The organism is Nocardia sp. NBC_00403 (assembly GCF_036046055.1).
Lineage (GTDB): Bacteria > Actinomycetota > Actinomycetes > Mycobacteriales > Mycobacteriaceae > Nocardia.
In genome coordinates, this window is sequence record NZ_CP107939.1 from 4,537,399 (window position 1) to 4,652,741 (window position 115,343).

Sequence of the window (115,343 nt, forward strand, 5' to 3'; positions counted from 1 at the left end):
GACCTGTTCTTCGAGGGCCAATCCGAAGGCCTGCGTCGGGTCGTTGCCGCGAGCAAGGTCATCCCCAACCCGATCATTGCAAAATTGGTGACCCGCAACCACAACGCGCTGTTCGCCGCGAAGACATCGGAAGTGCTCGAGGTGTCGAACGCCGTGGACGTCGCCAAACGCCTGCCCGCCGACTTCCTGGCCGACGTCGCGGCGCACCTCGATGCCCGCCGATCAGCACCCATGATTGCCGGGTTGCCTGCGGCGACCGTGGTCGCCGTCGCCGAAGTGCTTGCCGCCCGACAGGATTGGATCACTCTCGGCGATCTGGTTGCCACCATCTCCGACGACGCCGCGCGGGCAACCGAGGCGGCACTCGACGGTGTCGCACTGGTCCGTGCGGCCTACTGGGTCGACGACGCTCGGCACCTGGAACGCTTCGTCGACCTGGCCTCCGCCGCGAAGCTCACCGAAATGCTTCGTGCCGCCGCCGAACACGACCTGTGGTCGGAGTACCGCCCGACCCTCGACGCACTGTCGGAATCCGCCGTCGAGGCGGTACGCACTGCAGCAGAGCAGCTGCCGTCGGATCTGCGTGTCCGGGCGCTGGCCGAGATCGCGGATCGGTGTGCCGTTTCGTAGCAGGGTGTCATCCTGTGCCGATCGGTTTCATCGTTTGCGACAAAAGTCGCTACAATGGCGGTAAATGGACCTCAATTGAAAATGTCTGCTTCCACCAGAGGTTTCGTCGCTGGGTAATCGCATCCGGGTACACCACGCCTGATCGAGACCACGGTTACGCGGGGTTCGTGCCCCGGCTCGGCATCATCGCGGACGCGACCACCATGACCAGAGCCATCACCGCGACCGTCACGAACACCAGATGCACGGCGGAGGACAGCGTCGCGGGGGCGGGGTGGTCGGTGTCGCCGATGCGAGCGTTCACGATCGCGCCGAACACCGCGACGCCCACCGCACTGCCGATGGACCGCGCGAACATATTCGTCGAGGTGACAACGCCGCGTTCGGTCCACTCTGCGCTGGTCTGCGCCGCGATCAGGGTGGGGGTGGCGACCAAGCCCATGCCGATGCCGATGACGAAACACGACGCCGCGACCTGAATCAGTGTGGAGTTCTCGTCGATCAGCAGCGTCGACGCGGCGCCGAGGGTGGCCAGGGTGCTGCCGATCAATGCGGTGAAGCGGAAGCCGATGCGCAGGTACACCTTTCCGGCCTGCGATGCTGCCAGTGGCCAGCCGAGGGTCAGCGCGCCGACCGTCAGACCGGCGACGAGGGCGCCGGTGCCGAGCACGCCCTGGGTGAAAGTCGGCACGTAGGAGGTCATTCCGAGCAGGATGGCGCCGACCAGCAGGGACACCAGGCTGCTCGCAACGATCACCCGTCGGGTGAATATCCACAGCGGCAGGATCGGGTTCTCGGCACGCCGCTCGACAAGGGCGAACAGCGCCAGCACCAACGCGCCGCCTGCGAAGATGGCGATGCTGGCCGGTGCGGACCAGGCCCAGGCCTGACCGCCCTCGAGAAGTCCGAGGATGAGCGCCCCCGCGCCGACGGTGAGCAGAGCGGCTCCGAGATAGTCGACGCGCTGTTTGCGGCGCGGCGTGCTCTCGGCGAAGCTGCGCAGCAGCATCCACGCGGCCAGCGCCGACAGCGGCAGGTTGACCAGGAAGATCCAGCGCCAGTTGACGTACTCGGCGAACACCCCGCCCAACAGCGGGCCCAGGACCGACGACATCGCCCACACGCTGGCCAGATAACCCTGCACCTTGGCCCGCTCGGAGAGCGTGTACAGGTCGCCGGCGATCGTCATGGTCATGGGCTGGATGGCTCCCGCACCGATGCCCTGCACGGCACGGAAGACGATCAGACCGAGCATGCTCGTCGCGAGTCCGCACAGCAGCGAACCTAGTGCGAACACCGCGATCCCGAACAGGATCACCGGTTTCCGCCCGACAGTGTCAGCTAGTTTTCCGTATACGGGGACCGTAACCGCTTGCGCGAGTAGGTAAATCGAGAACAGCCAAGGGAACTGGTTGAAGCCACCGAGGTTGCTGGTGATGGTGAGCACCGCGGTGGCGATGATCGTCGAATCCAGCGCGACCAGCGCCGTCGCCAGCATCAGCGCACCGAGAATCGGGCCACGCTCGGATCGGAAGCCGACAGATGACTCCACTGTCTCGGTCGCCACCGGGCGGCCCCTCTCGTTCGTTCGACTAACCATCTCGGTCGAACGTATCGCGGGCTCAGCTATTCCCGCACGGAAATATTTCCTGCTGTGGCGAACTCGGCAGCGGTCTTCCGCGCAGTCGACTACCTGGCGACCGCCGGATTGTTGCTTGCACTCGGTCATCTGCGACGGGAAGTCAGGTGTGCATCGTCCCGGCGGTGATCGCAGCCGCTTGCCCGGGTGCGGGGGAGGGGGGCACTGCGGCGCGCCGACTCCGCGTGTCCCGAGGCGAGGTCCCCGCGAGCTTTCGAGTAGTCGCTACTCGTGTTCGGTCCGCGTGCGCGCAATAGCTTGGGGATGGCTGATCGGTAGCTCCGATCGGTAGATGCGGTGAGGAGGCTGCCATGGACCCCGAGGAACTGTTGGCGAAAGTCGCGGAGCTGCTGTGGGGGCTGGCGCGGGGGGCGGTGACCTCACTCGCCGACGCTCTCGACTTGCCGGTGCTCGCCGGGGAGACCGACCCCGCGCTGAGTGGCAAGTTACTCGAGCCGCTGGCGAACCTGCCCGATCAGCACAGTCTGTTGAAGCTGGTGCACGACCTGGTCGGCAATATCAGCGACGCCGGCTCACCGCTGCGTGCACATGGCTGGAAGCGGTCCGACGGGACTCGCGGGCTCGCCTTCGTACTCACCAAGAACGGCTCTCGTGGGGTGCTCGCGGTGTCCCCGGGCCCGGTCATCGATCTTGTCGTCACCCCCAACGCGGTACTCGACCATTCGGTGGTCGGTGCCGAGTGGGATCTAACCGTGTCGGTCCGGACCGAGAACGCGTGGACCGCGACGTTCACCCAGGGCGGCGCGGCGGCGGCGCCCGCGGGCACCGTCGCCATCACTGTCGGCAAGAAAGCACTTGCTGTTGTTGGACCGGGCGGACTCGGGATCTCGACGCAGCGCGTCGCGGCAACCTTGGCCGCATCCCCGACCACCCCGGCGCATGTCGACATCAGTGTCGAAAAGTTCTCGGCCAGACTGCTACCCGCGATCCTGGCCGGGTTGCTGGGCGGCAGCGGCGCGGAGACCTCACCGACCGATCTCGTCCTGGAGATGAGCCGGACCGAAGGTCTGCGCTTCGCGGAAGGTCGCGTGCGCGTCGAGCGCAGGATCAACCTCCAGCTGCCGGGCATCTCGGTGCGCAATTTCGCGGTCGAACTCGGGATGGTGGACGGCAAGTTCGTGCTGCGGCCGAGCGTTTCGGTGTTGGCGAAGCCGCCCGCGCTGCCGATGAGCGCGAGCCTGGACGAGGTGGGTATCGGCATTCCGATCCTCCTGCCCGACCGGATCGGCATCGGAACCGACATCCTGGCTGACCTCCCGGCCGGCATGGGCGTCGACATGTTGCTCGGACCGGTATCCGGCGGCGGCTTCTTCAAGAAGCGCGGCCCGGACGCCTATGCGGGCGGACTCGACGTCACTCTCGGCGTACTGCATGTGACGGCCTTCGGGTTGCTGCAACTACCGGGAAACAACAACAATCCGCCGCTGTCGTTGCTCGTCCTGCTGGGCGCCGAATTCCCTTACCCTGGTATCCAGTTGGGTTTCGGCTTCGCGATCGACGCGGTCGGCGGACTGGTCGGCATCAACCGACGCGCCGACACCGATCATCTGCGCGGACTGGTCAGCGAGGGCAATGCCGATCGAATCCTCTTCCCCGGCAATGCGATTGCCCGAGCAGACGAGATCGTCGGCTCGCTGGAATCCTGCTTCCCGGTCGCTCCCGGGCGATTCATTGTCGGCCCGATGGTCCGGATCAATTGGGGCGGTCGCATGGTCAGCGTCGCCGTCGCGGTGATACTCGAACTGCCGGACCCGGGTCGGGCGCTGCTGCTCGGGCGAGCGCTGATCGCGCTGCCGGATCCGGCGGTGCCGCTGATCCGTTTGCAGGCCGGCGTGTACGGCAAGATCGTCCCCGCGGTTCCGGAGGTCGAGATCCAGGTCTCGCTCGCCGGGTCCTGGATCGTCGGGATTCCGGTGACCGGTGACATCTATCTGCTGTTCCGCGGCGGCGACAACGCGGTATTCGTCTTGTCCGCGGGCGGTTTCCACCCCAAATACACCCGCCCACCCGGCGTCCCGCAGCTGGCTCGGCTGTCGATGGACCTCGGCGGCGGCGTGCTGGGGCTCCGCGCGGAGTCCTACCTGGCCCTGACGTCCAACTCGCTGCAGTTCGGCGCGCAACTCCACCTCGACGCGACGGTCGCCGAGTGTGGGCTGGAGGGCTGGCTCGGCCTCGACGCGCTGTTCGTGTGGGAGCCGACCCTGGCATTCCAGGCGCATGTCTACGCGGGTGTCGCGGTCCTCGCGTTCGGTGAGCGACTGGCCGGCATCGGGTTGGACTTCACGCTGGAGGGCCCGGCGCCGTGGCATGCCTACGGCAAGGGCAGCATCGAGGTGCTGTTCTGGGAGGTGTCGCTCGATTTCGATGTCCGGTGGGGCGATCCGGCGCCGCTCGCGCAATCGACCGAGGACATCTTCGACCATGTCGCCAAGGCGGTCGGCCAACGGGACGCGTGGGCGGTGGAGCGGCGGGCCGCGCAACGCGCGGGCATCAAGTTCACCGAGACAGCGAAGCAGGACCTCGCGAAAGGGGTCGTCGCGCAGGCTGATTCGTCATTGCAGGTCAGTCAGTCGGTCGTGCCGCTCGGCATCGCGATCAATCGATTCCACCGACGCGGCGTGCCCACGCAGACCTGGCAGATCACCTCGGCTCATCTCGATCCCGAGATAGAGCTGCCGCGGACCATTCCCGTTCCCGAGCAGTTCGTGCCCGGCGAGTACTTCGCGATGAGCGATGACGAACAACTCGGCCGTGGCGCGTTCGAGCAGCACACCGGCGGTTTCGCGCTCTCGAACACCGCTGCTGTCAAGCCCGGGCCTGCGCATGTGATGGACGACAGATACGAGACCGGCTACAAGGTGGAACCCGGTTGGTTCCCCGCCCCGCCCGCACCACGAATCATCCTGCGCCTGCGCGGCAACTTCCTCGCGGAGACTTTCGCGCGCACGATCACCGCCGCCGAACGGGTGGACCGGTGGCGGCTCGCGCAGCGCCCGTTCGAGAATCTGGTTCCCAAGGTGGTGATGAACCGATGAGTCGTCGTTGGTTCGTATCGACAGTCGAGATCGGCGCGGCCGCTGTCGCGCGGACGACGAAGAATGCGCGGCCGAGCTTCACTCCGACGGTCGATGTAAGCCGGTCGGTCAAGGATCAGCCGCCGGAGCAGCCACGCACGTTCCCGGGCCCCGCCCTGCAATTACTCGGCCCCGGCGACACAGTGGGATTCGAGCCGTCGATGGTGGTCCGACGTGAGCCGCCGCCCGGCGCACTAGACGGCGCCGCCGACTATCTCGCGCTGATCGAATTCGCCGACGCGACACTGCCCTGGCTGTTCAGCATTCCGGGACCGGTGAAAATGCCCTGGCTGGCGCTGCTCGTGCTGGCCGCCGAGGAAGGACGGCCCGCGCAGAGCAGTCCGCTGTGGTCGGTCAACGTGCCCGCCTCCGCACTGCCCGACCTCGCCGATGCCGCCTCTTGGGTGCATGTCGAGGCGCGCGTGGAAGGCGACGGACCGCCCAACGACGCCGTCGACCGGGACTATCGAACCGGGCTCGACACCGTCATCTCCCGGCTGATCTGCCCGCGACGGCTCGCGGCAGGCAAGAATTGGATCGCGTGCGTGGTGCCGACCACGAAAGCCGGTCGCGCCGCGGGGTTGGGCATGGAGGTCCCCGCCGACGGCGCGGCACAGGCCTGGTCGCCAGGGCAGCAAGGCGGGGTCGAGCTACCGGTCTATGACTGGTGGGAATTCAGTACGGGGGAGGAGGGCACCTTCGAGGACCTGGCCAGAAAGATCGATCCGGTCGTCGCGTCGACATTGCCCGGCTTCGGGTCCCGCCCGATCGACGTGCACCAGCCGTGGCCGCACGAGCAGCCCCCGGCGGGCGCACCCGCCGAGGTCGCCGTGAAGGTGCAAGGCGCGCTGCGTCTTCCGGGATCGGAGACACACCACGAACAGTGGTCCGATCCAGCGAGCATGCAGCGCTACCGAGACCTCATCAAGGAGCGGGTCGACGCGCCCGCAGGCCGCAAAGGCCGGGTCGGAGTGCCCCCCGACCGTGACGAAAAGGCCGTCGCGCCACCGCTGTACGGCAGCCACCACACCGGGGATCAGACATTGCCTGCCACCGGTTGGGTGCGCACGCTGAACACTCAGGTGCAGTTCCGCGTCGCGGCTGCGCTCGGTGCGCGCTACGTCCAGCTGGAACAGGAATTCCTGATGGCACGGGCCTGGGAACAGGTCGGCGCCGTCAACGAGGCGAATCGGCTGCTCGCGGCCACCGAATTGGCCGAGCAGACCGGCACGGGCGCGCAAGGCAAACACCTCGCGACGATGGCGCCCGCGCCATTCACCGGCCTTGCCGACATGCTGCGCACAAAAGTCCGAGTGGCCGAACAGGGTTCGCTCGAGCAGGTGCTCGCCGATTCGGCGGTCCCCAACGGCTCCGGATCCACCGCGTTCGTCCGGCTCACCCGCCCACACGGCGCGTTGGCACGACGCTGCGCACGTGCCGCGGGGTCCTCCGCAGCGGAAATGCCGACAGGCTCGGTCCTCACCACCGCGGCAGGCGGCACCGAGGTGGTGCCCGCCAAACCGGCGCTGTGGTTCGCCGCCATCTCCGACGCGGTCGGGCCGATGGCGGCGACGAGCGTCGCGCGCGACCCGTCCTCGTTGTTCGCCGCACAGACCTTGGTCGGCCTGGTCGGCGCCCAACAGGAATCGTTCACCGCCCGTGCGGCATTCGGCGGTGCGGACGCCGCGCGGCAACTCGCTGACGTCGGCACCTCGATGTCGGAGACGATGGCGGGCGGCGCACTCCCGGTGCCGCGTCCGATGCAGTTGCGCGGCCTGCGTCGATCGGTGCTCGCCGAGAGCCTGGCGACCCAGACGCCCACCGAATTCCGGGTGAGCATGGGTATCGAGGCGATCGCGAGCAGTGTGCGGACGGTCATCCGGCCGCTGCCGCTGCAGCTCGAGCGGATGAAAGAGATCATCCCGACGGCGTCGGTCGCGGCCCGCGCGGACACCGATCGGAGACCGCTGCGCCAGATCATGGCGCACCCCGAATTCGGATTCCCCATTGCCGCGGAGATTCTCGCTCGCTGGCCCGAGTGGGCCGTCCCGGGAATCACCACCTTCCCCGACAACAGCGCGACCCTGCTGGAAATCAACTCGGGGTTCGTCGAAGCACTACTCGTCGGCCTCAACCAGGAGTTCAATCGAGAGCTGCGCTGGCGCGAATTCCCGACCGACGAAGCGGGAACACCGTTTTCCCGCTTCTGGCCCCCCGGCGGTGTGCAACCCCAGTACGGCGAAATCGCGCTGTGGGACCCCAACGTCCCGCTCGGTGAACACAGTGCCGAAGGTGCGAAGGATTTGCTGGTACTCCTGGTGCGCGGCGAAGTGCTGCGGCGCTACCCCGGCACAGTGGTGCTTGCCGCGAAGTCGGTGGAAAAGAAGGTCGAAAGCGACCAGGTGCAATGGCAGGAGCCGAAGTTCGTGCTGCCGGTGGACGAGCGGACGAACCTGTACTGCTTCGACCTCGACGAGCCGACCGTCCGCGCCCAGAAATGGATGTTCGTGGTGCGCGAACCGATGCGCGGCGCGCAGTTCGGATTTGATCAGTCCTCGACCAACCCGTACCAGCACTGGTATGACCTCGGCTGGCCAGAGGTGCCGCTCACCAACGGCTTTGTGCGGCGGCTCGGCGGCGGGGCGCCACCCACGCCGCAGCAGCCGGATCCCGCGACCTGGCAGAGTGCGGACCCCGCCGACTTCGCCCGGATCATCTTCCAACGGCCATTCCAGCTGGCCTTCTCGCCGAACACGATGCTCGGCCCGGTGTGACACGACAGGAGTAGCCATGGCCAGGACTCACACGGTGGTCGCACACGACACACTGTTCCAGTTGGCCCAGCAGTTCTACGGCAACGGTGAGCTGTTCCCGGTGATCGCGGCAGCGAACGAAATCATCAACCCGGGCCACATCGCCATCGGCCAGACGCTGATCATTCCCGACATCATCAAGACGCACACCACCGTGGCGGGTGACACATTGTTCGGGCTGGCGCAACAGTTCTACGGCAACGGTGAGCTCTTCCCGATCATCGCCGCGGCCAACCGGGTCCCGGACCCCGACCACATTGCGGTCGGTCAGGTGGTGGTCATCCCCGAACTCACCGGACAGCGCCGCCCACCGGTGATCCCCGGGACTGGGAGGACCCACGTCGTCGTCGCCGGCGACACGTTGTTCGGGCTGGCGCAACGTTTCTACGGCAAGGGTGAGCTGTCCCCGATCATCGCCGCCGCCAACGCAATCGCCGACCCCAAGAAACTCGCCATCGGGCGACGGCTGATGATTCCCCCCGTCACCAGGACCTACCGTGTCGTCAAGGACGACACGTTGTTCGGGCTGGCGCAGCGGTTCTACGGCAAGGGTGAGCTGTTTCCGATCATCGCGGTCGCCAGCTCCATCCCGAACCCCAACCTGATCTTCCCCGGCCAACTGCTGATCATTCCCGACATCGGGACCGGTCCGGTCACTCCCGACGTCAGCCCGTTCATGCTGCGGCGCACCCTGGATATGGTCCGGCTCGAGCACGACAACAAATTGGCGCTGGCCGACGACAAGGAATTCGAGCTCGGCCGGGTACGGGCATGGGTGGCCAGCAATCCGCCCCCCACCGAGGTACCGCACGGCAATACGCCACAGACGGTACTGAGGCCGGTGGAGCAGGCGCAGGCGGCCCGGCGCGCCGAATTGGACCAGTTGCGCGCCAGGCTGGACGAGACCACTGAAAACCTTGCCGCAGAGCTTGATTCGGGTGCACCGCTGTTCGGCGAGCATAGCGCAGAGCCGATCGCATTGCTGCCCGTGCGCATCGAGACGAAATGGACCGCCGACAAACACAGCATCAAAGTGCGCGTCTACCCCGACGACATCCACATCGATGGCTTCGACTCCGCACTTACCCCTGGCGAATTCGCCGCGGCGCGCAAGTACTGGCAGAACCCAGGGGACGAAGCCTGGCATACCCTGCTCGAGACCCTCAGCCCGAATCGCGCCGCCTGGGCGACCAGGGTGTCGCGTCCCGGTGCGCCCGACCCCGCACTGCGCGATCCACGTAAGCGACGCGCCCCCGAAGTGACCACCATGCCCGCGCATTGGCGCTTCCTGGGCCTGGTCGGCGGCCTGGTGGTGGTCGACGAAGTCGGCGCCGACATCCGCGACCCCTTGCCACTGGGTTTGCTCGCCGCCGACGAAGCCGCACCCGATCGCCGGCATGCCGCGTGGGCCATCGATTTCGACGACGCAGTGCGCGAGGGCATGGCCACCGTGCTGACGTTGCCCGCCGAGGTGGACCACCTCGACGAACTCTTCGTCGTCGGCGTGAGCCAACGCGCGCCCGCCGAGGCTGCCGACCGGTTGCGCACGACGTTGCACGGTCACGCGTACACCGACGGTCTCGCCTTCCTCGCGCCGGGCACACCGACCAACAACACGCCGCAGAGCCGAACCTCGTGGTCGTCACGTCCCGATGGCACGCCGCCGGGACCGACGCCCCCACGCGACCCGGACATCGCTCCGCGCACGCACCGGGTAACGGCGAACGACACGTTGTTCAAGCTGGCGAAACGCTTCTATGGCGACGGCGAATTGTTCCCGATCATCGCCGCTGCCAACAAGATCCCCGATCCTGATGTCATCGACGAGGGCCAGCTGCTGGTGATTCCCGCCAAACCCGGTGAACCCGAACCGAACCCGACCGATGCCGACCGGATGGCCCGTGCGCTCGGACTCACCGACGCCGGATTCCTCACCGATTGCCAGGGCGCCGAGCACACCGGTGATGCCGCGGCAGAGACTTTGGCGATCCTGGCCTGGTGGGGTCTGGCCTTCAAGATGGTCGAAGACCAAGGGCTGTTCGGCACGCCGGAGGAAGTCTCGCGACTCGGACTCTGGCTGACCATCAGAGATCACATGGCCGAATTCGTCCGCAGCCGTGGACCTTTGCCGACCATCCGCGTCGGACGGCAGCCCTACGGCGTGCTTCCGGTGTCGACGGTCGACGAATGGACGACCGACCGGCCCGACGACGCGGCCTCGCTGATGCTGCCCTGGCTGTTGCGGCTGCGGCATCACTGGCGGGCCGCGCTGGTCTCCGGCTGGATTCCGCGAGTGACCGACGGCCTGCCCGCCGACCAGGTCGCGGCCGACATCCTGTGCCGTCTCCCGGTGTCGAACGATCTCGTGATCCGCCGCGTACTGTCCCCGAACGGTGGTCGGGAGAAGTTCGACAAGCTGAGTCTGCGTTCCCCCGGGCCTGCCGTGGCTGTCGGCGGCATTCTTTCCGGACTGCGCTGGGCGCAACCTACCGAGGACGTCAGCAACCTTGCGTGGGTGTCGGACTCCAAGCCGCCGGACTACGCCAAGGTCGCCGAGCGCCTCGCGCCCAACGCGGCGAAATACCCCGAGCTGTTCGCGAACAGCCGCGACCAGTTGCACGACGCCATCGACGTGCTGACCGACCGAATCACCCACGAGCAGTACCTCGAGCGGTGGCCGATAACCATCGACGGCGTCGCACCCGATCGGCGTGCGACGATCTTCGGCACGGTCGGTTTCGCCGATGATTCCGGATCGCCGACCGACTTCCTCCCCTGGCTGGTCAGCAGCGGCAGCGACGCACCCTTCGGTCAGGAAGGACCCGATCTCGCGAAGTCGGCACTGTCGATACTCGCGACTGTGGACCGGCTGTTGTCGCAGCTGATCATGGCCCCTCTTACGCCGAAGGCCGAACTCGACGCGATCCGCGAGTTCGGCCGCCAGGGCCTGCCCGCCGCAGGCAAACTGCTCGCGGGTTTGGCGGCGCTGTCCCGGCTCGCGCCGCAGGACTTTCTGCCGCTGTTGTTCGAATTGTTCGACGTCACCGCACACCGCCTCGACGCCTGGGTAACCTCGTTGGCTACGCAACGGCTCAGCCGAACACGTGCCGAGGGTGTGTCCGGGATACGTCTCGGTGGATACGGCTGGGTGGAGAATCTACGTCCGGGCACGGTGCAGGAGTCCGACGGCTATATCCATGCGCCGTCGCTGCATCACGCGGCGACTGCTGCGGTGCTGCGCTCGGGATTCACTTCTCATAAGGGCGATTCCACGCTCGCCGTCGACCTGACGTCACGACGGGCGCGCGTTGCCCGTTGGCTGCTCGGCGGAGTGCGGCGCGGCCAGACCCTCGGCGCCCTGCTCGGGTACCGATTCGAGCGGGCGCTGCACGATGCGAACCTCGATACCCAGAAACCGCGCTACCGCACGGTGTTTCCGACACCGGTGGTGCCGGAACCCGCGGATGGCAACCCGCAGCCCGATCTCTGGAAGCGCAGTTCCGAAGCCATCGCCGCGGCGAATGTCGTCGACGGTATGCAGTTGGCCCGTGCGCACGCCCAAGGGGCGGTGCCCGCCCTACTGACCGAGCACGGATTTCTGTTCGAGCACGGCGAGAAGGTCAAGCCCATCCTCGACGATCTGGTCGACGCCCTCGACGCTGTCGGTGACCTGCTGCTCGCCGAGAGCGTGCATCAGCTCGTCGGCGGCAACCCCATGCGCGCCGGGCTTGCCGCCGACACCCTCGGGCGCGGCGAGGACGTGCCCGACCGGTTCGACGTGCTGCGCACCCCACATCGTGGACGCGCGGTGACCCATCGGCTCGCGGCGGTGCTGCCGCCTGACCCGCCGCGCGAGCCCGGCTGGGGCACGGACGCTTTCGCCGAGCTGGAGCCACGGGTCGAGGCGTGGGTGGGGGGCCTGCTCGGGTCGGCCGCAGGGTGGAAGCTGTCCGGAAAGCTGACGCTGGGAGAGCAGTCGCAGCCGTTCACGACCACCGCCGACGCACTCGGGCTCAGCGCACTCGGATTCGTGCTCGATGTCGCTGTCAGCGGGCAGCGCCGGATCACCGCACGGCTTGCGCAGCAGCACGGAATCACCGGCGCGGTAGCTGAATTCGACGGCGCTTTCGCCCAGGTGCGTGCCGTCACCGAGCGGATCAACCGGTTGCTCGGCGGTGCGTCCGCCCTGCTGCCGAGGCATATCGTCGGTGAGCAGGCGAAGGTCCGGGAACCGGATCTGGCCGAGGTACGCGATCGGGTCGCCCGCTTCCTCACCGCCGTCGACACCGTCGAGCAGCGCAGTGCGCTCGGCATCGAGGCGCAACTGCCGCAACGACTCGTCGCATTGTCCAGGGACGCGACCACTCCGGGCTGGCTCACAGCGGTGACGCTCGCGCTGGCCGACTTCCTCGGCACCAACATTCCGCTCACCGCCGAGCTTTCCGGGTTGGCACTGCCGCAGCCTGCGGCAACGGGATCCACTGTGGCGGACTGGGTTCTGCGCTTCGCCGCGATCCGCCCGACCACCCGCACCTGGCACGAGACCCTGCTGCTGGCCGGTGTGCGGGCCGGGCGACCATGCCCGCTTGCCGCCTCTCAGCTGCCCGGCGACGGCGCCTGGATCGGCGGCAGGTTCGATCCGTTGCAGCGCCCGCCGGCCCGGCAGCACCTGGTTCGGCACACCCCCTTCGACCTGCCGGCCGGGCAGCCGTTGACCGGCATGGTGTTCGACGAATGGATGGAGGTGCTACCCGGCTCGGACGCGCTGGCGGCCACCAAGGTCGGCCCCGACGCGGTGCCGGTGGAATCGGAGTTGACCGGAGTGTCGTTCCACTTCGACCGGCCGGATGCCAAAGCGCCACAGGCGATCCTGCTCGCGGTACCTCCCGACCCGAAACGCGGCTGGACCGCCGACGGTTTGGCCCTCGTCGTTCGTGACACGCTCGAGCTGGCGAAGCTGCGCGCCGTCGACATCGGCGATCTGCCGTTGCTCGACGACATTCTGCCCGCCGTGCGCGTCGACGGACTCGGGCAACTGCACGGATCGATGATCAGCGATTTCTGGCGCACCCTGGCAGAGGAGTGAACAATGCCGCGAAAAATGGTCGACATCCTCGGGAACCCGAAGTTCCGTCTCGACGACCGCTACCGGCTGGAGCCGTTGCCGCGCAGCAATGAGGTCGCCTCCGGCCTCACCGCCCGCGTGCACGACCCCGCCTGGGCGTTGACGAGACAATGGCAGTTCGGCGAATTCGCCGGACAGGACGCCGGGTCACCGGTGCTGGTGGAACTGTCCGGGCACAGCACTGTCATCTCCGCGTGGCGGCCCGCGGGCCGTACGGGGGAGCTGGCGGTCGACCGCTCCTGGGTGCCCTATGACCCGAAATCGGGCCCCCTGGACGGGATGGTCGAATCCGAGGACATCACGGCCCCGGACGAGCTGACCAGAATCGAAGGCGGCGCCCATTTCCTGCGGATGCTCGATGAAAAGGGGCTACGGGCACGCACGCCGGATGTGCTCGCCGCCTACGGTTTCGAACATCCCCCGACCGGACCGTCGAACCTGGTGACACTACTCGCGCCGAAAGTGCCCGACGCCGAACGGCTGGTGGCCGATTTCACCGACGGTGCGCCCGTCGTCGCGGGGCTCGGTTCCGTCCCTGCCGACTGGCTGACCTGGTGGCGCGGCCTGTTCCCCGCCGCAGCGCCGGACACCTTCGACCCGCACCGCTTCGAACATCGCGTCGATATGTCCCTCGGCGACAAGGTCTTCCATTCCGAGGAGTACCTCGGCGACGGTCTGGACTGGTTCACCGTCGACCTCGATCCGACCGCGACACCCGCGCCGACGACACCGGCCGCGGTGCACATGTTCACCAGGGAGGCGATCCCTTCGACCGTCCGATACGGCGGCATTCCCGCGGACCGGTTCTGGGAGATGGAAGACGCGCAGATCGATCTCGGCTCGACCGACGTCGAGAAGCTCGACACCGGCAGGCTGCTGTTGATCGCGTTCGCGGAGGTGTACGGCAACGACCGGTTCCTGCTTCCGCTGGAGGTCCCCGCAGGCTCGCTCACCGTGCTGGACAAACTCGTCGTCTCGGATTCGTTCGGCGGCAAACACGAAATCACCCGTGCCGGACGCGAAAACGAGGGCTGGAATATGTTCACGGTCACCGGCACCGACGACGGTTTGCTTGTCATGCCGTCCGAACGCGGCACTGTCGGCGAGCCATTGGAGACCGTCGCACTGTTGCGCGACGAACTCGCCAACCTCGCGTGGGCGGTCGAGAAGTCCTTCACCGATCTGCAGGGCGACCGTGTCGACCGCCGTGAACGGTGGCTGCGGATCGCGCCGGAGAGCCCGCCGCCGCGTGACATCGGTTCTTACGCGGTGCAAACCATCGTCCCGGACTATTGGCTGCCGCTGGTCCCGCATGCCGTGACCCTCGACCAGATCCGTTTCGCGCTGGTGCCACTACAGCAGCCGGGGTTCACTTCCGAGCCGCACGGCAGGCTGCTGCACACCGATGACTGGGTGCACGAAGAGGAGGTCCCGCGCGACGGCGCACTGGTGACTCGCCGCCCGGTACTGGCTCGCTGGTTCGACGGTTCCTGGCACTCGTGGGTCCGCAGACAGAAGAACCCCGGTAGCGGTGAAGGCTCCAGCGGGCTGCACTTCGATATCGTCCGGCCGTCGGAGCCGTGGCCGTGAGCCGGCGGCGGGTGGCACAGTTGCCGAGCCGCTGCCGATATCCAGATCGGCCACGGCGTCCCCGCCTCCCGTGTGTATATGGACCACGACGCGGAATCGACCATCGACAACGCCGACAACTCGGCGAGGATCATTCGCGACATCGGCGCTGTCGACGCGGTAGTGGTGACCTCGGCCAACAATGTCGCCCGCGCGGTCCGCGATTTTGCCGAAGCGGGTGTGCATGTGCTCGGCATCTGAAAATTCGGGCCTGGCCGGCCGGGACACCCGCGGAACACTAGCCGGAGGGGGATCCGTCCGATACCTGGGGCAGCTGAAGCAGGCCGCGTGCCACGAGTTCGAGCACTTGCCCGAGCGCGAAGTCGATGTCTGCCTTCGTGGTGGGCAGAGGGCCGTCAATCAGCAGACTGGCGAGGCCGTGAATAGCCGACCAGGCGGCGATGGCGGCCCCCGGCCTGCGGCGCGGGTCCAGCAGACCGGCTGACTGCACCTCATCGAGAACCTGATTGAGGACGTCGAATGGTTCGGCGCCGCGGGCCTGCGGTTCCACCTCACCGGTGGTCGACGGGTCGTGCTGGTAGTCGCTGCCGGGCGTGGGGTGCGAATCGAAGGCGGTGCGAAACAACCCGGGCTCGGTCAGTGCGAAGTCGACGTACGCGGTGCCGACCGCTCCAAGTCGGCTGACAGGGTCGGTGGCGTCGTCTATGTGGTGGCGCATTCGTGAGGCCAGTTCGCTTCGGGCTTGGCGGGACACCTCTGCGAGCAGTGCTTCGCGGTCGGCGAAGTGGCGATAGGCGGCCGAATGTGAGACCCCGGCCGCGCGGGCTGCCTCCCGGAGAACTACTCGATCGGGTCCCCCTTCCCGCGCCAGCACGATTCCGGCGTCGACCAGCGCGGCCCGCAACGAGCCATGGTGATAGGGCCGGTGGCGATCCGCAGACGCGGCGGCTGGGGTCATAACGTCAAGGATCGCATATCCACCCCCAGTGTTGACGACGGTCACATCCATGGGCTCGGCGAAGCGTGACCAGTGGCTACAAGGCTGGGCGATCAGGCCAGGTGAGGCGACAACATCCATGTTGACAGCGGTCACATTGAGTCGCATACTGCAAATGTGACCGACGGAAACATTCCGTCCATTCGTCGCAGCGACTAGGAACTGAAAGGATTTTCAATGACTAACCAACGTGTGCTTGTCACTGGGGCCACAGGCAGGGTTGGCAGTGCGGTGGCCACCCAGCTATTGGAACGGGGTGTCGCGACCAGGGTGATGGTGCACCGCAGCGACGCACGCAGTGCGCGTCTGGCGGCCATGGGCGCGGAGATTGTCATTGCCGACATGTTCGACTTCATGCAGATCCGGGCCGCGATGGATGGTGTCGACCGGTTGTATTTCAACGCGCCGTACCACCCCCATGTGCTCGACAGCGCCGTTGCGTTCGCGGTGGCGGCACGTCGGGCGGGGGTGCAAGCGATCGTGGCGATGGGGCAGTGGCTGGCAAGCCCTGAGCATCCGTCCCTGATGACCCGGCAGATGTGGTTCAACGACAAACTGTTCGAGCTGTTACCGGATACCGCCCACATTGCCATTGATCCCGGTTTTTTCGCCGACAACTATCTCCTTGGGATGATGCCGGTCGCGGCTCAGTTCGGAATCCTGCCAATGCCGAACGGCGCGGGGCGTAATGCGCCTCCGTCCAACGAGGACATCGCTCGAGTGGTGGTGGGCGCCCTGCTCGACCCGCATCGTCACGACGGCAAGGCTTATCGTCCGACGGGGCCGAGGCTGCTGTCCGGGGCAGATATCGCCGATGCGATGGGAGAGGCGCTGGGCCGCCACGTACGTCATGTCGATGTTCCTCCGAAGGTGTTCATGAAAGCTGTCCGCGCAAACGCGAGGCGGCTTCGAACAGACATGTTCTTCGAGTCCTGCCTACGCAACTATCTTCCCGAAACACCCCTGGGAACATGGGAGGTCGGCGGTCCTACCACGCACGTTCGCGATGTGGCCGGAGTGGAACCCGAAGACTTCCTCACGATCGCCCGCCGCTATGCCGCCGCGCCCGAATGTCGCCGTACCGCAGGCAATTTCGTCCGCTCACTAGCGGGTGCCATCCGGATCGCGATGGTGCCGATGCATCGCCTCGACAAGTTCGACCATACGCAGCAGCACCCGCAGCCCGCCCATCCGCGGTTCTCCGGCGAGTCCGCCTTCTGGCAGCACGAACACCCCGCCGCCGACGACCGACTCGACGATCCGCTCGCGGCGACCGATACAGATTCAGCGCGGGTGTAGCGGTGGTTCTTTCATGACGGCGTCTCCGTACGAGACCGGTGTCGCCCGTGCCTCCATTGAACGGGCGCTCATCGCCGCAGGAAAGGATCTCGAGCACCTCGTACCGGCAGATCTCGGGATGCTGGAGGATTTCCACACCATCGGTCGGATAGCCACCAGTCAACTGGTCGACCTGCTCGATATTGCTGCCGACACCGAGGTACTCGACGCCGGCACCGGAATAGGAGGCACCGCGCGGTATCTCGCCGACCGCCTGCGGTGCAAGGTCACTGCGGTCGATCTGGCCGAGGAATACTGCTCGACGGCCGAATGGCTGAATCGACTTGTTCGGCTGGATGACTTGATTACCGTCCAGCGGGCCGATGTTACGGCCCTTCCCTTCGCTGACAATGCATTCCAGGTTGTGTTCAGTCAACACGTCCAGATGAACGTCGCTGACAAAGTGCGGCTCTACCGCGAAGCCCGCCGGGTGCTGGCGAATGATGGCCGGCTAGCCATTTGGGATATCGCCGCCGGCGCGTCCGGCCACCCCACCTACCCGCTGCCCTGGGCAGTCGATCCAGCACGAAGCCACTTGGCCACCTCCGACCGGCTGCGCGCGGTGATCGAGTCCTCCGGTTTCACCATCGAAGCCTGGAATGATCTCACCGAGACGGCGGCGGCAACGATGCAATTGATACTGACGTTGCCTCCCAACCCGCTCGGGCTACACACCTTCGTGGACGGTTTTGCCGAGAAGGTCGAGCATCTCACCGAGGCCCTGGCCGACGGACGGATCCGAGCCATCCAGGCCGTCGCGCGGGCGACCGGCCGTTAGTACTGCAGGTGGCACATCGAATGCTGCTCGCCGCGCGTAATAAGCCTGCGGAGTTGGCGTCCTGCCGCCAGATCGACACATCCGGGTCGCTCGACGTGTCGTGCCGATGTCATCGTCTGGTGCACTGGCTTCACCCCCAGTGAGTACCTGGCGCCACCGAAGATGGTCACCGTATCCGGCACCAGCACAGTGGAATTCGACCGAGTCCTCGATATCAACCTGCGTAGTGCGTGGAACACCGTGCAGGCAGGGTTGCCGCACCTGCGGACGAGCGGGGGCAGATCGTGGTCATCGCGTCGGTGTTTTCATTCCTGAACGGGATGTTCTGCGCACCGTACGCGGTGAGCAAGGCGAGCGTGGAGGCGCTCGGCCGGACCTTGCATGTCGAACTCGCCGGTGACGGAATCGCGGTTACCACAGCGCATTTCGGGTCCGTCGACACCGATCTGATACACGGCAGCCTGGACGGTGACCCGCTGACCGAGCGGCTGGAGGCGCTGTTGCCCGGTGCTCTGACCAAGCGGATCACCGCCGATCGAGCCGCGACGGAGCTGTTGCGCGGTGCTGAACGTCGTAAGGCGTGGATTGTTGCCCCCACGCCATGGTCGCCGCTCGATTGGTTGCGCGGAATGTCCAGGCCGCTCGGCGACACCGCCTTGGTCAAGTGGCCGACGCTGCGGAATCTGGTCGCCGAGGCGCGTCGAAGGGAAGGTGAAGGGCGGCCGTGAGCCCATGAACCTGCCCGATCGCCTCGTCGTGTGAACGGTGCCGGGGCCGATCGGATGGAGTTGGATTCCGTCGCCGACCGGCGCTCAACAGGCTGCGGGGAGAAGTCTTCGGCGTAGGAGGCGGTCCATGCGTGCATGCTTGATGCGCGGATAGTTGACGCGAGGAACAATGTGGGGTAAATATTTGTGCCAGCAATAGTCCTCACGTCAACTAAATGGAGATCAGATGTACGCGATCACTCAAGACCGGTTCGGTGGGCCCGAGGTGCTGTATCGGACCGAGGTCGAGCGGCCGCAGCCCGGTTCCGGCGAGGTGCTGGTTCGGGTGCGGGCGGCGGGGGTGAACCCGGTGGACTCGGCGGTTCGGGCCGGGCATTTCCCGCTGTTTCCCGCGCCGCCGTTCGCGCTGGGCTGGGATGTTGCGGGTGTTGTGGAGGCGGTGGGTCCGGGGGTGACGCAGTTCGAGGTTGGTGCGGAGGTTTTCGGGATGCCGCTGTTCCCGAAGGCGGCGGGTGCGTACGCGGAGTATCTGGTGGCGCCCGCCGCTGAGCTGGCGCTCAAGCCTGCGGCCCTGTCGATGTCGGAGGCGGGCGCGTTGCCGCTGGCCGGGCTGACTGCGTGGCAGGGCTTGGTCGGGCTTGCCGGGATCGAGGCCGGGCAGCGCGTGTTGATCCATGCCGCGGCCGGCGGGGTCGGGCATCTGGCGGTGCAGGTTGCCAAGGCTCGCGGCGCGCACGTTGTCGGCACCGCGCGGGCCGAGAATCACGCCTTCCTGGCCGGGTTGGGTGCCGACGAGCTGATCGATTACACCGCAACCGATTTCGCCGCCGCGATCGATCCGGTGGATGTGGTATTCGACCTGGTCGGCGGCGAGTACGCACCGCGCTCCCTCGGTGTGTTGAAGCCGGGGGGTGTGCTGGTCACCACGGTCGGTCACAATCCTGGGTTGACCCCGACCGAAGCCGAGCAGCACGGTGTCCGCTTAGAGACCGTGTTCGTCCATCCGTCGGCGGCGGATCTGACCGACCTCGCCGGTCTCGCCGAAACCGGTGCGCTGCGCGTCCACATCGAGCGGGAGTTCGACCTCGCCGACGCCGCCGAGGCGCACGCGTCGACCGGAAGTGCGAAGGGCAAAACCGTTCTTGTCCCGTGAGGGTCAGCCGTTCATGTCGACGTCGTCGAAGAGGTTGAGCATGTGGTCGAGAACCTCGAGACAGGAGGAGATGTCGGCGTCGGTGAGGCCGCCGCCGGTCCGGCGTAGGAGGGCGTGTTCGCGCATGATTGCGGCAGTGATGGCCGAGGTGCCGGCTGGGGTCAGCGCTATCAATGAGGAGCGTTGATGCAGGGGGTTCGGCTGGAACTTGACCAGGTCGGCGGCCGCCGCGTCGTTGACCATGCGCTGGACGAACTGGCGGCTCAGGGACTGGGCGCGGCCCATATCCGGGACGGTCATCGGGCCGTGCTCGCGCAGCAGGTCGAGGATGGCGCGGATGCCGACCGAAAGTCCCTGGGGCGCAGCGTCTTGCTCGATCTTCCGGTAGACCCTGCGGTGCAACGTGCCGACGCGGGTGAAGACCTCCATCAGTCGGGAGGCTAGTTCGTCGGGTGGCAACGGCGGCTCGGTCACCTGGTCATTATGACACCTCGGTTGTCAAAGGACGATTCAATATGACACCTTGGTTGTCATGAATAAATCCTCACGCACGTTCGACAGTGGCGACGGACTCCTCGCGTACCGCGATGCCGGTGCGGGCCGACCGCTGGTGCTGTTGCACGCGGCTTTCGTCGACTCCACGATGTTCGACGCTCAACTGCCCGTTCTCGCTCGGTGCTACCGCGTGATCGCACCGGACACTCGTGGGCACGGTGAATCTGCCAACGCGACAAGACCTTTCCGGCAGACCGACGATCTGGCCGCGTTGCTGCGGCATCTCGATCTCGGGCCCGCGGTCCTGATCGGTGTATCGATGGGAGCCATGATCGCGGTCGACACCGCACTGGAACACCCCGATTTGGTGCGCGCCCTGGTCGTGAGCGGTCGTGCCATCGGTGAACCGGAGTATCGCGACCCGTGGTCGAAAGAACTCGACGCCACCCAGGCCCGTGCCATAGCGCACGGCGACATCGACATGTGGCTGACGGCGTTTGTGCAGTGGGCGGCGGGCCCGCATCGCTCGCTCGACGAGGTCGACGCCACGATGGTGTGGCGGATTCGGCAGATGGCGGCTCGGACACTCGCCAAACACACTGCGTCCGAAACGGATTACCACATCCCGGTCGTCGCTGTCGCGGCGCGCGCGTCGACGATCGCGGTACCCGTCCTCGCCGCCGACGGCGCGTTCGATTCCCCCGACCTGACTGCGACAGTGGACCGCCTTCTCGCCGCCGTCCCCGGCAGCCGACGGGAAATCATCGCCGGCGCAGGTCATTTCCCCAACATGGAGCAACCTGCTGCCTACAACCGGATCATCGAGGATTTTGTCGGTGGCCTGCGGTAGTTCCGGCGGTTGCGAGTCCACTCTGTTCGACGGACGTCGGCGGACTGCCTATGTCCAGGTTACGGGAAGTCGGACATACGATGCGCGGTGGGGAAATCGGCAACGTGTCCGGTTCGCAGGCATCGGTTCCCCACGATGAGATATGTAACGAGGCAAGGGAATTCATCCTTGCGCTCCGGGCAAGCGCCTGCGAAACGGGCTTGTCGCGGGATACTGTGGACGACATGGGTACCTCGGAGACAGACCCGCATCCGCCAGTGGCTGTGTTCCGGGGAGTGCAGGACGGGGCAGCCGTCCTGAACCTGAACGCTCGCGTTCGGGGCGAGGCGCAACGGACCGCGATGACTTTGGCCGAGGTGCCGACTCATGCGGGTCCGGTCGAGCGCACCACAGCTATACGGCGCGCCTCGGTCGCCGCCGGAGAGCTCGTCGGTGCGCTGTCGGAGGAGGCCGGGCCCGTTGTCGGTGCGGACTTGCCCGCCGAATCGGTGAGCCAGTCCTTTTTTCGGGTCCGCGAGGTGGATCTGTCCGATCAGCAGGCGGCCCTGCATGGTGTGCTGGTCATCCACCGGGGCCTGCGGGATCTGTGCAGTGCGCCGCTTTCGGGTGCGGACCTGGCGGTGGAGGTCGCCGGTATGGGGCAGGCCGTGCTCGACCTCACCGGTGCCGCAGCGTCCGACGGGGAGCAGGTTGGCCCGCTCTCCATTCCGGAGGCATCCGACGGCGTCTCGTTGGAGAGCGAGTGGACGGCGCGATGGCTCGTCGGGCATCAGGTCCACGTCCTGTTCAACATCTGCGCGGCGGTCGCCGTGACCGATGCCGCGCACCACCTACGCCACGGTGCGACCGCCGCCGCGCTGGAACGACTCGACCATGCCACCACCTACGTGCGCGGCTTTCCCGCGGCGATGATCCATGCCAGCACCATCCCGGTGGACTATTACCTGGCGATGGTGCGCCCCACCATGCAGCCTCCCGAGGTGGCGACGCCGTTGAGCGGACGGCAACACCGCGGCTACAAGACATTCCGTAGCGCGATGAAAGACCTGCTGAAGGTGGTGCCCGACTCCTACGAGGAGCTGGTGGCCCGCGATCCCGAACTCGCCGCCGCCAGGGACGCACTGCTGGAGGCCGACCTCGTGGACAGCGAACGCCATGTCACGCTTGCCTATTCGATGGTGCGGCTGCGCAGGTCCATCGCGCAATCGCCGACCGGCCCGGACAACGCCGTCGGTGAGCTCCGGCTGATGCGGCACCGGCGGGCCGCCCACTATGCTCCGCTGCTCCGGTTCGGCGACCACTACATTGCTGACACGGTGTCGGCTCTGCGGCACGGCTGAGCAGTCGAGTTCGATTCGCCGCCTCGATATTTCCGAACAGGTGCCGAGAACGCCTGTGTGTTCGATCAGGAGACATTGATGCACGAAATCGCCGATACCGCAGTCGTCGACGGCACCGACGTGACATTGGAGCCCGCCGACTCGATCGAGGTCGACCAGCTGGCTCGAACGCTGTGCGGCGATCCTCGCAACCTGGTGGACGACCCGGAATGGGTGGCGCGTGCCCGGCACGCCTCGGATGAGCTGCCGGTATCGCTGCGTCGTAGCGTGCGCCGGTTCCGGCGATACTCCGGATCATCCGGGGTGCTGGTGGTCCACGGTCTGCCGGTCGACGAGGCAATGCTGCCCGCCACGCCCTCGGTGGCGGATTCGGTGCAGCGTGCGGCCACCGTCGCGGCCGCGGTGCTCGCCATGGTTGCGTGCGGGCTCGGCGACCCCGTCGCATACCTGGCCGAGAAGTCCGGCGCCCTTGTGCAGGATGTCGTGCCTGTGCCCAGGCGGGAAACCTTCTCGGGCAATGCCGGTTCGGTGTTGCTGACCTTCCACAACGAGAACGCCTTTCACCAGCACGAGCCCGACTACGTGCTACTGCTGTGCCTGCGTGCCGACCATGACCGGGTTGCCGGACTGCGCACCGCCTGCCTGCGCGAAGTACTGCCGCTGCTGACGGCGGCGAGCCGGGAAACCTTGTTCGCACCCGAATTCGTCACCGCACCACCACCTTCCTTCGGTTCGGACAACCAAGCGCGTCCCCCGCAGCCGTTGCTGTTCGGCGCCGCCGACGACCCGGACATCCGGATGGCCACCATCGCGACAACGGCGCTGACGCCGCGGGCGGAAACGGCGCTGGCCGAATTCGGCCGAGCCTGCGACACCGTCGCGCGTACCACCAAGCTCATACCCGGCGACCTGGTTATTGTCGACAACCGGGTGACCGTCCACGGCCGCACCGCCTTTCGACCCCACTACGACGGAGCAGACCGCTGGGTGCAGCGAACCTTCGCCATCGCCGACCTTCGCCGCTCGCGCGACCACCGTCCGGACGACGGCTACGTCATCGCACGATAGCCTGTCCCATCGCGCAACGGATCGGCTCGATCCGGAACCGAGACGCTCTCCCAGCCGACTACTCGAGTTCGGGGCCGCCGATGGGGCGGCGCGGCTGGGAGGAGAGCGGTAGTGCAGACACACCCGCACGTCCGTACGGACCGGGTGGCGGTGGCATCGGTGACCGGGGTGCTGACCGCGGCTATGGGTTTCTCGATGTTGCAGTTGTTCGTGCTGGGTGCGCTCGGTCCGCGGATCGTGCCGGACCTCGGGATGTCCTCGGCGATGCTGGGATTCACCACGACGGTCGGGTTCGGCACCGCTGCACTGCTCTCGCCGATTGCCGGTCGGGGGGTGGATCTACTCGGCCCACGACGGTGCCTCGGTGCCCTGCTCGGCATGGTCGCGTGCGCGCTCGCGTTGATCGCGTCCGCACCGGGATACGTGGTGCTGTTGCTGGCGGTTGGTCTCGGTGGTGCACCACAGGCATTGGCGAACCCTGCGACGAACAAGGCGATATTGGCGGCGATACCGGCACCGCGGCGCGCGGGGGTGACGGGTACGAAGCAATCGGGTGTCCAGCTCGGCGCGATCGCGGCGGGGCTGCCGCTGACCGCGCTTGCCGCCGTTGCGGGTTGGCGACCCGCTGTGTGGGTGGCCGCTGGTATCGCTGTGCTGACCGCAGTGTGGGTGTGGCGGATCTTGCCGGCCGATGCGCCACGGAATCAACAGGGCGCCACTGCCGACGCGGGTCACCGTGCGGCAGGTGTGGTGCGGTGGCTGGCCGTGTTCTCGGTGTTTCTCGGCGCGGGCATGGCCTCGATCAACACCTATCTCGCCCTGTTCGGGGAGCGACGGCTCGGACTCGGTGCCGCTGCCGCCGGAATGCTGGTAGCGGTGCTCGGCGTGGCCGGTATCGCAGGCCGCATCGGATGGGCGCGGCTGGCGGCCAAGCCGGGCGTAGCGGTGGTGCTGCCTGCGGGGTTGGCAGCCGGATCGGCGGCCGCCGCCGTGCTGCTGGCGGCCGCGCCGCAGGTGAACGGCCTGGTGTGGGTCGCAGTGATAGGGGTCGGTGTGTTCGGGATGGCGGGCAATGCGGTGTCGATGGTGCTCGTTATCCAACGCGCCGCACCCGGTCGCGCCGGACGGGATTCGGCGTTGGTGTCGGCGGGCTTCTTTACCGGATTCGCCGTGGGGCCACCGCTTTTCGGGCTACTGCTGCCGATGATCGGATACCGCGACGGATGGCTGACGGTGGCTGCGGAATTCGCGACAGCGGCCGGCGTCGCGGCGGCGTGGGCGCTGCGTGATAGAGGACAGCGGAGTCGGGCGTTGCAGGATCGAGCACTGCAGGATCGGACGACGCAAGACCGGACGCCGCAGGATCCAGCGCGGCAGGAACGGGCGCAGGCATGAGCGCGTGCGAAGTGGGACGCGAAGGCGTATGGCACATCGAGCCGAGCACCGCCGAGGCAGCCCTCGACGTACTGCTGGATCGTGTCGCATCAACGTATTCCGTTACCGGTCAACGTTTCCCGCTGTATGCCGATGGTGGCTCCGGCGCATGGGTCACTACAACCCGGGGTTCCTGGACCGGTGGTTTCTGGGCAGGGCTGCTGTGGTTGCGGGCACTGCGCACGGGCTCGCACACGGACCGGTCGGCGGCGAGGACTGTCACCGCGCAGCTGGAGCATTGGGTCACCGCAGACACCGCTACTCGTGGATTGATCCTGTGGTACGGAACGGCATTGGCCGCAGGGCCCGGTCGTGACAGTGCCGCGGTGAGCCTGCGCGACGAGGCCGCGCGGTCCTGCCTGACCGCTTTCGATCAGGATCTCGGCATACTGCCGTGGGGTTCGGCATTCGGCGGTTCGAGGTGGCTGGCACGGGTCGACGGCGTTGCGGGCACCGTCCCATTGCTCGCCACGGCCAATGCGCGAGCGGGTATGGCAGCGGCCCGCACGCATCTGGACACGCACGTGGCTCGATGGCGAGCCGAGCCGGTCGGCACACCGGCGTGGGCATGGGCCGCAGGCGAATGGACCGCCTGCGCGCAGCCACGGTCCGGCTGGAGCAGGGGCCGGGCCTGGCTGCTGCTGGCACTCGCCGATGCGGCGTGGTCCATCGATCCCGACTATGGGGCAGTCGCCGAGCGGCTGGTGGACTACGGGGCGGCCCCGGTGCCGTCAGCCGAATCGATCGAGGACGCCCCGCCCGACACCTCGGCAGCTGCCATCGAGGCGGTGGCCTTGCTCAAACTCGCTGCCGCGGCGGAGAGCCGGCACCGGGAGCGCCTACGCGCCAGGGCGGTGGAGATCGTTCGACATCTCGTGACGGCGCATGTGAGCGGCCCGGATGGTCCGCGCCCGTCCGGCATGCTGCTCGACGGCTGCTATGACCTCGAGCGCGGACTTGCCACCGCGCACGAACTCATCTGGGGCGACTACTTTCTGGCGCTCGCCCTGGCTATCTGCACCGGACTGGTGGCACCCTTCGATACCTGAGTACGCATCTCAGCGCAGCACTCTTCTCGCCACAGCCTCGATGTGCAATTCGTCGGGACCGTCGAGCAGGCGTGCCATCCGCCCCATGCGCAGCAGCGACGGGAGTGCGGTGTCGGGACCGAGCCCGGCCGCGCCGTAGACCTGGATTGCCGCGTCGGCGACCTGCTGCAGCGTCCGTGCCGCAGCGACCTTGGCCAATGCGGCTTCCGTGCGGGCGTCGTGACCGGCCTCGATGAGTGCAGCCGCCTTGTGCACCAGCGGGCGGGTACTGCGAATGGCAAGCAATGACTCGAAAACGTGCTGCTGCACCAGTTGTCGGTCGGCCAGCGGCCCGCGCGACTGGGTGCGGCTGCGCGCCCGATCGCACATCAACCCGAATGCGCGCTCTGCCTGCCCCAGCCAGCGCAGACAGCGCAGCGTGCGCCCGAGCTGCAGGCGCTGCCCCGCGATACGCAATGCCGCACCGGGTTCGCCGATCAGGTGGTCGCCCGGCACCCGAACATCGTCGAAGGTGATCTCCCACTGGCCGCCGATACCGAAAACCGGGACTTCGCGCACGATTCGGAACCCCGGGCTGTCGGTGGGGACCAGCAGCAGCGACAACCCGTCACGGCTCGGGGCGGCGCCGTCGGTGCGGGCGAGCACCGCGATCAGGTCGGCGTCGGCGGCGCCGCTGACGAACCACTTGCGCCCGGTCAATCTCCACGAGTCATCCGGTTGGGCGATAGCGCGGGTGGCCGTCAGCGCCGGATCGGTGCCGGGGGTTTCCGGCTCGGTCATCGCATAGGCGGCGCGCAGCTCACCGGAGACCAATCGCTTCAGATAGCTGTCGCGGACTCGGTCGCGGGCATGTTGTTGCAGCATCCGCACATCCAGCAGCGACACCGACCCGAGGGCCGTCGGCCCGTGATCACTCGCGCCTTCGGCTTCCGCCAGTTGCACATAGTCGGCGAAAGGCAGGCCCTGCCCACCCAATTCGATCGGCAACGGCAACGCCCACAGTCCCGCCGTTTTGGCCGCTGCCCTCAGTTCGGTCAGCGCCGCGTCCGCTGTCGTGCCGCCCGCATCGAGCCTGCCTTCCTGAGGCATCACCTGTTCGGTGACGAAGGCCGTGACGCGTTCGCGCAATTCCGCGGGATCGAGCTCGGTGCGGGTGGCAGCGGCGGGTCCCTCGACGGTCGGCGCCGCGCCCTGGGATGTGAACGGCTTCATGGTTTCTCCTCCGCGCTGGCCGGAACCCGAGGGCTCGGCGGTCCGACTGCTGTTGTCCGTGGGATTGGTCGGTGGCGACCGCCGCCGAGTTCCCGCGACAGCGTGACCGTTCAAAAGGAGAGCCATGACAGCAGGCACCATGCGGACAGCCAGTTCCCACCGGGCCCCACTTCCGCTGCGGGGTATGCGATTATCGACCGGGAGTCTGCCCGATTCGGTCGCGACGGCCTCCGAACATCTGCGGTTGCTCGGCGCCGAACCGGTTGAGGGGGAGAGTGCCGCACTGACCCTCACCGGCCCCGACGGTGCCACCGCTGCGGCCGAGGTGAGCTGGGGTGGCGCACACAGTCAGGTGTGGGACGAGGCGACCGCGCAGGCCGCCGCCGGATTGATGCACGTGCACGGCCGCCGGGACGGGTCACCGCGCGGCCTCGCTGTCGACTATGCCACCACCGCCACCGGAATCCTCGCTGTTCAGGGGCTGCTCGCCGCACTGGTCGGCCAGTCCCGCGGCACCGCGGCGACTACGGTGGGCGTCGCCGCCGACCGAACAGCCCTGCTGACCATCTCGCAATACTTGGCGGCCGCGTGCGCCGACGACGACGAGGCAACTCCGCTCGCACCGGGCGGCCCACCGTTCACCACCGCCGACGGCGTGTATTTCGAGGTCGAGGCACTGGATGTCGCAGTGTGGGCCGATTTCTGGCGCGCGATGGACGCGCCGCCGGATGCTTTGCGAAAAGGATGGCGGCCCTTCCAATTTCGCTATGCGACCGCCTGTGCCCCGATTCCCGAGGAACTCCATCGCACTACCTCGACACGGACCTGGGCGCAGGTGCGCGCGGCGGCCGACGAATCGGGCGCCGACGTGTGCCGTCTGCGCACGCTGACCGAGCGCGGCGAAGAGATGCGAGCCGACGGCGGGAATGCTCTTCCGTGGCAGTTCGCGCTGTCGGAGCCTGCTGAAAGTCGCAGGGCGGTGCGCGATTCTGCCGCCACCGTCGCCCGCCCGCTCGCGGGCCTCACCGTGCTCGAAGCGGGGCGGCGCGTGCAGGCGCCGCTGGCAGCGCATCTGCTCGGACTGCTGGGCGCCGACGTGGTGCGGATCGAGCCGCCGGGCGGCGATCCACTGCGTGGGATGCCGCCTACGTGCTCGGATGTCTCGGCCCGGTGGCTGGCGTTGAACCGTGGCAAGGATGCCGTGGAGATCGACATCAAATCGCCGGCCGATCGAAATCGCCTGCGCGAGTTGGCCACCGGGGCCGACGTGTTCCTGCACAACTGGGCGCCGGGCAAGGCCGAACAACTCGAGCTCGGCGCCGACGACTTGTCGGCCGCCAACCCCGGCTTGGTCTACGCCTACACCAGCGGTTGGGCCGGGCGACTGGCGCACGCGCCGATGGGCACCGATTTCATGGTTCAGGCCCGCACTGGAGTCGGTGCAGCGGCACGACCGGCTGATGAGCCGCCGATGCCGTCGCTGATGACGCTGCTGGATGTGCTCGGCGGCATGCTGGGCACCGAAGCGATTCTGGCGGGCCTACTGACCAGGGAACGGACCGGTCGCGGTGTCCGCGTCGAATCGTCGCTGCTGGCCGCCGCCGACTTGCTCACAGCGCCCGCGGTGGCCCGCGCCGAGTCCGGGCTGCCGCCGCGCCGCCCCGCCGGGTTCCGTCGCCCACTGGCGACCGCGGACGGCTGGCTCGCACCGTCCGACGAGCATGCCGTCGCGGCCGCCGTCCACGCCGACCGCCTGTCCGGGCTGCGCACCGGTGAGGCCGTTGCCTGGTTGCGCGACAACGACCTCCACGCCACCGCCGTCACCACCGATCTCGCCGCGCTGCCGGGTGATCCTCGATTCGCTGCCGCTCTCACCACGGACATGCATGGGGCCGTGGCTGTTTCGTCACCCTGGAGTTTCCGATGACTGTGCTACTACACGATCTGGTCCCGACCCGGTTACGCCGTTCCTGGGCCGCCGACGGCGCGTGCCCTGACCTCGACCTGTACTCACTATTTCGGGCGCACCGCTGCCTGGACCCGCACCGCACCGCGCTCCTCGACGCCGCAGGGAAGGTCTGCTATACCCGGCTCGACACACTGGTCCGACGGCTCGCGGCCGGGCTCGCCGCCGAAGGTGTCCAACCTGGAGACGTTGTCGGAGTTCAACTCCCGAACTGTCGCGAAGCCGTCATCGCCGACCTGGCCCTCGCCGCGCTCGGTGCGGTTGCGCTGCCTTTCCCCGCCGGCCGTGGGCTTCGCGAGGCCGAATCGCTGCTGCGCCGCGCCGACGCCGTCGCGGTCATCGCGGCGACGGAATTCCGCGATCACACCCACGCCGCCGAGCTGTCCGAACTGCTCGATCGGCTGCCCATGCTGCGGTTCGTCGCCGCGGTAGGAAAAACGGAGATCCCGGACCGATGTCTCTCCTTCGCCGAACTGATGAAAGCAGACGGTGAGACGTTCGTCCCTGCGCGCCCGGATCCCGACACCGCCGCGCGCATCCTGGTCTCCTCCGGCTCGGAAGCCGAACCGAAAATGGTTGCCTACTCGCACAACGCGCTAGCCGGCGGGCGCGGGAACTTCATGAGTTCGCTGCTGGCCGACGGCGAGCCGCCCCGCAGCCTGTTTCTTGTCCCGTTGGCAACGGCGTTCGGCAGCAACGGCACCGCGGTTACGCTGGCACGCCACGGCGGCACACTGATTCTGCTGGACCATTTCACGCCGCAAGGTGCACTCGACGCGATCACTCGACACCATCCGACCCATGTCCTGGGTGTCCCGACGATGGTCCGCATGATGCTCGACCAGGGCGCGGCCACGGCGGACACGTCCTCGATGACGGCATTGGTGCTCGGCGGTTCACAGCTGGACAGGGCCACCGCCGAGGAAGCCAAGCGCGGCTTCGGATGCTCGGTGGTCAACCTCTACGGTTCGGCCGACGGCGTGAACTGCCACACCGACCTCGGCGAAACCGACACGGCTACTACGGGTCCCGGGGTTCTGGTCGGTCGGCCCGACCCCCGCGTCGCCGAGATTCGGATCGCGCGCGTCGACACCGGCGAGATCGCTCCACTCGGCGAGACCGGCGAGATCGTGGCCCGCGGCCCGATGACGCCGCTGTGCTACGTCGGCAGCCCCGAACTGGACGCGCGCTACCGCACTGCCGACGGCTGGGTCCGCACCGGCGATCTCGGCGTCCTCGACCCCGAAGGCCGGCTGCATGTTGTCGGCCGACTCAAGGAGGTCGTCATCCGAGGCGGCGCCAACATCAGTCCGGCCGAAGTGGAACAGCTGCTCGCTACCCACCCCGACGTGCGCGACGTGGTGTGTGTCGGTGTGCCGCACCAGGTATTGGGGGAGCGGTTGGCCGCCTGCGTGGTGCCACGGCCGGGGTGCGCGCCCGACCTCGACGCCCTCTGCGCCCACCTGCGTGCGCAGGGTATGGAGCGCGGAAAACATCCGGAAGCGCTGCTGTTGCTCGACACCCTGCCGTTGACTCCGGCGGGAAAGCCGGACCGGACCGCACTGCGTTCACGAGTCGCCGCACCGATGGGCTGACGCGCGGCATTCGAAACCTGCAGCGGGGCAGGCACTTCGGTGCCTGCCCCGCATTCGGTTTTGTCAACGGTAGTTCAGGAGCCGGACATCGCCTTCTTCAGCGCGACTTCCGCATTGCGGTACACGCCCAGCAGGTCGTAGTCCTGGCCGGGGAAGTTGACGATCGAGATCTGCTTTGCTCCGGAATCCGGCAGCGCGGTCCCACTGGACATGTGCGCGTTGTCGAGCACGAAGTCTGGCTTCTTCGCGGCGAGCCCGGCGAGTTGACCGGGAGTCACTGCCTCCGGCCCGTAGGTGCCCACCACTTGTGCCCCGGCCAACTGAGCCGCCCAGGTCGAAAAGACCTGCGCGACAACGGTCGGCTGCTTGCCACCCGGCCACGTCGCCCGAACCTCCTTGCCGAGCCTGTCGTATTCGGCGATGAAGGCCGAGGTCCAGGACTCGGCCGCCGATGCGGTGCCGAACTCCTTGCCGAGCGTCTGCACCTGAGCGGTTACCTTGTCCGCGGAGTTGTCGAGATTCACCTCGATCAGCTTCGCACGCGAGCCCGCAGCCTCCCTGATCTTCGCCGCGAACGGCTCGAACGGCGCGTACAGCACGAAGTCGGCCTCGGCCACGGCGGTCAGGTCGGACGGTTTGGGGTCGTAGTCGGGTGCGTGGTGTACGGAGGTGGGCACGATGACCTGCACGTCGTCGATACCTGCGGCCTTGGCGAATCCGGCCTCCCACGCGGTGGTCGCCACCACGGTCGGATGGTGTTCGGCGTCGTGTTTGTCGTCGGTACCGGAACAGCCGCTCAACAGCACACCTACGCTGAGCGCGAGGGCGGCGGCCGATACGCGGCCATTGGTCAGTGCACGGAAGCGTGCCATGAGGTGTTTCTCCGTTCGGGAATGAGATGAGTCGCAAGAGCGGCTGCCCCCGCGGCGAGGACCAGAACCGGTCCGGGCGGCAGGTCGAGAGCCAGCGCCACCAGGAAACCGATCAGGTTGACAGTGATGCCGATGCCGATGGCCCAGCAGATGATCGCGGTGAGCGAATGCCCCAGGCGGCGCGCGGCCAGTGCCGGGAGCAGGGTGAGCGCATCGACCAGCAGCGCTCCGGTGAGCCGAATTCCGCCGGCCACCGCGACCGCAACCAGCACCAGTAACACGAGGGTGAGCCGCCGCACCGGCACACCGGAGACCAGCGCGAGCTCCCGATCGTGCAGCAGCAGTGCCAGATCGCGACGCCGCCACCAGAACAGCGCTGGCACAACCACGGCCAGCGCCGCGAGCACCAGCACGTCCTGCACCCGCACTGCGAGAATGGAACCCCACAGCAGCGAGAACGCCGCCGACGCATTCACCCCGGCAATGGAGAGCACCAGCAGCGCCGCCGCGATTGCCAGACTCATCAGCAAACCCATTGCCCCGGACAGGCTTTCCGGCGTGCGGGCCAACGGGCTGATCCCCGCCCCTGCCACCGCACAGGCGACAAGCCCGCACAGCGCCGGATCCAGGCCGGTCAGCATGCCGATCGCGGCGCCGAGCAGCGCGACATGCATCATCGCGAACCGCACCGGAATGATGTCGAGCCCGACGATCACCACTCCGATCACCGGTAATCCGACCGACCCGACCAGCAACGCAACCCCAGCGCGCTGCACCGACGCCATCCCGAGGAGGTCGGCCAGCTGAGCGGGTCCGTTCACGACAGCTCCCGCAATCGGCCCGCGGCCATTTCGAGCACTCGGTCGCACCGCCGCGCCAATGCCCTGTCGTGGGTGACGACCACGAGTGTCACCGGAAGTTCGGCAAGGACGTCCGCGGCTTCCTCTTGCCCGGCGAAATCCAGTGCGGCCGTTGGTTCGTCGGCGAGCACGACACCTGCGCCCGTCGCCACACAACCGACCGCGCGAGACAGGTGCATGCGTTGCAATTGTCCGCCCGAGAGCGTGTCGAGGGGACGGTCTATGAGGGCACCGACCCCGAGGCGGTCCGCCATGGCTTCGGCCGCACCGCGGCTGCCCGAGCTGGCCAGCAATTCACCTGCCAGCAAAGGGAAACGGCCGGTGGCAGGCCGTTGTGGGATCCACGCGCAGGCCCGCCGCCGCCACGTCTGCTCGGCGGCGCTGTGCCCACCGCGCCCACCGACCATGACCTCGCCCCGAACCACCGCGTGCAGTCCGAGCACCGCGCGCAACAACGTCGTCTTGCCCGAACCGTTGGTGCCCGTCAAGGCAACCCGCTGCCCGGCAGGGACATCGAGATCGATATCGCTGACGACTTCGACACGGCCGTGGCGGCAGGACACACCCTTCAATCGCAGGTCCAACCCGCCCATCACACCACCTCCGTCAGTATCTCCGCGCCCGGCGCGCGCCGCGATTGCGCCCGCGGCAGTAGTCGGACCTGCGCGCCGATCGGTTCCGCGATGTCGCCTTCGGGGCACGCAGCGGGCTCGTCCACCGCCAGCCACAGGGTGATCAGGGTTTCTCGAGCCCGCGCGACTCTGGAGCGGATCGTGCCCACCGGGCACCCCACCGTCTGTGCCGCCTCTGCGTAGGACAGGCCGAGCACCTGGGTGAGGACGAAAGCCTCGCGCCGCTGCTCGGGCAGGCCGCGCAGCAGATCGGCGATCACCATTTCCTCCGGAAAATCGGGTATTTCGTGATCGCGGCGCTGATCGAGGGCCAATTGCCAGTCGTCGAGTTGCGCGTTCTTCGGCCGGGCCGCCGCGCTGCGGAATCGGTCGACGACCACCCGCCTTGCGATGGACAACAGCCAGGTTCTCGCGGTGGACCGGCCCGCGAACCTGGGCAGACTGCCGATGGCGCGCAGGAAGGTTTCCTGAGTGAGGTCGTCTGCGGACTGGATATCGGTGAGGTGTGCGACGAATCGCCACACGTCACGTTGGGTCGAGCGGATGAATTCCTCCAAGGCGCGACGGTCACCGTTGCCGGCCGCCAGCGCCAGCGCCGTCAGTTGTTCGTCGGACATGACCGGCTCCCATTTCGGTATCTCCGACCGGCGGCGAGGAACAAGGAACTACCGCTACGTCGCAGCGGTGAGGGCATCGAATGCATTTCACAGAATCTCGGTTCGGCGACGCCACACGATGCGGCGTCGAAAAGACCGGCCGCACACTATGCCTCGGCGCACCAACGGGTGCACGGGCGAAGGACGGCCGCTGACCGGGAAGGCGCGCCATAGCCACCGCCCGGGTCGGGCGAGGAGGATACGGCGGCTGCGTCCGCCACTCGTGTCCGCGGGACCGATAGTGTGCCGACCGGATTGTCGGCCGCTGGACCCCACGTCACTGCGCCGGAAACATTCCGGCTGCTCGGGACGAACTCTCAGACCAAGACCATCCCGACGGGCGGCCCGCGCCGGGCCATCACATAACGCAACAGGGCACTGCGCGGCGGCGCACCCCGGTCGACGGCGATCGGAACGCCGGACCCCGCCTCCGCCACGGCCGTATGGACGAGCATCAGCAGCAGCGGCGCGAGCATCCGCGCGTACAGCGCGGCCAACAGCGCGAACAATGCTCTCTCGCCCAACCACAACCACACCGCACAGACCAGCGCGGCGACGCCGTGCGCGGCCATCATGATCAGCGAATCAGTCTGTGCACCGCCAAGTTCGGATGTGACCGCGTGCGATGCGCCGTGACCGCCCGATACCCCGGGAACCCCGAACCACAGATGTAGTGCCACCTGCATCACCAGCAGCCCACCGCCGATGGCGACAATCCCGCGCTGCCGATCGGCCGCCGCCCACGCCACCGAACCGGTAGCAGCGAACGCGAGAATCAGCGCGGAAGCCGACACGCCATGCCCCGACACCTCGGCGTGCCCGGCCGCCGACAGCAGCACGCTGATCGCCGCGAACATCGCGGCACGCGTCGCCCGCGTAATCGGGGATGCGGGCGAATGATTCATAGCACCGCCCATATTCCCATCCCCCCGGCGGCTCAGCGCCGGGAGGGCCGCGATCGGCTCACCAGATGGCGTGTGACGGCGGTGGGCCCGAGCCCATCACCCGGATGAATGGTTGATCGGCGGTGCGTTCGGCGTCGTCGGGTGGCATGTCACAAGTCGGGAATCCAGTTGCCGTGGAGTCCCAGCGGGACTCGGGTGGGCAGGTGGATGCGGGCGACCGGATCACCGGTGAAGTCTTGCGCGGCAAGGATGACGAGGTCGGAAGCACCGCGTTCGGGGTCGTGGACGTAGGCCATGGTGTAGCCGTCGTCTTCTGCACTCGAGTCGGCGGCGGGAACGAAGACGGTCTCGCCGACGGCGCTGTCGCGACCGAATTCGTGTGCTTCGGTGGTGCCGTCGCGTAGATCATGTTTGAGCAGCGCGTTGCTGAATCCCGCGTCCGGACGGTCGGCATCGATCGTGCTCGGAGTGGCGTAGAGCTCGGTGACCGCGGAATACCCGTACCGATACGGGCGTCCGGCGAAGCGGCCGTTCATGCGCGGGAAGTCTTGTGGGCGGTCGTGCAGAAGGTCTTGGCGCACTTTCCCGATCGACAGGTCGACGGTCCAGCGTTCCAGCACCGGACGGCTACCACCGATATCGGTCAGCTCGTACTCGTTCGGATGCACGATCACGTCGACGACGATCGACCCGTCGTCTTCGAAGGCGTTGAGGGTGTGACCGACACTGCCAGGTGCCAGTTCGAGCCAGCGAACAGCACCGCCGGAGCGGCGCAGCACGCCGATCCGGGACCCGAGTGCCGGGTTCCAGGCGAAGGGCACGCCGGTGGCGATTCTGTCCATCGTGAAGACCAAGGGTGACTCGTAGATCAGCACGTAGTTTTCGGTGAGCGCGAAGTCGTGCATATACGGCATGGACGGGGTCGAAATGTTGGTCACCTGCTGGACCTCGCCGGTTCGGCCGATCTCGATGTGCTGCACGAAGTCCGCGCCGTAACGGAACGTCAGTGCGTGCAGTAGCCCGGTGCTCGGCTCGTATTTGCTGTGGGCGTTGGCGGCGAAGCCTTCCGGAGTGGCGCCCAGGTCGGAGGGGCCGACGGTGTCGAGCTCGTAGGTGAGTTCATACGGGCGGATGCCGCCCTCGAGGAGGGCATAGGTGCGACCGCCGTGGCCGGCGACCTGGACGTTGGGTGCGAAATCCAGCTGATCGTCCACGGGTACGCCGCGGCGCGGCTCGCCGAGCCGGTCGGCTACCGAAGTCGAACGCACCCAACGGTTTCGATACCACTCGGCGCGGCCATCACGCAGCCGCACCCCGTGGACCATGCCTTCGCCCAGCGTCCAAATGTGGGCCGAAGCATCTTCGAGGCCGAGCGGATTCGGGCCGATACGGAGGTACCGGCCGTTCAGTTCCGGTGGTATTCGACCGGTCACCGGCAGATCGTGGACCGTGATCTCTTCGGTCACGGGCGCGAAATTGCCTCGGACATAACGGTTGTCGGTCATGGGACCCCTTCGGTCGGTCGGATCGGTACGGCCTCGACAGTACATCTGTTCTATACATTTGTATAGAACAGATGTTTGTGACGTTTGTATGAAACACTCGTCATAGGGGCGGCTAGGATTGCGGGATGGGACACCGCGAGGATCTGCTGGACGGCGCCAAGCGCTGCCTCATCGAGCGTGGCTACGCTCGCACAACGGCCCGCGATATCGTGGCGGCCTCCGGTGCCAACCTTGCTTCGATCGGCTACCACTTCGGTTCGAAGGAAGCCCTGCTCAACATTGCGATGCTGGCGATGTCCGGCGATGCGATGGAGGAGATTCGGCAGCTCGTACCGGCCGATGCCCTACCCGCTCAACGGATTCGTCTCATCTGGGACGCGCTGATCGAATCCTTCGCCGACAATCGCGCAATGTGGACCGCGAACCTGGAGCTGGCTGTGCAGGCCATCCGTTCCGACGACCTGCGTGCTCAGTTGTCCGATGGCCAGGAGTCGGCCCGCGAGATGCTCGGCGGCTTTGTGTCACATGCCGGTGCTGACGCTCGCGAAGCTGGTTCGGTGGAACTCGCCTTGATCACCGGGGTGATGGTCCAGCATCTCGTCGATCCGTCGCGTGCGCCCGACGCGGAACAAGTGCTACGCGGACTACGCGCCATTGCGACCGCCGGTGACGAGAAAGCGTGAACGCCGGGAGGTGGCACCCGAGCTCGGAAACGAATGGATGCAAGCTCTTGTTCGGTCTGCTCGACGTCAGTGAATCTACTATCTGACTACGTGATTATTCGCCGTTGTTTCCATATACTTCTGCGGTGCTGCAACTTCTCGGGATTGTCATCTACTATCTATCTCAGTAGATAGGTTGCTGTTGGACCGGCGACCAGCGCACATCGGAGCAGAAAGGCAAAGAGGCCATGAAGCGAGGTGGGTCGAGGGAGAAGACGGTCGCCTTGATCGTCGGAGCTTTCGCTGCGGGAACGGTGGTTGCGTCCGGTGGTGCGGCAGCGGACCCCGGGGCGCGCGCGGACCACTCGAGCAGCGGTCGCAATGCCGATGGCGGCGGTAACTCGGTCGGCAGGCACAAGATCGACCCCTACGGTTACAGCCACGTCGACGCCAACCCGCTGCGGCAGAACGAGCATCAGCAGAATCTCCGCGAGTACCACCAACGGCAGAATCGGCAACAGCCGACCGAGAACATCACCGGTTCGAATGCGGGGTCCCAGAGTTGGACGCCGATGGCGCGGCCTGACGGCAGCGGCTGGACCGTGTGCCCGCCCATGGCGAGCTGGTGCTGACCGGCTTGGTGCTTACCCGGAACCTGATCTGACCGCAACCGGCACGAACACCATTGCAGGACTGCGGTGTTCGTGCCGGTCACGATCTGGTCCGCCACTCGTAGAGTCGAGTGGCGGCAATGCGTCAGGCCAGGTCTGCCTGCTGTGGGCCGGGGGCTGGTTGCGGGTCTACGGCGCCGATGACTGCGCCGACGCCCGCGCCGGCCACTGCGCCGACGGCCGCACCGATTGCGATGAAGGGCGCCGCTACCATTGCGTAGCCGATCGCGGCACCTATTACTGGTACGACCAAGAGGCCTGCCGGTGCGAACGGCAGCCCGGCGACGGCCCCCGCGACTGCACCGATGATCGCGCCGCTGAAGGCGATCGGACTGGCGATCATGGAGCCGGCGCTGGCTCCGACCGCAGTGCCGACCGCGGTGCTGCCGACAACGTGGCCCGCGATTCGATCAGAACGCGCAGGCTCGATTCCCGCCGAAGTGAGGCCCTGCGCCAAGGCGGCTTGCGTGCCCTTGGCCCCATCGTTGATCTGCTGACCTTGCTCGGAATTCAGCCACTCGGGTCGGTCGATCTCGACGTCGCCGATGCGGATGCGGTTGTTCAATGCCTCGGCCGGTGCCACCGGCTGAGCGGGAGCGATGCCATCCGGCGCAGGTGGCACCGCCGGATCGATGGTATCGGCAACGGGTGTCGCGACGAGTGCGTTCGTGCCGGGGGCAGCGAACGATCCCTCGGCGAACGCGAGGGGATCACCGATTATCGCCTGTCCGTACGGCGTCTGCACGATCGCCGCATCGGCGGGCGATTGCTGATCGGCGCTGGCGGGAGCGCCGCCGATCACGGCGAGGGACAGGGGAAGTGCGCCGACGACAAAGAACGAAGCCGCGCGGGCAGCGAACGGACGGACCGGAGTCCGGTGATGATGTAAGCCCATGAATCTCCTCATTCTGGCTAGCGATTGGTTTCTATCGCATTCGTAGCCAGGGGTTGTCCGGATCTGTATCGAAGGAACGGGAGATATTTGTGCCCGGTCTACCTGCCCCGATCGGCGACGAGGCCGCCTATCCACCCGTGCCCAGCGGGGAGCATGGCCTCGACCAGCCCGCGGGCGCGGGTGTCCGGTCCGGTCGCACCGAAGGCGTGCGCGGTGGCCTGAACGCCCCTCCATCACGGGCATGATCTGGTTCGCCGGCGTCGCAGGCTCGGTGGCGGAAACCATCTCGGCGAATCCGCTTGCCAGCAGCCCGAATCGGTCCCGTACCCACGAGGTCCGGATCGTGACCAAGGGCGCGACCGACCGAACAGGTGAGAAGGTCAGGGGTGCCAGGTGATTCGGCCACCTTGGAAGTCCTGGGCTTTGCCGCCTTCGTAGTCGTATTCGTCGCTGGTGGGATAGCCGTAGCGGCCGCCTTTGGTCAGCGACGTTGTGATGCGGTTCGATCTTCGGCAACCGCCTGTGGCATGACCGGTGTCCTCTGCAGGGTACCGAGGTGGGACATTCCCATATCGGCGCACGAGGGGAACCGTTAGCCGAGCTCAGTTTCGTGGTTCGTGGGTAGCCGACGCCGAGGTCGTTATCGCGCCTGGTGGCGGATGACCGCTGAGTAGACCGCCGGCATGTCGCATCGAGCGCCTAGCGGGTGCGGCGGCACGAGGCCCTCTCAATCGGCCAGTCCCCGTCGAACCAGGAGTGGCTCGATCTCCGGTGCGCGGCCCCGGAAGGACACGAATGCCTCGAGCGGGTCGACCGACCCACCGCGGGAGAGCAGTTCGCGACGGAACGCCTCGCCTTTGTCGCGGGTCGAGGCGGCACCGTCGTTGAACCACTCGACGGTGTCCGCGTCGAGCACTTCGCTCCAGATGTAGGAGTAGTAGCCCGCCGCGTAACCGCCCGAGAAGATATGTGCGAAGTAGCCTGTCCGGTATCGCGGTGGGATCGTCTCCATTGCGAGGCCCGCTTTGCGGAGCGCCTCCTCCTCGAAGGTTTCGGCCTCCACGCCCGCCAGCGCATCGGGTCCGGGCGCGCGGTGCCATGTCCAGTCCAGCAGTGCCGCGCCGAGATACTCGACGGTGCGGAAACCTTCGCCGAATCGTTCTGCCGCCGCCATGCGTTCGACGAGTTCGGTGGGCATCGGTTCGCCGGTGTCGATGTGCTTGGTGTAGTTGGCCAGTATTTCCGGGCGAGCCATCCACATTTCGTTCACTTGTGACGGGAACTCCACGAAGTCGCGCGGTACTTCGGTGCCGGAGAAGAACGGATAGTGCACGTCGGAGAACAGTCCGTGCAGTGCGTGGCCGAACTCGTGGAAGAGGGTCCTGACGTTGTCCCAGGTGAGCAGCGCGGGCTCGCCCGCGGGTGGTTTCACGATGTTGAGGTTGTTGACCACCACCGGCTGTGTTCCCAGGAGCCGAGATTGGCTGACGAGTGCGTTCATCCAGGCTCCGCCGCGCTTGGACGGCCGGGCGAAGAAGTCGCCGAGGAACAGGCCGAGTGCGCTGCCGTCCGCGTCGAATACCTCGAAGACCCGGACCTCCGGGCGGTAGCCGATCAAATCCGTGCGTTCGCGCAGGGTGATCCCATAGACCTGCTCGGCGGCGAAGAACACACCGTCGCGCAACACCCGATCGAGCTCGAAGTAGGGGCGCAGCGCCTCGGCGTCCACCGAGAACCGTTCGGCCCGAACCTTTTCCGACCAGAACTGCCAGTCCCACGAGCGCAGCTCGGGTTCGGCACCCCAGGCCAGCATCGCGGTCACCAACTCGCCCGCCTCCCGCTCCGCGTTGACCACTGCGGGCGGAACCAACCGGCCCAACATCTCCTCGACCGCCTCGGGGGTCTTCGCGGTCTGGTCCTCGACCGCGTACGCCGCGTGGTCGGAGTAGCCGAGTAATGCCGCGCGCTCGGCCCGCAGGGCGGCGATCCGGACGGCGACGCGGCCGTTGCGGCCGTCCTCGCCTACACCGCGACCCAGCGAGGCCGCCATCACCCGCTGCCGCACGTTTCGGTCGGCCAGTTCGGCGAGCACGGATTGGTTGGAGAAGTTCTGCAGGCTCAACGCCCACGCCCCCTCGCGTCCGAGTGAACGAGCGTTCTCGGCCGCGGCGGCCACCGCCACGGGCCCGAGCCCAGTCAATTCTTCCGCGGTCTCGACGACCAGCGTCGCTGCATTGGTGGCGGCCAAGTTGTTCTGCCCGAATTCGGTTGCCGCCGCAGCAAGTTCGGCGTTGAGCTCACGCAAACGGACCTGTCCCGCGGCATCCAGTCGGGCGCCCGCCCGGACGAACCGGATGTGGTACTGCTCGAGCAGCCGCAGTTCCTCGGAGTCAAGGTCGAGCTCGTCGCGCCGTCGATACAGCGATTCGATCCGGGCGAAGAGCGCGGGGTCGAAATAGATGGCGTCGCGGTGCGCGGCCAGCTTCGGAGAGATTTCGGCCTCGATCGCGTCGGTGCCCGCACTGGAGTCCGAGCTTGCGATATTGAAGAAGACGTTGGCCACCCTGGTGAGCAATTCCCCCGAACGCTCCAGCGCGACCACGGTATCGGCGAACGTGGGTTCCGCATCGAGGGACGTGATGGCGGCGATCTCGGCCAGCTGCTCCACCATGCCGCACTCGAACGCAGGCAGGTAGTGCTCCTCGCCGATCTCGGCGAACGGGGGCAACTGGTAGGGAAGCGTGCTGCGCTCGAAGAACGGATTGCTCGTCATAGTGGAAACCTTATGCCGGGACAGCGTGGGCTCGTCAGGGGTTCACCTCCCCGCACCGCCCGCGGCCGGCCGGGCCGCGTGCGGGCTATTGAACAGCGGTCAGTAAGTGCATAGTGTCGGATCATGGACTTCGCAGCATCGCCGCGCGCGGCCGAGTATCACGGCAAGGTTGCCGACTTCATCGCCCAGGAGATCGAGCCGGTCGAAGAGCAGTATCTGCGGACGTTGCGGGAGTTGGACAACCCGTGGGTGGTCCTTCCTGTTATCGAGGAGCTGAAGACCAAGGCGCGTGAACAGGGTCTCTGGAACTTTTTCCTGCCCAAGGCGTACTCCGAGGCGACCGGACAGGGCGCGGGGCTCAGCAATGTGGAGTACGCGCCGCTGGCCGAGTTGATGGGACGCCATCTCATCGCCCCGGAAGTGTTCAACTGCAATGCGCCCGACACCGGCAACGCCGAGGTGCTGGTGCACTACGGTAGCGAGGCTCAGCAGCGTGAGTGGCTGGATCCGCTGCTGGCGGGGGAGATCCGGTCCGCGTTCTGTATGACCGAGCCGGAGGTAGCCTCCTCCGACGCCACCAACATGGCTGCCACCGTGGTCCCGGACGGCGGCGACATCATCATCAACGGCCATAAATGGTTCTCCACCGGCATCGGCCATCCGAACTGCAAGTTCGTGATCTTCATGGGCCTGACCGACCCCGAGGCGCACCGGCATGCCAGGCACTCCATGGTGATCGTGCCGGTCGGCACACCGGGCATGAAAATCGAGCGGATGCTCGAGGTGTTCGGCTACCACGACGAGCCCTACGGGCACGGCGAGGTCAGTTTCGATAATGTGCGCGTGCCGCGTGAGAACGTGATCGCCGGTCTCGGAAAGGGTTTCGAGATCGCGCAGGGCCGCCTCGGCCCCGGGCGCATCCACCACTGCATGCGTACCATCGGGCTCGCCGAACGCGCACTGGAGATCGGCATCCGGCGCGCTATGGAGCGCACTGCGTTCGGCAAGCCCCTGGTCAACCTCGGCGGAAATCGGGAACGGATAGCCCACGCGCGGATCGCGATCAATCAGGCGCGACTGCAGGTCCTGCACACCGCCTGGCTGCTGGACACCGAGGGCGCTTTCGGTGCGCTTTCGGAGCTTTCGCAGATCAAGGCGTCGGTGCCGAGCATGGCCTACGAGGTGATCGACATGGCGATCCAATTGCACGGTGCCGGCGGCCTGACCAACGACTTCCCACTGGCCGGAGCACTCGCGGGCGCACGGTCGCTGCGGCTGGCGGATGGGCCGGACGAGGTGCACCTCGGCGTCGTCTCGCGGATCGAGCTCGCGAAGTACAAGACGCTCGACCGATGAAAGAGGAGCTCATCGACACCGCGGGCGCGGTCCGCGACGAGGACGCCTTCGATGTCGCGGCCGTGCACGACTGGCTCTCGACGCAAGTGAATGGGTTGGTCGGAACTCCGATCGTGCGCCAATTCCCCGGTGGCGCATCGAATTTGACCTACCAACTGTCCTACCCGGACCGGGAGCTGATCCTGCGCAGGCCGCCGGGTGGGCATCGCGCGGCATCGGCGCACGATATGCACCGCGAGTTCCGCGTGCAGAGCGGTCTGAAGCCGGTATTCCCGTATGTACCGACGATGGTGGCGTTCTGTGCCGACGAGTCGGTGATCGGCTCGGACTTCTATGTGATGGAAAAGCTCGAGGGCCTCATCCTGCGCCGCGACATCCCCGCCGAACTCGAACTCGGCCCCGCTGGGTTGCGCGGCTTGTGTATCGACATGATCGACAAACTGATCGAGCTGCACCAGGTGGACATCGAGGCGGTCGGGCTGACCGACCTCGGTAAGGGCTCCGGGTATGTGAGCAGGCAGATCGAGGGCTGGTCGGATCGTTACCGCAAGGCGCGCACCGAGAACGTGCCCGACTTCGAAGAGGTCATGGCTTGGTTGTCGGCCAATCAGCCCGACGATGTAGGAACCTGCCTGATCCACAACGACTATCGGTTCGACAACATCGTCTTCGATGACGATCTGGATGTGCTCGGCATCCTGGATTGGGAAATGGCCACCCTCGGCGACCCGCTGATGGAGCTGGGCGCCACGCTGACCTACTGGGTGCAAGCCGATGACGACGACTTCATCCAGCAACTCCGACGCCAGCCGACCCATGTGCCCGGCATGCTGACCCGAGCCGAGATCATCGACTACTACTCGCGCACAACCGGTCTGCCGGTGGACAATTGGACCTTCTACGAGGTGTACGGCATCTTCCGGCTTGCGGGCATCATCCAACAGCTGTACCGGCGCTTCCACGACGGCGGCACCCACAACCCGGTGTTCAAGGACTACTGGATGTTCGTCAGTTACTTGGAGTGGCGCTGCAAAGAGGCCATGGGTGCATGAGTTCGAGGCGCACCCACCGTGGGCTCGGCCTGCAGGATTCCGGCCGAGGCGGCGGCAATCAGGCAGAACGCCACCGGTAGGAAGAAAGCAAGTCCGAGCGGCACGAAGTGCGTCAGAGGACCGATGACGGCGGGCCCTGCCAGCACACCGAGGTAGCCGAGGCCGGCTACCCGGGCGACATTGGAGCCGGCAGCATCTCGGTCGGCATGGCCTGCCGCGCTGAAGAGTTGGGGAATGCAGCCGGACAGTCCGGCGCCGAACACTGTCCATCCGGCCAAGGTCAGCGCAATCCACGGCGACAGTGCCACTGCGGCGAGGCCGAGCGCGGCCACGGATGCGCCGGCCCGCAGGACGGCCGTCGGCCCGAAGCGCGCGGCGACTCGGTCGGCGAGCATCCTGCCGACGGTCATGGCGGTCGCGAACGCGCCGTAGGCGAGGGCGGCGGTGGCGGTGGGTGCCGCCAGGGCATCTCGGGCATGCAGCGCGCTCCAGTCGTTGGCCACGCCTTCGCAAAGCATGAGCATGAGGGCGAGTGCAGCGAGCAGCCAGATGCGCCGAGGCGTGCTGCGCGGCATGTCCGATGCGAAAGCCTCAGGGGTGTGCCGGATTTCGGGTCGCAATAGCGCGGGAGCGGCTAGCGCGGCGACGATGACGCCGACCAGTGCCGCCGTCGCGAGGGTTGCCGCCGGGTGCCGATCCCAGCTGAGTGCGCGCGCGCCGATCAGCGCGGCGATGACGCCACCGAGTGAGTAGGTGGCATGGAATGCGGACATGACCGGACGTTGATAGCCGTGCTCGACCTGGACGGCGTGGGCGTTCATGGCGACATCGAGACAGCCGTTGCCGAACCCGAGTGCCAGCAGCGCCGCTCCCAAGATCCAGACATTCGTGGCCGACCCCGGCAGGACCAGGGTTGCACTGCACAGTGCCGCGCTGACCGGAACAACGACGCGGGCGCCGAAGCGGTCGGAGAGTGGGCCCGCGACCTGCATGCCGACGAAGGCGCCCGCGCCGAGCAGCAGTAGCAGCCAGCCGAGGACGGCATGCGTGATGCCGACTCGGTGCTCGATGGCGGGGATGTGGACGACCCACATGCCGATGATGAACCCGTTCAACGCGAAGTACGCGAAGGTGGCCATCCGCCCGGCCTGTAGCGATCTGTGCATGCATTCGAACATATCGCACATAATCTGTGTTCGTAATATTGACTTTCGAACATGAATTCTGTTCAATCGTGAGTGTGTCCAGCACTGATCGACTGCAACGGATCGCCGACGCCGTGCGCCGAGCGGGCCGGCTCGGGGTGGTGGAGTTGGCCGAACTTACCGGCGCGTCCGAAATGACCATCCGGCGTGACCTGGAGACTTTGGCAGGACAAGGTGTCCTGGAGCGATATCGCGGCGGGGCCCGAAGTCTATTGCTGCGCGGTGACGAGCCGCCTTTCGCGTTGCGCGCACACGAGGGCCTGGCGATAAAGCAGCGCATTGCCGCCGAAGTCGCCGAGCTGATCGCCGACGGTGAATCCGTCGTGATCGACAGCGGCACCACATGTCTCGAGGTGGCCCGGGTGCTCGACCACCGGCGGCTGACGGTACTGCCGCTGTCTCTGCATGCGGTGAATGCACTGACTGCGGCACCGATGTTGACCCTGCTGGTGCCCGGAGGCAAGCCGCGGCCGGGAGAACTGGCGATGACCGGCCCGCTGGCTCTCGCGTCGTTGGCGGCGTTGCGTTTCGACACCGCCGTTCTCGGCTGCTGCGGCCTGACCGCCGCCGACGGCCTGACCGCCTACGACCTCGACGATGCGGCCGTCAAGCGCGCCGCCATCGCTTCGTCGCGGCGCGTCATTGCCGTTGCCGAATCCACCAAACTCTCCCGAACCGCCCTCGCTTTCGTCGCCCCGGCCTCCGCCCTGCACGCCGTGGTCACCGATGAGTCGGCGGACGCCGCCGAGACCGCAGCGCTGACCGACGCGGGCGTCATTGTCCGAAGGGTGTGAGCGTCGCACCGTGTAATGCGGTACTACTCGCTGCTTGTCCACCCGCCCGACCTGAAACCGGGTGTGCCTGGACGGAGCGACTCCCGGCATGGTGTTGTGTCGGCCTTCGTTCGGCCTGCCCGAACCGCGGGTGGACGCTGCTCGGGCGGTTGCGATCAGGCGGCTGTCTCGCCTCCATACGGTCTGATGTGGGCGTTGAACAGACCCTGTCGAGGCTGCGTCCCACTAGGGTGAACGGCATGGTCGAATCGACGAGAATCGTGCTTGCGTCCCGTCCGGTGGGTGCACCGACCCCGGCGAACTTTCGTACCGAGACGGCGGAACTGCCCGCCCCGCGCGAGGGCGAGGTGCTGTTGCGGACGCTGTACTTGTCGCTTGATCCGTACATGCGTGGGCGGATGAGTGCGGCGAAGTCCTATGCGCCGCCGGTCGAGGTGGGCGGGGTGATGGTTGGCGGCACGGTCGCCGAGGTCATCGAGTCGCGCGATCCCGCGCTCGCGAAAGGTGATGTGGTGCTGGCCTATTCGGGCTGGGAGTCCCATGATGTCGCGCCGGCGGGCAGCGTACGCAAGCTGGATCCGGACGCAGTGCCGGTCTCGACGGCGCTCGGTGTGCTGGGGATGCCGGGATTCACGGCGTATTCGGGGTTGTTGAAGATCGGTCAGCCGAGGCCGGGGGAGACCGTGGTGGTCGCCGCCGCGAGCGGGCCGGTCGGGTCGGCGGTCGGTCAGATCGCCCGGATCAAGGGCGCGCGGGTGGTGGGGATAGCCGGTGGGCCGCAGAAGTGTGCGTACGTGCGCGACGAGCTCGGCTTCGATGCCGCCATCGACCACCGAGCGCCGGACTTCGTGGAGCAACTACAGGCGGCCGTGCCGGACGGCATCGATGTCTACTTCGAAAATGTCGGGGGTGCAGTGGCCGATGCGGTCTTTCCCCTGCTGAATACCTATGCGCGCGTACCGGTCTGCGGTCTCATCGCCAACTACAACGCGTCCGGCGTGCCGGAAGGGCCGGATCGACTGCCAGGCTTCTACGGCCGAATTCTGACCAAGAGCCTCACCGTTCGCGGGTTCATCCAGAGCGAGTTCGTGAAGGAGATGTTCAAAGATTTTCTTCGCGACATGTCCGGCTGGATCGCCGACGGTCGGGTCCGCTATCGCGAGGACCTGGTCGACGGCCTCGAGCATGCTCCTGAAGCGTTCATCGGCATGCTCGAGGGCCGCAACTTCGGCAAGGTCGTGGTGCGAGTCGGGTAGCGGCTACACCGGCGCGGGCGACAGTGCGATCTTCGCGCTCCGTCCAGGGGTTTCGCTGGCCGCCGCCGCATCGGCCGCGGCTTCCAACGGATACACGGCCTCGACGTCCAGGCGCAAAGCGCCGCCTGCCGCCATCCCGACCAATTCGCCGATCAGTCGGCGCATATCGTCCACGCTGGTGTTCTCGGCCCGCTTGGAACCCCAAAAGCCTTTGACCACAGCCTGTTTGAAGATCATCGCGCCCGGATTGATGATCAGCGGCTGTCCGGACAGCGCACCGAAGGAGATCAGCTCACCGTTCGGCGCGAGCAGCGACAACAGTGCATCGGCCGCGCGGCCGCCGACCTGGTCCACCGCGCGGACAATCGGTGCGCCCGACGTGGATTCGGCGGCACGCTCGGCCCAATCATCGGTTTCGGTGTCGACTATCGGATCGAAACCCAACCCCTGCAACGCCTGCACCGACGCGGGCCCGCGCACCAGATTCAGCACGTGGATGCCCCGTTGCCGCGCAAGCACATTCATCAGACGGCCGACCGCGCCGTTGGCGGCATTGACAGCAATCCAATCGCCGGGCGATACCTGCAGATCTTCCAGCAGCATCAACGCGCTGAGCGGCATCGCCAGCAGCTGTGCGGCGGTTTCGTCGGAGACGGTATCGGGCAGCGGGACCACCTGTGTGGCCCTGGCGACGAAGAACTCGGCCCATGCCGCGTGAATGCCGGAAACGCTGACGCGCTGACCGATTTCGAGACCGGTCACGCCTGGTCCGAGGGCGTCGATCCGGCCAACGGCTTCGGTGCCCGGTATCGCGGGCAGCGTCGGCTTGTAGCCGTACACCCCACGCACGATAGCAAGATCGTGATTATGAATCGGCGCGAGGATCAGCTCGAGCCGCACTTCGCCGGCGCCGGGTTCCGGCGTCGGCCGTTGTGCGGCGGTCAGTACATCTTTCGGTTCGCCGAACTGCTCGATGACTACGGCGCGCATGATCAGTCCTCCGCGACGACGACGGCAACGGCGATATTGCCCCGGGTCGCGTTGGAGTACGGGCACACCTGGTGGGCCTTGTCGGCCAGCGCCTGCGCCGCGTCGGTGGTCAGGTGTGGCAGCGAGATCTCGAGGGTGACCGCGAGCTCGAAGCCGCCCGCCTCGTTCGGGCCGATGCTTACCTTCGCGCCGACCGCGGAGTCGTCGACGTTCGCGTTGGTCTGCTTGGCAACAAGGCGCAGTGCCGAGTGGAAGCAGGCCGCATAGCCCGCCGCGAACAGCTGTTCGGGATTGGTGCCCTCGCCGTTGCCGCCCATTTCCTTGGGGATCGACAGATTCACATCGATCTTGCCGTCGGTGCTGCGGGCGTGCCCGTCGCGCCCGTCGCCGGTGGCGAGTGCCTCAGCGGTGTAGAGGGTCTTCATACCTGTTCTCCTTCGATCGGAATGGGACAGCTCAGAGATGCGAAAGCAGCGAATCGGTCATGCGCCGCAGGATTTCGCGCAGTGTCGCGAGTTCGTCCATGGACAGGCCCGCGGCCTCGGCCATGCCGGCCGGGATCGCGACGGCCTCGGCCCGCAACGCGCGGCCACGCGCGGTCAGCTGGACATCGACGCGACGTTCGTCGACGGCAGACCGCCGCCGTGCCACCACCCCTGCCGCCTCCAGCCGCTTGAGCAGCGGTGACAGGGTTCCGGAGTCGAGGGCGAGTGCATCGCAGAGATCGCCGACGCTGCGGTCGTCGCGCTCCCACAGTGCCAGCATCACCAGGTACTGCGGGTAGGTCAGGCCCAGGCGTTCGAGCCGTGGGCGGTAGACCGCGGTCATCGCCCGTGACGCCGCGTACAGCGGAAAGCAGATCTGCTCGTCGAGGGTGAGGTGCTCGGTCATGTCCATAACGGTAGTGGGCAATTAGGTTGTGCACAATCTATTAGGTGGTGCTTCGTGTCACAGTCACTACTCGTGGTCGGCAACTGCCGGGGGAGGCGGTCATCCCCTGCCGAACTCGTCGGCCCTCGACCCGAATCGAGGGTGTCAGCCGGTGACCTGTGCGATCCATTCGACGAGATCTGCTTCGACCTCGTCGCGGTTGAGCTCGTTGAGGATCTCGTGCCGGGCGTCGGGATAAATGCGGTAGGTGAGGTCGGTCAGCCCTGCGTCCCGATAGCGTTGCACCGCAAGGTCGCTCAGCTTCAGGCCGGCATTGAGTGCATCGCGATCACCGACCATGATGTAGACCGGCAGGTCCGAGGGAATGTTTGTGGGCCAGGCGTTGCACCGCGTTGACGGCCAGGCTCGCCATATCGGTATCGTCGATGGCGAAACCGCACCACGGATCGGCGATATACGCGTCGACCTGGGTCTCGTCGCGGCTGATCCAGTCGGCGTCGGTGCGGATCGGCTGGAACTCGGCGTTGAACATGCCGAGCAGATCGCCGCCCGCGGCCGCGATACCGGCAAACAAGCCGTCCACCGCGGTGGCTCCGGAAAGGGCTACGCCGTCGAGCAATTCGGCGTCGTCGAGCAGGTACTGCTGAGCGGCCATGGCGCCGAGCGGCGCGGATTGGTCCGGGTCCGGCTCGGCCCGCTGCTCGCACTGCCACGTGAGGAGCGCACCAGGCTGCTCGAAACACTCGAACACTGGTATGCCGCAGGCGGTTCGGTCGCCGAAGCCGGCCGCCGACTGTATGTGCACGCCAATACCGTTCGATATCGGATCCGCCGTGTCGAGGAGCTGACCGGGCGATCGCTCGGCGACCCGCAGGCCGTGCTCGATCTCGGGGCCGCGGTACAGGCGCTCCCCGTGCTCGGCGGTTCCGCCGCGCCGCCGCCGGTCGGTTCCGCAGGTGTGTACGGCACGTGATGTCAGGGCTTGCGGCCGATACCGGCCCAGTACCAGGCGGATTCAGGGTCGACAGGTGTCTGCGCCGGCCCCGTGGGTAGGTGGCCGGTCAGTTCCGGTCGCCAGGTGACGACCGGAACCACGCCCGGTTCGATGAGCTCTGTTCCGGCGAACAGTCCCTCGGTTTCCGCGCCGCTGCGCGGGTGGAAGGTGATGCCCGCTTGTTGCGCGGAGTGCACTACGCGGGCCATGGCGCGGGCATCGAAATCGGCGGTGGGGTGGGTGAGGACGAGGTAGCTGCCGGAGGGGGCGGCGTCGAGCAGGGCGCCGATCACTCCGTGCGGGTCGTCGGTGTCGCGGAAATACATCATGATCGCGACCAGCATGATCGCGACCGGGCGGTCGAAGTCGAGGGTCGCGGTGCGTGCGGGATCGGCGAGGATGGATGTCGGGTCGTGCAGGTCCGCGTGGATGAACGCGGTCTTACCCTCCTGTGTGCTCGACATCAGTGCCCTGGCGTGTGCGAGGACGATGGGGTCGTTGTCGACATAGACCACGCGTGCCGCGGGATCGAGTCGCTGCGCGACTTCGTGCGTATTGCCCGCGGTCGGGATGCCGGTGCCGATATCGAGGAACTGGTTGATGCCCGCCTCGCCGACGAGATAGCGCACGGCTCGGCCGAGAAAAGCCCGATTGGCACGGGCCATGCTGCAGATGGCGGGGATATGGGAGGCGATCGCGTCCCCGAGGGCTCGGTCGGCCGGATAGTTGTCCTTGCCGCCGAGCCAGTAATCGTAGACGCGCGCCTCGTGTGCGACGCTCGTGTCGATCTTGGTCGGCAATCCGGTAATGGTCTGATCCTGACTGTCCGGCATAGCGATTTCCCTCCACGGAGCCGCCATCGTGCAGCGACTCCCTCCCGCGAATTTTCCCGCTCAGGATATGCCTGGCGAACGCCTGGCATGGGCAATTGCGCTGGACGGACTCCGGATCCTGGTGTCGCCGCAAGGGCGGTAAAGTGGGCACGCTGTGCGGCGAGTCACAGTACAATCGGTGTGTCGCCCCAGCCAGGTGATCTTGATGAGGTTGAATTGATCAGGTCACGGAGTTTTCTTTCAGCAAACGAGCGGAAAGTGGGACACGACATGGCATCCGACTGCCGCGTCGACGGCCACAGATAGTGCCGCCGCGCCGGTGATCCGAGGCATTTCTCGGCGGCGCATCTCGTTTTCGGAGTACCTCCTCTTCCTTCTGCAGCATCACCCCGGCATGCGATAGGAGCCTGAAAAGTGAGCATGATTCTCGCTGCACTGCACGACACCGTTCTCGCAGAGGTCAGCAATCCGACACCGGAGGCGCCACCGATGTCGGAGAAGCTGTTGCAAATGGGTCGCTACTTCACCTGGATGATCCAACTGTCCGGCATCACCGCGATCACCTACGGCGGCGGCCGCTTCGCCTGGGAGAAGTGGAACGGCGGCAACCTGCAGTCGCCGAAGATGATCGCCAGCGCCATGGCGGGCGGTGCCGTCGCGACGAGTGCGGGCACGATCATGAATTCGGTGGTCGGCTAGCTGTACTGACCATGGACGTTGGTGACGGCGTGGCGAGCTGACATGGCGAAGACCTCCGAGTGAAGTGCGAGCTGTCTAGGAACGCATTCACCTGTCGGAGGTCTTCGTGTCTCACCGTAATGCCCCGCTCACGGAGTTGGGCCGGTTGCGTCTTGCTCGTTGTGTCGTCGATGAAGGTTGGCCGCTCCGCCGGGCGGCCGAACGGTTCCAGGTCTCGGCCACCACCGCGTCGAGGTGGGCGGGTCGCTATCGCCTGCAGGGCCCGGCGGGCATGGTCGATCGGTCCTCGCGACCACATCACAGCCCGCGCCGGACACCGACTCGCACCGAACGCCGCATCATCAAAGTTCGTGTGCTGCGCCGATGGGGACCGGCCCGCATCGCCTACCTACTGGGCTTGCATCCCTCGACGGTGCACCGGGTCCTGACCCGCTACCGGCTGGCACGGCTGCGCTGGCTCGACCGCGCCACCAGCCAACCGGTACGCCGCTATGAACACGATGCCCCGGGCGATCTGATCCACATCGACGTCAAGAAACTCGGCAAGATCCCCGACGGCGGTGGCTGGCGCAAGCTCGGCCGTTCCGCTGGCAACCGAAATTCCCAGGCGCACAAGCTAACCAGGGTCAACAATGTTCACGGCAACCCGATGCACGGCTACCACTACCTGCACACTGCCCTCGATGATCATTCCCGGCTGGCCTATACCGAACTCCTCGGTGACGAGCGCAAGGAAACCGCCGCCGCGTTCTGGGCACGCGCCAACGCCTGGTTCACCGCCAACGGCATCATCACCCGAAAGGTGTTGACCGACAACGGGTCCTGCTACCGATCCCGCACCTTCGCCGAGGCCCTAGGGCCGGTGGTCCACAAACGCACCCGTCCCTACCGGCCCCAAACCAACGGCAAGGTCGAACGCTTCCACCGCACCCTGGCCGACGAGTGGGCCTATGCGCGGCTCTACCGCAGCGATGTTGAACGATGCGCAGCCTTCACCACCTGGCTCCACACCTACAATCACCACCGCGGCCACACCGCACTCGCAGGCCACCCGCCCGCTAGCCGCGTTACTAACCTCTCAGGTCAGTACAGCTAGCCGAGTGGGACGCTGTCGACCACGCGCCGCGGCATTGCCGGCGCGTGGTCGAACCTTTTCGCGGTGCGACAGGTCGGCAACGGCAAGAGTGGACGCTTGTTCAAATAGTGGTCGGGGTTTGTCGACTCGGGCTGCGGGGTTGTCGAGTGGGTGGATGAGCCGATCGCGTTCGGCGTGTTTGTACAAGCACCGGAATGCGGAGACGAAGCTGCTGACGGCGGCGTGCCCGTCACGGGTGTTCGACCGGACGACGGCGTGTGCTCGATGTTCGTTGACAAGTTGTTCGATCTGTGTGGCGGTGGGTGGTCGCGGTCGCCCGCAAGGGCGAGCTCCCGTTGACGCAGATCGCGAAGGATTTCGGGATCTCGCAGAGCTGCGTGAAGAACTGGGTCGAGCAGGCCGATGAGATCTGGGATCCGACCGAAGGAGCGTCATGAAGATGCGAACGATGCGGTCTGTCGTCGCCGACAAGTTGGGCGAACCGTCCGAGGTCCTGCGCCTGCAGACCCGCCCGCTTCCGGAGCCCGGTCCCGGCCCGGTCCGGATCCGAGTGAAAGCTGTACCTGTCCATGCCAGCGATCTGCATACCATCCGCGGGAGATACGGATTCACCCCGGAGTTCCCGACCGTACCCGGAATCGAATCCGTCGGTGTGATCGACGAACTCGGTAGCGGCACAGACGGTCTGACCGTCGGGCAACGTGTCATTACGATCGGAGTCACGGGTACGTGGCAGGAATATGTTGTCGCTGATGCCGGGCGGGTCTTGCCTGTTCCCGCCGGCATGAGTGACTCCACGGCCGCCCAGATTCTCGCCAATCCTCTCACTGCCGTGATCTTGACCGGTGATGAGCTCGATGTTCGACAGGGTGAATGGCTCCTGCAGACCGCGGCCGGTTCAACCGTGGGCCAGTCGGTCATCCAACTCGGGGCGCACGTCGGCTTCAAGACCCTCAACGTGGTCCGCCGTCGATCCGCTGTCGAGGACATCCTCGCGCTGGGGGGCACCGCGGTGATCTGCACGGAGGATGAAGACCTGCGCGAACGGGTGGCCGACATCGCAGGCCACGACGGTGTGTCCAAGGCGATCGACTGTGTCAGCGGTCAGGTGGGTGCGGACGTGTCGCGTGCGCTGGCACCGCACGGTGAGCTGGTCGTCTACGGTGCGCTGTCCACGCACCGCCAAACCGATCCCGACAAACTCACCATCCCGATCTTCGCGCGTTCACTGATCTACGAAACAAAGACCGTTCGGGGGTTTTGGCTGTTCCGCTGGTTCACCGAGACCCCGAAGGATCGGATGGCTGCCGCGATCGACCGGACAGTTCAGCTCGCCGACAGCGGCACGTTGTGCGTGCCGGAGGGCCAGCCGATCCCCGTCGAAAAGTTCAGCGAAGCCGTCTATTTGGCCGAAGCTCCCGAACACGGGGGCAAACCGCTGCTGGCGTTCGAACCGTAGGAGGCAGATATGGCGGGTAATTGACACCGTCGATCTCCCAGCTAACACCTCCGCTCGTCCCGCCCGAATCATTCCGGCTCGATAACGATCGGCCCCTGTCGAGTGGCCCAGCATCCTGCCTCCACCGACTACGACGACGACATTGTCGCCGACGCAAACCAGCTGTTCAGAGGCTCGAACAGCCAGAAGTTCAAGATAATGCAGGAGCAGGTCGGGCACGCGCATGCGGCGTCGACCGCGATCTACACCGGCGTCTCCAACGAGTTCTATCGGCTGGTGACCCAGCTGCCGCAACGGCTCAGCAGTCGCTACGCCCCATTTCGAGCGACCTGCAAGCGCCCGTCAGCGCCTCATTTCGAGCGACGGCAAGCAGTCGCCATCGCCAGTGTTTGTCAATACCCTTTCGGCGCGCTCGGCAACGGTTCAGACTGAAGTTGCCGTCGCGTGTGTGCAGCGGCGAGTACTACCCCAACCGGTAGCTACACCGACGGTCGGATGCACGCCGAACCCAGCGCCGATTCGTCAGAACGCAGGTCTGCTTATGCATGAGCAATCCGCGCCATACGCTGTCACCGGTAGCACCGCGCCCGATGGCGCGTTCCCGCTCTCGGCCGCCCAGCGCGGTATCTGGTTCGCCCAGCACATCGCGGGCGACACTCCCATCTCGATCGCGCAATATGTCGAACTGATCGGCCCGCTCGATCTCGATACATTGGCCGACGCCGCCCGCCGGACCGGGCGCGAATTCGGCACCGGCTACCTCCGTCTGCTCGACGTCGACGGTCAGCCGTTCCAGTTCGTCGACACGACGCTCGACGATGACCTGGTCACCATCGATTTCCGCGGCAAATCCGACCCAGAGGCTGCCGCGCACGCCTGGATGCGCGCGGAGTATTCGGCGCCGCTGGATCTCTTGCGAGACCGGCTGGTCGCGGTGACCATGCTGCAACTCGCCGATGATCGCTGGTTCTGGTACTCGCGCATGCACCACATCGTGCTGGACGGCATGGGCGCGCTAGCCCTGGTGCAACGCACCGGCGAGCTCTACAACGCGGCCGTCGAGGGTCGGGAGGCGCCCGCCGGCAAGGCCGAACCATTGCAGAAGATTGTCGACGCCGATCTGGCCTACCGCAGCTCGGACCGCTTCGAAGCCGACCGCGAATATTGGCGCGGCCATCTCGCCGGGATGGCCGACCCGGTCAATCTCGCGGGTCGCGAGGCCGATGTCGACGCGCATCCGAACCGTGTTTCGGGCGCGCTGCCCGCGGCGACGGCCGAATTGCTCGACTCGGTGGCGAAGGCGGCCGACTCGGGTGCCGCGCCGACCATAGTCGCCGCCTTCGGCGCTTATCTCGCCGCGATGACCGGTGCTTCCGAGGTGATCCTGAGCCTGCCTGTCTCGGCGCGCACGACGGCGTCGCTACGCCGCTCCGGCGGCATGGTCGCCAATGTCGTCCCGCTCCGCCTTGCACTGGATCCGACCACCACGGTCGGTGACGTGATCCGGGCCGCACAGAGTGAACTGACTGGTGCGCTGCGGCGGCAGCGCTACCGGCAGGAGGATATCGTCCGCGATCTCGGCTGGGCGATGGATGAGGCCGCATCGTTCGGTCCGGCCGTGAACTTGATGATGGTGGACACCAGGATTCAGCTCGGCTCGGTCACCGGCCGACTGCACGTGCTGACCTCCGGGCTGATCGATGATCTGTTCGTCAACCTGTATCCCGGCGTGGGCGGTGAGAGCACCCATATCGATCTGCAGGGCAACGGAAACCTCTACAGCAACGCCGAATTGGCAGCGCACCACACCCGATTCCTCTTGTTCCTGCACCGTTTCCTCGCCGCCGGACCGGATGCGCCGCTCTCCACCGTGCAGGTCGTATCCGAGGACGAACGCATCCAGCTGGTACCGGCGCAGGGACCGGCGGGCGTAGTCCCACGCACACTTCCCGAAATCCTCAGCGCCGGTGCGGCAATCAACCCGGGCGCCATGGCACTGCAGTGGGGCGATACCGGCCGCACATACCGCGAGCTCGACGAATATTCGAATCGGCTCGCCAGGGTACTGATCGCCGCGGGCGCCGGACCGGAACGGACCGTGGCGATTTCGATCCCGCGCTCGGCCGAGTCCGTGCTGGCAATGCTCGCGGTGGCGAAAACAGGTGCGGCATTCGTGCCGATCGACCCGACCTATCCCGCCGACCGGATCGAGCACATGGTGGGCGACAGCGGTGTCGTCATCGGCGTGACCGTGTCCGAGGCCCGAAAGTCGTTGCCGGAGTGGGTGAACTGGCTGCTCATCGACGACGAGACGATCGGCGGGACGATAGCCGCGCAGGAGGCGGCGCCGGTCACCGATGCCGACCGGCGCTCACCCATATACCTGGACCAAATCGCGTACATCATCTACACCTCTGGGTCGACGGGTCTGCCCAAGGGTGTGCTGGTGTCGCATCGAGGACTGGCGAACCTGGTCGCGAGTTCCGGCAGCGGGTTCGGTGTCGATGCCGATTCCATTGTGGCACACGCTGTCTCGCCGAGCTTCGACATCTCCGTCGAGGAAATTCTCGTCACGCTCGCGGCGGGTGCGACGCTCGCTGTGGTGCCACCGGCGGCGTATGCGGGCGAGGAGCTGGCAGCGGTCCTGCGCGCACAGCAGGTCACCCATCTCAATGTGACGCCGATAGTCGTCGGCTCGCTCGACCCGGCAACGCTGCCGGACCTGCGCACGATCGTCGTCGGCGGTGACGCGTGCCCGCCCGAGCTGGTGGCGAAATGGTCCGATCGGACCCTGCTGAACGGCTACGGGCCCACCGAAACCACCGTCACCGTGACCTTGAGCGGTCCCATGACCCCTGGTGGTCCGGTCACGATCGGCAGCCTCGTCCGCGGCGTCAGCGCCGTCGTGCTCGACCCCTGGCTGCGCCCGGTCGCCACGGGCGCCGTCGGTGAGCTGTACCTCGCGGGCACCGGGGTAGCGCGCGGGTATCACCAGCGCAACGGGCTGACCGCAAGTCGATTCGTCGCGAACCCGTATGCGCCTGGTGCGAGGATGTACCGCACCGGGGATCTCGTGTGCTGGACCGCGAGCAATGAGCTGGAGTACCAGGGCCGCAGCGACTTCCAGGTGAAGGTGCGCGGCTTCCGTATCGAGCTCGGCGAAATCGACGCCGCCCTGCAACGACACCTGGACGTCGACTTCGCACTCACCATCGGCGCCGAAACCGGTACCGGTGTCACTGCGCTGGTGTCGTACGTACTGCCCAAGCCGGGGGCCGAGGTGCACCCGGAGGCACTCAAGGCGGCTGCCGGGGAAACACTTCCGGCCTATATGGTGCCCGCCGTCGTCATGATGCTGGACAGCATCCCGCTGACGCCCCTCGGCAAGGTGGATCGAAGGGCATTGCCCGCACCGGATTTCAGCGTCAGAACCATTCTGAGCAGGCTGCCGTCTACGCCGCGCGAAGCGGCGCTTGCCGCATTGTTCGCCGAGGTGCTCGGACTGGATGCGGTCGGCGTCGACGAGAGCTTCTTCGCGCTCGGCGGCGACAGCATCGTCTCCATCCAGTTGGTGGCCAGGGCGAAGGCCGCCGGGATTCGCATCAGCGCGCGGGATGTGTTCGAGCGCAAGACCGTTGCCGCGCTGGCGGCGGTCGCCACCGAGGTGAAGACCCACGTGGTGCACGAACTGCCGGGTGGCGGTATCGGTTCCGTAGAGTTGACGCCCGCGGCGCACGCGATATTGGACCAGGGCGATACCTGGCGTCGGCTCGGCCGTGCGGCGTTGATCGCGCTGCCCACGGGCTTCGAGCGGGCTCGGCTCGGCGCTGCTGTGCAGGCATTGATCGATCACCACGATCTGCTGCGCTCCTCGCTGCGACGCGCGGAGCCCGGCTGGGAATGGGTTGTCGCCGAACATGGTTCGGTCAAGGCCGATACCCTGCTGCACGCGGTGTCGGCAGGTTCCGAAGATGTGGACGCGATCTGTGCACAGGAACTGCGGCGCGCCCGCGACCTGCTCGACCCGGAGAACGGTGTCGTCGCGCGCTTCGTACTGATCGAACGGGTGGACGCCGATCCACTGTGCTGGCTTGTGCTGCACCAGTTGGTGATCGATGACGCCTCCTGCCACATCCTGCTCACGGATCTGGCTACCTCGGCCGCGGGCGATCCGCTCGAACCGGTCGGAACCTCGTTCCGGCGCTGGGCGCACGGCCAGCTCGAAAACGCGGCCGAACGTGGTACTGAACTGACTGTCTGGCAACAGATCCTGTCCACACCGAACGCGCCGATCGGCTCCGGCACGCTCGATCCAGCCGAGGACATCGTGTCGACCGCCGCGAGCTTGCGGACCGTCATCCCGCCGGACGTGGTGGCGGCCGTACTCACCACGACACCGGATCGATTCCATTGCAGCGGCCACGATGTGCTGATCGCTGGGCTCGCCATGGCGGTAAGCCGTTGGCGCGACCGGAAATCCACGATGCTGACATTGACCGGCAACGGCCGCGCGGTCGCGACCCTGCCCGGCGCTGATATCGCACGCACTGTAGGCCGGTTCGCGAGCACGTATCCGGCGGCCCTCGACCTCGACGGCATCGACCTCGACGACGCGTTCGCCGGCGGCACCGCGGCAGGCACCGCGATCAAGACCACGAAAGAGCAGTTGCGGGCGTTGCAGGACCAGGGGGTCGGCTTCGGCATCCTGCGTTATCTGAACGCCGAGGGCATCGTCGCGCTCGCCGACGCGCCCACCCCGCAGATCACCTTTACCTATCACGACCGGACGACGTCGGTGCACGGCGAAACCTTTCCGACACAGAGCTTCTCGGCACTCATTGATGATCTCGCGCCGCTGGCCGCTGTCGTCGACATCGACGCCACCCTGACCGACACCGGCCTGGAGGTGAGCTGGGGCTATGCTTCCCGGCTGCTCGGTGCCGCCGACATCGGCGAGCTCGCCGCACTCTGGGCGGACGCATTGGGCGCAATCGCCGACCATATTCGGTCGGCGGAGGCGGGCGGCCACACGCCGTCCGACTTCGACCTCGTCCCGGTGACCCAGCCCCAGATCGACAACTGGGAGCGGACCTACCCGAACCTCACCGACGTCTGGCCGCTGTCGCCGCTGCAATACGGCATGTTCTTCCACGCGGTGTACGACTCCGACACCGCGGACGGTTACACGGTGCAGTCACTGCTCACGCTGGCAGGTACCGTCGATGCCGCCCGATTGCGCACCGCGGCACAGACATTGGTGGCACGGCAGGAGAACCTGCGGGTCGCGTTCGTGGAGACCGACGACGGTCCCCGCCAGCTCGTTCTCGGCGACATCGAAATCCCTTGGCAGGAAGTCGATCTGACTGGCATCGCCGACACGGAGGCACGCGGGCGCGAACTCGACCGCATGCTCGCGCTCGACGCGCGTACACGCTTCGAGCTCGCCCGTCCCCCGCTGCTGCGCTGCACGCTGATCCGGATTACGCCCGACGAATACCGTTTCGTGCTCACCAACCACCACATCGTCCTGGACGGCTGGTCCGGGCCGCTGCTGGTGCGCGAATTGCTGGCCCTGTACGTCACTTCGGGCGACGACAGCGCGCTCCCACCGGTGCACTCCTATCGCCGATTCCTGGGCTGGCTGGGTGAACAGGATGACGCCGCGTCGATAGCGGCGTGGCGGCGATCCCTGGCCGGCATCGATACCGCGACCCGGGCGATACCGACCCTGGCCGATATCGAATCGACCGAGACCGGCACGATCTCCGTCGACCTGTCCCGCGATACGGTCACCCGATTGGAGACGGCCGCCCGCGAATCCGGCGCGACGGTCAACACCATGGTGCAGGCGGGCTGGGCGATGCTGCTGGCCATGCTCACCGGCCGCACCGATGTGGTCTTCGGCGGCACGGTCTCGGGCCGGCCGCCGGAGCTGGCCGGTGTCGAATCGATGATCGGGCTGTTCATCAATACGCTGCCGGTGCGCGTACAACTCGATCCCACCGAGAAGGTGACCGACCTGCTCGCCCGCGTACAGTCCGAGCAGGCACGGCTGATGGACCATCAGCACGTCGGGCTGGCCGCCATCCATCAGGCCATCGGCCTCGCCGAATTGTTCGACACACTCACCGTATTCGAGTCGTTCCCGATCGACCGCGAAGCGTTGTCGCAAGCACTCGACATCGCGGGCATGCGGGTACTCGACGTCGACACCGCCGACACCACGCCATATCCGTTGAGCCTCATCGTCATTCCGCTGCGCGGTAGTGACGGACAGGACACGCTGCGAATCACCCTGAAGTTCATGGCAGACCAGCTGGAAACTGCTGCGGCACAACTCTTCCTGAATCGCTTCGTCAGACTGCTCACGCAGCTCGCCGAGACCCCGAACGCCCAGGTTTCGCAGCTGCAGTACTGCGACGACACCGAACGCGCCGCGCTACTTCCGGTCCGCGGACCCGCATCGGTGCCACTGCGCACTCTGCCCGAAATCCTCGCCGCTGGTGCGGCTATCGACAGGGACGCCATCGCAGTCAGCGCGGGCGAACTCAACATGTCCTACGGCGAACTGGACGCCTGGTCCAACCGCTTCGCCCGGGTATTACTCGGCCGCGGTGTCGGCCGTGAGATCTTCGTCATCCTGGCCCTCACCCGGTCGCTCGAGTCCGTCGTGGCGCTGTGGGCGCTGGCCAAGACGGGTGCGGCCTTCGCGCCGCTGGATCCCAACTATCCGGTCGAACGCATCGAGCACATGCTCAGCGATTCGAAGGCGCCGATCGGGGTGACGGTCACCGCGACCGGTGAGACGCTGCCCGGCAGTATCGACTGGCTGCTGCTCGACGACCTGAACACCATTCGCCGGGTCATGATGGTCTCCGATGCCCCCATTACCGATGAGGACCGCGGCGGACCGATAGATATCGACCAGACCGCCTATTTGATCTACACCTCGGGCTCCACCGGCAAGCCGAAGGCCGTACTGCTCAGCCATCGTGGTGTGGCGAATCTGGTCACCTGCCAGCAGGAGACCCTCGCGCTCGACCACACCGCACGGACCTTGCAGGTGGCCTCGCCGAGCTTCGACGCCTCGGTGTTCGAACTACTGACGGCGCATGGGATGGGCGGCAGGCTTATCGTCTCACCGCCCGACGTCTACGGCGGCACCGAATTGGAGCGGCTGTTGCGCACGGAACGGGTCACGCACGCCGTGATCACACCGTCCGCGCTGGCCACCATGGATTCGACGGACCTCGAGCACCTGCGCGTGCTCTCGGTCGCGGGTGAGGCCGCGACACCGGAGTTGATCGAGCGTTGGTCGGCGGGGCGCCGGATGGTGAATCTCTACGGTCCGACGGAATTCAGCATCTGGGCGACCGGGCCCGGCGAACTCGTCGCGGGCGAACCGATCACGATGGGCGGGCCGATTCGCGGCGCCGCGAATATGGTGCTCGACAGCTGGCTGCGCGCGGTACCGGTGGGCGTGCCGGGTGAGCTGTACCTGGCGGGTCCCGCGCTCGCACGTGGCTACTTCAACCGGTTCGAGATGACCGCGGGGCGTTTCGTCGCCAACCCGCACGGCGAACCCGGTGAGCGGATGTACCGGACCGGGGACATGGTGCGCTGGGTCCTCGGGCACGACTCCGGATATGAGCTGGAGTACCTGGGCCGCAGCGACTTCCAGGTCAAGATTCGCGGACTGCGGATCGAACTCGGTGAGATCGACGCGGTGTTGTCCCGGGACGTGGAGGTCGAATACGCGGTCACGATCGGCCGCGCCGGACCGGCGGGCGCGACGGTGCTGGTGTCCTATGTCCTGCCCCCCGAGGGCGTGCGACTCGATACCGAACGGCTGCGTGCGCAGGTGGCCGCGGAGCTACCCGGGTACATGGTGCCCGGCTACCTCATCGTATTGGACTCCATCCCGCTCACCCCGGTCGGCAAGCTGGACCGCAAAGCCCTTCCGATCCCGGACTTCTCGGATACCGGGCGGCCGTATCTCGCCCCGCGCACGGCCGTCGAGCAAGCCGTCGCCGCGGTATTCGCCGAGGTGCTCGGCACTGCGCGGGTGAGTGTCGATCAATCGTTCTTCGAACTCGGGGGCAATTCGCTCAGCGCCACAAAGGTTGTCGCCCGGGTCAATTCGGCCCTGGGTTCGACCATCGCGCTGCGCGACCTGTTCGACGCGCCTACCGTCGCACAGCTGTCCGCGCGCGTCGTCCCGGCCACCGACGACAAGCCGGGACGCTTCGCGCTCGCCCGGCGGATCCGGCCGGACCGAGTTCCGTTGTCTCCCGCGCAACAACGGATGTGGGTGTTAAACCGGATGGATCCGACCTCGCCGGCGTACAACATCGCCGTCGCGCTCCGGCTCACCGGCGACCTCGATGTCGACGCCATGCGGCTGGCGTTGGCCGATGTCATCGATCGACACGAAAGTCTGCGCACCCTCTATCCGGTGGATGCGGAGGGGCCACGTCAGGTGGTGATCGGCACCGCGGCGGCCGCGCCGCCGATGCCGCTGATCGACACCGAAGACGGTGCGCCGCTGCGGGATCGGATCAATGAGCTGGCCGGCACGGGATTCGACCTCGCGACGGAACCGCCGCTGCGTGTCGGGCTGTTGCGGCTCGACGGTTCCGCTCCGGTTCATATCGTGGTGCTGGTGGTGCATCACATCAGCGCCGACGGCACGTCGATGGCGCCGCTCGCCGCCGATCTGGTTGCCGCGTACTCCGAGCGCGCCACCGGCGCCGACACCACCCGTGTCCCGCTCGCCGTCCAGTACGCCGACTTCGCGCTCTGGCACCGGGAACTGCTCGGCAGCGAATCCGATCCGGAATCGATCGCCGCACAGCAGATTCGCTTTTGGACAGACTCACTCAACGGTGCGCCGGACGTGCTGGAATTGCCGGCCGACCGGCCACGCCCGGCCGTACAGACAATGCGCAGCACCGAGTTCGAATTCCATTTCGAAGCCGAAATGCACCGGGCCCTGATCGAATTCGCTGCCGCACACAATGTCAGCCTGTTCATGGTGGTGCACGCCGCGCTCGCGGTGCTGCTGGCCCGGCTCGCAGGCACCGACGATGTCGTCATCGGCACCCCGATCGCGGGCCGCGGCGAGGAGGCGCTCGACGAACTCGTCGGCATGTTCGTCAATACGCTCGCGCTGCGCACCCCGGTCGACCCGGGCGTTGCATTCGCCGAGTTTCTCACTGCGGTGCGGTCGGCGGATCTGGACGCGTTCGCCAACTCCGATGTCCCCTTCGAGCGGCTGGTCCAGGTGCTGAACCCGAGCCGGTCCACCGCGCATCACCCGCTGTTCCAGGTGTCGCTGACGCTGCAGAACTTCGCCGAGCCGGTCTTGGAGCTGCCCGGATTGCGCTTCGAAATAGAGGACTTCGACCGTGACGCATCGCAATTCGATCTGATGCTGGACCTGCGTGAACGTTTCACCGACACCGGACCGGCCGGACTGGACGGTGTGCTGACCTACGCGAAGGACCTCTTCGACGTGGCGACGGTCGCGTCGTTTGCGACCCGGTGGCGGCGGGTACTCACGACGGTCCTGGCGCAGTCGGATGTGTGCCTGGCTGATATCGACATCCTCGACGATGCCGAGCGCGCGGCGCTGGTTCCGGTGCGCGGTCCCGAAACCACCGGCACGACAACGCTTCCGCAACTCCTCGCCGACTCTGTCGCGCGGTATCCGGAGCATCCCGCGCTGGTCGTCGATGGAAAGACCACGACCTACCGAGAACTCGATATGCACGCCAACCGACTGGCACGGCTGCTGCTCGAGGTGGGCGCCGGCGTGGAAACGGTGGTTGCGCTCGGCCTGCCCCGGTCCGCCGAACTGCTCACCGGGATGTGGGCTGCCGCGAAGATCGGGGCGGCCTTCCTGCCTGTCGACCCGAAGCATCCAGTGGACCGCATCGATCACATGCTCACCGATTCCGGTGCCCGCGTTGGCCTCACCATCGGCGCTTATCGCCCGACACTGCCGGACAGCACGCACTGGCTGGTCCTCGACGACCTCACCTTCGTCGAACGCTGGGGTCACGCGGGCGGTCGAGGACTGCGCGACCAGGAACTGCCGAGCCCGATCCGGCCGGACAGTCCGGCATGGATGATCTACACCTCCGGGTCGACCGGAACGCCCAAGGGCGTCACCGTTTCCCACCGCGGCATCGCCGATCTCATAGCGGCCCAACGCGAGTTGCTCGGGATGGACGCGACGTCGCGGGTATTGCAGGTGGCCTCGCCGAGTTTCGACGCGTCGGTATTCGAGGCGCTGATGGCGTTCGGATCCGGCGGCGCCTCGGTGGTCGCACCGCCCGAGGTGTTCGGCGGCAGCGCGCTGGCCGAGTTGATCGACGCCGAACAAGTCACCCACATGGTGATCACCCCGTCGGCGCTGGCCACCATCGATCCCGCCGAGGTGTCGAGCGTGCGGGTGCTGGCGGTGGCGGGCGAGGCCGTCGGCGCCGAACTCGTCGACCGGTGGGCCGCGGATCGGACGATGATCAACCTGTACGGTCCGACCGAATTCACCATCTGGGCGACGGGTTCCACGCCACTTGTCGTCGGCGAGCCGGTCGCTATCGGCAAGCCCGTCCGCGGCGCATCCGTCCTGGTGCTCGACGATCGGTTGCGTCCGGTGCCCGTCGGCGTCGCGGGCGAACTCTACCTCGCCGGGCCCGCGCTGGCCCGCGGTTATCACGCCCGGCCGAGCTTGACCGCCGCCCGCTTCATTGCGAATCCCTTCGGCGGACCGGGCGATTCCATGTACCGCACCGGCGATCTGGTCCGCTGGACCCGAACGGCGTCGGGGCTGGAGCTGGAGTACCTCGGCCGCACCGATTTTCAGGTCAAGGTGCGCGGACAGCGCATCGAGCTCGGCGAGATCGACGCCGTGCTCGGTCGCGCCGAGGGCGTCGATTTCGCGGTGACGCTGGGCGTACCCGGCCCCGCCGGATCGACCGCGCTGGCGGCATATCTGGTGCGCGCCCCCGGCGTCGACCTCGACCTCGCGCAAGTGCGTGCCGTCGCGGCAGACACCTTGCCCGCGTATATGGTTCCGGCCGCCTTCGTCGTCCTGGACTCGATCCCGCTCAACGCCGTCGGCAAACTCGACCGCAAGGCCCTGCCCGCGCCGGAATTCACCACCGATCGCACCGAGTACCGGGCGCCGGCGACCCCGACCGAGGAGGCATTCGCGCAGATCTTCGCCGAGCTGCTCGGTATCGACAAGGTCGGCGCCGATGATTCGTTCTTCGCGCTCGGTGGTGACAGCATCCTGGCGATCCAGCTGGTGTCGCGGGCCAAACAGCAGGGCCTCAATTGCACGCCGCTGCAGGTTTTCGAGCACCGCACCGTTGCCGCGTTGGCCGCGGCGACCGATGCCGCGGGCACCGTGGCGACGCTCGATGAACTGCCCGGCGGTGGCACCGGCGATATGCCGATACCGCCGATCGTGCACTACATGCTCGAGCGCGGCGGCAACTACAACCGATTCGCCCAGACCGCGGTGTTGGAACTTCCGCTGGGCATCGACCGGGGCCGAATCGTGGCGACCCTGGCGGCCGTCCTCGACCGACACGACATTCTGCGTGCCCGGCTGACGCAAGCCGAGGACGGCGAATGGCGGCTGCTGGTAAGCGAACCGGGCTCCGTCGAGGTAGACACGCTGCTGCATCGAATCGAATTCGACGCGGCCGCTGACTCCGTCGACCTGCGTGAGTTCGCGGTGACCGTCTTGGATTCCGCGGCGAACCGGCTGGACCCGGCGAACGGAGTTGTGCTGCAGTTTATCTGGCTCGACCCGATCGGCGATGCTGGAGCCAGAGCGCGGCCGGGTCGGCTGATCGTACTCGCGCACCACCTGGTGATCGACGGCGTCTCGTGGCGCGTCCTGGTACCGGATCTGGTCGCCGCCTGGGCACAGGTGTCCGTCGGCAACAGCCCGGTGCTCGCGGAGACGGGCACCTCGATGCGACGGTGGGCGTACGCGCTCGCCGAGGAATCCCGCACGGATCGGCGGGTTTCCGAACTCGAATACTGGCAGGGCGTGCTCGAGGGCCCGGATCCGCTGATCGGTGCCCGTGAGCTGGACCCGGCGATCGATCAGGCACACACGTTGCGCATGATCGACCGCCAGGTATCCGCGGAAGTCACCAACACACTGCTCACCACGCTCCCTGGCCTCTTCCAGGGCGGCGTCAACGACGCCTTGCTCACCACGCTGGCGCTCGCGCTGGTGCGCTGGCGGGCACGCCGGAGTATCGCCGAGGCGACCGCGCTGGTGCGGCTGGAAGGCCATGGCAGACAAGAGGAAGTTGTCCCCGGCGCCGACCTTTCCAGGACGCTGGGCTGGTTCACCAGCATCTATCCGGTGCGATTGAATCTCGATGGAATCGATGTCGACGATGCGCTCGCCGCTGGCCCGGCCATGGGTACGGCGATCCGTGCGGTGAAACATCAACTGCTCGCGGTGCCGGACAAGGGCATCGGGTTCGGTCTGCTGCGCTATCTCAATCCCGATACGGCAGTGCAACTTCCGCGACGGCTGCCCGGTCGAATCAGCTTCAATTACCTCGGCCGGTACTCGGCCGGCGCCGGCCCGGCTGGGCTGGAGGGCCTCGGCTGGCTACCGACCGACGAGTTCGGCGAACTCAACGCGGCCGAAAGCCCGGACGTGCCACTGCAGTCCGCGATCGATGTGAACGCGGTGGTCGTCGGTGACCGGCTGGAAGCAAGTTTCGGCTTCTCTGAGACACTGCTGCACCACGACGATGTGACCGAGCTGGCCGACCTCTGGGTCGAGGCGCTCGGTGCCGCCGCGGAATTCGCCCGCACTCCGGCCGCGCAGGCCGCCGCCGACGAGGAGGCCGCCACCATCGCCGCACAATTAGCTGAGGCCGAGATCGCTACCGCTCCAACGGGACTCGGACTGGACGTGCTGTTGCCGATCCGGCTCGGCGGCACCGAACCCGCGTTGTTCTGCATCCACCCGTCGTCCGGAATCTCCTGGACCTACCTGGGATTCGCGGACGCGCTGCAGCCGGGACGACCGATCTACGGACTGCAAGCACCGGATCTCGGTGGCCACGAACCACCGATGCGTTCGATCGAGGAGTTCGCCGACCGGTACATCCGCGAGATGCGCGCGGTACAGCCGACCGGGCCGTACCACCTGCTCGGTTGGTCGTTCGGTGGGCTCATCGCACACGCGATCGCGACCAAACTGCAGCAGGCCGGTGACACCGTCGGTGTCGTCGCACTACTCGACGCCGATACCACCGATATCGATGGCGACAGTATCGAGCGGCTCACCGCGGGCGGCTTCGTCAACGCCTTCGGCTCGGTCTTCGGTATCGACGACGTGCCGGCTGAGGCCACCGCTGAAGCCGCCGCTGAGCTGATTCGCGAACGGCTGGGTGGTGTTTCGCTCATCGACGCAGACACAATCGAGCGGATGGCCGGATCGTTCAACGCATCGGCGCAGACCAGAACCGGCTACCAGCGCCCGGTATTCGACGGCGACATCGTGTATTTCAGCGCAACCGTCGATGCCTCCGACATCTTCGGCCCCGGTGGCTGGCGGCCCTATGTGACCGGCGATATCACCAACCACGACATCGAGGTCACGCACCTCGAGCTGACCGGACCACGTGCGCTGCCCATCATCGCGCGCGTGCTCGACGCGGAATATCTGGGAGGAAAACGAGGGGTTCCGAAGAAGGAGTCCTCGTCGAAGGAATCGAGAAGTCGTTCGGCGCCGTAAAGGCCTTGCGGGGGGCGTCGATTCGCGGCAGCACCGGGCGAGGTGCTCAGCATCCTCGGCCCGAACGGGGCGGGCAAGTGCGTGCTGATTCTCGGGTGCTGGTGCGGTTGTTTCCTGGTATCGCTGTGCGAGGCTTTGCTAGCACAGCCGATGATCGCTGCCGAGCTACGCCTGGCCATTCTGGGATTCTCCGACGAGGTGCACGTTTGGCTTCCTATCGCCGATATGCGGGTTCAGACACAACTACCGCAAGTTGTCGGTGTGCTGGATCGCTCGTAGTTTCTTCCACCACCGTCGGTCACGAAACCGTTTGGCGGAATGCCGTTTTCGCGAGATCATGGGGTTGTGTCGAGTGCTGTGGGCGCGACCTCCGGGCGCCGTGGGAGTCCTTCGCCGCGGCGGGTGTTCGCCGAGAGATTGGCAGCACTGTTCGATGCCGCAGGAAAACCGACCTTGCGTTCGGTGGCGAACGCGGCGTCCGCGCGGGTGGCGGCGGCCGGCGGGAACCCGGTCACGTTACAGCGAATCAGCGACTGGCGCAGCGGAAAAGCGATTCCGGCCGAGTTCGATTCGCTGGTGCCTGTGCTGCTGACGCTGATCGAGAAGGCCGCCCGGACTGGGCACACGCCAGCGCCCGAGCTGGTCAAACTGACCGCATGGCGCGCGATCTGGCGGGCCGCGCAGGCCTGGGACCCCCAGTCCGAGGCCATCTGCCCCTTTCCGGGTCTGGCCGCCTACGGACCCGAGGATCGCGAACGGTTCTTCGGAAGGGTCGAGGCTACCGCGGAATTGGTGGATCGGGTGGTCGGCCCGGCCGCAGGCATGATTGTCGTGCTGGGCGCCTCCGGGTCCGGAAAATCCTCTCTGCTGCACGCCGGTGTCATCCCCACACTCTGCGCGGACCGGGAATGGACGGTTGTCACCATGACTCCCGGTACGAGACCAGCGAAGACGCTGGCCGAACTGCTCAGCCCATCCGACGCGAACGCGGCGGAGCGCCCGGATCTCGTGGTGGTCGATCAATTCGAGGAGACCTTCACCGTCTGCCTCGATGAATCTGAGCGGGAGGACTTCTCGAGCCGTCTCGCGAAACTCGCCGCGGCACACGAAACCACCCGCACCGTGGTCATTCTCGCGGTGCGGGCCGACTTCGTCCCGCACTGCCTCACCTATCCGGTGCTGGCGGACGCGCTCAACACCCGCTGCTACGCACTCGGGCCCATGCGGGTGGAGGAACTCACCGAGGCCATCACGGGACCGGCACGCGCGGCCAGCCTGAATCTCGAGCCCGGCCTGGCCGAACTGGTCGTGACCGAGTTGTGCGGGCTGGCTGGCGGCCACCACCGGCGCAGCTACGATCCGGGCGGTCTTCCGCTGTTCTCCCATGTCATGGCCGCCACCTGGAGGCACCGGGCGGGTGCCCGGCTCACCGTGGCCGGTTACCGGAAGGCAGGCGGCGTGGCCGGATCGGTAACGGCCACCGCCGAGGAGGCGTGGCGTGGCCTGACCGCCGCCGAGCAGACCGCGGCCAAGGAACTGCTCATGGGGTTGGTCACCGTCGGCTCGGACGGCCGCGACACCAGGCGGCGCGTCCCGCGCACGGAATTGCTCACGCGGACGGTCGATCCCAACGCCGCACAGACCGCCTTGACCCGCCTGATCGACGCGCGACTCATCACTGCGGATTCCGTCGGCGCCGCAGATGGCGAGAGCGGAGCAGCCCAAGAGATCGTCTGCTTCACGCACGAGATCGTGCTGGACGCCTGGCCTCGCCTGCGCGCCTGGATAGACGAGGGCCGCGTCGACCTCCTGGTGCGGCAGCGGGTCGAGTTGGACGCCGCTGAATGGGTTGCGGCCCAGCGAGATCCCACACTGCTGTATCAGCCGGCGCGGCTTGCCGCCGCGGAGAAGGCGGCCGGAACGCCTACGGGCGCTGTCGGTGAGTTCCTGACGGCCGCGCAGGCGGCTCGCAGGCGCGGTCGGCGGCTGGCCGTCGCGACGCGCGTCGGGCTGGCCCTGGTGGGCGTTGTCGTGCTGGTGCTCGGCATCGCCGCCTATACCCAGACCAGACTTTCGGAACAGGAGCACGAGAACGCCGACCTGGTTGCGATATTGGCGGAGGCAGACAGTGTGCGGAGCACGGATCCGTCTCTGTCCGCCCAGCTGGAACTGGTCGCCGACCGGATGCGTCCGGGTGACCCGGATATTCGGTCTCGCCTGCTGCGCATACAGAACCTGCCGCTGGCCGCACCCCTGCGCGGGCATACCGGAGCGGTGCACCAGGTGGCGTACCGGCCGGACGGACACATGCTGGCCTCGGCGGGTGAAGATGGCGCGGTGCGGCTGTGGAATGTCGCCGATATCGCCCACCCGGTGTCCTCAGGAGCGCCGCTGGACTGTGGAAAGCCAGCGACTGCAACGGCTTTCAGTCCGGACGGCACGCTACTCGGGGCGGCCTGCGGTACCGGGATCCGGCTGTGGAACGTATCGGATCCAGCGCATCCGGATCCGCGGCCGTCGCAGGCCGCCGGAAAGGTCACCGACTTCGTGTTCGGCCCAGACGGGCGGACCCTGGCTGCGACCGACGGCACGAGCGTGACGTTGTGGAACCTCGGCAATCCCGCAGCGCCGGTACAATCCGGCCGTCCGTTGACGACCACCGATCCGGTCGCCTCGATGGCGTTCGCGCCGTCGGGCCGGCTGGCTGTCGCAGGCTCCCACACCGTGCAGATCTGGTCACTGGGGCCAGCTCCCGGGCCGCTGGGGGCGCCGATCACGGTGCCGGGCCCGGGGATTCAGGCCATGGCCCTCAGCCGGGACGGCACGACGCTCGCGGTCGGCGGCGGTGACAACGCGTTGATGGCCACCGGTACCGCCGATGCCACTGTGACGATGTGGGACATAGCCGTTCCGGACAGGCCTGCGCAGTTCGGCAGCCCGCTCGTGGTGGACACCAAATCCGAGTTGCGCTCGCTCGCGTTCGATCCGGAGGGAAACATCCTCGCCGTGGGGGGGCGCGACAATGTCACCCTCTGGACTGTGGTCGACCGGGCCCACCCGACCCGATTGGGGGAACCTCTGGCCGCACCGTCGCCGCCGTGCCAGGAGGCCAACGTGTTTCAGCCCTGTCGCGACAGCCCGAACACGTTGGCTTTCGCCGCTGACGGGCACACCGTCGCCGTCGGCGCGCAGGGCGGCCTGCGGCTGTGGTCGCTGCCGCCCGCGGTGATCGGGGGCCGGATCGGCTGGTTCGCCAATAGGGCGGCGATCAGTGCGGTCGGCACCATGGTGACGAGCGTGGTGAACGGCCGGCTCGAACTGTGGGACATCCGCGACCGGAGATCGGTCCGCCCGCTCGCCGATCTCGGCCCCGGGCCGAGCGCTGATGGCTTCATCCCGACTCCCGCACTCAGCCTCGACGGCCGTCTGACGGTCGCTACCGCGGGCCCGAACGCCGGGCTACAACTGTTGGATATCAGCGACCCCGTGCACATCCGGCCGCTGTACCAGTTCCCCGACGCCATCGGCGTCGGGTTCAATGGCCGGATCCTGGTGGAAGTCCTGCCGGCGTTACACGTGCGGCTGTGGGATCTGTCGGATCCGGCTCATCCGGTCGTGACCATCCCGCCCACCAAGTTCGGTACAGACCCAATCAGTGGGTCGCCGTGCTATGTGAATATTGCCGGGCACCTACTGGTGACGCTCGCGCCCGACGAGAACGCGAAGGGGGAACTGGAGTACATGATCAAGTTCTGGGATCTGACCCGCAACGGCGAAGCCCGTGAGATCCAGCGGATTCCGAGCGATCCCGCCCGGCCGTTCTACGCGTCGGTCCTCACACCCGATGGGCGCACCATGGTCACGCTGGCCGCGAATACGCTGCGCGTCTGGGATATCAGTTCCCCGGGACTGGCACGGCCGCTCGGCGATCCGATCATCGCGCACGCCTTCAATATTCAATCCGTCGATTTCAACGCAGACGCCACGCTGATGGCGACATCCAGCGCGGATTCCACGGTGCGGCTGTGGGATTTCCGTGACCGCGCCCACCCGCAGCCCATCGGGCGGAGCATCACCATGCCGAGCCGCACCACCTGGAATCTCAACCTCGATGTGGCGGCCGATCGGCTGATCGGCGTCGGCAGCGGTGTCATGAGTATCTGGGACCTGGACGAAAACGAAACGCGGCAACGGATCTGCGATATCACCCGCGATGTGCTCACCCGCGAGGTGTGGGCGGCGCATCTGCCCCGGCTGCCTTACCATCCACCCTGTCCGGAGGCGAGATGAGCCGAAACAGTCTGATGGCCGTACTTGTCGCCCTCCTGCTCACCCTCATCGATACGACAGTCGCGGCAGCGGACAGTGACATGCCGCGAGGCCGGATGCCGGTAGGCGGCGGCACTGGCTTGGCCTTCCTGCGCGGCGGGCCGCTGACCGACCACGCGTTGGTCTATATCTGCACGCTCACAACGATCGGCTACGACGCGGCGGGCAATCTGGTTGGCCTGACCAACGCACATTGCGTGTACGACGGCGACAAGCAGTGGCCCGGCGACCGGGTGCTGCTCGAGTCGGCGGTGTTCACGCCCGGAGCGGCGATCGACGTGCTCGGGATGGTCGAGTACATCAGCGGCGGCAACCCGATCGTGCCCGGCCCCAACGGACCAGGACTCGACTACGCGGTCATCGTCTTCGACAAGTCGATCGTCGAACCGGTGGCGACCGTCGGGAAGACCACCATCCGAGGAGTCGGATCACCGCCCCCCGCGGGGACATCGGTGTGCAAGCAGGGTGCGGCGAGCGACCGGTCCTGTGGCACCACCCTGACCACCACCGGCCCTTACCTGGTGAACACGATTTCGGAGATACCCGGTGATTCCGGAGCGCCCATGGTGGCCGGCGACACCCTGGTCGGCAACCAGTGGATGTGGGGCGCCGGCACCGCTATCACCGACATCCTCGCCGACCTGGACCGGCGCGGCGGAATCGGCGCCGGCTTCCGCCCGGTCTCGCCGTAGTCGGTGTCACGGAGCGATGCGGTGGCCTTCCGTGCCGCGACACGACTGAGACAGTCGGCAGGCAAGAATGCGCTCGTCCGAAGCCGTAGCTTCCGTGGCAGCCGAACTCATTGCGGCCCGGCGATCACCGGCGCAGCCAGATCGGTGGAGAGCGTCCTGATGCCGCACTCGGTGTGGTGCCGGATAATTTCCGGCGAAGTCCGCGAGCATTGCCGCGAAAGGGACGACGCGGTCATCGCGCGGGGAATGGCGAAGGACCCGAACGACCGTTATCGCACGGCCGGGGACCTGGCCACGGCGGCGCGAGCCGCGCTCGACGCCACACCCACAGCGACACCCGCGCCGTCCGGGCCGGCCACCAGTCGAATCAATCCCGCCTCGCAACCACGAACCCGCGACCGGCCCGGATCGACCTGGATCGTCGTCCTCCTCGTCGTGGCCGCAATCGCCTGGTGGGTGATCAGCGATCGTACGCACCACGACTCACGCCCCACGAGCCCGACGTCGGTCACCTGCGTCACCGCGGCACCGCCATCGGCGAGTACCCCGGGCGTCCCTACCGCACCTGCGCTGGGCTCGCCGTCCGGTTCGTGTACGCGCTGAGCTTCCGCTGCCGGTAAGGCAGGCTCCCGCGGCATTCACGAGAGGTTCGGGCGCCGGTTCATCACCATCACCGCGGCGGCCGACTCCGAAGGGGCGGTCGCCACCGGCGGCAGCGTTTGATCGTCGGCGATCGGCGAAGCCACCACAGTGGGGCTTCCTTCAGTTCGATCTGCGGATGCGGATGATGTGCAGGTGTTTGCCGACTTCGCCGGGGTAGCGGTGCGAGGTGATTACCGCCGACGACGTGAGACATCCTCTAATACTCCAGCTGAGTTGGCCGTACACCTCGAATCGACATGTCATCGTTTCCCGCGTCTCCGTGCTCGGCACCGCGCCGGTCGACGATTACCACCTGACCTGCCATCTCAACCTGCTCGGCATCCAGTCGAGCAGATCCGCGCGGATCGCGTTCTCCAGGAAGCCCTGTCGGTCGACGGCGACCCGCTCCACGTGGCGCACGTGTTCGGGCTCAGCTCCCGAACCGCAGTCGACTACTCGATGATCGCCCGCACGCTCACCGAGCGGCCCATCGAAGTCGCTACCCGCCTGTCCCGTCGACTGACCGGATGCGCTCCCGAGCCTCGTCGAAGTCTGCAATTCGGCGGAACCCGACGGGTTTCGCCGCGCCACAGCGCGAACTCGACAGTTCAAGTTGCTGTTGTGACGGTGGGTGGTCGAGAGGTTCGACGCCACCGTCACAACAGCGCAGTGGATTCGATCAGACCATGCTGTAACTGCCCGATCTGAACGGCAGCTCCACAAGGTGGGCGTTGTTGCCATGCACGACGAAACCGTTGCCGGTGCACTGCGTCGTTGGGTAGAACTTCACCGGGTAGTAGTTCCTGTTCTGCACGAACGCGGCCCAAGGCCCGCGTTCACCGAACTTCTGGCACTGGCCGTGCGGCAGCACTGGGGTTCCCGACCATATGTCGCCGCCGTATGTCTCCATCCAGCAGACATAGGAGTCGGGGCACGAACCCGCTGCCGACGCCTGCGGTGTGACCGCCAACGCGGGGATCGCCGCAACCGCCAGAGCCAACACGGTCCGCGCTACATTCACGCCCATCATCTTCAAGGAATTCCTCTCATCGAATCGCCCGCGACACAGCGAGGGCGGGTCTCCCCGCGCGCAGTATCCCTAAGCCTGAATCCACCGATGCGCCTGCGGCGCGTCGGTGTGTTGTGAACGGGAAAGTGCCCCCGGCACATCTCACATCGGTCTCCCAGTTCGTGTGCGCCTCGGTGTGTGACCCCCGCCGCTTACGGTGATCGATCACTATGGTGGGCAAACCCGATTTATCAGTCACGTGGTAATTGGCGCGAAAGCGCACGTAGAAGATAAGTTCTGGGGCTTCCGGTCCGGAGGGATTCTGCTACCCACCAGGCCGTTAAAGGATCGTGTCAGGGCGGCAGACGAGCCCTCACGGCACCTGGGTGATCTGCTACTCGATGATTGCTCGCACGCTCACCGAGCGGCCCTACCGCCTGTCCCATCGACTGACCGGATGCGGTCCCGAGCCTCGTCGAAGTCTGTAGTTCGACGGAACCCGACTGGTCTCATCGCGCCACAGCGCGAACTCGATTCGGTTCCCGCTGAAGAAGCTTCACTCTCCGTGAACTCGCACGCTTTGCCCGAGCAAGATATATGGATAGGTGCCCTAACTGGCAAGTGCAGAAGACCTCGGCGGCGAGCTGGGCCAGCGCGTCGCGGCCATCGCGGGCGTGGTCCCACGGCGGCGGGGGTGGTTGGTCGTGACTGGTGTCGAGGTCGAGCACATGCAGCCCTGACGGCCCGCAGGCCACAGCGATGTTGTCGGCGGGCCACCGACGCCACCACCGCTGGATCCGGTCCAGGTCGCGGGTGGCGGCGTCTTCCCAGTGTTTGATCGCGGGCACTTTGCTGCCCGGATGCAGAGGGAAGATGTGGAACCCGCGGCCTGCGTGGTCGAGGGCGGCGGTAGTCGCCGGCCTGCCCAGCTTTCCGGCTCGGCTCGGTCCTCTATTGCGCGGTGAACCGGCCGATGCCCGCCGGAGGCGATCGAATTGCGGGGGGTCGGCGTGTGCCTGCGGTACTCGGAAATGGAAGTGGTAATGGTGACACCGAGTCGATATCCTGTGCATATTGTGGGGAGGCTGACCATGGACTACCCGCTGCCAATACCGCATCTGAGAGCCACCGCAGACTTGGAACTCCGCCCGTGGTCGTTGTCTGCAGCAGACCTTGAGCTTGTTCAGAAAGCCTCTGCCGACGACCTGATTCCTATTACCACGGTGTCGGCGACCTTCTCGCGCGAGGACGCAACGCGGTTCGTCGAGTGCCAGTGGCAACGAGCGACCGATCGAACCGGATACCCGATGGTGATCGTCCGGCGACGAGACAACACCCCGCTGGGAAGTATCGGCCTGTGGTTGAAGGACATCGACGAAGGCCGCGCATCGCTCGGCTACTGGGTGGTCCGCTCTGCCCGCGGCCATGGCGTCGCCGCGCATGCTCTGGCGGCAATGGCTACCTGGGCGCTGGAAGAGCTGCATATCCCACGGCTCCAGCTCTATGTGGAACCTTGGAACCGCGCTTCGATCCGCACTGCGGAGAGAGCCGGTTTCGAATGCGAAGGGCTCCTCAGATCGTGGCAGAAGGTCGGCAATCGACGCCGCGACATGTTCATGTACGCGCGCCTGGCAACGGGAACCCTCGCCGAGGCGGATCGGGTTTGCGCCGGTTAGACCTTATGGTTGTTCGGAGTTCATGCGTGTGTCACGGCGCATCAGGACCGGTTGCCGGCGGTCGCGGGTGATCGTGAACCGATATCACTGCTGGCACAGTGTTCGATAGGCCCCGGCGGTGCCGGGGTACTCGCCTCGTGGTCGACCTCCACGGCCTCGCTCGTAAAATATTCGAGACTATGCTTGATCTGCGTTTGTGCGCACAGCCAGTGGATAGATCCGGCTCGAAAACATCTGATGAATCGCTCACCCTCTCCATGAGAGGACCGTCCGATGGGTTTTGCAGAGATGCGCCGGTTCCGGCGTGATCCGTACGGTTTCCTCGAGAATCTGCGCCGGACCAGCCCGGTAGAGGTGTTCGGGCTGCCGTGGGGCGGGTGGTGTGTCGGCGATACGGGTCTGGCGCTGACGGTGTTGAATGACCGCGCTTTCAATGCGGGGATGTCCGGGTTCTTCGGTTCTATGCTGCCCTCACGGCCTGCCCAGATCGACTTCGGCCGCGCTGCGCGCGCGATTCTGCGGACACATACGCCCGAGTATCGCGAGTCTCTGGCCGCGGCGGTGACCGAAATGCCCTCCGTCACCCGCTGGCCTTCGGCTGGGGTCGAGCTGGTGTATCGGTGCACCGCGGACGTGTTGTTGCACCCCGATGGTTCTCCCGAGTTGCGGCAATTACTGGAGCGAAATGCACGCGTGGGTGCACTTCGCCCGGCCCTAATGGGGCAGCGGGCGTGGGCGCAGCTGCTGCGCACCAAGTTATCCACCACGCTGACCGAGCAGATCCGGGACCGGCGCAGCGATATCGGCCACACTGCAGAAGCCGAACCGCGGGATCTGCTCGATGCCGTGATCGGTGCCTGTCCCGACGAGGTCGCCGATACAACGGTTGCGCAGCTGTATGTGCTGATGTTCCGGTCCATTGTGGGACCGCTCGGCTACTCGCTCGCGTGGTCGGTGCTCCTGGGCAGTCTCCACTCCCCGGGCTCACCATGGCCTTGGCCAGTCGACTGGGTCGTGCGTGAGGCATCGCGGCACCGGCCGGTCTCCTGGATGGTCAGCCGGCCCGTCCCCCATCCCATCGAGTTCGGGGGGATCGCCTTCCGGACTGGCGACCTGCTGTCCGTAAGCCCCTACCTGCTCCATCATGATGAACAGCACTGGACCAGGCCAGGGGCATTTCAACCTGACCGCTGGACTCGACCGAGCGCACACGGCCCATACGTGCCCTTCAGTTCCGGCCCCTTCACCTGCGCCGGCGCCGCGGTCGCCCACGATCTGATCACCGATGCCGCCACCACCCTCATCGAGAACACCTGTCTGCGCGTGATCGGCGGCGGTGATACACGCCCGATCGTGACCAACGCCGCGATCCCCAGGCCTTTCACCCTTCGCCACACCCCTACAAACCCTGCCCATGCTCGACAGAGCCCCAGAAAGGAGGTGACACCATGATCAAGGCATTGCTGTTCATCATCACCAACAAGCCGACCCGCTCCTGGAACCCCGCTGAATACGGATGATCCTGCTACCGGCTGGATGGCTCGAACACCGCGCACAAAGGTGTACGAGCCACCCAGCCGCCGCGATCTATCGGTAGCAGCAGTCCGAGGGTCGACTCACGGTGATTCTTGGGCCGGTCTACGGCAGGCGCAGAACCGAACAGTGCATCAGCGTGGGGTTATGGGTCGATCCTCCTACCGTATCGGCCGAGTCCGAGGGCCAGGTCAGGAACCGGGTTCGTCTCTCCGCCATCTTGCCGAGAGCTTGCCGAGACAGGCACGTACGGGCTGGACGGTGCGGTGCGACGAGGACGGGGTACGACTCTGACCTGGACTGGATGGACGGGAGCCCACCCGCTGGAAAGTCCTTGCGACACTGTCAGTGTGGGGGTCAGGGCTGGCAGATATGCCGAGCCTGACCTGCTTACATGGCCATCAACATGTTTCGACACGTTTTGAATCACATGTGTCAACTCCGGTCCGAACGTGACCCGTATCTTCCGGGTCAATCGGGACCCGGCCGCCTACGTGGACGTTCGGAAATGCCGAGTTGAGCGCGGTGTGACGCTCACTCATGGCGCGGCCGCTACATCGATAGTTGATCCAGCCACTGCTGGTTCAACGGATTCTTGAAAACGAGATCGACTGCCCCGGTCAGGGGGGCTCAGGCAGATGACCACTTCCGGCAGTTCCCAGGCGGTCTCGATTACGGGATCGGTTGTCTGCCGCGTCGGCGAGCCGAGTTCAGCAGTGAGGCTGTCGCACAATGTTGAAACGGCATGGTTCATCGGGTCCGGGTCCGGGGCCGACGTCGCTCGACGCTCGGGGCGGTTGGTTTGCCCGTACTCCCACGGTCTCGCTCAGTGGTGTGTTCCGTGGTCGGCACGGATGTGACCGTGCCGGCCCGTGTCTAGCGTTATGAGCATGGAAATCAACGCGAACATCAGCGCCGGCATCAACATTCGCCTCGAGGTGGCCGATCCCCAGGCCGCTGCCGTGATCTATGACGCCGCGTTCGGACTGGGTGACCGGCTCGGGTTCCGGGCTTCGGCGGCGCCGGCGACCGGTTTCCGTGGATTCATCTTGTCGCTGGTGGTGTCGCAGCCCTCCACCGTCGACAGCCTCGTCGGCACCGCGGTCGACGCCGGGTTCACCGTCCTCGAGCCCGCGAAGAAGAGCCTGTGGGGTTACAGCGCGGTGGTGCAGGCGCCGGAGGGGACGATCTGGAAGGTCGCCACCTCGAAGAAGAAGGATGTGGGCCCGTTCACCCGCGAGATCGACGACCTGGTGTTGCTGATGGGCGTGACGGATGTGAAGGCCAGCAAGCAGTTCTATGTCGATCGCGGCTTGACGGCATCGAAGAGCTTCGGCGGCAAGTACGCCGAGTTCGCGGACTCGGGCTCGCCGGTCACCCTGGCGTTGTACCCGCGCAAGGCTGCGGCCAAGGAGGCTGGGGTCTCGCAGGAAGGCAGCGGATCGCACCGCATCGTCATGGACAGCGGCATCGGTTCGTTCACCGACCCGGACGGGTACGTGTGGGAGGCAACGGCCTGAGCTGGTCGAACCGTTCGCTCAGCCAGTCCTGCTCAACCACCGGTTACCTTCCTCATCCGGTCCTGTCATACCGATTGACCGGTATGTATACATCCATAATGCAAGGAGTAAGACATGAAGGCGCACGTCAGCTCGATCCTCCTCGGTGTCCGGGACATGGACCGGGCCAAGCAGTTCTACACCGAGGGACTCGGCTGGAAGATCAAGAACGACTACGGCATCTCGGTATTCTTCGACTCGGACGGCGCCTCACCGGTCGGCTTCTACAGTCGCGAGGGTCTGGCCGGCCAGGTGGGCACGGACCCGGAAGGCAGCGGCTTCAGCGGGCTGGTTCTGACCTACGTCGTCCGCAGCGAGGCGCGGGTCGAGGAGATCATGGCGGAGGCCGAGAAGGCCGGCGCCACCATCCTCAAGCCCGCCGGTGCGCTGCCGTGGGGCGGGTACGGCGGCACCTTCGCCGACCCGGACGGCTATGTCTGGAGTCTCGGCTACAGCACCCAGGGAACCGACCAGCCCTACGCCGAGTAACCGCGTTCTCTTGCCTAATGGCCCCCCAGGACGGCGCGGCGCATGCCGCAGCCGTCCCGGACACGGCGATGGTCCCGGTGTAGGAAGTGGGAGCGGCTCTCGGAGCCGGACGGGCCGGATCCGCGGTGAGCCGGTACAACAACAGGAGAAAGATCATGAAGTTTCGGACCCACGTCGAGCCACCCGAGCCCATGCGGGGCCTGGAAGTTCCTCGCGAGGTGGTAGCAGCGCTCGGCGAGGGCGCGCGGCCGCCAGTGACGATCACGATCAACGGGCATTCCTGGAAGAGCCGGGTCGCCCTCATGCGCGGCCGCTACCTGCTCGGCCTCAGCAACGCCAACCGGCAGGCCGCCGGTGTCGCGATCGGCGACGAGGTCGAGGTCGAGGTCGAGGTCGACACCCAGCCGCGCGTCGTCGTCGAGCCCCCGGACTTCGCCCGCGCCCTGGACGACGACCCCGTCGCCCGCGCCGCCTACGACAACCTTGCCTATAGCCGCAAGCGCGAGCACGTGCACGCCATCGAGAGTGCGAAGAAGCCCGACACGCGCCGACGGCGCATCGAGAAGGCTATCGCCACCCTGCGGGGCTGAAACCCGAGAAGCGAGACTCCGCCGGCTATGAAATCGCCGCGCAGAGTCATGACCCGGCGACACGATATTCAGCGCGGCGTAGTGCTGTCTCGAAGCCACTGGACAAGTGTGCCGCGCGCGAGCTCGCCGACGCCTGCCGTCAACCTCGAACCACGAGACACAAACGCACTGTCATGCCGCCTATCGCGCGTTTAGTCAGTCGTTGGTCTCGGGGCTCTTCCTGCAGTTTTCCGGCCTGATGTGACTCGGCCAGACGGGCGACCCATTCGGCGGCGGTCGCGAATGCCACGCGGTGCCCCGCTTGGCAAGCGCGGATGCTGAGCCCTATCGACAGGTCTGTCTTGCCGGTTCCGGGTGGGCCGAGGAAGACGACATTGTCGCGGGCGGTGATGAAGTCCAGGGTCCCGAGGTGGGTGATGGCGTTACGTTTGAGTGAGCGTTGGTGGTCGAAGTCGAACTCCTCGAGGGACTTCCGTGACGGGAAGCGGGCGGCGCGGATGCGGCCCTCACTGCCGTGGGCTTCGCGGGCAGCTACCTCGCTGCAGGCACGCGGCGAGGAACTCCTCGTGAGTCCAGCCTTCCGAGCGAGCACGCTCGGCGAGCCGGTCGACCGCGCCGGCAAGGGTGGGTGCTTTGAGAGCTCTTGCCAGATAGGCGATTTCAGAACTTACATTACGGGCACCGTTAGCGGAGGACTTGGTGGTCATCTGGCGATCCCTTCGCTGTCGAGGTCGAACATCCGGTCGTAATCGGTGAGATCGCGGTGCTCGCCCGACGTGTCGACCACCTGGACGGCCGCCAGATGGCGAGACCGCCGCATCTGGGCAGCCGCGGCGACGTGGACGGGATCGCTGATGGTCTGATGCCGGGCCCAGCACCGTTCGTGACGACCGACTTCGGCGCCACCGCAGCTGAACACCACCCGATGAAGGTCGGCGCGCACATCGACGGTGCGGCCGATCACCGACGGATGCACCGGATAATCGTTGGAGTCCAAACGCACGTAATGGTCGCGAGGCAGCCGCGTCGATATCCGCCACCCAACGACCGGGTCGACCGGCGGCAGTTCGAGCATCGCGGCTCGATCGTCAGACCAACGATCGACAGGTCGACAGCCCAACCGCCGATGCTGGCGCTGGTTGACCCGGTCAAGCCGCTCGGCGAGCTGGGTATTGAATCATCAGGGCCAGTGAAGCTTCGACCGGGAAGGAACGAGGTCTCGAGGTAGCCGTTCGCGGGTTCGACGAGCCCTTTGGCTTCAGGATCGCCGGGACGGCATTGGATTATCTGATGCCGAGGGTTCCTCTGAAGGCGTTCATCTCGTCGGTCAGCTGGGGTCTACGGCCGCGTCATTGTCGGACTGCGGATTCGTTGTCCCACACCGGCGCTCGCGGCACTCGATCCCATTGCCAGATCAACGCCCAATGCGCAGCCAGCAGATCCGGGCTTTGCCGAGTCGGGAGCATCACCGCGGCGACTACCCGCGAATACCCACTCACCATGACCAGCACCGGTGGTCGGCCGACATGACCGAACCCCAGCGGGATATCAGCTCGCGGGAACCACAAGTCGCACTGAGCGAGCTCACCAGCCTGATACTCGGTGCGCGAGGCCGGGTCCGGTGGCTTGAACAACGGCCGCAGCTGCTGCACCCGTTCGAAGAACTGATAGGCCTGCCGTTCTTGGCGTACGGGTTGGTCTTGTCGCGCAGGGGAATTCGCGACGTTGCATGCGATTGCAGCGCCTGTATCAGGGTCGGTGACACAGGCTGCCACCGTGTGCTGCAGCCCTTTTCCCGCAGCAGGATCAGGCACTGGGCAGGATCGAGATCGGTGACCCGCAGGGCGAGAAGCCCGCCACGGCGGCAGGCCAATACTTCGGCGCGCCTGCGCGGGCACCCGAACGGCGCCGCCCGGGGCGACTTTCAGCCGCGTCCCGCCGACCGGGCCGATCACCACCATGCCCGCACGGATCCGCCACGTGAGCTCGGTTTCGGGCACCCAACCCAAACGCGACAACAGGTCCGTGACGAACACCCGGCCGTTGACATCCATGCGCCGGATGCCGCACAGCCACTTGGGCTCCCGGCGGGGGCCGCCCGGAACAGTTCGGTGATCGGACGCTCGTCTGCGAGACCGGACAACGGACGGCCCGGAGTCGGGACGGCGACCGGTAGAACAGGTGTCGGAAAAACAGGTGTCATCGCATCCGTCCACTTCCCGTGCCGTCACGCCGTAACAGCACATCTACAGAGGCGAATTCGCTGCTATAGAGTGCTCTAATGCCCGATGAAGCGCATCCCACGCCCGTGGTGCGTGTCGAAGCGGCCGAAGACCACGACCTGCTCTCGCTCGCTGCACAGCTGTGCTTTGCCCTGTACTCCACGTCCCGATCGATGACGGCGGCCTATCGGCCTTTCCTCGACGCGATGGGGGTGACCTACCCGCAGTACCTCGCGCTGCTCGCACTGTGGGAGCGACCTGCCATCACGATGAAGGAATTGGGCGAGCAACTACGCCTGGACTACGGCACCGTCTCGCCGCTCATCCAGCGGCTACAGGCGCACGGCCTGGTCGAGAGCATTCGCAGCGCGCACGATCGCCGAGCGGTGGAACTGCGCGCGACCGACGCGGGGCAGGCCCTACGGCATCAGGCCACCGAGATGATCGAGTCGGTGCTCGCCGCCGTCGACTATCCGCTGGACACCGTCATTGCATTGCGCGACCAGGTCAACGCCCTCGGCGAGCGACTCGACTGCATCGTGGCCGCGCGTTCGGCGCGGTAGTCGAACGCTGTCCGCCTCAGGCGTCGAGGACCTGTGCCCGACGGTGGACCACCGGAGGTTCGGTGGACCACGGGAAATTGATCCAGCGGTCGGTGCGCCGCCAGACATACTCGCAGTCGACCTCCGAGTGTGGCTTCTGGTAGATCACCGCGCAGCGGACCTCGGCCACGTGGTCGACACAGAAGTCGCGCACCAGCTTCAGGGTGGCGCCGGTGTCGGCGACATCATCGGCGACCAGGACCGTCGCACCCGCGAGGTCGACGGCCTGTGGGACCGGCGGCAGCATGACCGGCAGGTCCAGACGTTGGTCGATGCCGGTATAGAACTCGACGTTCATTACGTGCAGGTTCTTCACGTCGAGTGCGTAGCCCAGTGCGCCTGCGACGAACAGGCCGCCACGGGCGATGGAGAGGATCAGGTCGGGCTCGAATCCGTCCTCGGCGATCTCGGTCGCCAGTTCCCGACTCGCAGACCCGAACAATTCCCAGGTCAGGACTTCCCGATCCGCCATTGGATCCTCCATCTCGATCGACTCCGCTGTGCAACGAGCATACGAGCGGCTAATCGAGCCTGCGCCACCACGCCCGGGCGCAGGTCGTCGAAGCCTCGACCGAGATGGATAGGGTGACCGTGTGCGGATCTTTCTGGCCGGCGCGACCGGTGTCATCGGAGTACGGCTGCTGCCCTTGCTGATCGCGGCAGGTCACGAGGTGGCGGGCATGACCCGTTCGCCATCCAAGGCCGGACAGGTGCGCGCGGCGGGTGCGCGGCCGGTGGTCTGCGATGTCTACGATCTGGCCGCGCTGACCGCCGCGGTTGTCGAATTCCGGCCCGACCTCGTCATGCATCAGCTCACCGACCTGCCCGACGACGCCGCGCTGCTGCCGGAGCTGGCCGGCGCGAATGCGCGGATCCGGACCGAGGGGACGCGGAACCTGCTCGCTGCGGCGCGCGCCGCCGGCGCTGAACGGTTTCTTGCGCAGAGCATTGCCTGGGAGCCGCCCGCCGGGCGCGGTGAGGTGATCCGCGATCACGAGGCGGCCGTGCTCGCTGCGGGCGGTGTGGTGGTCGAATACGGCCAATTCTATGGACCCGGAACGTATTACGAGACCGAACCGCCTGCCGAACCTCGGGTGCACATCGATACCGCGGCCGCGCGCACGGTGGAACTGCTCGAAGCGGACAGCGGACTGGTGATCGTCGCCGACTGATCACCACAGATCTATTGCGTGGTAACCAATTTTGCGGCGAACTCGTAGTCGCGCCGCCAGTCCGGGCCGGTCGGGGCGAGGGTCAGTCGTCGCACTCCCGCGTCGACATAGGCGGCCACCTGCTCGGCGGCGTGCCCTGGATCGGCCGACAACGCTGGTGCGACAACGGTAACCGCCGGGGTCGGTCGCCCATGCTGTGCGGCGAGTTCCTGTAGCTCGGCGATTTCCGCGCTTATCCGATGGGGTTCGGTCTGAAGCGTGATCCACCCGTCGCCGTAGGCGGCGGCGCGGCGTCGTGCCCGATTCCCATTGCCCGCCACCAGGACCGGCGGCATCGCTGAACCGGGCGACAGCGTCACCTCCAGCCCGTCGGGCAATATCGTCGGCTGTCCGGTGACGAGTCCGGGCAGCGCCTGCAATGCTGCATCGGTCCGACGTCCGCGATCCTCGAACGACAGACCGGCGGCCCGCCACCCGACATCGCCGTGCGCAGGATTGCCGGTGCCGACGCCGAGCAGGAGCCGATTGCCCGACACATACTGCAATGAGCTGATCTGCTTGGCTGCCCAGGCGGTCGGCCGCAACGCCAGTAGCAAGACGTTGTAGCCGATCCGAATACGATCGGTCACTGCCGCCGCGGTCGCCAGGGTCACAGTGCTGTCCAACATCGGCGCGCTCGCGATGAGATGGTCTGTGGACCACACCGACTCGATTCCGAGCTCTTCGGCGAACCGCGCACTCGCCCGGACATCGCCCAGTATCGGTTGCTGCGGATCCGGTGTGGATGTAGGCAGGATTACGCCGATCTGCATGGTCATTACTCGTCCCGTCCGTTGTCGTTCGTCTGTTGCCAACGCTAGGGACTGTGGGTGAGTGTTCCAATGGCTGGAATGCTCAGCGTTATGCCCGGGGCGCTCATGGGGCGCCTGTTTGTGCGACACCGGCGGGCCGAACATCGGGACACATTCGAGGGCGCGGCTGCCCCGGATTGCGTTGACCAGCGCCTATATTGGCGCAGGGGCGACAGGCGTCCTCATCGAGGGTAGGAGTCCATGGTGCGCAGGACAGTGTTCGTCGGGTCTGTAGTCGGGGTTGCGGTACTGGCAGCGGTGTCGGGTGGCGCGGTGTCGGGCGCGCGGGTGCCGGCGGAAGGTGCCGTGAAGGTGCAGGCGGTCACCGGATTGGACCGGCTACCGGTGACCGGAGTGGAGGTCGGGCTCACGCCGTGCCCTACGGGTGCGCTGTCGGCGACAGTGACGACCGGCGGCGACGGGACTGTGACACGGAACCTTCCCGAAGGGTGCTACCGAGCAGAGGTCACGATGGTGCCCTCCGGCTGCCAGCTGGCCGACCCCACCTACGTTCAGGTGGTCGTCGTTCCCGGTGTCACACCGGTGGCCGAATTCCGTTTCCGCTGTGCGTGACCGAGATCAACGTCGCTGCAGCCGGACCCGCAGGCCATCTTTCGGGCGCGGGAGAGATGTTCTGTCCCAATGTAATTCGTAGTCGGGCTCGACAGACCACTCGAACTTCCGCAGCAGTTGATGCATGAACGCCTTGACCTGCATGCCGCCGAAATATTGGCCGATGCATTTGTGCGCGCCTGCCCCGAAGGGCACCCAGGCGTGCTTGTGGATCTTGTCCTCGCGGCGTTCCTCGGAGAATCGGCCGGGGTCGAAACGTTCCGGTTCGGGCCAGTATTCGTGCATGTGATGGGTGAACTGGGGCATCACCGTGACAAAGGTGCCCGCCGGAATGAAATGGCCGAGCACCTCGGTGTCGGCCACTGCGGCGCGCGGGATGCTCGGCAGGGGTGCGAGTAGGCGTAGCGATTCCTTCATGACGAGGTCGAGTGAGGTCAGCTGTTCCTGGCTGCTGTAGTCGAGCACATCGGTGCCGAGCGCCGCACTTTCGGCGCGGCAACGTTGCTGCCACTCCGGATGTTTGGCCAGGTAATACATCATTGTGGACATGGTGATGGTCGTCGTGTCGTGCGCGGCCATCAGCAGGAAGATCATGTGGTTGACGACATCGTCGTCGGTGAAGCTCTGCCCATCGTCGGACCGCGCGTGACACAGTGCGCTGAACAGATCGTCGCCGCTGCCGGTGCGCTTGGCGGGCAGCTGCTTTCGCAACATCTGCTCGAGCACCTTGCGGCCGTGCAGGCCGCGTGACCAACGCAGCCCGGGTATCGGGAAGCGCAGATAGGCGGTGCCGCCGCGTACACAGTCGATGAAAGCCTGGTTCACCCTGTCGGATTCGTCGCCGAGGGCGGCGCCCATGAAGGTTCTTGTCGCGATGTCGAGGGTGACCTGTTTGATCGCCGGGTAGCCACGGAAGGAGTCCGCCGCCGTCCAGTCCGCCAAGCCACGCTCGATGATCGGGTTCATGGCGTCGAGATAGCCTGTCAAGCGGGAACGGGTGAAGGCCTGCATCATGATCCGTTTGTGATGCAGATGCTCTTCGAAATCGAGCAGCATGATGCCACGCCGGAAGAATGGCCCGATCAGGTAGTCCCAGGCCGGACCGCTGCCGAATGCCTTGTCCCGGTTGGCCATCGGAATATCCCAGGCGTCGGGGCCGAGCAGGACCACGACCTGTCGGCCGAAGCCCGTCGTCCATGACACCGGCCCGTACCGGGTGTAGCGTTCGCGTGCCCATGCTTCCGGGTGATGCAGCATCGCGTAGCTTTCCCCGATGATCGGCATGCCGCGCGATCCGGCGATGGATTTCAGGCCGCTGCTCTTCGGTGGCGCGGTCGGCGGGCTGATCAGGAAGGTCGACATCGTTCCTCCACGGCGAGGGGGAAGCTGACTGTGATCTATGTCAACTGTGCATAAAGTCTGAACTTGACACGGCCGTGTGTCAAGATTACGTCATGTCTTCGGTGGTCCGTCCCTTCCGTGGGGTCAGTGCTGAGGATCGGCTCGCGCAGCGTCGTGCCGACCTGATCGAGGCCGGCTTCGATGAGGTGGGCGCGAACGGCGTCGTTAAGCTGACGATGACATCGGTGTGTGAGCGGGCCGGGCTGACCCAGCGCTATTTCTACGAGCAGTTCAGCAGTAGGGAAGATCTGCTCGTCGCGTTGTTCGACACCATGTTCGAGGAGTTCTTCGCTCTGGCGCGCACGGCGGTCGAGGCGCAGCCGGAGGACCTGTTCCTGCGCGCTCGTGCCGCGATGGAGGTTTTCATCGACTACTTCACCGGTGACCCGCGCAGGGCGCGATTGTTCACCGAAGCGATCGGCAACGAGGTCGCCGCGCCGCGCAAGGCCGACTCGGTCCGCCGGTTCGCCGAGTACACCGCCGAACAGGCGGAGCTTGTGCACGGCCCCTTCATCGGCCGCAGGCGCACGCGGTTGCTGCTTGCCGCCCACATCATCATCGGCGGTCAGGCGGACGCGGCGGCGCAATGGCTCAGCGGCGCGATAGATCTACCGCGTGCGGAGTACATCGAGGAATTGGCGCACCTGTTCGTGGCCGCGGTCGACGCCGCACGCAACGACGCCGGCCGCGGCTAGAACTGCCGCGCTATCGCGCCGACGCCAGTCGCCACTCCGCGTAGGCGCGGCCTTTCTCTGGATCGCCTGTCACGAAGCCGGCGATGTCGGCCAGTGTGAATATCCGGCCGCCGCCGCCCCATGTGCCATCGGGAATCTCATTGGGGAACACCCAGACTCGCAGCGGGTTGCGCGGATAGGCGCCGTCCTCGGCATCGAGCACCGCGTCGGTGACGGCCGCGACGATCGCACGCCGTCGCTCGTCGTCGAACTGTCCCTGTGGCACCGAGGGAATGAAGCGATATCGGGGAGCGTCTGCGGGCTCGCCCGCGACGTACACGGCGGCGGGGCGGTGCAGGAACACCCACGCGATCGAACGGGCTGCCGGATTCTGTGGGTCGGCGCCCTCGTGCAGCAACAGGATGTCGGTCAGCTTGGCGATCAATTGCCGCTCGGCGTCCTCGGAAAGGGCGCCCTCGGGGATGAATGCGTCGAGCATGGGCATGGCCATAACCTCGGTTCAGCTAGGTTGAATTTTGCAACTCAGATGCACCGTACGACCCTGAGTATTGGATAGTCAACTCAGATGTAGACTCGTGCCATGACCGACCGAGCCGAATACAGCGCGGAGAACTGCTCTGTCGCGAGGACGCTTGCCGTGGTCGGCGAGCGGTGGACGTTGCTGGTGCTGCGCGAGGCCTACTACGGCGTGCGGCGATTCAGCGACTTCCAGGCCAACCTGGGCATCGCGCGCAACCTGCTCGCCACCCGATTGGGCACCCTGGTCGAACAGGGCATCCTGGCCCGAGAGACCTACCAGGAGCCAGGATCTCGGGCCCGTCAAGAATACCGGCTCACCGTGAAGGGCCGAGATCTGTTCCCCGCCCTGGTCGCTCTCATGCAGTGGGGCGATACCTATCTCGCCGACCCGAAGGGGCCTGCCGTGGAGATCCGGCACGACGCCTGCGATGAGCCGGTGCGCGCCGTGCTGCACTGCGCACACGGGCACGGCCCGCTGACAGCCCGCGAGACCCACCCGGTCCCCGGTCCCGGCGCGATCCGCGTGCATCGAGATCCCGCGAGCACGGTGCGCACGCGCTGATCGGGCGTCGAGGTCCGCGGCCGAGCGCACGCCGATGTCGTGGATGTCGGTATCTCGGTGGTCGCCAATTCGAAGTCCGACAGCAGTGGCATCCCGTTCGGGCGGGCGGCCGAGCGGAATTCACAGTTGCCGGGCGAGGGTGCATGCTTTCGCGCGGCAGGGACCCGGACCGCCGAATGCGGTCCGGTCCGGAGTGGAGAGGGTCAGGCGTTCAGCGTCGGATAATCGGTGTAACCGAGGTGATCACCGCTGTAAAAGGTGGCCTTGTCGGCCACGTTTCACGGGCCGCCAGCGCGAATGCGTTCGGGCAGATCAGGATTGGCCAGCCACGGTTCTGCCGTGGCGATAGCATCGGCGACGCCGCTGTCGAGCGCTTCGGCGCGTCAAGGAAGCGTTAGCCGCGCTAATGGATGGAGTGCGGGCGGAGGCTGGTACCCGCCTCGACCCGACGCGTTCTCACGCACAAACCACGCCTTCGTGCCGCCTACCCTGTGATGGCGCGCCGGGCGTAGGCGCGGACATCGGCGTCGGTGTCGTCGACGGCCTGTTTCAGCGCATCGTGCGCGGATCCGTCGTCGGACCATGTGCTCAGCGCGAGCACGGCGGCCTTGCGGACGTCGAGGTGCGGGTCGAGCAGGGCTTCGGTGAGCGTGGGCACCGCGGTGGCCGGGGCGGCTCCGGCCAGTCCGCGGGCGGCCCCCACTCGGACCTGCCATGCGGATTGCTGGAGTGCGTTCGCGAGGATCGGGATGTCGCCGGGGGTGACGCCGAGACTCGCGAACGCGGCCAGTGCTGCGGCGCGCACCAGGGGATCGGGGTCCGCCGCGAGCGAGCGCACGGTGTCGACACCTTCGTGCGCGATGGCCGCGATACCGTGGGCGACGGCGATGCGGACTTCGCGATTCTCGTCGCCGGCGGCCGCGGCGACGCCGCGCCAGTCGTCGAGCGACACCAGTCCCCGGACCGCCTCGATGCGCACGCGGTGATCCGAATCCGTCAGTGCCGCAGTGAATTGTGGTGCGGAGCCGGAGCGCAGCGCCCGCAGCAGGTCGATGACGGTCGCGCGCACGACGGGGTCGGGCGAATCGAGCCGATCCGACAAACCAGCAGCCGCGGGCAGCACCTCGACGAGTTCACGCAGGCTGGCGGTGGCCGCACGGCGCACCGAGGCGGCGGAATCGTCGAGCGCGTCGATCAGGATCGCGGCGAAACCGTCCGGGGTGTTCTCGGTCAGCACTGCAAGCGCCGCCACCCGCACACCCGCGTCCTCGTCGGTGAGATAGGTCGAGAGTTCTTGCACGGTAGGCGAATCCAAGCCCAATAGGGTCACGAGCCGGGGTGAGGGCGGTTCGACCGAATCACGGACGGTGCGGCGGGCCGCTGCGGGCGCTCGACCACCGACCAGCTCCGGCTGCTGGACCGGGACAACGGTGGAGTCCGCCGAAGGGAGATCGTCGAGACCGGGCACGGGAACCAGATACGGCGCGACCGGGCGCTTGTGGAACTCCATGCTGCCGTCGGCGTTCTTGCGCAGGTTGAGGTGGTAGCGCCACTCGGTGTCGTCGCGGTCGGGCAGGTCGGCCCGTTCGTGGTAGAGCCCCCAGCGTGATTCGGTCCGGGTGAGTGAACTGCGTGCCGCCATTTCGGCGCAGTCGCGGATGAACGACACCTCGACCGCGCGCATGAGCTCGTGCGGCGAGCGAGCGCCGATTTCGGCGATCTCGCCGCGCATGCGCTCGAAGGTCTCGACCGCGATGGAGAGCTTCGCGGCCGTCTTCGGTGGGGCCACATAGTCGTTCACGAAACGGCGCAATTTGTACTCGACCTGCGGCTGCGGTGGGCCGTCCGGTTGGCGCAGCGGCCGGTAGATAAGCTCGTGGGCTTCGGCCAGCTGGTCTTCGGGGAGTGCTGCGGGCGCCTCGAGCTCGGGCAGGGTGGCGGCGGCGTGCGCACCTGCCAGATCGCCGAAGACGAAAGCACCGATCATGTAGTTGTGCGGCACGCAGGCCAGATCGCCCGCCGCGTACAAGCCGGGGACCGTGGTTCTCGCGTGCTCGTCGACCCAGACGCCTGAAGCGGAATGCCCACCGCACAAACCGATTTCGGAGATGTGCATCTCGATGTCGTGGGTGCGATAGTCGTGGCCGCGGTTGGCGTGGAAAGTACCGCGGGTGGGGCGTTCGGTGGTGTGCAGGATTCCTTCGAGCGTGGAAAGCGTCTCGTCGGGCAGATGCGAGACCTTGAGATAGATGGGCCCGCGCGCGGATTCGATCTCGCGCTTCACCTCGGACATCATCTGCCCCGACCAATAGTCGGAGTCGACGAACCGCTCGCCTGCGGCGTTGACCTGATAGCCGCCGAACGGGTTGGCGACGTAGGCGCAGGCGGGACCGTTGTAGTCCTTGATCAGCGGGTTGATCTGGAAGCATTCGATGCCGCTGAGCTCGGCGCCCGCGTGGTAGGCCATCGAATAGCCGTCGCCCGCGTTCGTCGGATTCTCGTAGGTGCCGTAGAGGTAGCCGGAGGCAGGCAGACCGAGCCGGCCCGACGGACCGGTCGCAAGAATTACCGCTTTGGCGCCCACCGCGACGAATTCGCCGGTGCGCGTGTGCAATGCGGCCGCGCCGACCGCACGGCCCTCGGCGGTGAGCACCCGGACCGGCATCAGCCGATTCTCGATCCGGATCCTTTCGCGCATCTTGCGCTGGCGCAGCACGCGATACAGCGCCTTCTTGACGTCCTTGCCCTCGGGCATCGGCAGCACGTACGAGCCGGACCGGTGCACGCGACGCACCGCGTATTCGCCGTATTCGTCCTTCTCGAACTTGACCCCGTAGCGCTCGAGCCGCTGCACCATCGCGAAACCGCGGGTGGCGGTCTGATAGATGGTGCGCTGGTTGACGATTCCGTCGTTGGCTCTGGTGATTTCGGCGACGTAGTCCTCCGGTTCGGCCTTGCCCGGGATGACTGCGTTGTTGACCCCGTCCATGCCCATCGCGAGCGCGCCGGAATGCCGCACATGCGCCTTCTCGAGCAGCAGCACATTCGCGCCCTGCTCTGCCGCAGTGAGCGCGGCCATGGTGCCCGCGGTGCCGCCACCGATGACCAGTACGTCGCAGTCCAGTCGGACCCGATCGGACAGGTCCGGAATCTGTAGTGTCCCTGCGGGGTTCGTGGTGTCGCCTGTCACAATGTCTCCAAGATTTCGGCCTTCACGGACGCGCGGTCCACGGCCTCGCGCGGATTCGGCACCTCGACGACAGCGCGCAGCGCACCGCTGCCCAGGACCGCGATGCGGTCGCCGAGCAGCAGCGCCTCGTCGAGGTCGTGGGTGACGAACACAATCGTGGTCGGATGGGCACGCCAGGTGTCGATCAGCAAGCGCTGCATGGTGGTTCGGGTCTGGGTATCCAGTGCGCCGAAGGGTTCATCCATCAGCACCGAGCGTGGTTCGCCCGCGAGGCTGCGCGCCAGTTGCACTCGCTGCCGCATGCCGCCCGAGAGGTCGCGGGGAAGGTAGTCGGCGTAGCCGGTGAGACCGATCTCCTGAACCCAGCGTTGTGCCGTGGTTTTGCGTTCGGCGCGGGGAACCCGGCGCAGCTGCAGCGCCAGTTCGATGTTCTGTCGCGCGGTGCGCCATGGCAGTAGTGCGTCGTCCTGGAATACCAGGGCTCGGTCCGCGGAGGGGGCGGTGACTGTTGTGCCGTCGGCCAGGATGCTCCCGGCTTCTGGTGTGCGCAGTCCGGCAATGGCGCGCAGCAGCGTCGACTTGCCGCACCCGGATTTACCGACAACGACGAGGATTTCGCCCGGCGCGATAGCGAGATCGAGGTGCTCGATCACGGTTTTGCTGCCATAGGCGATCCGAATACCGTCCAATGCCAACCGCATTCCTGCCACTGTGGGTGTCGAGGCCGTGGTGGACGGTGTTGTGGTGGTCGTCATTGCGATGCCTCCCGTGGCAGCCAGCGGGTGATCCGGCGCCCGGCCAGTTCGACGAGCCCGGAGGTGCCGAAGCCGAGGATGCCGATGGTGATCATTCCGACGAACACCGCCGGATAATCGACGATCGTGTAGGCCTGCCAGGTTCGGTAGCCGATGCCGAGCCTGCCGGAAATCATCTCCGCCGAGATGAGGCAGATCCATGCCACACCCATGCCGACCGACAAACCACTGAAGACACCGGGCAGGATGCCGGGAAAGACCACGCGCACAAGGACATCGGTACGCGAGGCACCCAGGGTGCGCAGCGCGTCCTCCCAGATGGTCGGCAGTGCGCGCACCGCGTGCCTCGTGCTGACCAGCACGGGGAACAGTGAGGCGGTGAAGGTGATGAAGACGATCCCCGACTCGTCGCTGGGGAACAGTAGGATCGCGACCGGCACCAGCGCGATCGCCGGGATCGGGCGCGCCAGTTCGGTGAGCGGGCCGAAGACGGCGGCCAGCAGCCCGGAACGGCCGAGCCCGATGCCCGCGAGGACGCCGATCACCGCCGCGAGACCGAACCCGGTGAGAATTCTGATCAGCGACTGCGCGATGTCCACGTAGTACTGGTTCTTCTGAAACTGCTGACCGAACTCGGCGATGATGTCGGCGACCGTGGGCAGTGTGTCGAAACGCAGCCAGAATCGCACGTTGTTGGCGGTGAGTAGCTGCCACAAGCCGATCACGGCCGCCACCGACGCAACCTGGATCAGGCGGATGCGCCACACGGAGGTCCTCGGCGTCTTGGCGGCTGAACCGCCCGGGGCCACGATAGGGCCGACCAGGGCCGCGGTGCTCATCTGCGCGCCTGGCGCACGCTCGGCAACATCGGATGCGACGCGCGACGGCGCATGACACGCTCGCTCATCCCCTGACCTCCGTGACAGCCTGGTCGTAGGCGACCGGCACCGCGGTGGCGTGCGTCTGACGGTAGCGCTGCGCGGCCGCCGGCGTGGTGAACGGCAAGAAGCTGTCGCCCTCGCGCAACCAGATCGACTTGTCGGCAAACCATCTCGTGCCCAGCTCGGCATCGGGGACATACGCCGCGCGGATCACCTTGCCCTGTGCCTTCGCCGCCTGGATCGCCCGCAGCAGGCAGGTGGGGTCGGCGGCGGGCTGGGGACGGTCGGCGCCTTCGAGCCACAGTTCACCGGCCTGCGGCGAATTTTCCACGGCGCGAGCGCAGATCGGATCCGTGCCGGTGACCCGGCTCGGGTTCGCGGTAGCGGCAACCGCCTTGTCGTAGTCGCCCTGTCCGGTCTCGGCGAATGCCTTGCGCAGTGGTGCGGGATCGACGAAACGGTCGATGTCGAGTTCGGCCAAGTCACCGATCGATTTCAGGTACTGCACATCGCCTTTCAGCGCATCGACCAGGCTCGGCTTGATCGTGGTATCGAAAGACGTGCCGCCGGGGCCGTTGTAGAGATACACGACCTCCCGCGGTAGTCCGGAGCCGTCGGCGACGATCTCGGCGGCCTCGAAAGGCTGCTCCCGCAGGAACGTGGTCGCGTCGAGCTGTGCCGCGAGGAACGCGTGCAGCACCTCCGGATGGTCGGCGGTGTACGAGCGACGGGCTACCACGCCGTGGAAGGTCGGCACGCCGAGTTCGGCACCGTCGTAGAGCAATCTGGCCTTGTTCTGGAACACCAGCAACCCGGGCCACGCCACGAACTGGGCGAGCGCCCCCACCTGGTGCGATTCCAGAGCGGTTGCGCCGATCTGGGGCTGCTGGTTCAGCACCTCCACACCCCTGGCCGGGTCGACACTCGCGCGCGACAGGGCTTGCACCAGGGTGCCGTGCCCGGCGGAACCGACGCTTGCCGAAATCTTCTGCCCGGCCAGCTCGCGGACGCTCGTGACCGTGGAATCCTGCGGCACCACAACCATATTGAGTGCGCCACGCGGGTGATACCCGGTGACCGACACCAACGCCGTTGTGGCTCGCTCGTTGGCCTGCGTCCGAGATCCGTTGATCAGCAACGGATAGTCGCCCATCGATCCGATATCGATCTTTTCGGCGAGCATCTGCGCGGTGATCGGCGCGCCGGTGTCGTAGTCCTGCCACTCCACCTGGTACTTGGCGCCGCCATTGTCGGTGATCTGTCGTAGCCGCTGCTCCAAGTAGCCCTTGGCCTTCAACAACGTGCCAGCGGTGACGGTATTGATGGTCTTGGACTGGTAGCCGATGACGACCTTGACGGTACCGGTCGGGGTGTTGTCGGAGCTCTGCAGCGAGCAGCCCGCGGCGGCGAGTGCGAGTGCGAGGACAAGGGGTGCGAGGCGTTTCTTCATGGTGACTTCCGGATTCGGCGCAGGTTCAGCGGAGCAAATAGGGCATATTGACGGTGACGGCACCGGTGGGGCAGCGCGCCGCGCACGGGCCGCAATACCAGCATTCGTCGACGTGCATGAAGGCCTTGCCGTTCTCCGGATTGATCGCCAGCGAATCGAGCGGGCAGATCTCCACGCACAGCGTGCAGCCCTGGATGCACAGCGACTCGTCGATGGTGACCGGGATATCGGCGCGCTGATTCGCCAGTGCCATCAGATGACCTTCCATTCGGGTGTGCTGCGGATCAGACTGCCGCGCATGGTGATTCGGTCCCCGCGCATCCGGATGTACTCCAGATCGACAGGTCGCCCGTCGTCAAGGCGGGTCAACCGTTCGAGCATCAGCAGTGCCGCGCCCGCAGGGGCGTCGAGCGTCGCTGCGGTGTGCGCATCGGCGGTGATCGCCTCGAGAGCGAGATCGGCCGAACCGAGCGGGCCCCCGCTGATCTGCTCGATGAGCACGAAAATATCGTTGGTCTCCAGGTCGTGACCCAGGATCTCGGTCCCGATATCCGGTGCGAGGTAGGTCAGGTCCAGGCTCAGCGGCAGATCCGCCAAATAACGCAGCCGCTCGATGTAGACGACGCGCTCGCCGGGGTCCAGGCGCAGCTTCCGTGCGACCGCGGCCGGCGCGGTGATATGCATGGCCGCGCGCACCTCGTTGCGCACCGTGCCGTGCCCCTTCAGCGTCTCCTGCAGCCCCAGCAGCGCGTCGAGCCCGTGATCGAACTTGCGGGTGGCCACTCGGGTCCCGACCTTCGGCACCCGATCGATCAGCCCCTCGTCCTTGAGCAGCGCCAATGCCTCACGCACGGTATTGCGCGAAGCATCGAACTCCGAAACCAGCTGTTGCTCACTGGGCAGCAGGTCATCGAACGCACCAGCATGGATCTGATGACGCAACACGTCGGCCACCCGGCGCGCTTGGTCGGCCCGCAACCGTCGCACGGGTATGGGTTCGGCTCCCACCTCCGCCACCTTCCTATCGCTGACCTGCATGGACAGGGACGATAGTTGGCCTGCGACGGCTCGGATCCCGCCGTAAATCCGCCGCAATTCAGGAGATGTTATTGCGCCGCCCGGCACTTGCGCTGACCTGGGGAAATAACTCGCAGAGGCGGCATTGCGCCAGTCTGCCGCCGGAAGGTGGATTCGGATCACACAGATTCGAATAGCCGGCGTCGGATCCGCCGGGCACCAGCTTCGAAGCACCGCGTCCCGAATAGGCTTGTGACCTCAGTCGCCGGAGTCGAGATTCCGGCGGAGAGTGCCGATCGTCAGGATCCCCTCGCGAACCTGCGGTGAGCGGGTGGAATCCCTGCCACGAATGCGGCGGGCGACCCGCATAGACACCCGACGCCGCATCGGCTGGTGCCGATGCGCGTTCGATGGGTCAGAACCAGGCGTCCTGCATGTCGAGGGTCGTTCGGTCCATCAGCTCGAGCAGATCCAATTGGGGTCCGGTTCTCGGGAGTTCGTAGCGGAAGAAGTACCGCGCCGCCGCGCGTTTGCCCTCGTAGAAGTCGCCGGCACGGCCGTGCGCGGCGAGGGCCTGCTCGAGCCAGATCCAGGCGACCACGATGTGGCCGAAGGCCTCGAGGTACACGCTGGAATTGGCCATGGCTGCGGCGATGTCGCCGGAGCCGAACATCCACCCGGTGACGGTGAGCAGGCGTTGCCAGGCGGCGTCGAGCTGGCCGCCGAACTCGGTCCATTCGCCACCGGCTTCGGCAGCCGCCATCACGGTCTGCTCGATCCGCCCCGCCAGTAGCCGCAGACCGGCGCCATCGTGCTGGATTACTTTGCGGCCCAACAGATCGAGGCCCTGGATGCCGTGGGTGCCCTCGTGGATGGGATTGAGCCGGTTGTCGCGGTAGTGCTGTTCGACGTCGTACTCGCGGGTGTAGCCATAGCCGCCGTGTACCTGGATGGCGAGGTTGTTCGCCTCCAGACACCACTGCGCGGGCCAACTCTTGGCGACACCGGTCAGGATCTCCAACAGGAGTGTGTTGTCGTGTTGCGTCTGCGGATCGGTGGCGGTACGTCGCAGGTCGACGAGCCGGTTGCAATACAGCAGCAGGGCGAGTGCGCCCTCGACGTAAGCCTTCTGTGCCAACAGCATTCGCCGCACATCGGCATGTTCGATGATCGGAACCTGCGGCGCGGCCGGGTCCTTGGCGGTGACCGGACGGCCCTGTCGGCGCTCGCGGGCGTAGTCGAGGGATTTCAGGTATCCGGTGTAGCCGAGCGCCGTCGCACCGAGACCGACGCCGAGGCGGGCCTCGTTCATCATGTGGAACATGTAGGACAGGCCACGATGGGGCTCGCCGATGAGGTAGCCCACCGCACCGGGCGCGCCATCCGGTGCGTGCTTGCCTTCACCGAAATTCAGCACTGTATTGGTGGTCCCGCGGTAGCCCATCTTGTGGTTCAGGCCGGCCAGCGCCACGTCATTGCGTTGGCCGAGCGATCCGTCGTCCTCGACGAGGAATTTGGGCACGATGAACAGCGAAATGCCCTTGGTGCCCGCAGGGCCGCCGGGGATCTTGGCGAGCACCAGGTGCACGATATTGTCGGTCAGCTCGTGATCGCCGCCGGAGATCCACATCTTCGAGCCGAAAAGTCGGTACGTGCCGTCGGATCGGGGTTCGGCGCGAGTCACGATGTCGGCAAGCGAGGAACCGGCCTGCGGCTCGGACAGGCACATGGTGCCGGTGAACCTGCCCTCGACCATCGGCTTGACGAAACGGTCGATCTGGTCCGGGGTGCCGTGCGCGGCAAGGAGATTGGCATTGCCGACGGTGAGGAACAGGTAGCCGGTGGTGCCCACGTTTGCCGCCTGGAACCAACTGAATCCGGCCGCCTCGACGGTGGCGGGCAGCTGCAATCCGCCGATCTCCTCGTCCATTGCGGCGCCGATCAGATTCGCCTTGGTGAAGGCCTCCACCGCGGCTTTCACCTCGGGGATGATGGTGACCCGCTCGCCGTCGAACGTCGGCTCGTTGGCGTCGCCCCGCTTGTTGTGCGGTGCGAAATGTCGGGTCGCCAGGTCCTCGCATAGGTCGAGGAAGCCGTCGAAGGTGTCCTTGGAATGCTCGGTGAATCGCGGTAATGCGGTGAGCTCCTCGACCCGCAGCCATTCGTAGAGCAGGAAATCCAGGTCCCTGCGGGAGATCAATGTCGAGCGCACGACCACATCCTCTCGCTTCGGCACAGCCGACCGTCTACCTGCGAACAGTGCCGGCAGGCCATTCCGGGTGACCCGCAGGCACCCGCTCCGGGCGGACACGAAGCGCACCCGGGTCGATTTGGTACGTTACTACGCATGTGTCGCGAATTTGTGTGGGGGTTGCGATGACCGCCACATCTGGAGCCGCCCGGCCGGTGGGTCGGCCCGCGGCCGCGACTCAACAGCAGGTGCTCGCCGCCGCCAGCGCCCAGTTCCTGGCCTCCGAGCGCGTCGATGTGCAGGCCATCGCCGCCGAGCTCGGGTTGTCGCGGGCGACCATCTACCGCTGGTTCGGATCGCGGGACGGACTGCTCGGCGCGGTGATGGTGTCCGAGTTCAACCGTCTGGTCGAGGCCGCCCGTAGCCGCAGCGTCGGAACCGGTGCGCGCCGAGTGCTGTGGATGCTGGATCGGGTGGCGCGATGGCTCGCGCGCAACGAACCCTATCGATACTTCATCGCCACCGAACAGGCCACCGCGGGCCGGATCATCACCACCAGCGATGGGCCGGTGCAACCGAAGGTCGTCGCCACCGTTGCGGATCTGATCGATGCCGCCGTCGCCGAAGGCTACGAGAATCGGGTGGACACACCCACATTCGCGTATGCGCTGGTGCGCCTCATCGAGGCATTTCTGTATCAGGACGCGGTGACGGGTATCCGAGGCGATGTCGACCGGTTGCGTGACGTGCTGATGGTCATCCTGGGACTGGACCCGGAGCCGCGCTGAGGGTCACCGGTGCCGTGGTCCGTAGGTGTCGAGGAACACGACCGGCCCGTCGCCCAGCTCGCCGCGGGCGTCGAGATCGATGAGTGCTGCCAAAGCCTTCGCGGTGTAGACGGTTTCCAGCTCGAGACCAGCCGTGGAACCGAGCTTTTGTGCCGCGACCGCGGCCGGGGTCTCGTGGCCGTAGCCGGGGCCGATCCAGTCGCGGACGATGGTCACATCCTCGGGGTGAAGTCCGAGCGGCGCGAATTGTGCACCGCGCGTGCGGAGTACGCCCTCGGTCCTTTTCGCCAGCCCGATGATGTGTTCCGCGTCCAAGGGGAGGGTGTCGTTGACGACGACGCCGAGGACTCGGGTTCGCAATCCGGCCAGGCGGAGGCCGAGGGTGAGACCGGCTGCCGTGCCGCCGGATCCGACAGCGGTCACCAGATACGTCGGCTCGGGGAGCATGCCCGTCCTGACCTGCGCGGCAAGCTCCAGCGCGCCCTCGACGTAGCCGAGCGTTCCGATCGGCGACGACCCACCTGCGGGCAGCAGATACGGAAGGGTGCGGCCGCGCATGTGCCGAACCATCAACCACGGTGCGCAGAGCACGGTGCGCAGCTTGCTGTGCGTGAAATGCAAAGTGGCGCCGGAGGACTTCAAGCGCTGTAGTTGTTCGCGCACATGATCGTCCTCCGGTTGGTCGACCAACGCGAGCGCGGTCTCGATGCCGTGCTCGCGCGCGTACAGCGCCGTGGCAAGACCCCAATTGGTTCCCGTGCCGCCGACGGTGAGGATGGTGCGAGCGCCACGCCGCTGCGCCTCCGGCAGCAACCACTCGAGTTTGCGAATCTTGTTCCCGCCCCAGCCGCCGGAACCGTAACCGCTCTCGTCCTTGCACCACACCGGCACTCGGGTGCCGAGATCCAATTCCCTGACCGGGGTGGGCGAGTCGCCGAGTCGCAGAAACGGCAGTGTGTCCGCCAGCTCGGGGAACCGGCCGTGCAGCAACGAATCCGTCATAGTGACCCATTATCGGTACGTCGGCGCGGAGCCGCTTGGTCAGTGTTCGTCGGTGCCGAAGAGGCGGTGCTGCAGGGCTGCCGCTGCGGCTTCGGTGCGGGTGGCGGCGCCCAGCTTGGTCAGGATGCGGGAGACGTGTACGCCTGCTGTGTTACCGCTGATGAAGAGTTCTGCGCCGATCTGTCTGTTGCTCAGTCCCTTGGCGACGAGGCGTAGGACGTCGAGTTCGCGAGGAGTGAGGCCGAAGGTGCTCGGCCGGGCGGCAGCTGCCGTGACCGTTCGGCTCGGGCCGTCGACGGCGAGCCCGGCGCGGTCGGCCAACTGACGCGCGGCGTCGGCGAGCGTCGGTGCCTCGAGCTGTCCGGCGAGGTCGGCGGCCTCCCGCAATGCGTTGTGGGCGGTGGCGCGATTGCCTGCCGCGAGTTCGGCTCCGGCGGATCCGAGCAGGCTGCGCGCGAGTTCGTAGGGCTGGTGCAGCGCTCGCCAGGATGAGACTGCCGCGTCCCAGGCGGGTGGGCTTTCGCTGATGGCGGCGGTGACGACCGCGCGATAGGCGGCGTCGACCGCTGTCGTCGTCGACAGCGCGGCAGCGAACGAATCGACATCGATGGCGATGTCGTCGATTCGGGCCGTGAGTGCCATCAGTGGCCACACTTCGTGGTGGTGCGCAGTGATGTCGTCGGCGTGGAGCGTGGCAGTGAGGATGTCGGCTGCGCGGCGCGGTTGACCGGTGGTGATCGCAATATCGGCCTGGATGGTGCGCAATCGGAGCTGGTACTGGCGCGCCCACGGGCCGTCGCTCAGCAGGCTCGCCGCAGTGTCCGCGCTGTTCGCCGCCGCAGCCGAATCACCCTGTGCCAGTGCAATTCCGGCGTGGCACAGGAGCAGTGCGGCCTTGCTCAGCGGGGGCAGTTGGTCGGTGAGTGATTCGTCGATGAGATCGAGAGCCTCGTGCCACCGGCCGAGCGCGGTGAGAGCCTGAGTCCACTTGACCAGCAGAATGGGCCCGGCCTCCCGGAAGCGGAACGTTGCGTGCGCGGCACGGATGCCCTGCTGGATCGCGTCGATCGCCGCGGTGTGCTCGCCCGCCGCGACCAGTGTCGCCGACTCCCACAACACCACGGTGAGCAGCGTCTGAGGGTCGGCCGCGGCGGTGGCGGCGGCATGGGCCTTTTCGAAATGGGCGACGGCTGTGTCGGATCGAGCGGCGGTGGCCAGTCCGAGGTAGGCGTAGCCGCGGGCAGCCAGCGCCTGCGCGCCGAGCTGTTCGGCCACCTCGATGGCTGCCCGCGCGTCGCGTTCGGCTCCGCTCGCGTCGCCGCCGAAGACGCGCGTTGCGGCGAGCTCCGCGAGCAGTTCGCCGCGCAGGACCGTTGGCGGGTGTGCGGGTAACAGGGCAAGGGCCTCGGTCAGATCGTCGTCACAGCCGCTGCTGCTCTGATTCTTCAAACCGGCCCGGTGGTAGTAGAGCTGGGCGGCGCGCAACGGAGAATGATCGGGGTCGACAATGCCGAGTGCCTCGTCGGCGGCTTCGATGCCGCGGTCGATGATGCCGCCGACGTAACAGGCCTCGACCACCTGTTCCAACACGGTGAGTCGATCGGCAGCGACCAGGACCGCCGCGTCCGGCACCCGATCCCAGAATTCGAGCACCCGATCCAGGTGGCGCAGCCGGTCGCTGTGCGCGCCCATGCTCGCCGCGGTCGCTGCGGCGCCCCACGACGCTTCGATCGCCCTCGGCAGATCGCCTGCCGCGGAGGCGTGGTGGGCCAGTTGCCCGATCGGCCAGTCTTCGTCCTGCGCATCGCGACGAGCGTGCAGTGCCCGGGCCAGCCGCGTGTGCAGCCGCTTTCGCTCGATCGGCAGCAGATGATCGTAGACGGCGTCGCGAATCAGAACGTGACGGAATTCGTATCCGGTCTCGGTGGCCAGCAGCAGTTGCCTGTCGATCAATTCGCGTACAGCGCGCTCGAGGGCCGCCTCGTCGAGTTCGGTCGCCGATTCCAGCAACGCATGCAGGACGGGTGAACCTGCTACGGCAGCCAATCGCAACAGCGTCTCGGCATCCGGGTGCAGACTCGCCCGATAGTCGAGCAGCAGATCGGACAGCTCGGCGGGGGTGTCGTCGCTCGAGCGGCTGAGCGCCTCGACGAACAGCGGAATGCCCTTGCTGCGCTCGAAGATTCGCGTCACCGCCCCGGGCTCCGGCTCGCGGCCGAGCAGTGCGGCGAGCTGTCTGCCCACCTCGTGTCTGGTCAGCGGTGCCGGATCGAGCAGGCGGACACCAGGATTGCGGCGCAGCCCGCCGACGAGCCTGCGCATCGGTTCGGAATCGGCGGGTCGATAGGTGCCGACGAGCAGGAGGTCACGCTGCGCGAGATTGTCCAGCAGGAACGACAACAGCTCCCGACTCGAATTGTCGGACCAGTGCAGATCTTCCAGTACCACGACCACCGGCCTGGTCAGCGCCAGTTGTTCGAGCACTGTCATGATCTCGCCGAACAGCCGGATCCGATCCGGCTCGGCGTCGGCGGATCCGGCCTGTGCGGCCAGTTCGGGCAGCCAGCGTGACAGTGCGGGCCTGGCCACCGGCAACAGCTCGGCCAACCGGGTCGCGCCGAGCTCGCGCACGAGGCCACGCAGCACCGAGAGGAACGGTGCGTACGGCACACCATCTCTGGAGAACTCGGGGCATCGGCCGACCAGCACGACCGCATCCGCGCCGAGCCGGGTGGTGAACTCGCTGACCAGGCGTGATTTTCCGAGCCCCGCCTCACCGGCGATCAGCACGGTGTGGATGGAGGTGTCCGCATAGGCGCTCTGCAACGCTGATACTTCGGCGGCCCGCCCGACAAAGGCACCGTAGACGGGAACGCTCACCACTCCGCGATCATGCACGGGCCGCGCAACCGTGGCAACTTCGCAGCCACGGATGTGCGGCGGTTTCGCCGTCGACGTAAAGAACGCACGTGTGACGGCAGGTATTAGCTGTCACCAGCTGTGGCCGCCGACCACGGCATTCGGTCAGTGTCGCACGCGGCAGTTGTCACTGGTGACAGGTTGCTCCTGTCACCGAGACGGGACGAAGCCCGCTGCCGCCGTCACCTCGAACGTCCGCTCATACCGATGTGAGAGTCGTCCCGGAAAGAAACGGGCGGGCACCTCGAAGGTGTCCGCCCGTTTCGGTGATCGCGTTCAGTCGTGGTGGTGAATGGCGGTCGGCAGGGTGAAGGCTGCGGTGCGGACTGTGCCACCGTGCTTGAAATCCAGGAAGAGCCGGTAGGTACCGGGGCCGGGTACCGCGGTGTGGAAGGTGATACCGGGGCCGGGGGCGGTCACACCGTCTCCGGGTTCGCCATGGGGGTGGACGTGGACGTAGGCCAGGTCGCCTGCACGCAGCACCACCAGGTGCCCGTAGGCGGCGAGGTAGGGCTGCAGATCGGTGACCGGGTCGCCGTCCCTGCGCACGGTCAGCGTGAGGTCGCGGCCTTCGCCGGGGACCAGGTCGCCGTCCAATGCCACCTCGTAGCCGTCCACGTCGAATGTGCGTGTCGAGGCCGGAATCGGTTGTGGGGCGTAGTCACCTGCGACGGCTAGATCGGCGCCGAGGGTGATGGCCCGGCCGAGCGCGCGGGGAGCGATATCGGTGAACACGCGGTAGGTGCCCGCCTGCTGCAGATTCAGGCGTACCGACCAGGTGCCGTCGGCCGCACGCACCGGGTGCACGTGCTGGAATCCGGTCAGCTCCCGCCGCACGACGATCAGGTGCAGCTCACGGTCGTGCAGAGCGGTGTAGTCGGTGACGGCCCGCCCATCCGGGCCGAGGATCCGGAAACGGAAGTCGATGTCGCCCGGTCGGACCACGGTGTTCTCGAGATCGAGGGTGTAGCCGACCTGGGTGATCTGCAGTCCGCCGGGCGCACCGGCGGCATGCGCCGCGTGATCGCCGTGACCGGTGTGATGTGCAGCGTGTGTCTGGGTGTTCATAGTTCGGTCCTGTCCGATCTGGTGTTTCGTTCTGCTGGAGATCAGGGGCGGGTGGCGGGGGTGCGCCACACTGCCAGGGCCGCAAGGGTGCTGAGGGCTGCGCCGAACCACAGCACCGCGGTGAGCGCCACGTTGTCGGCGATGAGGCCGCCGAACAATGCGCCGAGCGCGATGGCCAGGTTGAACATGGCGGTGTTCAATGCGGTGGCGGCTTCGGTGGAATCCGGTGCGGCGCGCAGGATCCAGGTCTGCACACCGACCGGAATGCCGCCGAAGGCCGCGCCCCAGGCGAGCAGAAGGGCGACGCCGGTGATCGGAGTGCCGCCCACGAGTGCGACCAGTGCCAGCACCATAGCGAGCAGGGTGCTGATGGTGATGAGGGTGGCGCGGATATCGCGACTGCCGGCCGCGCCGGTGACGAAGTTGCCGATGATGCCCGCGACGCCGAAGGCCAATAGCGCCGCGCCGATCATCTGCTTGTCGATGCCGCTGTGGGACTGCAGGATCGGGCTCACGAACGTGAATGCGGCGAAGTGCCCGCTCACTAGCAGGAACGTGACCAGGACACCGGCCCGTACGACCGGATTGCCGAACTGTTCGCCCAGGGTGCGTAGTCGTACCGGTTCGGTGGCGGGCATGTTCGGCAACAGCAGCAGCAGCACAACGACCACCAGCAGGCCCAGGCCGCCGAGAACTCCGAAAGCGACACGCCAATCGGCGAGTTCGCCGATGAGTGTTCCGGCCGGAATGCCGAGCACGTTCGCGGCGGTGGCTCCGCCGAAGGCGATGGCGGTGGCTTGCGGGACATACTTTTCGGGCACCATGCGCACCGCGATCCCGGCGGCGAGCGCCCAGAATCCGCCGATGGCGATCCCGACCAGGAAGCGTGCGGCGAGCAGGATCGCGAAGCTGGGAGCGAAAGCGGACAACAGATTTGCCACGACCATCAAGGTGATGAGGCCGAGCAGCACGATGCGACGATCCAGCCGCCCGATCGCCACCGGCAGCAGCGGTGCGGTGGCGGAAGCGACTAGGCCGGGCACGGTCACCATCAGGCCGGCCACGCCATCGGAGACGTGCAGCGCATCGCCGACCGAGGACAGCACGCCGACGGGCAGCTGTTCGGATGTCACCACAGCGAAGGTGCCCATCGCGACAGCCGCGACGGCGAACCAGCGGCGCAGCGGTACTCGCTCCGGGGCGGAATCGACAGCTGCGGAGACGGCATGAGACATTCGATTACTCCTTGATGTGAATCTTTACGTTGATAGATGAGCGTTGAGATCAGTGCTGGCCGCCGTCGACGCGGATGATCTGCCCGGACACCCAGTCGGCGGCTGAGCTGGTGAGCCACATGACCACTCGCGCGGTGTACTCCGGCTGGCCCAGGCGTCCCCGTCGATGACCGGGTGTCAGGGTCGCGGGATCCGCACCGGGGCAGAAGGAATCGGTCACCAGGCCGGGCGCGACCGCATTGACGGTGATATCCCGTGCCGCCAGCTCGTGCGCGCCCGCAAGCACCAGCCGCTCGACGGCGGCCTTCGCCGCCGAATACAACCCGAGCCCCTCGGGCACGCCGGCGGCGAGCGCACTGGTCAGCGCCACATAGTGACCGTGATCGGCGAGATGACGCGCGGCGGCGCGCAGCGTGTTGAACGCACTGCGGGTATTGCGGTCGATCAGTAGGTCGAAATCCGCATCGGTGGTGTCCGCCAGCGGTCTTCCCAGCGCCGCGCCTACGGTGTGGACCACGATGTCGAGTCGGCCGTGACGGGCGACCACACCCGCGAACAGGGTATTCACATCGGTGGATCGGGTGGCGTCCGAGCGAATGCCTTCCGCGGTCACGCCGTGCCGATCCAGTGCGGTCAAGGTCCTGGCCGCGGCATGCTCGCCGTGGGAGTAACTGATGACCGTGGTCGCGCCACGCGCCGCGAACAGTTCGGCGCAGGCCGCGCCCTGGTTGCGGCTGCCACCGATCACCATCGCGACCTTGCCCTCGAGATCGCGTGTCGAGAGTGTGGAAGTCATCGGGGAGCGTCCCTTTCCGGAGGCGGTGGTGTACCTCCAGCCTGCTGTGCCTGCTGCGCGAGCGGAAACAGAAGATTCCAGTGCCTGCCACCGGCGTTCTCGGTTGCCACCGACAACCGCCTGTCGGCTACGGTGATTCGCGTGATCGACCTGGATATTCGCCAGCTACAGTCGTTCCTGGTGGTGGCCCAGGAACTGAACATCACCCGTGCATCGGCCCGGCTGCACATCAGCCAGCAGACGCTGTCGACCCAAATCCAGCAGCTCGAACGCGCGATGGGCGTGACGCTGCTGGTCCGGACCTCACGCGGGGTGTTGCTCACCCCCGCCGGTGACGAACTGGAACGCGGCGGCAGTGCGGTGGTCTCCGACATCGGTGAGCTCACCGAACAGGTGCGTGCCGCCGACAGGGGGCGTCTGGGCACCCTGCGAATTGCCTGCTGCCCTTACGCCACTGCCCTGTTCGCCACCGAGGTCGCCGACGCGATGGAAGCCGCGGTGCCCGGGCTCGAAGTCGAATTGACCACGGTGCGAACCCCACCCGAGGAGCGGGCGCTGTTGCTGTCGGGCGAGGTCGACGCCGCCTTCATGTGGCTCCCGCTCGGCGACAACCGTTTCCACCACGCCGCCGTGCGCAGCGACCGGCGCGCGGTGGCCCTGCCTGCGGGGCACCGGCTGGCCGAGCAGGACGCGGTGACACTCGCCGATTTGGCCGACGAGCCGGTCATTCGCCCGGATATATTTCTGTCCGAAGAGAATCTGTGCCACTGGATCGCTGATCCCAGGCCCGACGGCACGGCCGCCTTACGCGGTCCAGTTCTGGCAACGGTCGAGGACTGCCTGATGGCAGTCGCCCGCGGCAAGGGCGTCTGGCTGGCCCCGGAGCCCCTGAGCCGCTGGATCCCGGCTTCGGCTATCCAGTGGCGGCCCGTCAAGGACGCGGCAGCTTCCGAACTCGCGCTCGTCTGGACCGACCGGACTCGGCAGCCACTGGTCGCCAGAATGATCGCCGAGGTCCGGAAGGTCACCGGCTGGGCCGATCCCACCGACTGAGGGCGACGGCTGGATGTCGTGTCGGTCGGCCACGTGCTCGAGACCTGGTTGTCGGTCCAGCGCGGGCTCATGGTCCACGTTCGTGGTGATCAAGGCGCCTTTGGCGTGCCGCTTGGCGACACGCCGAAAGCGAATCGACTCGAACAATCTGCCATTCGATGAATTGTCGGCCGTGCGGCGGCGAGCACGGTCCCATATCTGAAAATGTGGCGTGGGTGATCGATGATCGGTGAGGTGTGGACCGGCTTTGATCGACTGTCGGGTCGCGGACACATTCCCATGCCGCTGGGCGCGGGTTCTGCCCGGTGACAGATACAACTGCATGTGACGACTACGACCTGTCGTCACAGCACGGCGCCCAAAGATAACGAATTCTCGTGATTCGGGGGCACCCTCGTTACCCGGAGAGTTATCGGCATGACGAACAACGACATCCGCCCCTTCCGCATCGAGATCCCGCAGGCCGCCATCGACGATCTGCACGACCGGCTGCTCCGCACCCGTTGGATCGACGACCTGCCCGGCACCGGCTGGGAGCGCGGCGTGCCCGCCTCCTACCTGAAGGAGCTGGCCGGCTACTGGGTGGAGAAGTTCGATTGGCGGGCGCAGGAGGCGGCGCTCAACGTCTACCCGCAGTTCACCACCACCATTGATGGGCAGAACGTGCACTTCCTGCACATCCGCTCGGTGGACGAGAACGCCACGCCGCTGCTGCTGATTCACGGTTGGCCCAGCTCGATGGTGGACTTCCTCGACCTGATCGGTCCGCTGACCGATCCGAAGACGGACGGGAACCATGATGCGCCCGCTTTCCACCTGGTCATCCCCTCACTGCCGGGCCACGGTTTCTCGGGGCCGATCACTGAGGCCGGCTGGAACGACGGCCGGATCGCTGCCGCGCTTGCCGAACTGATGGCCAGGCTCGGCTACGACCGATATGGCGTGCAGGGCGGCGACCACGGCGCCTTCATCGGCCCGCAGCTCGGCCGTGTCGACGCCGAACACGTGCTCGGCGTGCACGCCAATGCGCTGGTCACCTTCCCGACCGGTGATCCCGCCGATATGGCGGCGCTCACCGAGGCGGAGAAGCGGCGGCTCGGTGCGATGAAGAAGTTCCAGGACGACGGCTCGGCCTACATGAACCTGAAGGGCTCGCGCCCGAACACCATCGCGCAGTTGCTAGCCGATTCCCCGGCAGGTCAGCTCGGGTGGATCGTCGAGAAGTTCAAGGAGTGGATCGACCAGTCGCACGAGCTGCCCGAGCAGGCCATCGATCGCGACCGACTGCTGACCGAGGTGACCATCTACTGGTTCACCGACACCGCCCGCAGCGTCGCCAACCTGTACTACGAGCGCTTCCACGACGCGACGATGTTCGCGCCCAAGCCGAAAGGCACGGTGCCGACCGGGGTCGCGGTCTTCAAGGACAGTGACTACGCTATCCGCCGCTTCGCCGAGAAGGCACACACCATCACCCACTGGTCGGAGTTCTACTCGGGCGGCCATTTCCCGGCCCTCGAAGTCCCCGAACTGCTGATCGGCGACATCCGCGAGTTCTTTGCGAGTCTGACGCGCTGACTCTGCGCACGGCCGAGGCCTGCGGCATTCGTGCTGCGGGCCTCGGCGTTCTCGTCGCAGATCCGGTCGCAAGACCCGGCCGCGCAGTGCGAGGAAGAACATGCCGCCGACCGTGGCGCGCACCGCGAGAAGCGCGGCCGCTTCGGCGGCAAGCTGGGCCCGACGTGCAGAATTCAGCGGAAAGCGGCCGCGCCGATCAGGCAGATTTGCGTCTCCCTCTGGGGGAGACGGGAGGGTGAGGGCATGGACGGCGACACGCTTTACTCGATAGGGGAGACGGCCGAACGGACCGGGCTCTCCGTCAAGACGATCAGGTTCTACTCCGACAGCGGTGTCGTGCCGCCGACCACATACAGCCCCGCCGGTTATCGGCTCTACGGTACCGATGCGCTGGCTCGGTTGCGGCTGGTGCGAACGCTCCGTGACCTCGGTGTCGATCTTGGTTCCGTCCGGCTGGTGCTGGATCGGACGCGGTCGCTGCCGGAGGTCGCCGCCTCGCATGCCGACGCGATCGCACTGCAGATGCGCACGCTTCGGTTGCAGCGCACCGTGTTACGCGCGATTGCCGAGCGGGGCTCGACCACCGAGGAGATGGAACTCATGCACAAACTCGCCAAGCTCTCCGATACCGAGCGCCGCCGAATGATCAGCGATTTCGTCGAGGACACCTTCGGCGCCGTCGACGCGAATCCGGCGTTCGTCGACATGATTCGTGCGGCGATGCCGGAACTGCCGGATGATCCGGAACCCGCTCAGATCGAAGCCTGGGTGGAGCTCGCGGAGCTCACCAGCGACACGGATTTCCGTGCTGCGGTGCGTCGAATGGCCGAGTATCAGGCAGCCCAGCGCGCCGAGGGCGACACCACCGGCCTGCATCACGAACTGACCGAGGTGGTCCGCGACCGGGTCGAGCACGCCCTCGCCTCGGGCATCGCCCCCGATTCCGCCGAAGCGAAGCCGATTGTCGACGAGCTCGCGGCACAATATGCCGCAACATTCGGCCGCCCCGACGACGCCGCACTGCGACAGTGGCTGCGAACACGCCTCGACGTCGCGGGAGATGCTCGGACCGAACGTTATTGGCAGTTGCTCGCCGCGATCAACGGTTGGCCGACTCCGTCGAGTTTGGCACCGGTGTTCGCTTGGTTCGGTGCGGCACTGGAGGCACCCGGCGCCTAGGGAGTGTTTTGAAGTGAAGTGATGGGGTGGCACCGCTGTGTGGTGCCGCCCCATCAGTGTGGTTGGTGAAAGTTGTTGCCCGCGTTGGTATATGGGCGAGGGCCACCATATACATCGCCATCATCGACCACCTTGCGAAATTCGTCCGACGGCGACGGCCGCCAGCGCGGAGCCTGCGGTGCCGAGCGCGCTGGCAGACCGGCAAGGCTGGTTGAGCTGAGCATGTCCTGCGCGAGCAGTGCACCGACGGTCACGCCCGCCGCCGGCCCCGCGCCGCTCAGCGCCTGAGCGGCGACCGGGACGAACAGGGTGCGGAGCTGCGCCTGGGAGCCGGGGAGATCATCGATCCGGGCAGATACCGAAGGCGTCACGACAGAGTCAGCCCGGCTCGCCTAGGTCAAGGCGGTCGCGGAGTCCGGCAGCAGTAAAAGCCGCGACCAATTCGGCACGGCCCTCGGTGAAGTGGGCCCAACCCTCGTAATGAACGGGAACCACCCGACGGGCGCCGAGGAGCTCGGCGGCCTCGGCGGTGTGGGCACTGTCGAGGACGATCGGCGCACCGTCGAAGAGAACGGAGAAGCGGGGCGCTCCGGCGAAGAGGATGGCGGTGTCCACCGGTCCGAAACGCTCGGCGATCTCCTTGACCGCAGTGAGCGAGGCGTTGTCGCCGCTGACATAGACAGTGGGCAGGCCTTCCCCGGTCAGTACGAATCCGACAACCTGGCCGGTGATCGGTTCGACCTCCTCGCGTGCGCCCGGCCCGTGGATCGCGGGCACCCCCGTCACGGTGATCGTGCCGCCGCCGGGTCGATTCAGCTCGACCGACTCCCAGTCGACCAGGCCTTTGGCCCCTTTCCCGAGGCGTTGCCCGCCACCCGGCGTGGTGAGGGTGAGCGGCACGTCGGCGAGCAGGGCGCGGCCGGAGTCGTCGAGGTTGTCGGGGTGCTCATCGTGCGAGAGCAGAACCACGTCGACGCGGCCGAGGTCGGCCGGTGCGGCGGCGGCTGGCGCGGTCTTGATCAGCAGGCCGCCGGGCTGCTGGTAGTCGTGGGGCGCGTCGAAGGTCGGGTCGGTGAGGAACCTCAACCCGCCGTATTCGAAGAGGGCGGTCGGGCCGCCGAAGACGCGGACGCGGACCTGCTGATCGGTTGTGCTCGCACAAGCCACTAGCAAGCTGAGCAGAGCGATGATGCTGAGAACAAGTGCGGTGATCGCCGGGCCCTTGCCCTTCGGCGACTCCTGCCAGTAGGTCTGCTGCGGCCCCGGATACCGACCGGGCGGCGGGTGCTGTGTCATGGCTGTCCTCTCGGTCGGTGCCGCGCGAGGTACTCGATCTACGAGATCCCCCTGCGGACGCGCTCGCTACTCCTCATGGATGAAACACCGTATATCCGTGAGATACGGTAGGCCGTTCTCACGGATAAAAGCAAGTCGTAACATGAGAGTTGTGAGAGTCGCGCGAGAGACCTTGACCGCCACGTTGCCGCCCGCACCGGGGGCCGAGCAGTACCTCGCTCTCGACTTCGCCGACAGCGCCTATGTGCTGCCCGGTGGACACTTCATCGATCTGCTCGGTACCCCCGAATCAACGAATCGTTGGCTCGCCGAACGCGGCCTCGCGCCTGCCGATGCCGGAGTGCAGGAGATGTGCGCGACGCGGCTGCGCGTGCTGCGCGAACACGTCAGGGCATTGTTCGCCGCCCACGTCGCGCGGCAGCCGGTATTGCCTGCAGCGCTGTCCGCCGTCAACGACGCACTGAGCAGGACCCCAACGGCCGCCCTGCTGCAATGGGATGAGACGAACGGCCCCTACCGCGCTGCGCTGTGTCCACCCAACGAGATCCTCGACCGCGCGCTCGCGACGCTCGCCGCAGATACGGCCGACCTGCTCACCGGCTCCGACGCCGATTTCCTGACCACTTGCGACTCCGTCCCGTGCAATCGGTACCTGATCCGCCACGGCCGCCGTCACTGGTGTTCAACGCGGTGCGGTGACCGCGCTCGCGCGGCTCGCGCCTACGCCCGCGCCAAGTCGAAGGTGGACTGACCATCTTCTCGCGAGGCAGCAACGGCTCCAACCGCGCCCACTGGGCATCGGTCAATTCCGCCCGCCCCGCCACCCCTACGCTGATCAGCGAGGTCTCCGGTAGGTGCTCCGGTTCTTCTTGGTCGTTAAACCACCTACCGGAGACCTCGCCCATATACCAATGCGGGCAACAACTTTCACCAACCACACTGATGGTGCGGCATCACGCAGCGGTGCCACACCATCACTTCACCTCAAAACACTCCCTTGCCCAAGTAGGCTCGAGACCACCATGGATGCCTTCTATCTGCCCGATCCAGCGGATCCGAATCGGTTCCATTCCACCGAGCTCACTCGCGGGCCGTGGTCGCCCGACTCTCAGCACGCGGGGCCGCCCTCGGCGCTGCTCGGTCATGTCATCGAGAGATGCGAGCCACGCGAGGGGTTTCGGGTCGGGCGGGTGGCGGTGGAGATCCTCGGCCCGGTGCCGATCGCGCCGCTGACAGCCTCGGCTCGGGTCATCCGAGCCGAGGCGCGGGTTTCCCGCCCTGGCCGCAGCGTCGAATTGATCGAGGCCACACTGAGTTCCGAGCATGGGCTGGTGATGAAGGCGAGCGCTTGGCGGCTGCAGCACGCCGAGCCGGAGCTGGAACTGCCGGTCGATGCACTACCTACTGGGGCGCGCCCGGGCCCGGACACCGCACCCGAGGGAACGGAGTTCCCGTCGACGCAGCCGGTCGGGTTCCATACGGCCATCGAATATCGCTTCGTCTCCGGCGGTTTCGTTGAATCCGGCCCTGCCGTGTGCTGGATTCGCCTGCGCTACCCGGTCGTTGCCGGCACCGTCCCCAGCCCGCTGGAACGCACGCTTGCCGCGGCCGACTGCGGCAATGGCGTCAGCTCGGTATTGGATTGGGGCAGTTACTACTTCATCAATACCGATTTCACCGTGACGTTGCATCGCGAACCGGTCGGCGAATGGGTGTGCCTGGATGCGGTGACCTACCCCGAACGCAGCGGCGTCGGCCTGGCCGAATCGCAGCTGTTCGACGAGAAGGGGCCCATCGGCCGCGGCACCCAGACACTGTTCATCGGCCCGCGCTGACACCGGCGCATCGCAGCCGACCCGCGCCTCTCAATTACCCAGGCCCGGTGGTCGGTTTGCGATCAACAGCCGTTGGGCAGTGCTGATTTCGGCGCCCGACCCACGCGGTCCAAAGCAGCCGGCGAGGCACCTCGGAAGATAAACGGGCCGCGTGGATCTGGTGCCAGCCGAACGCACTCTACTGCCGATGTGCGTGCAATCGATGGTCAGTCGGCGTGCCCGAAATGTCGGTGCTCCATGCCACCATCCTCATATGTCACTGAAGTTCTTCAATGGGTTGTCCGGGATGTTGGCGATCGAGCTGACGGAACCGACCGGGAATGTCACGGCGAACCTGTCTAATCAGCGCGCGACAGCAACCGCGGCGATCAGGGGAGTCTCGTTCACGCTGAATGTGTTCGAAAATGGGGACTTTCGTGACTTGGCCGTCGACGAGTTCGACCGCGTTGTCCTGGAATTGCCCATGCTGAACTTGCGTGGGTTCGGTGATCCCGTTGAACACCGAGCGCCCAACGGTGAGTGGTTCACAGTGCGTGACCTTGCCGCCGCCATCGCCGAGACGGAAAGGAGCACTCGCCAGCAGTCGCAGTGGTTCGGCGGTGTCGACGTGCATCACATCTTCTTCGAAGGCATCCACGAGAGGGACGATGGAGTTTGGGAGAGCTACTGGGGGTCGTGAACATCCTGTATTGCACCGCATACCGCGCTGACCCGACCGGCCAGTGAACGAGTTGCGCAGTGGTCAATGATTGAGGGCAGTGCGGCGTTCAGCGAGGTAGGTGTGCCAGTCGCGTTTGGCGATGCGGACCCACCGAACAGCGGTGCCCGGATGCAGGCCGAGCAAATCGGCTAGGACCGCGGCTGGCAGTTCGGTTGCCAGAGTCAACAGGGCGGTGTTTCGGCTGGCGTGGGGTGTGATGCCGTGCTGGTTGAGGCGGGTCCCGAAGGTGCCGCGGAAGCCTGGAAACAACAGCAGCGCGGACTCCTCCAGGGTGGCCGGCAGCACCGCTGGCGGCGCCTGGGTTGTAGCGAGTGTTGCGGCGTCGTGCTCGGCGGCGAGCGCGGTGCAGCCCGGTCCGGCCGGGGGCCACGCACGGGATCCGCCCGGCGAGCGCTCGACGGCGCCCGAGCACGTGGCCGGTTGGGCATCCACGGGTGCAGGCTCGACCCATCCAGCCGCGGTGCGCACCGGACAATCGGGCGGTACAACTCTGCCGTCGACCGTGTAGAGCGGGCAGGCGGCTATCCATAAAGAATACCGCGCGGTTCGAACTTGTGTTCGATGGATGCCTCGTCTGGCAGGTCAAACTTTCTGGCAGGTTGCTGGGTTTGCGCTCCGAGCCCACGAGCCAGGAACCGATCGGTGGCGAGGCCCTCCGCGGATGCTGGGTCCGTTCGCAGGCCTTTGCTCGGCGAGCGATTGTTCAGCGCACGATGTGGACTGGCTGCGGACCGGTGGATGCAATGACGTCCGTGCCTTGGGCGAGTGTGACTGTGACCGTGCCACCAGATTCGTTGGGCAGTGCGCGACCGGGTGCGACGAGATTCCCCGACCAGTTGTGCGCGGTGGCGTCGCACTCGACCAGGATCGGTCCGTCGAGTTGCACGGCGATTGGGCCACCTGCGCCGCCTTGGAACATTTGCTCCAGCGAGCCGTCCACAACGTTCACTCCGGCGGTTCCGCCCCCAGCACACGTAGCCGATCCGCTGATAGTCAAGGTGGTGGTGTTGTAGCCCAGTTCAGGCTCGACAGTGATCGATGTGGGCGGCTGGGCGGCTGCGGTTGCGGCGAGGATTCCTCCGCAGAGGCCGACTGCCCCAGCGACAGCGGCCAGATCCGAGCGAAGCGAACTGTTGAACATGATGTTCTCCCGTCGATGCTCGTTCGTAGGATGCCAACCCGCATATCATCCCAGCATCCGTCAGCCTCCACTCCAGTTTGCTAGAAGCGAGTGCCCGCTCGTTGCTACTACTGCGCGTTCGGTCGGTCATGGTCGGTCCGTCCGCCTAACCCCCAGATCGTGGACCGTCCGATCCTGCCAAGATCTTGACGCAAGACACTTGATGGGGAGAATCGAGCAGCGACAATCTGTGGCGGGCTGACCAGGAGGCCCATTATTCGCGAAGTATCGCCCGTGCACCCAGGCGCGCCACTGCGCGAATTCCTTGGCGACGATCTTGCCGGTGTGCGGGCTGGATCGAACGGCCTCGTTCGGAACTTGGCGTACGGATTCGCTGGGGTGCTGGTCGATCCACA

General features: G+C 66.5%; 93 protein-coding genes and 3 pseudogenes (1 of these 96 running past the window's edge). 50 read left to right on the plus strand and 46 right to left on the minus strand.

Going from position 1 to position 115,343, the window contains the following annotated elements:
* Nucleotides 1-630, plus strand: the 3' portion of a protein-coding gene (locus tag OHQ90_RS20120) for a hypothetical protein (RefSeq protein ID WP_328399678.1). 135 nt of this gene lie to the left of the window's left edge; only the last 630 of its 765 coding nucleotides appear in the window; the start codon falls outside the window, past its left edge; it ends in the stop codon at nucleotides 628-630.
* A 154-nt stretch (nucleotides 631-784) separates the two neighbouring features.
* On the opposite strand, the gene OHQ90_RS20125 is transcribed toward OHQ90_RS20120, so the two are convergent.
* Nucleotides 785-2,197, minus strand: a complete 1,413-nt coding sequence (locus tag OHQ90_RS20125; RefSeq protein WP_328399680.1) for an MDR family MFS transporter — start codon at nucleotides 2,195-2,197, stop codon at nucleotides 785-787.
* A 383-nt stretch (nucleotides 2,198-2,580) separates the two neighbouring features.
* On the opposite strand from OHQ90_RS20125, the gene OHQ90_RS20130 reads away from it, so the two are divergent.
* The 5 genes from OHQ90_RS20130 (at nucleotide 2,581) to OHQ90_RS20150 (ending at nucleotide 15,132) form a co-directional block, all read left to right on the plus strand.
* Nucleotides 2,581-5,325 carry a DUF6603 domain-containing protein gene (locus OHQ90_RS20130; RefSeq protein ID WP_328399682.1) on the plus strand — a complete coding sequence of 915 codons (2,745 nt, stop codon included), beginning with the start codon at nucleotides 2,581-2,583 and terminating at the stop codon, nucleotides 5,323-5,325.
* Entirely contained in the window at nucleotides 5,322-8,138 is a 2,817-nt protein-coding gene (locus tag OHQ90_RS20135) for a hypothetical protein (RefSeq protein ID WP_328399684.1), read from the plus strand. Before OHQ90_RS20130 ends, OHQ90_RS20135 begins: the two co-directional genes overlap by 4 nt.
* Before the next feature lie 16 nt (nucleotides 8,139-8,154).
* On the plus strand, nucleotides 8,155-13,263 hold the full coding sequence (locus OHQ90_RS20140) for a LysM peptidoglycan-binding domain-containing protein (RefSeq protein ID WP_328399686.1): 5,109 nt from the start codon (nucleotides 8,155-8,157) through the stop codon (nucleotides 13,261-13,263).
* Between the two features lie 3 nt (nucleotides 13,264-13,266).
* Complete coding sequence (locus OHQ90_RS20145; RefSeq protein WP_328399688.1) at nucleotides 13,267-14,892, plus strand: hypothetical protein; 1,626 nt, start codon at nucleotides 13,267-13,269, stop codon at nucleotides 14,890-14,892.
* Between the two features lie 72 nt (nucleotides 14,893-14,964).
* On the plus strand, nucleotides 14,965-15,132 hold the full coding sequence (locus tag OHQ90_RS20150; RefSeq protein ID WP_442941143.1) for an ElyC/SanA/YdcF family protein: 168 nt from the start codon (nucleotides 14,965-14,967) through the stop codon (nucleotides 15,130-15,132).
* A 37-nt stretch (nucleotides 15,133-15,169) separates the two neighbouring features.
* Here OHQ90_RS20150 and OHQ90_RS20155 read toward each other — a convergent pair whose 3' ends face one another.
* Entirely contained in the window at nucleotides 15,170-15,997 is an 828-nt protein-coding gene (locus tag OHQ90_RS20155; RefSeq protein ID WP_328399692.1) for a TetR/AcrR family transcriptional regulator, read from the minus strand.
* Nucleotides 15,998-16,066: 69 nt separating this feature from the next.
* Between OHQ90_RS20155 and OHQ90_RS20160 the strand changes: the two genes are divergently transcribed.
* The 4 genes from OHQ90_RS20160 (at nucleotide 16,067) to OHQ90_RS20175 (ending at nucleotide 19,886) form a co-directional block, all read left to right on the plus strand.
* Nucleotides 16,067-17,188, plus strand: coding sequence for an NmrA family NAD(P)-binding protein (locus tag OHQ90_RS20160; RefSeq protein ID WP_328399694.1), 1,122 nt, complete (start codon nucleotides 16,067-16,069; stop codon nucleotides 17,186-17,188).
* A 13-nt stretch (nucleotides 17,189-17,201) separates the two neighbouring features.
* The gene (locus OHQ90_RS20165; protein WP_328399696.1) at nucleotides 17,202-18,005 is read left to right on the plus strand and encodes a class I SAM-dependent methyltransferase; all 804 of its coding nucleotides are present in this window, start codon (nucleotides 17,202-17,204) and stop codon (nucleotides 18,003-18,005) included.
* 230 nt (nucleotides 18,006-18,235) lie between these two features.
* Nucleotides 18,236-18,733, plus strand: coding sequence for an SDR family NAD(P)-dependent oxidoreductase (locus tag OHQ90_RS20170; RefSeq protein ID WP_328399698.1), 498 nt, complete (start codon nucleotides 18,236-18,238; stop codon nucleotides 18,731-18,733).
* Nucleotides 18,734-18,959: 226 nt separating this feature from the next.
* On the plus strand, nucleotides 18,960-19,886 hold the full coding sequence (locus OHQ90_RS20175) for an NADP-dependent oxidoreductase (RefSeq protein WP_328399700.1): 927 nt from the start codon (nucleotides 18,960-18,962) through the stop codon (nucleotides 19,884-19,886).
* A gap of 3 nt (nucleotides 19,887-19,889) precedes the next feature.
* Here the strand turns inward: OHQ90_RS20175 and OHQ90_RS20180 are convergent, their stop codons facing one another.
* The gene (locus tag OHQ90_RS20180) at nucleotides 19,890-20,360 is read right to left on the minus strand and encodes a MarR family winged helix-turn-helix transcriptional regulator (RefSeq protein ID WP_328399702.1); all 471 of its coding nucleotides are present in this window, start codon (nucleotides 20,358-20,360) and stop codon (nucleotides 19,890-19,892) included.
* A 58-nt stretch (nucleotides 20,361-20,418) separates the two neighbouring features.
* Between OHQ90_RS20180 and OHQ90_RS20185 the strand changes: the two genes are divergently transcribed.
* The 5 genes from OHQ90_RS20185 (at nucleotide 20,419) to OHQ90_RS20205 (ending at nucleotide 26,122) form a co-directional block, all read left to right on the plus strand.
* A complete protein-coding gene (locus OHQ90_RS20185) occupies nucleotides 20,419-21,231 on the plus strand; it encodes an alpha/beta fold hydrolase (protein ID WP_328399704.1) in 813 nt (270 codons plus the stop codon).
* A gap of 224 nt (nucleotides 21,232-21,455) precedes the next feature.
* The gene (locus OHQ90_RS20190) at nucleotides 21,456-22,571 is read left to right on the plus strand and encodes a hypothetical protein (protein ID WP_328399706.1); all 1,116 of its coding nucleotides are present in this window, start codon (nucleotides 21,456-21,458) and stop codon (nucleotides 22,569-22,571) included.
* Nucleotides 22,572-22,649: 78 nt separating this feature from the next.
* On the plus strand, nucleotides 22,650-23,639 hold the full coding sequence (locus OHQ90_RS20195) for a TauD/TfdA family dioxygenase (RefSeq protein ID WP_328399708.1): 990 nt from the start codon (nucleotides 22,650-22,652) through the stop codon (nucleotides 23,637-23,639).
* A 111-nt stretch (nucleotides 23,640-23,750) separates the two neighbouring features.
* A complete protein-coding gene (locus OHQ90_RS20200) occupies nucleotides 23,751-25,034 on the plus strand; it encodes an MFS transporter (protein ID WP_328399710.1) in 1,284 nt (427 codons plus the stop codon).
* On the plus strand, nucleotides 25,031-26,122 hold the full coding sequence (locus tag OHQ90_RS20205) for a hypothetical protein (RefSeq protein ID WP_328399712.1): 1,092 nt from the start codon (nucleotides 25,031-25,033) through the stop codon (nucleotides 26,120-26,122). The genes OHQ90_RS20200 and OHQ90_RS20205 overlap by 4 nt, the downstream gene beginning before the upstream one ends.
* 9 nt (nucleotides 26,123-26,131) lie before the next feature.
* Here the strand turns inward: OHQ90_RS20205 and OHQ90_RS20210 are convergent, their stop codons facing one another.
* The gene (locus tag OHQ90_RS20210) at nucleotides 26,132-27,334 is read right to left on the minus strand and encodes an acyl-CoA dehydrogenase family protein (protein WP_328399714.1); all 1,203 of its coding nucleotides are present in this window, start codon (nucleotides 27,332-27,334) and stop codon (nucleotides 26,132-26,134) included.
* 184 nt (nucleotides 27,335-27,518) lie between these two features.
* On the opposite strand from OHQ90_RS20210, the gene OHQ90_RS20215 reads away from it, so the two are divergent.
* Together OHQ90_RS20215 and OHQ90_RS20220 are read left to right on the plus strand one after the other, a co-directional pair.
* On the plus strand, nucleotides 27,519-29,261 hold the full coding sequence (locus OHQ90_RS20215; RefSeq protein WP_328399716.1) for a CoA transferase: 1,743 nt from the start codon (nucleotides 27,519-27,521) through the stop codon (nucleotides 29,259-29,261).
* A complete protein-coding gene (locus tag OHQ90_RS20220) occupies nucleotides 29,258-30,895 on the plus strand; it encodes a class I adenylate-forming enzyme family protein (protein ID WP_328399718.1) in 1,638 nt (545 codons plus the stop codon). Before OHQ90_RS20215 ends, OHQ90_RS20220 begins: the two co-directional genes overlap by 4 nt.
* Before the next feature lie 74 nt (nucleotides 30,896-30,969).
* Here the strand turns inward: OHQ90_RS20220 and OHQ90_RS20225 are convergent, their stop codons facing one another.
* The 6 genes from OHQ90_RS20225 to OHQ90_RS20250 form a co-directional block, all read right to left on the minus strand.
* Complete coding sequence (locus tag OHQ90_RS20225; protein WP_328399720.1) at nucleotides 30,970-31,767, minus strand: metal ABC transporter solute-binding protein, Zn/Mn family; 798 nt, start codon at nucleotides 31,765-31,767, stop codon at nucleotides 30,970-30,972.
* Nucleotides 31,746-32,588 carry a metal ABC transporter permease gene (locus OHQ90_RS20230; RefSeq protein WP_328399722.1) on the minus strand — a complete coding sequence of 281 codons (843 nt, stop codon included), beginning with the start codon at nucleotides 32,586-32,588 and terminating at the stop codon, nucleotides 31,746-31,748. The genes OHQ90_RS20225 and OHQ90_RS20230 overlap by 22 nt, the downstream gene beginning before the upstream one ends.
* Nucleotides 32,585-33,220, minus strand: a complete 636-nt coding sequence (locus OHQ90_RS20235) for an ABC transporter ATP-binding protein (protein WP_328399724.1) — start codon at nucleotides 33,218-33,220, stop codon at nucleotides 32,585-32,587. The genes OHQ90_RS20230 and OHQ90_RS20235 overlap by 4 nt, the downstream gene beginning before the upstream one ends.
* On the minus strand, nucleotides 33,220-33,876 hold the full coding sequence (locus OHQ90_RS20240) for a sigma-70 family RNA polymerase sigma factor (RefSeq protein WP_442941144.1): 657 nt from the start codon (nucleotides 33,874-33,876) through the stop codon (nucleotides 33,220-33,222). Before OHQ90_RS20240 ends, OHQ90_RS20235 begins: the two co-directional genes overlap by 1 nt.
* A 356-nt stretch (nucleotides 33,877-34,232) precedes the next feature.
* On the minus strand, nucleotides 34,233-34,820 hold the full coding sequence (locus OHQ90_RS20245; RefSeq protein ID WP_328399726.1) for a hypothetical protein: 588 nt from the start codon (nucleotides 34,818-34,820) through the stop codon (nucleotides 34,233-34,235).
* Between the two features lie 149 nt (nucleotides 34,821-34,969).
* A complete protein-coding gene (locus OHQ90_RS20250) occupies nucleotides 34,970-36,325 on the minus strand; it encodes a carotenoid oxygenase family protein (RefSeq protein ID WP_328399728.1) in 1,356 nt (451 codons plus the stop codon).
* A 125-nt stretch (nucleotides 36,326-36,450) separates the two neighbouring features.
* On the opposite strand from OHQ90_RS20250, the gene OHQ90_RS20255 reads away from it, so the two are divergent.
* Nucleotides 36,451-37,008 carry a TetR/AcrR family transcriptional regulator gene (locus tag OHQ90_RS20255; RefSeq protein WP_328399730.1) on the plus strand — a complete coding sequence of 186 codons (558 nt, stop codon included), beginning with the start codon at nucleotides 36,451-36,453 and terminating at the stop codon, nucleotides 37,006-37,008.
* A 227-nt stretch (nucleotides 37,009-37,235) separates the two neighbouring features.
* Entirely contained in the window at nucleotides 37,236-37,619 is a 384-nt protein-coding gene (locus OHQ90_RS20260; RefSeq protein WP_328399732.1) for a hypothetical protein, read from the plus strand.
* A gap of 124 nt (nucleotides 37,620-37,743) precedes the next feature.
* Here the strand turns inward: OHQ90_RS20260 and OHQ90_RS20265 are convergent, their stop codons facing one another.
* Nucleotides 37,744-38,553, minus strand: a complete 810-nt coding sequence (locus OHQ90_RS20265; protein WP_328399734.1) for a hypothetical protein — start codon at nucleotides 38,551-38,553, stop codon at nucleotides 37,744-37,746.
* A gap of 241 nt (nucleotides 38,554-38,794) precedes the next feature.
* Here OHQ90_RS20265 and OHQ90_RS20270 point away from each other — a divergent pair, with 241 nt between their 5' ends.
* On the plus strand, nucleotides 38,795-38,950 hold the full coding sequence (locus tag OHQ90_RS20270; protein WP_328399736.1) for a hypothetical protein: 156 nt from the start codon (nucleotides 38,795-38,797) through the stop codon (nucleotides 38,948-38,950).
* Here the strand turns inward: OHQ90_RS20270 and OHQ90_RS39460 are convergent.
* The gene (locus OHQ90_RS39460; protein WP_442941145.1) at nucleotides 38,934-39,134 is read right to left on the minus strand and encodes an LGFP repeat-containing protein; all 201 of its coding nucleotides are present in this window, start codon (nucleotides 39,132-39,134) and stop codon (nucleotides 38,934-38,936) included. The two genes, OHQ90_RS20270 and OHQ90_RS39460, sit on opposite strands and share 17 nt — an antisense overlap.
* 146 nt (nucleotides 39,135-39,280) lie before the next feature.
* Nucleotides 39,281-41,326, minus strand: a complete 2,046-nt coding sequence (locus OHQ90_RS20280) for a M3 family metallopeptidase (protein WP_328399739.1) — start codon at nucleotides 41,324-41,326, stop codon at nucleotides 39,281-39,283.
* Between the two features lie 123 nt (nucleotides 41,327-41,449).
* Here OHQ90_RS20280 and OHQ90_RS20285 point away from each other — a divergent pair, with 123 nt between their 5' ends.
* Together OHQ90_RS20285 and OHQ90_RS20290 are read left to right on the plus strand one after the other, a co-directional pair.
* Complete coding sequence (locus OHQ90_RS20285; protein WP_328399741.1) at nucleotides 41,450-42,682, plus strand: acyl-CoA dehydrogenase family protein; 1,233 nt, start codon at nucleotides 41,450-41,452, stop codon at nucleotides 42,680-42,682.
* Nucleotides 42,679-43,734, plus strand: coding sequence for a phosphotransferase family protein (locus OHQ90_RS20290; RefSeq protein WP_328399743.1), 1,056 nt, complete (start codon nucleotides 42,679-42,681; stop codon nucleotides 43,732-43,734). Before OHQ90_RS20285 ends, OHQ90_RS20290 begins: the two co-directional genes overlap by 4 nt.
* Here the strand turns inward: OHQ90_RS20290 and OHQ90_RS20295 are convergent.
* Nucleotides 43,695-44,900: an MFS transporter gene (locus OHQ90_RS20295; protein WP_328399745.1), complete on the minus strand. Its 1,206-nt coding sequence runs from the start codon at nucleotides 44,898-44,900 to the stop codon at nucleotides 43,695-43,697. The two genes, OHQ90_RS20290 and OHQ90_RS20295, sit on opposite strands and share 40 nt — an antisense overlap.
* Nucleotides 44,901-44,974: 74 nt before the next feature.
* Here OHQ90_RS20295 and OHQ90_RS20300 point away from each other — a divergent pair, with 74 nt between their 5' ends.
* Entirely contained in the window at nucleotides 44,975-45,733 is a 759-nt protein-coding gene (locus OHQ90_RS20300) for a DeoR/GlpR family DNA-binding transcription regulator (protein ID WP_328399747.1), read from the plus strand.
* A gap of 239 nt (nucleotides 45,734-45,972) precedes the next feature.
* Complete coding sequence (locus OHQ90_RS20305; protein WP_328399749.1) at nucleotides 45,973-46,989, plus strand: NADP-dependent oxidoreductase; 1,017 nt, start codon at nucleotides 45,973-45,975, stop codon at nucleotides 46,987-46,989.
* 3 nt (nucleotides 46,990-46,992) lie between these two features.
* On the opposite strand, the gene OHQ90_RS20310 is transcribed toward OHQ90_RS20305, so the two are convergent.
* The 5 genes from OHQ90_RS20310 to OHQ90_RS20330 form a co-directional block, all read right to left on the minus strand.
* Entirely contained in the window at nucleotides 46,993-47,979 is a 987-nt protein-coding gene (locus tag OHQ90_RS20310) for a zinc-binding dehydrogenase (RefSeq protein ID WP_328399751.1), read from the minus strand.
* A gap of 2 nt (nucleotides 47,980-47,981) precedes the next feature.
* Nucleotides 47,982-48,404, minus strand: a complete 423-nt coding sequence (locus OHQ90_RS20315) for an organic hydroperoxide resistance protein (protein WP_328399753.1) — start codon at nucleotides 48,402-48,404, stop codon at nucleotides 47,982-47,984.
* A 31-nt stretch (nucleotides 48,405-48,435) separates the two neighbouring features.
* On the minus strand, nucleotides 48,436-48,870 hold the full coding sequence (locus OHQ90_RS20320; protein ID WP_328399755.1) for a MarR family winged helix-turn-helix transcriptional regulator: 435 nt from the start codon (nucleotides 48,868-48,870) through the stop codon (nucleotides 48,436-48,438).
* A 144-nt stretch (nucleotides 48,871-49,014) separates the two neighbouring features.
* Entirely contained in the window at nucleotides 49,015-49,209 is a 195-nt protein-coding gene (locus OHQ90_RS20325) for a hypothetical protein (protein WP_328399757.1), read from the minus strand.
* Entirely contained in the window at nucleotides 49,199-49,525 is a 327-nt protein-coding gene (locus OHQ90_RS20330; protein ID WP_328399759.1) for a hypothetical protein, read from the minus strand. The genes OHQ90_RS20325 and OHQ90_RS20330 overlap by 11 nt, the downstream gene beginning before the upstream one ends.
* An 18-nt stretch (nucleotides 49,526-49,543) precedes the next feature.
* On the opposite strand from OHQ90_RS20330, the gene OHQ90_RS20335 reads away from it, so the two are divergent.
* Entirely contained in the window at nucleotides 49,544-49,843 is a 300-nt protein-coding gene (locus tag OHQ90_RS20335) for a PucR family transcriptional regulator (protein ID WP_328399761.1), read from the plus strand.
* Between the two features lie 2 nt (nucleotides 49,844-49,845).
* Here OHQ90_RS20335 and OHQ90_RS20340 read toward each other — a convergent pair whose 3' ends face one another.
* Complete coding sequence (locus OHQ90_RS20340; RefSeq protein ID WP_328399763.1) at nucleotides 49,846-50,697, minus strand: SAM-dependent methyltransferase; 852 nt, start codon at nucleotides 50,695-50,697, stop codon at nucleotides 49,846-49,848.
* 420 nt (nucleotides 50,698-51,117) lie between these two features.
* Between OHQ90_RS20340 and OHQ90_RS20345 the strand changes: the two genes are divergently transcribed.
* The 8 genes and pseudogenes from OHQ90_RS20345 to OHQ90_RS20380 all read left to right on the plus strand — a co-directional run bounded on the left by OHQ90_RS20345 (nucleotide 51,118) and on the right by OHQ90_RS20380 (nucleotide 72,758).
* Complete coding sequence (locus OHQ90_RS20345) at nucleotides 51,118-51,396, plus strand: hypothetical protein (protein WP_328412965.1); 279 nt, start codon at nucleotides 51,118-51,120, stop codon at nucleotides 51,394-51,396.
* A 106-nt stretch (nucleotides 51,397-51,502) separates the two neighbouring features.
* Complete coding sequence (locus tag OHQ90_RS20350; protein ID WP_328399578.1) at nucleotides 51,503-52,492, plus strand: IS481 family transposase; 990 nt, start codon at nucleotides 51,503-51,505, stop codon at nucleotides 52,490-52,492.
* A gap of 290 nt (nucleotides 52,493-52,782) precedes the next feature.
* A pseudogene (locus OHQ90_RS20355) lies at nucleotides 52,783-52,896 on the plus strand (helix-turn-helix domain-containing protein); the annotation flags it as partial.
* A 29-nt stretch (nucleotides 52,897-52,925) separates the two neighbouring features.
* Entirely contained in the window at nucleotides 52,926-53,951 is a 1,026-nt protein-coding gene (locus tag OHQ90_RS20360; RefSeq protein WP_328399767.1) for a zinc-dependent alcohol dehydrogenase family protein, read from the plus strand.
* Nucleotides 53,952-54,053: 102 nt separating this feature from the next.
* A complete protein-coding gene (locus OHQ90_RS20365; protein ID WP_328399769.1) occupies nucleotides 54,054-54,383 on the plus strand; it encodes a hypothetical protein in 330 nt (109 codons plus the stop codon).
* 109 nt (nucleotides 54,384-54,492) lie between these two features.
* On the plus strand, nucleotides 54,493-67,737 hold the full coding sequence (locus tag OHQ90_RS20370; RefSeq protein ID WP_328399772.1) for a non-ribosomal peptide synthetase: 13,245 nt from the start codon (nucleotides 54,493-54,495) through the stop codon (nucleotides 67,735-67,737).
* A 345-nt stretch (nucleotides 67,738-68,082) separates the two neighbouring features.
* Nucleotides 68,083-72,027, plus strand: a complete 3,945-nt coding sequence (locus OHQ90_RS20375) for an nSTAND1 domain-containing NTPase (RefSeq protein WP_328399774.1) — start codon at nucleotides 68,083-68,085, stop codon at nucleotides 72,025-72,027.
* Nucleotides 72,024-72,758 carry a hypothetical protein gene (locus tag OHQ90_RS20380; RefSeq protein ID WP_328399776.1) on the plus strand — a complete coding sequence of 245 codons (735 nt, stop codon included), beginning with the start codon at nucleotides 72,024-72,026 and terminating at the stop codon, nucleotides 72,756-72,758. Before OHQ90_RS20375 ends, OHQ90_RS20380 begins: the two co-directional genes overlap by 4 nt.
* A gap of 948 nt (nucleotides 72,759-73,706) precedes the next feature.
* Here the strand turns inward: OHQ90_RS20380 and OHQ90_RS20385 are convergent.
* From OHQ90_RS20385 to OHQ90_RS39465, 3 genes are all read right to left on the minus strand, one after another.
* Complete coding sequence (locus OHQ90_RS20385; protein WP_328399778.1) at nucleotides 73,707-73,991, minus strand: hypothetical protein; 285 nt, start codon at nucleotides 73,989-73,991, stop codon at nucleotides 73,707-73,709.
* A gap of 88 nt (nucleotides 73,992-74,079) precedes the next feature.
* A complete protein-coding gene (locus tag OHQ90_RS20390) occupies nucleotides 74,080-74,421 on the minus strand; it encodes a hypothetical protein (RefSeq protein ID WP_328399780.1) in 342 nt (113 codons plus the stop codon).
* A gap of 497 nt (nucleotides 74,422-74,918) precedes the next feature.
* A complete protein-coding gene (locus OHQ90_RS39465) occupies nucleotides 74,919-75,527 on the minus strand; it encodes a bifunctional DNA primase/polymerase (RefSeq protein ID WP_442941146.1) in 609 nt (202 codons plus the stop codon).
* Here OHQ90_RS39465 and OHQ90_RS20395 point away from each other — a divergent pair.
* The 5 genes from OHQ90_RS20395 (at nucleotide 75,501) to OHQ90_RS20415 (ending at nucleotide 80,256) form a co-directional block, all read left to right on the plus strand.
* Nucleotides 75,501-76,085, plus strand: coding sequence for a GNAT family N-acetyltransferase (locus tag OHQ90_RS20395; protein ID WP_328399782.1), 585 nt, complete (start codon nucleotides 75,501-75,503; stop codon nucleotides 76,083-76,085). The genes OHQ90_RS39465 and OHQ90_RS20395 overlap by 27 nt on opposite strands.
* Before the next feature lie 273 nt (nucleotides 76,086-76,358).
* On the plus strand, nucleotides 76,359-77,537 hold the full coding sequence (locus tag OHQ90_RS20400; RefSeq protein ID WP_328399784.1) for a cytochrome P450: 1,179 nt from the start codon (nucleotides 76,359-76,361) through the stop codon (nucleotides 77,535-77,537).
* Between the two features lie 971 nt (nucleotides 77,538-78,508).
* Entirely contained in the window at nucleotides 78,509-79,138 is a 630-nt protein-coding gene (locus tag OHQ90_RS20405; protein WP_328399786.1) for a glyoxalase, read from the plus strand.
* 114 nt (nucleotides 79,139-79,252) lie between these two features.
* Nucleotides 79,253-79,666, plus strand: a complete 414-nt coding sequence (locus tag OHQ90_RS20410; protein WP_328399788.1) for a VOC family protein — start codon at nucleotides 79,253-79,255, stop codon at nucleotides 79,664-79,666.
* Between the two features lie 155 nt (nucleotides 79,667-79,821).
* Nucleotides 79,822-80,256, plus strand: a complete 435-nt coding sequence (locus tag OHQ90_RS20415; RefSeq protein WP_328399790.1) for a YdeI/OmpD-associated family protein — start codon at nucleotides 79,822-79,824, stop codon at nucleotides 80,254-80,256.
* Nucleotides 80,257-80,470: 214 nt separating this feature from the next.
* On the opposite strand, the pseudogene OHQ90_RS20420 reads toward OHQ90_RS20415, so the two are convergent.
* The 3 genes and pseudogenes from OHQ90_RS20420 to OHQ90_RS20430 form a co-directional block, all read right to left on the minus strand.
* Nucleotides 80,471-80,963, minus strand: a pseudogene (locus OHQ90_RS20420) (ATP-binding protein); the annotation flags it as partial.
* A complete protein-coding gene (locus OHQ90_RS20425) occupies nucleotides 80,960-81,331 on the minus strand; it encodes a Mu transposase domain-containing protein (protein WP_328399792.1) in 372 nt (123 codons plus the stop codon). The gene OHQ90_RS20425 and the pseudogene OHQ90_RS20420, both read right to left, overlap by 4 nt.
* Before the next feature lie 274 nt (nucleotides 81,332-81,605).
* On the minus strand, nucleotides 81,606-82,310 hold the full coding sequence (locus OHQ90_RS20430) for a hypothetical protein (protein WP_328399794.1): 705 nt from the start codon (nucleotides 82,308-82,310) through the stop codon (nucleotides 81,606-81,608).
* A 227-nt stretch (nucleotides 82,311-82,537) separates the two neighbouring features.
* On the opposite strand from OHQ90_RS20430, the gene OHQ90_RS20435 reads away from it, so the two are divergent.
* Nucleotides 82,538-83,041 (plus strand): MarR family winged helix-turn-helix transcriptional regulator, encoded by a 504-nt coding sequence (locus OHQ90_RS20435; RefSeq protein ID WP_328399796.1) that lies wholly within the window; start codon nucleotides 82,538-82,540, stop codon nucleotides 83,039-83,041.
* Nucleotides 83,042-83,057: 16 nt separating this feature from the next.
* Here the strand turns inward: OHQ90_RS20435 and OHQ90_RS20440 are convergent, their stop codons facing one another.
* Nucleotides 83,058-83,552: a phosphoribosyltransferase gene (locus OHQ90_RS20440; protein ID WP_328399798.1), complete on the minus strand. Its 495-nt coding sequence runs from the start codon at nucleotides 83,550-83,552 to the stop codon at nucleotides 83,058-83,060.
* A 121-nt stretch (nucleotides 83,553-83,673) separates the two neighbouring features.
* Here OHQ90_RS20440 and OHQ90_RS20445 point away from each other — a divergent pair, with 121 nt between their 5' ends.
* Nucleotides 83,674-84,252 (plus strand): NAD-dependent epimerase/dehydratase family protein, encoded by a 579-nt coding sequence (locus OHQ90_RS20445; RefSeq protein ID WP_328399800.1) that lies wholly within the window; start codon nucleotides 83,674-83,676, stop codon nucleotides 84,250-84,252.
* Between the two features lie 11 nt (nucleotides 84,253-84,263).
* Here the strand turns inward: OHQ90_RS20445 and OHQ90_RS20450 are convergent, their stop codons facing one another.
* A complete protein-coding gene (locus tag OHQ90_RS20450; protein ID WP_328399802.1) occupies nucleotides 84,264-85,070 on the minus strand; it encodes an LLM class flavin-dependent oxidoreductase in 807 nt (268 codons plus the stop codon).
* A gap of 234 nt (nucleotides 85,071-85,304) precedes the next feature.
* Between OHQ90_RS20450 and OHQ90_RS20455 the strand changes: the two genes are divergently transcribed.
* On the plus strand, nucleotides 85,305-85,676 hold the full coding sequence (locus OHQ90_RS20455) for a hypothetical protein (RefSeq protein ID WP_328399804.1): 372 nt from the start codon (nucleotides 85,305-85,307) through the stop codon (nucleotides 85,674-85,676).
* Between the two features lie 6 nt (nucleotides 85,677-85,682).
* Here OHQ90_RS20455 and OHQ90_RS20460 read toward each other — a convergent pair whose 3' ends face one another.
* Nucleotides 85,683-87,038 carry a cytochrome P450 gene (locus tag OHQ90_RS20460; RefSeq protein WP_328399806.1) on the minus strand — a complete coding sequence of 452 codons (1,356 nt, stop codon included), beginning with the start codon at nucleotides 87,036-87,038 and terminating at the stop codon, nucleotides 85,683-85,685.
* A gap of 92 nt (nucleotides 87,039-87,130) precedes the next feature.
* Between OHQ90_RS20460 and OHQ90_RS20465 the strand changes: the two genes are divergently transcribed.
* Entirely contained in the window at nucleotides 87,131-87,772 is a 642-nt protein-coding gene (locus tag OHQ90_RS20465) for a TetR/AcrR family transcriptional regulator (RefSeq protein WP_328399808.1), read from the plus strand.
* Nucleotides 87,773-87,782: 10 nt separating this feature from the next.
* Here OHQ90_RS20465 and OHQ90_RS20470 read toward each other — a convergent pair whose 3' ends face one another.
* Nucleotides 87,783-88,256: a tautomerase family protein gene (locus OHQ90_RS20470; RefSeq protein ID WP_328399810.1), complete on the minus strand. Its 474-nt coding sequence runs from the start codon at nucleotides 88,254-88,256 to the stop codon at nucleotides 87,783-87,785.
* A 96-nt stretch (nucleotides 88,257-88,352) separates the two neighbouring features.
* Here OHQ90_RS20470 and OHQ90_RS20475 point away from each other — a divergent pair, with 96 nt between their 5' ends.
* A complete protein-coding gene (locus OHQ90_RS20475) occupies nucleotides 88,353-88,853 on the plus strand; it encodes a winged helix-turn-helix transcriptional regulator (protein WP_328399812.1) in 501 nt (166 codons plus the stop codon).
* A gap of 484 nt (nucleotides 88,854-89,337) precedes the next feature.
* Here OHQ90_RS20475 and OHQ90_RS20480 read toward each other — a convergent pair whose 3' ends face one another.
* From OHQ90_RS20480 to OHQ90_RS20510, 7 genes are all read right to left on the minus strand, one after another.
* Entirely contained in the window at nucleotides 89,338-92,043 is a 2,706-nt protein-coding gene (locus tag OHQ90_RS20480) for a fumarate reductase/succinate dehydrogenase flavoprotein subunit (RefSeq protein WP_328399814.1), read from the minus strand.
* A complete protein-coding gene (locus tag OHQ90_RS20485; RefSeq protein WP_328412967.1) occupies nucleotides 92,040-92,753 on the minus strand; it encodes an ABC transporter ATP-binding protein in 714 nt (237 codons plus the stop codon). The genes OHQ90_RS20480 and OHQ90_RS20485 overlap by 4 nt, the downstream gene beginning before the upstream one ends.
* 41 nt (nucleotides 92,754-92,794) lie before the next feature.
* Entirely contained in the window at nucleotides 92,795-93,637 is an 843-nt protein-coding gene (locus OHQ90_RS20490) for an ABC transporter permease (protein ID WP_328399816.1), read from the minus strand.
* Between the two features lie 64 nt (nucleotides 93,638-93,701).
* Nucleotides 93,702-95,129, minus strand: coding sequence for an ABC transporter substrate-binding protein (locus OHQ90_RS20495; protein WP_328399818.1), 1,428 nt, complete (start codon nucleotides 95,127-95,129; stop codon nucleotides 93,702-93,704).
* Nucleotides 95,130-95,154: 25 nt separating this feature from the next.
* Nucleotides 95,155-95,382: a 4Fe-4S dicluster domain-containing protein gene (locus tag OHQ90_RS20500; RefSeq protein ID WP_067844087.1), complete on the minus strand. Its 228-nt coding sequence runs from the start codon at nucleotides 95,380-95,382 to the stop codon at nucleotides 95,155-95,157.
* Nucleotides 95,382-96,167: a GntR family transcriptional regulator gene (locus OHQ90_RS20505; RefSeq protein WP_328399821.1), complete on the minus strand. Its 786-nt coding sequence runs from the start codon at nucleotides 96,165-96,167 to the stop codon at nucleotides 95,382-95,384. The genes OHQ90_RS20500 and OHQ90_RS20505 overlap by 1 nt, the downstream gene beginning before the upstream one ends.
* A 394-nt stretch (nucleotides 96,168-96,561) precedes the next feature.
* The gene (locus OHQ90_RS20510; RefSeq protein ID WP_328399823.1) at nucleotides 96,562-98,358 is read right to left on the minus strand and encodes an acyl-CoA dehydrogenase; all 1,797 of its coding nucleotides are present in this window, start codon (nucleotides 98,356-98,358) and stop codon (nucleotides 96,562-96,564) included.
* 164 nt (nucleotides 98,359-98,522) lie between these two features.
* Here OHQ90_RS20510 and OHQ90_RS20515 point away from each other — a divergent pair, with 164 nt between their 5' ends.
* On the plus strand, nucleotides 98,523-99,125 hold the full coding sequence (locus OHQ90_RS20515; protein WP_328399826.1) for a QsdR family transcriptional regulator: 603 nt from the start codon (nucleotides 98,523-98,525) through the stop codon (nucleotides 99,123-99,125).
* Nucleotides 99,126-99,128: 3 nt separating this feature from the next.
* Here OHQ90_RS20515 and OHQ90_RS20520 read toward each other — a convergent pair whose 3' ends face one another.
* The 5 genes from OHQ90_RS20520 to OHQ90_RS20540 all read right to left on the minus strand — a co-directional run bounded on the left by OHQ90_RS20520 (nucleotide 99,129) and on the right by OHQ90_RS20540 (nucleotide 106,145).
* Nucleotides 99,129-100,127, minus strand: a complete 999-nt coding sequence (locus OHQ90_RS20520) for a 1-aminocyclopropane-1-carboxylate deaminase/D-cysteine desulfhydrase (protein WP_328399828.1) — start codon at nucleotides 100,125-100,127, stop codon at nucleotides 99,129-99,131.
* A gap of 39 nt (nucleotides 100,128-100,166) precedes the next feature.
* Nucleotides 100,167-103,010 carry a helix-turn-helix transcriptional regulator gene (locus OHQ90_RS20525; protein ID WP_328399830.1) on the minus strand — a complete coding sequence of 948 codons (2,844 nt, stop codon included), beginning with the start codon at nucleotides 103,008-103,010 and terminating at the stop codon, nucleotides 100,167-100,169.
* 312 nt (nucleotides 103,011-103,322) lie between these two features.
* A complete protein-coding gene (locus tag OHQ90_RS20530) occupies nucleotides 103,323-104,114 on the minus strand; it encodes a hypothetical protein (protein WP_328399832.1) in 792 nt (263 codons plus the stop codon).
* A gap of 41 nt (nucleotides 104,115-104,155) precedes the next feature.
* Nucleotides 104,156-105,349 (minus strand): MFS transporter, encoded by a 1,194-nt coding sequence (locus OHQ90_RS20535; protein ID WP_328399834.1) that lies wholly within the window; start codon nucleotides 105,347-105,349, stop codon nucleotides 104,156-104,158.
* 49 nt (nucleotides 105,350-105,398) lie between these two features.
* Complete coding sequence (locus OHQ90_RS20540; RefSeq protein WP_328399836.1) at nucleotides 105,399-106,145, minus strand: SDR family oxidoreductase; 747 nt, start codon at nucleotides 106,143-106,145, stop codon at nucleotides 105,399-105,401.
* Between the two features lie 141 nt (nucleotides 106,146-106,286).
* On the opposite strand from OHQ90_RS20540, the gene OHQ90_RS20545 reads away from it, so the two are divergent.
* The 3 genes from OHQ90_RS20545 to OHQ90_RS20555 all read left to right on the plus strand — a co-directional run bounded on the left by OHQ90_RS20545 (nucleotide 106,287) and on the right by OHQ90_RS20555 (nucleotide 109,955).
* Nucleotides 106,287-107,198 carry a LysR family transcriptional regulator gene (locus tag OHQ90_RS20545; protein WP_328399838.1) on the plus strand — a complete coding sequence of 304 codons (912 nt, stop codon included), beginning with the start codon at nucleotides 106,287-106,289 and terminating at the stop codon, nucleotides 107,196-107,198.
* 417 nt (nucleotides 107,199-107,615) lie between these two features.
* A complete protein-coding gene (locus tag OHQ90_RS20550; RefSeq protein ID WP_328399840.1) occupies nucleotides 107,616-108,776 on the plus strand; it encodes an epoxide hydrolase family protein in 1,161 nt (386 codons plus the stop codon).
* A 243-nt stretch (nucleotides 108,777-109,019) separates the two neighbouring features.
* On the plus strand, nucleotides 109,020-109,955 hold the full coding sequence (locus tag OHQ90_RS20555) for a MerR family transcriptional regulator (protein ID WP_328399842.1): 936 nt from the start codon (nucleotides 109,020-109,022) through the stop codon (nucleotides 109,953-109,955).
* 132 nt (nucleotides 109,956-110,087) lie between these two features.
* Here the strand turns inward: OHQ90_RS20555 and OHQ90_RS20560 are convergent.
* Nucleotides 110,088-110,302, minus strand: a pseudogene (locus OHQ90_RS20560) (MFS transporter); the annotation flags it as partial.
* 31 nt (nucleotides 110,303-110,333) lie between these two features.
* On the minus strand, nucleotides 110,334-111,251 hold the full coding sequence (locus OHQ90_RS20565) for an MBL fold metallo-hydrolase (protein ID WP_328399844.1): 918 nt from the start codon (nucleotides 111,249-111,251) through the stop codon (nucleotides 110,334-110,336).
* Nucleotides 111,252-111,402: 151 nt separating this feature from the next.
* Between OHQ90_RS20565 and OHQ90_RS20570 the strand changes: the two genes are divergently transcribed.
* From OHQ90_RS20570 to OHQ90_RS20580, 3 genes are all read left to right on the plus strand, one after another.
* The gene (locus OHQ90_RS20570) at nucleotides 111,403-112,002 is read left to right on the plus strand and encodes an ABATE domain-containing protein (RefSeq protein ID WP_328399846.1); all 600 of its coding nucleotides are present in this window, start codon (nucleotides 111,403-111,405) and stop codon (nucleotides 112,000-112,002) included.
* Nucleotides 112,003-112,273: 271 nt separating this feature from the next.
* On the plus strand, nucleotides 112,274-113,086 hold the full coding sequence (locus OHQ90_RS20575) for a thioesterase family protein (RefSeq protein ID WP_328399848.1): 813 nt from the start codon (nucleotides 112,274-112,276) through the stop codon (nucleotides 113,084-113,086).
* A gap of 253 nt (nucleotides 113,087-113,339) precedes the next feature.
* Nucleotides 113,340-113,765, plus strand: a complete 426-nt coding sequence (locus tag OHQ90_RS20580; protein ID WP_328399850.1) for a hypothetical protein — start codon at nucleotides 113,340-113,342, stop codon at nucleotides 113,763-113,765.
* A gap of 63 nt (nucleotides 113,766-113,828) precedes the next feature.
* Here OHQ90_RS20580 and OHQ90_RS20585 read toward each other — a convergent pair whose 3' ends face one another.
* Together OHQ90_RS20585 and OHQ90_RS20590 are read right to left on the minus strand one after the other, a co-directional pair.
* The gene (locus OHQ90_RS20585; protein ID WP_328399852.1) at nucleotides 113,829-114,239 is read right to left on the minus strand and encodes a hypothetical protein; all 411 of its coding nucleotides are present in this window, start codon (nucleotides 114,237-114,239) and stop codon (nucleotides 113,829-113,831) included.
* A 271-nt stretch (nucleotides 114,240-114,510) separates the two neighbouring features.
* The gene (locus OHQ90_RS20590) at nucleotides 114,511-114,948 is read right to left on the minus strand and encodes a hypothetical protein (protein ID WP_328399854.1); all 438 of its coding nucleotides are present in this window, start codon (nucleotides 114,946-114,948) and stop codon (nucleotides 114,511-114,513) included.
* Between the last annotated feature and the right edge of the window lie 395 nt (nucleotides 114,949-115,343).

Bases quoted from the DNA above. Each gene is read 5' to 3' on its own strand.
- OHQ90_RS20130 (WP_328399682.1), top strand. From the start codon at position 2,581: ATGGACCCCGAGGAACTGTTGGCGAAAGTCGCGGAGCTGCTGTGGGGG.
- OHQ90_RS20135 (WP_328399684.1), top strand. From the start codon at position 5,322: ATGAGTCGTCGTTGGTTCGTATCGACAGTCGAGATCGGCGCGGCCGCT.
- OHQ90_RS20140 (WP_328399686.1), top strand. From the start codon at position 8,155: ATGGCCAGGACTCACACGGTGGTCGCACACGACACACTGTTCCAGTTG.
- OHQ90_RS20145 (WP_328399688.1), top strand. From the start codon at position 13,267: ATGCCGCGAAAAATGGTCGACATCCTCGGGAACCCGAAGTTCCGTCTC.
- OHQ90_RS20155 (WP_328399692.1), bottom strand. From the start codon at position 15,997: ATGCGACTCAATGTGACCGCTGTCAACATGGATGTTGTCGCCTCACCT.
- OHQ90_RS20160 (WP_328399694.1), top strand. From the start codon at position 16,067: ATGACTAACCAACGTGTGCTTGTCACTGGGGCCACAGGCAGGGTTGGC.
- OHQ90_RS20165 (WP_328399696.1), top strand. From the start codon at position 17,202: ATGACGGCGTCTCCGTACGAGACCGGTGTCGCCCGTGCCTCCATTGAA.
- OHQ90_RS20175 (WP_328399700.1), top strand. From the start codon at position 18,960: ATGTACGCGATCACTCAAGACCGGTTCGGTGGGCCCGAGGTGCTGTAT.
- OHQ90_RS20185 (WP_328399704.1), top strand. From the start codon at position 20,419: ATGAATAAATCCTCACGCACGTTCGACAGTGGCGACGGACTCCTCGCG.
- OHQ90_RS20190 (WP_328399706.1), top strand. From the start codon at position 21,456: ATGGGTACCTCGGAGACAGACCCGCATCCGCCAGTGGCTGTGTTCCGG.
- OHQ90_RS20195 (WP_328399708.1), top strand. From the start codon at position 22,650: ATGCACGAAATCGCCGATACCGCAGTCGTCGACGGCACCGACGTGACA.
- OHQ90_RS20205 (WP_328399712.1), top strand. From the start codon at position 25,031: ATGAGCGCGTGCGAAGTGGGACGCGAAGGCGTATGGCACATCGAGCCG.
- OHQ90_RS20210 (WP_328399714.1), bottom strand. From the start codon at position 27,334: ATGAAGCCGTTCACATCCCAGGGCGCGGCGCCGACCGTCGAGGGACCC.
- OHQ90_RS20215 (WP_328399716.1), top strand. From the start codon at position 27,519: ATGCGATTATCGACCGGGAGTCTGCCCGATTCGGTCGCGACGGCCTCC.
- OHQ90_RS20220 (WP_328399718.1), top strand. From the start codon at position 29,258: ATGACTGTGCTACTACACGATCTGGTCCCGACCCGGTTACGCCGTTCC.
- OHQ90_RS20225 (WP_328399720.1), bottom strand. From the start codon at position 31,767: ATGGCACGCTTCCGTGCACTGACCAATGGCCGCGTATCGGCCGCCGCC.
- OHQ90_RS20235 (WP_328399724.1), bottom strand. From the start codon at position 33,220: ATGGGCGGGTTGGACCTGCGATTGAAGGGTGTGTCCTGCCGCCACGGC.
- OHQ90_RS20240 (WP_442941144.1), bottom strand. From the start codon at position 33,876: ATGTCCGACGAACAACTGACGGCGCTGGCGCTGGCGGCCGGCAACGGT.
- OHQ90_RS20245 (WP_328399726.1), bottom strand. From the start codon at position 34,820: ATGAATCATTCGCCCGCATCCCCGATTACGCGGGCGACGCGTGCCGCG.
- OHQ90_RS20250 (WP_328399728.1), bottom strand. From the start codon at position 36,325: ATGACCGACAACCGTTATGTCCGAGGCAATTTCGCGCCCGTGACCGAA.
- OHQ90_RS20255 (WP_328399730.1), top strand. From the start codon at position 36,451: ATGGGACACCGCGAGGATCTGCTGGACGGCGCCAAGCGCTGCCTCATC.
- OHQ90_RS20260 (WP_328399732.1), top strand. From the start codon at position 37,236: ATGAAGCGAGGTGGGTCGAGGGAGAAGACGGTCGCCTTGATCGTCGGA.
- OHQ90_RS20265 (WP_328399734.1), bottom strand. From the start codon at position 38,553: ATGGGCTTACATCATCACCGGACTCCGGTCCGTCCGTTCGCTGCCCGC.
- OHQ90_RS20270 (WP_328399736.1), top strand. From the start codon at position 38,795: ATGATCTGGTTCGCCGGCGTCGCAGGCTCGGTGGCGGAAACCATCTCG.
- OHQ90_RS20280 (WP_328399739.1), bottom strand. From the start codon at position 41,326: ATGACGAGCAATCCGTTCTTCGAGCGCAGCACGCTTCCCTACCAGTTG.
- OHQ90_RS20285 (WP_328399741.1), top strand. From the start codon at position 41,450: ATGGACTTCGCAGCATCGCCGCGCGCGGCCGAGTATCACGGCAAGGTT.
- OHQ90_RS20290 (WP_328399743.1), top strand. From the start codon at position 42,679: ATGAAAGAGGAGCTCATCGACACCGCGGGCGCGGTCCGCGACGAGGAC.
- OHQ90_RS20295 (WP_328399745.1), bottom strand. From the start codon at position 44,900: ATGCACAGATCGCTACAGGCCGGGCGGATGGCCACCTTCGCGTACTTC.
- OHQ90_RS20305 (WP_328399749.1), top strand. From the start codon at position 45,973: ATGGTCGAATCGACGAGAATCGTGCTTGCGTCCCGTCCGGTGGGTGCA.
- OHQ90_RS20310 (WP_328399751.1), bottom strand. From the start codon at position 47,979: ATGCGCGCCGTAGTCATCGAGCAGTTCGGCGAACCGAAAGATGTACTG.
- OHQ90_RS20315 (WP_328399753.1), bottom strand. From the start codon at position 48,404: ATGAAGACCCTCTACACCGCTGAGGCACTCGCCACCGGCGACGGGCGC.
- OHQ90_RS20320 (WP_328399755.1), bottom strand. From the start codon at position 48,870: ATGACCGAGCACCTCACCCTCGACGAGCAGATCTGCTTTCCGCTGTAC.
- OHQ90_RS20325 (WP_328399757.1), bottom strand. From the start codon at position 49,209: ATGGTCGGTGATCGCGATGCACTCAATGCCGGCCTGAAGCTGAGCGAC.
- OHQ90_RS20330 (WP_328399759.1), bottom strand. From the start codon at position 49,525: ATGGCCGCTCAGCAGTACCTGCTCGACGACGCCGAATTGCTCGACGGC.
- OHQ90_RS20340 (WP_328399763.1), bottom strand. From the start codon at position 50,697: ATGCCGGACAGTCAGGATCAGACCATTACCGGATTGCCGACCAAGATC.
- OHQ90_RS20345 (WP_328412965.1), top strand. From the start codon at position 51,118: ATGATTCTCGCTGCACTGCACGACACCGTTCTCGCAGAGGTCAGCAAT.
- OHQ90_RS20360 (WP_328399767.1), top strand. From the start codon at position 52,926: ATGAAGATGCGAACGATGCGGTCTGTCGTCGCCGACAAGTTGGGCGAA.
- OHQ90_RS20370 (WP_328399772.1), top strand. From the start codon at position 54,493: ATGCATGAGCAATCCGCGCCATACGCTGTCACCGGTAGCACCGCGCCC.
- OHQ90_RS20380 (WP_328399776.1), top strand. From the start codon at position 72,024: ATGAGCCGAAACAGTCTGATGGCCGTACTTGTCGCCCTCCTGCTCACC.
- OHQ90_RS20395 (WP_328399782.1), top strand. From the start codon at position 75,501: ATGGACTACCCGCTGCCAATACCGCATCTGAGAGCCACCGCAGACTTG.
- OHQ90_RS39465 (WP_442941146.1), bottom strand. From the start codon at position 75,527: ATGCGGTATTGGCAGCGGGTAGTCCATGGTCAGCCTCCCCACAATATG.
- OHQ90_RS20400 (WP_328399784.1), top strand. From the start codon at position 76,359: ATGGGTTTTGCAGAGATGCGCCGGTTCCGGCGTGATCCGTACGGTTTC.
- OHQ90_RS20405 (WP_328399786.1), top strand. From the start codon at position 78,509: ATGGAAATCAACGCGAACATCAGCGCCGGCATCAACATTCGCCTCGAG.
- OHQ90_RS20410 (WP_328399788.1), top strand. From the start codon at position 79,253: ATGAAGGCGCACGTCAGCTCGATCCTCCTCGGTGTCCGGGACATGGAC.
- OHQ90_RS20415 (WP_328399790.1), top strand. From the start codon at position 79,822: ATGAAGTTTCGGACCCACGTCGAGCCACCCGAGCCCATGCGGGGCCTG.
- OHQ90_RS20425 (WP_328399792.1), bottom strand. From the start codon at position 81,331: ATGCTCGAACTGCCGCCGGTCGACCCGGTCGTTGGGTGGCGGATATCG.
- OHQ90_RS20430 (WP_328399794.1), bottom strand. From the start codon at position 82,310: ATGGATGTCAACGGCCGGGTGTTCGTCACGGACCTGTTGTCGCGTTTG.
- OHQ90_RS20435 (WP_328399796.1), top strand. From the start codon at position 82,538: ATGCCCGATGAAGCGCATCCCACGCCCGTGGTGCGTGTCGAAGCGGCC.
- OHQ90_RS20440 (WP_328399798.1), bottom strand. From the start codon at position 83,552: ATGGCGGATCGGGAAGTCCTGACCTGGGAATTGTTCGGGTCTGCGAGT.
- OHQ90_RS20450 (WP_328399802.1), bottom strand. From the start codon at position 85,070: ATGACCATGCAGATCGGCGTAATCCTGCCTACATCCACACCGGATCCG.
- OHQ90_RS20455 (WP_328399804.1), top strand. From the start codon at position 85,305: ATGGTGCGCAGGACAGTGTTCGTCGGGTCTGTAGTCGGGGTTGCGGTA.
- OHQ90_RS20460 (WP_328399806.1), bottom strand. From the start codon at position 87,038: ATGTCGACCTTCCTGATCAGCCCGCCGACCGCGCCACCGAAGAGCAGC.
- OHQ90_RS20465 (WP_328399808.1), top strand. From the start codon at position 87,131: ATGTCTTCGGTGGTCCGTCCCTTCCGTGGGGTCAGTGCTGAGGATCGG.
- OHQ90_RS20470 (WP_328399810.1), bottom strand. From the start codon at position 88,256: ATGCCCATGCTCGACGCATTCATCCCCGAGGGCGCCCTTTCCGAGGAC.
- OHQ90_RS20475 (WP_328399812.1), top strand. From the start codon at position 88,353: ATGACCGACCGAGCCGAATACAGCGCGGAGAACTGCTCTGTCGCGAGG.
- OHQ90_RS20490 (WP_328399816.1), bottom strand. From the start codon at position 93,637: ATGAGCACCGCGGCCCTGGTCGGCCCTATCGTGGCCCCGGGCGGTTCA.
- OHQ90_RS20495 (WP_328399818.1), bottom strand. From the start codon at position 95,129: ATGAAGAAACGCCTCGCACCCCTTGTCCTCGCACTCGCACTCGCCGCC.
- OHQ90_RS20500 (WP_067844087.1), bottom strand. From the start codon at position 95,382: ATGGCACTGGCGAATCAGCGCGCCGATATCCCGGTCACCATCGACGAG.
- OHQ90_RS20505 (WP_328399821.1), bottom strand. From the start codon at position 96,167: ATGCAGGTCAGCGATAGGAAGGTGGCGGAGGTGGGAGCCGAACCCATA.
- OHQ90_RS20515 (WP_328399826.1), top strand. From the start codon at position 98,523: ATGACCGCCACATCTGGAGCCGCCCGGCCGGTGGGTCGGCCCGCGGCC.
- OHQ90_RS20520 (WP_328399828.1), bottom strand. From the start codon at position 100,127: ATGACGGATTCGTTGCTGCACGGCCGGTTCCCCGAGCTGGCGGACACA.
- OHQ90_RS20530 (WP_328399832.1), bottom strand. From the start codon at position 104,114: ATGAACACCCAGACACACGCTGCACATCACACCGGTCACGGCGATCAC.
- OHQ90_RS20535 (WP_328399834.1), bottom strand. From the start codon at position 105,349: ATGTCTCATGCCGTCTCCGCAGCTGTCGATTCCGCCCCGGAGCGAGTA.
- OHQ90_RS20540 (WP_328399836.1), bottom strand. From the start codon at position 106,145: ATGACTTCCACACTCTCGACACGCGATCTCGAGGGCAAGGTCGCGATG.
- OHQ90_RS20550 (WP_328399840.1), top strand. From the start codon at position 107,616: ATGACGAACAACGACATCCGCCCCTTCCGCATCGAGATCCCGCAGGCC.
- OHQ90_RS20555 (WP_328399842.1), top strand. From the start codon at position 109,020: ATGGACGGCGACACGCTTTACTCGATAGGGGAGACGGCCGAACGGACC.
- OHQ90_RS20565 (WP_328399844.1), bottom strand. From the start codon at position 111,251: ATGACACAGCACCCGCCGCCCGGTCGGTATCCGGGGCCGCAGCAGACC.
- OHQ90_RS20575 (WP_328399848.1), top strand. From the start codon at position 112,274: ATGGATGCCTTCTATCTGCCCGATCCAGCGGATCCGAATCGGTTCCAT.
- OHQ90_RS20580 (WP_328399850.1), top strand. From the start codon at position 113,340: ATGTCACTGAAGTTCTTCAATGGGTTGTCCGGGATGTTGGCGATCGAG.
- OHQ90_RS20590 (WP_328399854.1), bottom strand. From the start codon at position 114,948: ATGTTCAACAGTTCGCTTCGCTCGGATCTGGCCGCTGTCGCTGGGGCA.